This is a genomic window from Pseudomonas fontis, from assembly GCF_028656955.1.
GTDB lineage: Bacteria > Pseudomonadota > Gammaproteobacteria > Pseudomonadales > Pseudomonadaceae > Aquipseudomonas > Aquipseudomonas fontis.
Genome location: NZ_JAMDGY010000024.1, coordinates 112,541 through 224,424 on the forward strand (window position 1 = coordinate 112,541; position 111,884 = coordinate 224,424).

Here is a 111,884-nt window from a genome sequence, read left to right on the forward strand (position 1 = left end):
TGGCTGGCGGACGATGGCGGCCAATTGCGCATGAGCCTGAAAACCGGTGTGGAGCATGACGTGCAACCGACCAGCGGTTGCCTGGTGGTGTTCCTCTCGGGCGAGGTACCGCATGAAGTGCTGCCGGCCACCCGCGAGCGCTTGTCGCTCACCGGCTGGTTCCGCCGGCGTGGCAACGAGCCGTTCTGAGATGCACAAGGTACTGGTGAGCGCCTGCCTGCTCGGCCAGCCGGTGCGCTATGACGGCCGCGCCAGTGGCCACCCGGATACGCTGCAAGCCTGGCAGGCGCAGGGGCGCGTGGTGCCGCTCTGCCCGGAGGTGGCGGGCGGCTTGCCGACGCCACGCCCGCCTGCGGAGATCCCCGGTGGTCAGGGCCGCGCGGTGCTGGACGGGGATGCCCGGGTGGTGACGGTGGCGGGCGAGGATGTCAGTGCGCAATTTGTGGCTGGGGCGCAGATCGCGCTGGCGTTGGTCCGCCGCCATGGCATTCGCATTGCGGTGCTCAAGTCCGGTAGCCCCTCGTGCGGCAATCAGCAAACCTACGATGGCACCTTCAGCGGCACCAAGGTGGCTGGCGAAGGCGTCACCACGGCGCTGCTGCGCGGTGATGGCGTGCTGGTGTTCAGCGAGCTGGAGCTGGAGGCGGCCGCGCAAGCGCTGGCTGCCCTCGACGCCTAGGGCTTGGCTGCCTGGCTCGCGTCTGCGCTGAGCCATTTCTGCGTCATTGCGGCCAGCCGGCCGTCTGCCTTGATACGCTCCAGCGCGTTGTCCACGGCACTTTGGAAGGCCGGGTTGCCTTTCGGGAACGCAATGGCCAGGTTCACCGGAGCTTTGCCGATTGTCGCCTGTTGGCTGTAAGGCTCGCTGAAGTCCAGGCGCTCCTTGAGGGCCGGCGTGGCCACCAGCTGATCCAGGGCAATGTCGAATTTGCCGTCCACCACGTCTTGCAGCAGGTCGTCTTCGACGACGACGAACTCGGCCCTGACATCCAGTTCCCTGGCCAACTCCTGGCCCAGTTCAATCTCGAAACCCGCGGGCTTTTCAGCGTCCATGAAGTTGTACTGCGGCGTGTTGGCCTCAACGGCAATACGCAGTTCGCCACGGTCGTTAACGTCGTCGATCAGCTCGGCCTGTGCCCCTTGGCAGAACAGTGCGGTGAGTAGTAATCCAATGGTGAAACGCATCTAAGCCCCTTGGTTCTATTGGCAATTAACAAGACTTCGCCGTGACTTTCTGCTGATGCCACGGTCGAACGCCACTTAGGACCACAGTAGTCGAAGGATGTTTAGCGGCGCGGCAAGTTTTTTCTGTCGGCTCGTTCAAACATGTTTTGGCGCAATTGATCTATGGTAATGGACGGTCGTCGTTCGTATTAATGGCGACGCTGATTGAAGTAAATCACAGGAGAAGTGAATGAAAAGCCTATTTTCGCGTGCTGCCGTTGCCGGTCTGTTGATGGGGGTGTCCGCGCTGGCCGCCGCTGAAGGGCTCACCAGCCAACAACCGCCCAAGGATGCCAAGGTCTTCATCGTTTCCCCGGCCGATGGCGCGACGGTCGACAAGACCTTCACCGTCAAGTTCGGTATCGAGGGCATGGAGCTCAAACCTGCGGGTGATCAAACCCCGCACACCGGTCACCACCATTTGCTGGTGGATGTCGACAAGGAGCCGGCCGCTGACCAGGTGCTGCCGACCAGCCTGATGCCGGAAGCCGGCCAGGCGCTGCCCGCTGGGCCGCAGGTGCTGCATTTCGGCAAGGCGCAGACTGAAACCAGCCTGACCCTGACCCCGGGCAAGCACACCCTGCAACTGGTGCTGGGCGACAAGTTCCATGTGCCGTTCAAGCCAACTGTGGAATCGAAGAAGATCACCGTTACCGTCAAGTAACGACTGCTGACTGCTTTGTGGTTGTGGGAGCCGGCCTTGCCGGCGATGGCTTTCTCACGGTTAGTGAGGGCCTCATCGCCGGCAAGGCCGGCTCCCACACATTTTGCGCGTAAAACTTAGAACAACACGCGGGAACGGATAGTGCCCTTGATGTGTTGCAGTTTTTCTTGCGCCAGGTCCGAGTACTCGGCATCAACGTCGATCACCACGTAACCGACTTTCTCGTTGGTCTGCAGGAACTGACCGGAGATGTTGATCGCGTTTTCGGCAAACACTTTGTTGATTTCGCTGAGCACGCCCGGAATGTTTTCGTGGATGTGCAGCAGACGGTGCTTGCCCGGGTGCGCCGGCAGGGCCACTTCAGGGAAGTTGACCGAAGACACCGAGGTACCGTTGTCGCTGTACTTGACCAGCTTCTCGGCCACTTCCAGGCCAATGTTGGCCTGCGCTTCGGCGGTGGAACCACCGATGTGCGGGGTCAGGATCACGTTGTCCAGGCCACGCAGCGGGCTTTCGAATTCTTCGTCGTTCGAGCGCGGCTCGACCGGGAATACATCGATGGCAGCGCCGATCAGGTGCTTGTCCTTGATCGCAGCAGCGAGGTGGTCCAGCTCGACCACGGTGCCGCGTGCAGCGTTGATCAGGATGCCGCCCTTCTTGATGGCACGGATTTCCTTCTCGCCCATCATCCACTGGGTGGCGGCGGTTTCCGGCACGTGCAGCGAAACGATGTCGGACATCGCCAACAGGTCGTGCAGTTTACCTACCTGGGTGGCGTTACCCAGCGGCAGCTTGGTGATGGTGTCGTAGAAGAACACCTGCATGCCCAGGCCTTCGGCCAGCACCGACAGCTGCGTACCGATCGAGCCGTAGCCGACGATACCGAGCTTCTTGCCACGGATCTCGAAGGAGTTGGCCGCGCTCTTGATCCAGCCACCACGGTGACAGGAAGCGTTTTTCTCAGGGATGCCACGCAGCAGCAGGATGGCCTCGGCCAGCACCAGCTCGGCGACGGAGCGGGTGTTGGAGTACGGCGCGTTGAACACGGCGATGCCACGCTCGCGCGCTGCGCTCAGGTCAACCTGGTTGGTACCGATGCAGAAACAGCCGACAGCAACCAGTTTCTTGGCGCAGTCGAATACTTCTTCAGTCAGTTGGGTGCGCGAGCGGATGCCGATGAAGTGAGCGTCGGCGATCTTTTCCTTCAAGTCGGCGTCCGGCAGGGACCCGGTGAGGTACTCGATGTTGGTGTACCCGGCGGCCTTGAGGACGTCCACGGCGGATTGGTGGACGCCTTCGAGGAGAAGGAACTTGATCTTGCTCTTATCGAGAGAAGTCTTGCTCATCTGCGTAAACCTGTGTCCCGGAGAAAAAATGGCAGGGAAGTGAAGCTGCCGCAGGATCGGCCCAAAGCTCGATCAGCGGGGGCGTATGCTAGCATAGGCACCCCTTGATTCGCCCATCCCTGGGACGTGAAGTGTGCTCAGGGTGACTATGAATTGTTCGAGAGTTCTGTCGATGACCCAGTCTGTGTTGATTGATGAGCTGATGACCCTGGTCGAGCCCGGCAAGGTACTGACCGACGCCGCGTCCCTTGAAGCCTACGGCAAGGACTGGACCAAACACTTCGCGCCGGCCCCCACGGCGATCGTCTTCCCCAAGAGCATCGAACAGGTCCAGGCCATCGTGCGCTGGGCCAACCAGCACAAGGTTGCCCTGGTGCCGTCTGGCGGGCGCACCGGGCTGTCGGCAGCGGCGGTCGCGGCCAATGGCGAAGTGGTGGTGTCATTCGACTACATGAACCAGATTCTGGCGTTCAATGAGTTCGACCGCACGGCGGTGTGTCAGCCCGGCGTGGTCACCGAGCAATTGCAGAATTTTGCCGAAGACCAGGGGTTGTACTACCCAGTGGACTTCGCGTCGGCCGGTTCCAGCCAGATTGGCGGCAATATCGGCACCAATGCCGGCGGGATCAAGGTCATTCGCTACGGCATGACCCGCAACTGGGTCGCCGGCATCAAGGTGGTGACCGGCAAGGGCGACCTGCTCGAGCTGAACAAGGACCTGATCAAGAACGCCACCGGCTACGACCTGCGCCAGCTGTTCATCGGCGCCGAAGGCACGCTGGGCTTCGTGGTCGAGGCGACCATGCGCCTGGACCGCGCGCCAAACAACCTCACCGCGATGGTGCTGGGCACGCCGGACTTCGACTCGATCATGCCGGTGCTGCACGCTTTTCGCGACAAGCTCGACCTGACCGCCTTCGAATTCTTCTCTGACAAGGCCCTGGCCAAGATCATGGGCCGTGGCGATGTGCCGGCGCCGTTCGAAACAGATTGCCCGTTCTACGTGCTGCTGGAGTTCGAAGCCAGCAACGAAGAGGTGGCCAATGATGCCCTGGCGACCTTCGAGCACTGCGTGGAGCAGGGCTGGGTGCTGGATGGCGTGATGAGCCAGAGCCAAACCCAGTTGCAGAACCTCTGGAAGCTGCGCGAGTACATCTCCGAAACCATCGCCCACTGGACCCCGTACAAGAACGACATCTCGGTGACCGTGTCGAAAGTGCCGGCCTTCCTCAAGGATATCGACGCCATCGTCGCCGATAACTACCCGGACTTCGAAGTGGTCTGGTATGGCCATATCGGTGATGGCAACCTCCACCTGAATATCCTCAAGCCGGACAACCTGGGCAAGGACGAGTTCTTTGCCAAGTGCGCTACCGTGAACAAGTGGGTGTTCGAAACCGTCGAGAAGTACAACGGCTCGATCTCGGCCGAGCATGGTGTGGGCATGACCAAGCGTGATTACCTGGGTTACAGCCGCTCGCCGGTTGAAATCGAATACATGAAAGCGGTGAAGGCCGCGTTCGACCCGAACGGGATCATGAACCCGGGCAAGATCTTCGCCGTCGAATAAAGCCAAGAAACGTAGAGCGTTCAACACGTCAGGAGTCGGTAATGAGCTATCAGCACCAGTATGTAGACGGCACGCGCATCCATTTTGCCCTGGGCAAGGTGGTGTGCATCGGGCGCAACTACGCCGAGCATGCCAAAGAGCTGGACAACCCGATCCCTTCCGAACCGTTGCTGTTCATCAAGCCGGGCAGTTGCGTGGTACCGCTGGCCGGTGGCTTCAAGATCCCGACCGAGCGGGGCTCAGTGCATTACGAGGCGGAAATCGCCGTGCTGCTGGGCAAGTCGTTGTCGCCCAAGCCCAGCGAAGAAGAAGTGCTGGATGCGATTTCCGGTTTCGCCCCGGCGCTGGACCTGACCCTGCGCGACCTGCAAGGGCAACTCAAGGAAAAAGGCCTGCCGTGGGAGCGCGCCAAGTGCTTCGATGGCGCCTGCGTGCTGCCGCCATTCGTCCCGGTCAGTGCCTTTGAAGACCTGGCCGATATCGGTATCCGCCTGACCATCAATGGTGAGGTTCGCCAGGACGGCAACAGCGCCTTGATGCTCAACCCCATCGTGCCGATGATCCAGCACATGGCCTCGCAATTCTCGTTGCAGGCCGGTGACGTGATCCTCACTGGCACCCCGGCCGGGGTCGGGCCGTTCAACGTCGGTGATGAGCTGGTGCTGGAGCTGCCGGGCGTCAGCCGCTTCGAAAGCCGCGTGTTGTAAAGGTGTCCGGCAGTCATGCGTGCCTGCCGGATACGTATCTCCTTGGAATTTGGTCGGATTTCTCAGTTTTTTCACAATTGATCCGGATAATGCGTCCGCATCTCTTTATGTGAATGTGCCGGTTGTGTGCTATTCACTGGTGAAAAACAGCAGGAATATGCCATGGCCACCCCCCTCCCATCAGACGCCAAGCCGTCTGCACCCAAGCGCCCCGTCTTGCGTCGCTGGTCGACCTGGCTCGCCGCCGCGGTCGTGATTGGCTATGGCGTATCGGTTGCCATGCACTGGGATGACCGTGGCCTGCTGTGGGTGAAGGAGCGCTTTCTGAGCCAGACCGAGCAGCGCGAGAGCATCTGGCTGCCAGCCTATGAAGTCGACATCGATGCCAAGCCCCTGACGGGCATGGAGAAGGATGAGGCTTCGGATCTGTCCTATAACCCGATCACCAAGACCCTGTTTGCAGTCATGGGCAAGCACCCGTTCCTGGCCGAGCTGACCCTGGACGGCGATGTGCTGCGCAAGCTGCCGCTCAATGGCTGGAGCAACCCTGAAGGCGTCGCGGTGTTGGCCGATGGGCGCATCGCGATTGTCGATGAACGCGACCACTCGCTAGTGATCGTCAGCGTCGACAAGGACACCCAGGCGCTGAACATCGCCGACTTCCCGAGCTACGACCTAGGCCCGTCCGAAGACCAGAACAAGGCGTTCGAAGCCATTGCCTGGGACCCGCTGCGCCAGCGCCTGCTTCTCGGCGAAGAGCGCCCGCCGGCGCTGTTCAGCTGGAGCACGGATGGCCGCTCGGCGCTCACTGGTGAAAAACAGCCATTGCCAAGCGACGAACTGGACCTGCGTAACCTGTCGGCACTGGGCATCGACCCGCGCACCGGGCACATGCTGGTGCTGTCGGCCGATTCCAACATGCTCCTGGAAATCAACGAGCAGGGTGAGCAGGTCAGCTTCATGTCGCTGCAGGGCGGCTTCAACGGCCTGAAAAAACGCATCCCGCGTGCCGAAGGCGTAGCCATGGACGACCAGGGCACGCTGTACATCGTCAGCGAGCCAAACCTGTTCTACCGCTTCAAGAAGCCCTGATACCGTTCGGCGTAGTGGCATTAAGCTTCACTTCAGTTGCGTATGCTTAGATGCAGACTGGTCCCCGTTGAGTCTCATCAAATGCGCCGCTACGTCCGCCTCCCCCTGATTGCCCTGATCGTCAGTTTGCTGGCTGTGCTCCTGTTGGGGTTGGCGGGGCAACACTATCGCCTGTTCGAGCGCGGCTGGTTCAACTTCAAGACTTACATGCAGCCGGCCGAAGACGGCATTGGCCTGAATCATTATCGTGCGGTCATCGAAGCCCAGCCGATAGAAGGGCTCGCGGCCGATATCTCTGCGCTGACCTACGACCCGGACCGCAAGACCCTGTTCACCGTGACCAACAAGAGCCCCGAGCTGATCGAGCTGTCGCTCGATGGGCGCATTCTGCGCCGGGTGCCGCTGACCGGGTTTGGGGATCCGGAGGCGGTCGAGTACATCAGCCATGGCAGTTATGTGATCACCGATGAGCGTCAGCAGCGGTTGATCCGTGTGCGCCTGAACGATGACACCTTGTTTCTTGATGCCAAGGATGCCGAGCAGCTGTCTCTGGGCATTGGCCTCAATGGCAACAAGGGTTTCGAGGGGTTGGCCTATGACGCGGCGGGCAAGCGCCTGTTCGTCGCCAAGGAGCGCGACCCGATGCTGATCTACGAGGTGCAGGGCTTCCCCCATGACGACCCGCAGCAGCCGTATGCGGTGCATGTGGTGCAGAACCGCAAGCGTGATGCGCGCTTGTTTGTACGGGATTTGTCGAGTTTGCAGTTCGATGAGCGCAGCGGGCATTTGCTGGCGTTGTCGGATGAGTCGCAGTTGGTGCTGGAGCTGGACGTGAAGGGCAAGCCGCTGAGCAGCCTGTCGCTGCGCAAGGGGTTCCAGGGGCTGAGCAAGAGTGTGCCGCAGGCGGAAGGGATTGCGATGGATGATGCCGGTGTGCTGTATGTGGTGAGTGAGCCGAACCTGTTTTATGTGTTCAAACGTTAGGGCCGGCTCCCACAGAGTCAATGTTGCTGCTGAAACCTGTGGGAGCTGGCCTTGCCAGCGATGGGCCGCACAGCGGCCCCAAAGGCCTTAAGCCTTGAGCGTCTTCACACCCTCAGCCGTGCCCAGCAGCAGCAAGTCCGCCGGACGCGCGGCAAACAGCCCATTGGTTACCACGCCGACGATTGCATTGATCTGCGCTTCCAGCTCCACCGGGTTGCTGATCTGCAGGTTGAACACATCCAGGATGATGTTGCCGTTGTCGGTCAGCACACCTTCGCGGTACACCGGGTCGCCGCCCAGTTTCACCAGTTGGCGCGCCACGTGGCTGCGCGCCATCGGGATCACTTCGACCGGCAGCGGGAATGCGCCCAGCACCGGCACCAGCTTGCTGCCGTCGGCGATGCAGATGAAGGTCTTGGCCACGGCCGCGACGATCTTCTCGCGGGTCAGGGCCGCGCCGCCGCCCTTGATCAGGTTCAGGTGCTCATCGCTTTCATCAGCGCCGTCTACATAGAACTCCAGGTCGCTGACGGTGTTCAGCTCATACACCGGAATACCGTGGCCTTTTAGGCGCGCGGCGGTGGCTTCGGAGCTGGCAACGGCGCCGTCGAAGGCGGTCTTGTGCTCGGCCAGGGCGTCGATGAAGCAGTTGGCAGTCGAGCCGGTGCCGACGCCGACGACGCTCTTGGCGTCCAGCTTGGGCAGAATGAAGTCGACCGCTGCCTGGGCGACGGCTTGTTTGAGTTGGTCCTGGGTCATGCGGGCTCCGAAGCGGGGAGGAGTATCGTGAAGGCGCGTAGTATAGCGGCTAAAACCGCAGACTTGCTGTGGTCGCCCGACAGGGCGCTGGGGTAGACTCCAAGGCCCCGCCCAGCCGCCCAGTGATGCGTTCCCGATGCTCGAACAGTACGTCAAGAAGATCCTCACCTCGCGCGTTTACGACATCGCCGTGGAAACCCCGCTGCAACCTGCCGGCCAACTAAGCAAGCGCCTGAACAACCACGTGCTGCTCAAGCGTGAAGACCTGCAACCGGTGTTCTCCTTCAAGATTCGCGGCGCGTACAACAAGATGGCGCAGCTGAGCGCCGAGGAACTGGCCCGTGGCGTGGTTACCGCATCGGCCGGCAACCATGCCCAGGGTGTAGCCCTGGCAGCGCGGGAACTGGGGATCAAGGCAACCATCGTGATGCCCAAGACCACCCCGGAAATCAAGATCGAAGGCGTGCGTTCGCGCGGCGGCAAAGTCGTCCTGCATGGCGACTCGTTCCCCGAGGCGCTGGCATATTCGCTCAAGCTGGTCGACGAAAAGGGCTTCGTCTATATCCACCCCTATGATGACCCGCACACCATCGCCGGGCAGGGCACCGTGGCGATGGAAATCCTCCGTCAGCACCCCGGCCAACTGGACGCGATCTTCGTGCCGGTCGGTGGCGGCGGGCTGATCGCCGGCATCGCCGCCTACGTCAAATACCTGCGTCCGGACGTCAAGGTGATCGGCGTCGAGCCGGATGACTCCAACTGCCTGCAAGCGGCCATGGCCGCCGGCGAGCGCGTGGTGCTGGCGCAGGTCGGGCTGTTTGCCGATGGCGTGGCGGTGGCGCAGATCGGCCAGCACACCTTCGATATCTGCAAGGACTACGTCGACGAGGTGATCACCGTCAGCACTGACGAGATCTGCGCGGCGATCAAGGACATCTACGACGACACCCGCTCGATCACCGAGCCGGCCGGCGCGCTGGGCGTGGCCGGGATCAAGAAGTACGTCGAGTTGCGCGGCGTCAGCGGCCAGACCCTGGTGGCCATCGATTCGGGCGCCAACGTCAACTTCGACCGCCTGCGCCATGTGGCCGAGCGCGCCGAGCTGGGCGAAGGGCGCGAAGCGATCATCGCCGTGACCATCCCCGAGCGGCCGGGCAGCTTCAAGGCCTTCTGCGAGGCCATCGGCAAGCGCCAGATCACCGAATTCAACTACCGCTACCACGCCGATGGCGAGGCGCACATCTTCGTCGGCGTGCAGACCCATCCCGAGACCGACCCGCGCAGCGCGCTGGTGCAGCACCTCAGCGAGCAGGGCTTCCCGGTGCTCGACCTGACCGACAACGAACTGGCCAAGCTGCATATCCGCCACATGGTCGGCGGCCATGCGGCGCGGGTCAGTGACGAGCTGGTGCTGCGCTTCGAGTTCCCCGAGCGGCCGGGGGCTTTGTTCAACTTCCTCAACAAGCTGGGCGGGCGCTGGAACATCTCGATGTTCCACTACCGCAACCATGGTGCGGCCGACGGTCGCGTGGTGGCGGGCTTGCAGGTGCCGGATGATGAGCGCCATCTGGTACCGGATGCGCTGGCGAAAATCGGCTACCCGTATTGGGACGAAACCGACAACCCGGCGTACCGGCTATTCCTGGGCTGAACGGCTACGCTGAGAACGAACGCCTGAGGATAACAACGACATGGAATTGCTGACCACCCTGAAAACCGTGCACGTGCTGGCGACGGTGTTGCTGCTGGGCAGCGCACTGGGCCTGGCGATCTGGACCTGGCTGGCGCGGCGCAAGGGCGATGCCACGGCGCACACGCGGCTGATGAAGCGGCCGCTGGTGTTTGTCTGGCTGTTGATGGGCATCTGCCTGCTGAGCATGCCGTTCAGCGGCTGGTGGCTGGTGCACCTGATCGGCTGGCCACTGGGGCAGACCTGGGTGCTGGGTTCCAGCATCCTTTATACCCTGGGGGCTTTTTGCTGGTTCTGGCTGCTGGCGCGGGTCAATCGCCTGCGCACCGCGCCGACGCTGGGCAACCCGAAGTTCACCCTGGCGTTGGCGCTGTTCAGCGGGGTGTGCTTTATCGCGATTGCCGGCTTGATGGGTGCCAAACCGGTGTGACGTGGGCTCCCGCAGAGACACCGGGATCAACCCCGATCTCCTGTGGGAGCCGGCCTTGCCGGCGATAGGCCAACACCTCAATCGCGCAGGCTGATCACCGGCCAGCCGCGTTTCTCGGCTTCGGCGCGCAGGTTCGGGTCCGGGTCGACCGCCACCGGGTTGGCCACCTGCTCCAGCAGCGGCAGGTCATTCATCGAGTCGCTATAGAAGAAGCTGCCTTCCAGGTTGAAGCCGTTCTCTTCCAGCCAACGGTTCAGGCGCGTCACCTTGCCTTCACGGAAGCACGGTATATCGGTACTGCGCCCGGTATAACGGCCATCCACCAGCTCACACTCGGTCGCCAGCAGGGTTTCGACGTCCAGGCGCTTGGCAATCGGTGCGGTGATGAAGCGGTTGGTCGCGGTGATGATCACCAGCTTGTCGCCAGCATCACGATGCTGCTTCAACAGGGTCAGGGCCTTGGGCAGGATGATCGGCTCGACGCAGTCGCGCATGAACTCGCGATGCCATTCGTCGAGTTGGGCCATCTCGGTGCTGGCGAGGATCTCCAGGCTGAAGTTCAGGTAGGCCGCCAGGTCCAGCTTGCCGGCCAGGTAATCCTGATAGAACGCGTCATTGCGGTTCTGGTACTCGACCGGGTCGAGGATGCCGCGGGCACACAGGTAGTCGCCCCAGGCATGGTCGCTGTCGCCGCCGAGGAGGGTATTGTCCAGATCGAATAAAGCCAGGCGCATTGAAGTCACTCGCATAACATCTGAAAAGGCCCACAGAATACGGACTTTTAACATCGGTGCACATAAGGTCGGCCGGCGCGTTGCTGGCGTTGCAAGCTTTGTGGAACAATGCGACGACATGCGTTTGCGAGGTTGCTGCCGTGATCGACCCCGATGGTTTTCGCCCCAATGTCGGGATCATTCTGACGAATGATGCCGGGCAGGTGCTATGGGCTCGGCGTATCAACCAGGATGCCTGGCAATTTCCCCAGGGCGGAATCAACCCCGAGGAAACGCCAGAAGACGCCCTGTATCGCGAGCTGAACGAAGAAGTAGGCCTGGAGCGGCAGGATGTTGAAATTCTTGCCTGCACCCGTGGCTGGTTGCGTTATCGTTTACCCCAACGTCTGGTCCGTACCCACAGCCAACCGCTGTGCATCGGCCAGAAACAGAAGTGGTTCCTGCTGCGCCTGGTCTCCAACGAGCAGCGGGTGCGCATGGACCTGACCGGCAAACCGGAGTTCGACGGCTGGCGCTGGGTCAGCTATTGGTATCCGCTGGGCCAGGTGGTGACATTCAAGCGCGAGGTTTACCGCCGCGCTCTCAAAGAGCTTGCCCCGCGCCTGCTGGCGCGCGACTGACGACGGAGTTCGACCCCGAGCCATGCTCAATACGCTGCGCAAGATCGTCCAGGAAGTTAACTCCGCCAAGGATCTCAAGACGGCGTTGGGGATCATTGTCTTGCGCGTCAAAGAGGCCATGGGCAGCCAGGTCTGTTCGGTCTACCTGCTCGACCCGGAAAGCAACCGCTTCGTATTGATGGCCACCGAGGGCCTGAACAAGCGCTCCATCGGCAAGGTCAGCATGGCGCCCAACGAAGGCCTGGTCGGCCTGGTGGGCACCCGGGAAGAGCCGCTGAACCTGGAACACGCCGCCGACCACCCGCGCTACCGCTACTTTGCCGAAACCGGCGAGGAGCGTTTCGCCTCCTTCCTCGGCGCCCCGATCATTCACCACCGCCGCGTCGTCGGCGTGTTGGTCATCCAGCAAAAAGAACGTCGGCAGTTCGACGAAGGCGAAGAAGCCTTCCTGGTCACCATGAGTGCGCAGCTGGCCGGGGTTATCGCCCATGCCGAGGCCACCGGCTCGATTCGCGGCCTGGGCCGCCAGGGCAAGGGCATCCAGGAAGCCAAGTTCGTCGGTGTACCGGGCTCGCCGGGCGCTGCGGTGGGCAAGGCGGTGGTCATGCTGCCGCCGGCCGACCTGGACGTGGTGCCGGACAAGACCATCAGCGATGTCGACGCCGAGCTGCAACTGTTCAATACCGCTTTGGAAGGGGTGCGCAGCGACATGCGCACCTTGTCGGACAAGCTGGCCACGCAACTGCGCCCGGAAGAGCGCGCACTGTTCGACGTGTACCTGATGATGCTCGACGACGCTGCCCTGGGCGGTGAAGTGGCCGAGGTGATCAAGACCGGCCAGTGGGCCCAGGGTGCCTTGCGCCAGGTGGTCGGCGAGCACGTCAACCGTTTTGAACTGATGGACGACGCCTACCTGCGCGAGCGTGCTTCCGACGTCAAGGACCTCGGCCGGCGTCTGCTGGCCTACCTGCAGGAAGAGCGTCAGCAGTCCCTGGTCTACCCCGACAACACCATCCTGATCAGCGAAGAGCTGACCCCGGCCATGCTCGGCGAAGTGCCGGAAGGCAAACTGGTGGGGCTGGTCTCGGTACTCGGTTCGGGCAACTCGCACGTCGCGATCCTGGCTCGCGCCATGGGCATCCCGACGGTGATGGGCCTGGTCGACCTGCCGTACTCGAAGGTCGACGGCATCGGCATGATCGTCGATGGCTACAAGGGCGAGGTCTACACCAACCCCAGCGACGTGTTGTGCAAGCAGTACGCCGAGGTGGTCGAAGAGGAGCGCCAACTGGCCCAGGGCCTCGATGCGCTGCGCGAGCTGCCGTGCATTACCCCGGACGGCCACCGCATGCCGTTGTGGGTGAACACCGGCCTGCTGGCCGATGTGGCGCGTGCGCAGCAGCGCGGCGCCGAGGGTGTCGGCCTGTACCGCACCGAAGTCCCGTTCATGATCAACCAACGCTTCCCGAGCGAGAAGGAGCAGTTGGCGATCTACCGCGAGCAGTTGGCGGCGTTCCATCCCTTGCCGGTGACCATGCGCAGCCTGGACATCGGTGGCGACAAGTCCTTGTCGTACTTTCCGATCAAGGAAGACAACCCGTTCCTCGGCTGGCGCGGTATCCGCGTGACCCTCGACCACCCGGAAATCTTCCTGGTGCAGACCCGCGCGATGCTCAAGGCCAGCGAAGGGCTGAACAACCTGCGCATCCTGCTGCCGATGATTTCCGGCATTCACGAGCTGGAAGAAGCGTTGCACCTGATCCACCGGGCCTGGGGCGAGGTGCGCGACGAGGGCACCGACGTGCCGATGCCGCCGGTGGGGGTGATGGTCGAGATTCCGGCCGCGGTGTACCAGACCAAGGAACTGGCGCGGCAGGTGGACTTCCTCTCGGTGGGCTCCAACGACCTGACCCAGTACCTGCTGGCGGTCGACCGCAACAACCCACGGGTGGCCGACCTGTATGACTACCTGCACCCGGCTGTATTGCAGGCGTTGCAGCATGTGGTGACGGCGGCGCATGCCGAGGGCAAGCCGGTGAGTATCTGCGGCGAGATGGCCGGTGACCCGGCAGCGGCGGTGCTGTTGATGGCGATGGGCTTTGACAGCTTGTCGATGAACGCCACCAACTTGCCGAAAGTGAAGTGGATGTTGCGCCAGGTTGGCCTGGGCAAGGCCAAGGAGCTGCTGGCGCAGGCCATGAGCATTGATAACCCGCAAGTTATCCACAGCTCGTTGCAACTGGCCCTGAAGAACCTGGGGCTGGCGCGGATGATCGGCCCGGGGTCGTCCAAGACCGCGTAGCCGGCCTTGCACCATTTTTGTAGCCGCTGCCGACAGGCTGCGCTGGAGCCCGTGAGGGCTCCCAAAGGCGACGCCTGCTGTGCAGGCGAGCGCAGCCTTGCTCCGCTCAGACCTGCAGATCCACCTCACCCAAGTGACCGCCAAACGGCCCGAAGCTGCGTTCGACCAGGCGCCGCCGGCCATCCGCCGCGACAATCAGCACGGTACTCGCCCTCGTCCCATAGCTCTGGCTGGCGATGAACACACTCGACAGCAGCCGCTCGGTCGCCAGCCCCACGCCGGTCTCCGGCAGCTCGCTTTCCAGCGCCTGGGTGCTGTCCCCGAGCAGTTCCAGCAAATGTGCCGGCTGCGGGTCGCCGAGCAACGCCTGCAACCCGGCCCGCGCCTTGACCAGTTTCGGCCAGGGCGTATCCAGCCCGGCATTCGACAGGCCGTACACCCCAGGTGTGAGCAACTGCGCCGTCCCGGCACGGGCATTCAGATACCCCAATTGCTGCAAGTCGCCGACCAGCAGGTTGAACCCCGAATACTGGTGGCGGCGGCTCATGACCTCTTCCAGGTAGGCATCAACCCCCAGCTCACCGCGCAGGAACCCCGCCACCAGCTCACCGCGCGAACGCGGCCCGAGGGCCTGCTGCGGGTCACGGATATTGGTCAGCGCCGCAAAGCGCCCACCCGGGCCGACGCCCAGCCAGGTGCCGCCCGCCTCCAAGTCACGCCCGGCATACACCCCCGGCGCATCGTCCCAGGGCCCCAGCGCCTGGCTGGGGCGGGCATGGAATTCATCGCGGTTGGCCGCAACGATCAGCGGCCGGGCTTGCCCCGGCTGCCAGGCAAATACGATCAGGCACATAGGTTGACCCCCTGTGTTTTTGCCCACTGTACCGGGACTGTCGTCACCTATCTATCGACTAAACGTGTCTTCACTAGAGCCGCAGGCCCACCTTCCGTTACCATGCCAGACTGAATTTTCGGGGGCGACAATGGAATTCGTGCTCTATCTGCTGCTAGGCGCCTGTGCAGGCGTGCTGGCCGGGCTGTTCGGCGTGGGTGGCGGGATCATCATCGTGCCGGTGCTGGTGTTCAGCTTCACCTTGCAGGGTTTCGATCCGTCGGTGCTGACCCACCTGGCCGTCGGCACGTCGCTGGCAACCATCGTGTTCACCTCGATCAATGCCATCCGCGAGCACCATCGCAAAGGCGCGGTGCAGTGGCCGATCTTTGTCTGGATGACCGTCGGTATCCTCATCGGCGCCGGCATCGGGGCCAAGACCGCCTCGCTGATCCAGGGCCCGTACCTGCAGAAGATCATCGGCGTGTTCGCCCTGATCATTGCCGCGCAGATGGCCATGGACCTCAAGCCCAAGGCCAGTCGCGGCATCCCCGGCAAAGGCGGGCTGACCGCTGCCGGCAGCGTGATTGGCTGGGCCTCGGCAATTTTCGGCATTGGCGGCGGCTCGCTGACCGTGCCGTTCCTGACCTGGCGCAGCCTGCCAATGCAGCAGGCCGTGGCGACCTCGTCGGCCTGTGGTTTCCCGATTGCCGTGGCCAGCGCCCTGAGCTTCATGGTGCTGGGCTGGCACGACCCGCTGTTGCCCGCGCACAGCGTCGGTTTCGTGTATTTACCCGCGCTGCTGGGGATCGCCCTCACCAGCATGTTTTTCGCCCGCTACGGCGCGCGCCTGGCGCATAAATTGTCGCCACGTTTGCTTAAACGGCTGTTCGCCGCACTGCTGTTCTGTGTCGGCCTGAGCTTTTTGCTTTAACGAGAAGGAGTCACCATGCTGCCTTACCCGCAGATCGATCCCGTGGCCTTGGCCATCGGGCCGCTGAAAATCCACTGGTACGGCTTGATGTACCTGGTCGGCATCGGCGGCGCCTGGCTGCTGGCCTCGCGTCGGCTGAACCGCTTCGACGCCACCTGGAGCCGTGAAAAACTCTCGGACCTGGTGTTCTGGCTGTCCATGGGCGTGATCGTCGGCGGGCGCCTGGGCTACGTATTGTTCTACGACCTGAGTGCCTACCTGGCCAACCCGACGCTGATCCTTGAAGTGTGGAAGGGCGGCATGTCGTTCCACGGCGGCTTTATCGGGGTGATGTTGGCGGCCGTGTGGTTCGGCAAGCGCAACAACAAGACGTTCTTCGAGCTGATGGACTTCATCGCGCCGATGGTGCCGATTGGCCTGGGCGCCGGGCGTATCGGCAACTTCATCAACGCCGAGCTGTGGGGCAAGGCTACCGACGTGCCATGGGCGATGGTGTTCCCCACCGACCCGGCGCAACTGGCACGCCATCCGTCGCAGCTTTATCAGTTTGCGTTGGAAGGTGTGGCGCTGTTCCTTATCCTTTGGCTGTACTCGCGCAAGCCACGGCCAACCATGGCGGTGTCCGGGATGTTTGCCCTGTTCTACGGGATCTTCCGCTTCATCGTCGAATTCGTCCGCGTGCCGGACGCCCAGCTGGGCTATATCGCCTTCGGCTGGCTGACCATGGGTCAATTGCTGTGCGTGCCGATGATCCTCGGTGGTATCGGCTTGATCTGGTGGGCCTACAACCGTACACCGACGGCCAAGGCCGCCGTTTGATTTTCCACGGCAGGGGCGATCCCCCTGCCGTCTTTGTTACAGGTAAGCCATGAAACAGTATCTAGATCTGGTCCGTGACGTCATCGACAACGGCACCCTGCAAAGCAACCGTACCGGCGTGCGCACCATCAGCCTGCCGGGCGCGATGCTGCGCTTCGACCTGCAGAAGGGCTTCCCGGCCATCACCACGCGGCGCCTGGCGTTCAAGTCGGCGATTGGCGAGATGGTCGGCTTCCTGCGCGGCGTGAAGAACGCTGGCGAGTTCCGCGAGCTGGGCTGCAAGGTCTGGGACCAGAACGCCAACGAAAACGCCCAGTGGCTGGCCAACCCGTTCCGCCAGGGGCATGACGACCTGGGCGAGATCTACGGCGTGCAATGGCGCCAGTGGCCGGCCTACAAGCGTGTTCCGCTGAGCAACCCGGCGGCCATCGAGCTGGCGCAGAGCCAGGGTTTCCAGAAGATTGCCGAGTCTGAAGAAGACGGCGAAGCCTTCGTGGTGCTGTACAAGGCCATCGACCAGATTCGCCAGTGCATCGACACCATCCACAACGACCCGGGCAGCCGGCGCATCCTGTTCCACGGCTGGAACTGTGCCCAGCTGGACGAGATGGCGTTGCCGCCGTGCCATTTGCTGTACCAGTTCCACCCGAATGTCGAGACCAAGGAAATCTCCCTGACGCTCTACATCCGCTCCAACGACCTGGGCCTGGGCACGCCGTTCAACCTTACCGAAGGCGCGGCGCTGCTGTCGCTGATGGGCCGCCTGACCGGCTACACGCCGCGCTGGTTCACCTATTTCATCGGTGATGCGCACGTCTACGAGAACCACCTGGACATGCTCAACGAACAGCTCAAGCGCGAGCCTTTGGCGGCGCCGAAGCTGGTGATTTCCGAGCGTGTGCCGGAGTTTGCCAAGACCGGCGTGTACGAGCCGGAGTGGCTGGAGAAGATCGAGCCGAGCGACTTCAGCCTGGAAGGCTACGAGCACCATGCGCCGATGACGGCGCCAATGGCGGTGTAAGCCTTGCCTGAACCTGTGGGCGCCAGCCTTGCCGGCGCCCTCAGGTCCAGCTCTGCCATGGCTCAATGCCCATGGCTTCTGCCCACATGGGAATGCTCTGCCTCCGGGGCCGTTACCGCCCCGTTCACCTCAAGATGCTGCAAGATCGAGCACTGCGCCTCCTTGGCATGACAGTGCTGGCGCAGCTCTATCAGCTGGTTCTGCAAGGCCATCAGGCCGTCGATTCTCGCCTTCACATGGCAGATGTGCTCATCGATCAGCGCATTCACGCTTTCGCACTGGTCTTCCGGGCCATCGCGCAGGCGCAGCAGGCTGCGAATCTCCTCCAACGTCATGTCCAGGGTGCGGCAGTTGCGGATGAACGTCAGCCGCTCGACATGCGCCTGGGTGTACAGCCGGTAGTTGCCATCGCTGCGCGCAGGCTCTGGCAGCAGGCTTTCACGCTCGTAATAACGGATGGTCTCCACCGCACAGTCGGTGGCTTTGGCCAGTTCGCCGATTTTCATTGCAAGAATCCTCGGGGGAATGCTTGACCCTATAGTGGCTACAGGGTGTTCACTTGGCAACAGGACCTATACGGATGAAGCTCATGAACCAGCCTGTCAGCCTCGACCACGCAAAATCGCGGCATGATCACGACCATAACCATGGTGATCATGACCATGCGGCCCACGACCACGCCGACCATGACCATGCAGGGCATGATCACAGCCATGCCGGCCACGACCATGCCGCTCATGATCATGCGCCGCATGCACCTGCCCAGCATAGCCATTGCTGCTCGGGCGCCGAAGCGCCGTCGCTGGTGCAGCTGCGTGACAGCACCAGCAGCCATGCGCGGCTGAGCCGTTTTCGCATCGAGGCCATGGACTGCCCAACCGAACAGACGCTGATCCAGAACATGCTGGGCAAGCTCGACGGCGTCGAGCAACTGGAATTCAACCTGATCAACCGCGTGCTGGGCGTGCGCCATACCCTCGCCGACACCCAGGGCATCGTCAAGGCCATTGCCGCACTGGGCATGCAGGCCGAACCGCTGGAGGCTGACGCCGATGGCAACACCGCAGCCCCGGCCCCGGTGAAGAAACCCTGGTGGCCATTGGCGCTGTCCGGTGTGGCGGCACTGGCATCGGAAGTGATCCACTTCACCAACGCCGCGCCGAACTGGGTGGTGGCGGTGGTCGCCCTGGTGGCGATCCTCAGTGGTGGCCTGGGTACCTACAAGAAGGGCTGGATCGCCCTGAAGAACCGCAACCTCAACATCAACGCGCTGATGAGCATCGCCGTGACTGGTGCCGTGCTGATCGGCCAGTGGCCGGAAGCGGCCATGGTGATGTTCCTGTTCACCCTGGCCGAGCTGATCGAAGCGCGCTCGCTGGACCGTGCGCGCAACGCCATTGGCGGGCTGATGCAACTGACCCCCGACCGCGCCACCGTGCAGCAGGCCGATGGCCAGTGGCTGGCGATGGACGTCAAGCAGGTCGCCCTGGGCGCCGTGGTGCGGGTCAAGCCGGGCGAACGGATCGGCCTGGACGGCGAAGTGCTGTCGGGCCAGTCGACCATCGACCAGGCGCCGATTACCGGTGAGAGCCTGCCGGTGGACAAGGGGCCGGGCGACAAGGTCTTCGCCGGTACCATCAACCAGGCTGGTGCGCTGGAGTACCGGGTGACGGCAGCGGCGGGGCAATCGACCCTGGCGCGGATCATCCATGCCGTGGAGCAGGCGCAAGGCGCACGGGCACCGACCCAGCGCTTCGTTGATCAGTTCTCGCGCATCTACACCCCGGCGGTGTTTGCCTTCGCCCTGGCGGTTGCAGTGATTCCGCCGCTGTTCGCGGGTGGTGTGTGGTTCGACTGGATCTACCGTGCACTGGTGCTGCTGGTGGTGGCGTGCCCATGTGCACTGGTGATCTCGACGCCGGTAACCATTGTCAGCGGCCTGGCGGCTGCGGCGCGCAAAGGCATCCTGATCAAAGGTGGGGTGTACCTGGAAGGTGGCCGCAAGCTGGACTTCCTGGCGTTCGACAAGACCGGGACCATTACCCATGGCAAGCCGGTACAAACCGATTTCGACCTGCTTGAGCCGTTGTTCAAGGACCGCGCGCAGCGTATCGCCGCGAGCCTGGCCGGGCGCTCCGATCACCCGGTATCGCTGGCGATTGCCCGCAAGGCCGGCGAGCAGGGTGTTGCCCTGGCTGAAGTTGCCGAGTTCAAGGCCCTGACCGGCCGCGGCGTGAGTGGCGAAGTGGATGGCCAGCTGTATCACCTGGGCAACCATCGCCTGGTCGAAGAACTGGGTCTGTGCTCGCCGCAGTTGGAAGCCAGGCTCGACATGCTCGAGCGTCAGGGCAAGACCGTGGTGCTGCTGCTTGATCGTTCCGGCCCGCTGGCGCTGTTCGCGGTGGCAGACACGGTCAAGGAGAGCAGCCGCGAGGCAATCGCCCAGTTGCATGAACTGGGTATCAAGACCGTCATGCTGACCGGTGATAATCCGCACACCGCCGAGGCCATTGCCCGTCAGGTGGGGATCGATGAAGCACGCGGCAACCTGTTGCCGGCAGACAAACTGGAAGCCATCGAGACGCTGTACGGCAAGGGCCACCGCGTCGGCATGGTCGGCGACGGGATCAACGACGCACCGGCGCTGGCGCGTGCCGAGATCGGTTTCGCCATGGCGGCGGCCGGTACCGACACAGCCATCGAGACGGCGGACGTGGCCTTGATGGATGACGACTTGCGCAAAATCCCCGCGTTCGTCAGGCTTTCGCGGCAGAGCGCAGCGATTCTGACGCAGAACATTGTCCTGGCGTTGGGGATCAAGGCGATCTTCCTGGCCATGACCTTTGCTGGCACGGCCACCATGTGGATGGCGGTGTTTGCCGATATGGGCGTGAGCTTGCTGGTGGTGTTCAACGGCTTGCGCCTGCTGAGAAAGTAAGAGGATGTATGCTGAGTTCCGAGTTGAAAGCGTTCTACATGGTGGCCCGTCTGGGCAGCATTACCTTGGCGGCGAAGAAACTCGGGCTCAGTCAACCGACGGTGACCACGCAAATCCGCAACCTGGAGAGCCAGTATGGTGTGGAGCTGTTCTTTCGCGGCGGGCGCCGGCTGACCTTGAGCGACGATGGCCTGCGCCTGTTGCCGATGGTCAAGGAGCTGATGCAGCGCGAGGCGGACATCGAGTTTTTCCTGCGCAACAGTGGGCAGGCGCAGGGCACCTTGCGCATCGCCGCCACGGCGCCGTACTACATCCTGGACCTGGTGAAGATCTTCCGCGAGCGCTTGCCGCAGGTGGAGGTGTCGGTGGAGATCGGCAATTCGCAGCAGGTGCTGGAGTTGCTCGAGGATTACCGGGTGGACGTCGCGGCCTCCTCGCAGTTGCTTGAGGATGCGCGGCTGGTGCGGCGGGTGCTGGGGATTGATCCGCTGGTGGTGGCGGTGCACCGCAATCATCCGTTGGCCACACGCGAATCGGTGCCGTGGGCGGCGCTGGCCGGGCATTGCCTGCTAATGCGCGAGCAGGGCTCGACCACGCGCAAGCTGACCGAGCAGATGTTGGCGGAGGCGGGTGTGAAGGTGGGGGCGCTGCTGGAGATTGGCAGCCGCGAGTCGATCCGTGAGGCGGTGCTGCGCAACATCGGCATCAGCATCATTGCCCGCCATGAAGTGCCGCATAACCCGGAATTGCGGGTGCTCACGCTGGAAGGCGCGCCGATGATGCATGAATACCTGTATTGCCTGAAGGAGCGTCGTCAGGCGCGGTTGCCGGCGGCGTTCCTCGGTTTGGCGCAGGAAGTGGCGGCGCTGGATCCCTAACCCCTTGCCTTGAACACCGCTACCTTGTAGCCGCTGCCGTGAGGCTGCGCTCGCCTGCAAAGCAGGCGCCGCCTTTGGGAGCCCTCAAGGACCCCAGCGCAGCCTGACGGCAGCGGCTACAAAAAGTTGTGCAAGACAGTTACTCCCACAAGGGGGCTTTGATACTTCCCAAAATCTGCCTATACCACTATCGGCAGCTTTTGCCTCACCGCCACAGAACCTTCGCATTGCCCCCCTAGCATGGCCCTCATTCGTTCGGTGAGGTCCTGTCATGAACAACACGCTCGCAAACCCTGGCGCACAGATGAAAGTGCGCGGCATCCACAAGCGCTTCGGCGCTTTCACCGCCCTGCACGACGTCTCCCTCGACGTCGCCGCCGGTGAACTGGTCTGCCTGCTCGGCCCCTCCGGCTGCGGCAAGACCACGCTGCTGCGCTGCATCGCCGGCCTCGAACGCCAGGACCGTGGCGAGCTGTACATCGGCGAGCGCGACATCTCGCAGCTGCCGCCCCAGGCCCGTGACTACGGCATCCTGTTCCAGTCCTACGCGTTGTTCCCCAACCTCAGCGTCGAAGCCAACATCGCCTACGGCCTGGCCGGCAACGGCCGTGACGAAGTGCGCCAGCGCGTCGGGCAGATGCTCGAACTGGTCGGCCTCAAGGGCAGCGAAAAGAAATACCCCGGCCAGCTCTCCGGCGGCCAGCAACAACGCGTAGCCCTGGCCCGCGCCCTGGCCCCGGCGCCGTCGCTGCTGCTGCTCGATGAGCCGATGTCGGCCCTCGACGCCCGCGTTCGCGAACACCTGTGCAGCGAGCTGCGCCAGCTGCAACGCCAGCTCGGCATCACCACGCTGATGGTGACCCACAACCAGGACGAAGCCATGCTGATGGCCGACCGCATCGCCGTGATGAACAACGGCCAGGTCGAGCAGTACGCCACCCCGCAGGAAATCTACGACAAGCCGGCCACCCCGTTCGTCGCCGAGTTCGTTGGCCAGGGCAACTGGCTGCCGTTCCAGCGCAGCAGTGACAGCCACGCCCAGGTCGGCGCGATGAACATGCGCCTGGCCCCCGGCACTGCCCACGCCAGCAGCGGCCGGTTGTTCTGCCGTCCGGAAGCGATCAGCGTCAACCCGCCGGTGCATGAAGAGAACCTGTTCCCGGCCCGCGTGCGGGAGATCACCTTCCTCGGCAACCGCTGCCGCATGAGTTTTGAACTCAATGAGCTGCCGGGCCACGCGCTGCTCGCCGAAGTCGGCCCGCAAGACATGCCGCGCCTCGGCTCGCAGGACATCTGGGTGGCCCTGCCGCCGCGCAGCCTGCAGGTGTTTGCCTGAGATGGCCGCCCCAATGACCCTGCCGATCGCGCACGCGAAGGCACACAACACTGCACGGGTCTCGCTGGGCGACCGGCTGTTCGTGGTAGGCGGCAAATGGCTGTTGCTGCTGTTGCTGACGGTGGCAGTACTGCTGCCGCTGCTGGCGATCTTCTGGCGCGGCTTCAGTAGCGAAGCCGGGCAGGGCGGTGGCCTGGTGGCTGCACGTGAGCTGTTCGCCAGTGCCAACTTCCACTGGCTGGTGGGCAACAGCCTCAAGGTCTCGCTGAGCGTCGCGGCCATCGTCGTGCCCACGGCCTACCTGTTCGCCTATGCGCTGCAACGCACGCTGATCCCCGGCAAACGCATCTGGCGCGGCATCTCGCTGCTGCCGCTGCTGGCGCCGTCGATGCTGCCGGCCATCGCGCTGGTCTACCTGTTCGGCAACCAGGGCCTGCTGCGCGGGCTGCTCAGCGACAACATCTACGGCTTCTGGGGCATCGTCCTCGGTGAAGCCATCTACACCTTCCCGCATGCGCTGATGATCCTGCTCTCGGCCCTGTCGCTGGCCGATGCCCGGCTGTTCGATGCGGCCTCAAGCATGGGTGCCGGCCCTTGGCGGGCATTCCACAGCATTACCTGGCCGGCGACGCGCCAGGCGGTGTTCGCCGCGTTCTGCCTGGTGTTCACCCTGACCATCACCGATTTCGGTGTGCCGGTGGTCGTCGGTGGCGATTACCAGGTGCTGGCGCTGGAGGCCTACAAGGCGGTGGTCGGCCAGCAACAGTTCGGCCGTGGTGCCTTGATCGGCATGGTGCTGCTGTTGCCGGCACTGCTCAGTTTCGGGGTCGATGCCTGGCTGCGTCGCCGTCAGGGCGAGGCCATGAGCGGGCGTGCCCAGGTGTTCGAGCCGGCGGCGTCGCGACGTCGGGATGCCTGCTTCCTGGCCATCGTGCTGCTGGTCTGCGCGATCCTGTTGCTGGTGGTGGGCATGGCGGTGTACTCGTCGCTGGTGAAGTTCTGGCCGTACAACCTGTCGCTGTCGCTCAAGCACTACCAGTTCGACGAAACCGCCGGTGGCGGCTGGCTGGCCTACCGCAACAGCTTGAGCATGGCGTTTGGCACCGCCTTGATCGGCAGCGTGGTGATCTTCACCGGCGCCTACCTGATGGAGAAGACCAGCGGCCAGAAAACCCTGAACCTGGTGCTGCGCATGCTCAGTTTCGTGCCGATGGCGGTGCCGGGGCTGGTATTGGGCCTGGGCTATGTCTTCTTCTTCAACCTCAACGGCAACCCGCTGCATGTGTTCTACGGAACCATGACGCTGCTGGTGGTGTGCACCATCGCCCACTACCTGACCACCGCGCAGATGACCGCGACCACCGCCCTGCGCCAGCTCGACGGCGAGTTCGAAGCCGCCGCGCTGTCGCTCAAGGCGCCGCTGTACCGGCACTTCATGCGCGTCACCGTACCGATCTGCCTGCCGGCACTGCTGGACATCGTGCGCTACCTGTTCGTCTCGGCGATGACCACGGTGTCGGCGGCGATCTTCCTGTACAGCCCCGACACCATCCTGGCGGCCGTCTCCGTGTTGAACATGGATGACGCCGGCAACGTCGGCGGCGCGGCCGCCATGTCGACCCTGATCCTGCTGACCAGCGCCACGGTGTCCCTGCTGCTGGCCTGGGCCTCGCGTGGGCTGTTGCAACGTTCCCAGGCCTGGCGCCAGCGCGCGCCCGGCCAGTGATTGCCCCTCCCAACCCTCGTACCGTTCAAAGGAACCGCATCATGTTCAAGCCACTTGCTCTTGCCGCTGCCGTCCTCTCTGCCTTCAGCCTGCAAGCCATGGCCGCGCAGACCTCGCTGACGGTCTACACCGCCCTCGAAGCCGAACAGCTGAAGAGCTACAAGCAGGCCTTCGAGAAGGCCAACCCGGACATCGAGATCAAATGGGTACGCGACTCCACCGGCATCATCACCGCCAAGCTGCTGGCCGAGAAAGACCGTCCGCAGGCGGATGCGGTATGGGGCCTGGCGGCGTCCAGCCTGGCGATCCTCGACCAGCAGGGCATGCTGCAAAGCTATGCACCGAAGGACCTGGGCAAGATCGGCGCGAACTACCGCGACGCGGCCAACCCGCCAGCCTGGGTGGGCATGGACGTGTGGGCGGCGACCATCTGCTTCAACACCATCGAGGCCGAGAAGCAGGGCCTGACCAAGCCGGTGAGCTGGCAGGACCTGACCAAGCCTGAGTACAAGGGCAAGATCGTCATGCCCAACCCGGCGTCCTCGGGCACCGGCTTCCTCGACGTGAGCGCCTGGTTGCAAACCTTTGGCGAGAAGCAGGGCTGGGCGTACATGGATGCCTTGCACCAGAACATCGGCCAGTACGTTCACTCCGGTTCCAAGCCGTGCAAGCTGGCGGCGGCGGGCGAGTTCCCGATTGGCATCTCGTTCGAATACCCGGCCGTGCAGCTCAAGCGCCAGGGCGCGCCGCTGGACATCGTGCTGCCGAAGGAAGGCCTGGGCTGGGAAATCGAAGCCACGGCCGTGATCAAGGGTAGCGAGCATGAAGAAGCGGCCAAGCGCTTGGCTGACTTCTCGGCCAGCCCGGCGGCGATGGAGCTGTACAAGGAAAACTTCGCCGTGCTGGCCCAGCCGGGCATCGCCAAGCCGCAGACCGAACTGCCGGCGGACTACGAGCAACGGCTGATCAAGAACGACTTCAGCTGGGCGTCGAAGAACCGCGACAGCATCCTGGCCGAATGGCGCAAGCGCTATGACGGCAAGTCGGAGAAGGTGGCGCAGCAGTAACACCGCGTTGTCTTCATCGCCGGCAAGGCCGGCTCCCACAGGGATTGCCGTACACCTCGGCCCTGTGGGAGCTGGCCTTGCCAGCGATAGCTTCAACACCGACTTCAAGGATTTTCACCATGACCGATTTCCTCATCGTCGGCGCCGGCATCCTCGGCCTGTCCCATGCCTATGCCGCCGCCCGCCGTGGCTTGCGGGTGCGGGTGTTCGAGCGCAGCGCCACGCCGCTGGGCGCCTCGGTGCGCAACTTTGGCCAGGCGCTGGTCAGCGGCCAGCCACCGGGGCCGATGCTCGACCTGGCCAAGGCCAGCCGGGGTATCTGGGCCAACTGGTCGCAGCACGCGGGCTTCGCCCTGAAACGCAACGGCTCGCTACTGCTGGCGCGCACCGCGCTGGAGCAGGACCTGCTCGAAGCCTTCTGCGCCGAACGCGCCGTCGAGCACGGCTACAACGTCGAGCTGCTGCAAGGCGAAGCGCTCAACGCACTGTATGGCGGCCAGTTGCGCCACCACCGTGCGGCCCTGCACGGGCTGGACGATCAACAACTCTACTCACGCGAAGCGATCCCCGCGCTGGTGAACTACCTGCGCGACACGCTGGGCGTCGAGTTCCATTTTTCCACCCTGGTGCACGATATCGCGCCAGGTCGGGTGACCACCACGGCCGGCGTCTTCAGCGGCGAGCAGGTGGTGGTCTGCTCGGGGCACGACTACCAAACGCTGCTGGCCGAACCCATCGCCGCGCTGCAACCGCAGGTCTGCCGCTTGCAGATGCTGCGCGCCCGGCCGCTTTTCGCGCTGGACCTGCAGCATGCGTTGCTCACCGGCCTGAGCTGCCTGCACTACGGTGCCTACGCCGACCTGCCGCTGGCACAGGCCTTGCGCAGCCATGTCGAGGCGCACAGCCCGCACTTGCTGGAACACGGCATTCACCTGCTGATCAGCCCGACGCCGCATGGCGAGCTGATCATTGGCGATTCACATGCCTACGGCAGCGATGCCTCGCCGTTCAACGCCGAGCAGGTCGACACCTGGATGATCGAGCTGGCCGAGCAGGCGCTGGGCGGGCGTATCGAAGTGGTCGAGCGCTGGCAGGGCGTCTATGGTTCTGGCGGGCCGGGGCCGTTTTCGCTGTTGCAGGTGGCGCCGGGGATCAGCGCGGCGCTGATGCACAGCGGGGTCGGCATGAGTGTCGGGCCGGCGCTGGCTGAACGGCATGTCGCGCAATTGCTCAATGAAACCGTGTGAGGGGATACCCATGAGAACAGCCGAGCAGGTTGTCGGTGAAGTCTTTGCCTTGTACCAGCGCCATGGCAACGAGGATTACATCGGCGAGCCGGTGTCACAACTGGAGCACATGTCCCAGGCGGCGCAGCTGGCGCTGGATGAAGGCTACGACGATGAAGTGGTGCTGGCGGCGTTCTTCCATGATATCGGGCATATCTGCGGCGACGCCGAAGGCAGCATGGGCGGCTATGGCGTGGTCAGCCATGAGCAGGTGGGCGCCGAGTACCTGCGCCGTTGCGGCTTTGGCGAACGCATGGCCAAGCTGGTGGAATATCACGTGGCGGCCAAGCGTTACCTGACGTTGCGCCAGCCAGGCTACTACGAGCGCTTGAGCGAAGCGAGCCGGCGCACGTTGGGGTATCAGGGTGGGGTGATGAGCGAGGCCGAGGCTGATGCCTTTGAGCTGGACCCGCTGTGCGCGGTGAGTTTGCGCATGCGCCAGTGGGATGAACTGGCCAAGGAGATGGCGGTGCCGGTGATTGATCTTCAGGTGTTGAAGGGCAAGGCGCTGGCGCTGTTGAACTGATCCAGAAAATCTGTGGGAGCAACTGTCTTGCAGCAAGCTCTGTGGGAGCTGGCCTTGCCAGCGATGCAAGGCAAAGCCTTGCTGACAATTGGCGGCTGCCAGGCAGCCATCGCCGGCAAGGCCGGCTCCCACAGGGACTACAGGTTCTGCACCAGGGTTTCAATCTGCTCCAGGCGCTCTGCCTGGCTCACCCGCGCCCCCGGATTGAGCGATGACCACTGCGGGTGTGCCCGCGCCTTGCTCAGTGCCTCCGGCAGCTTGCCCTCACGCCAGGTCTTGTCCGGCGGGGTCTCCAGCTTGATCCGTTCCAGCGCAGCATGCCCGCGACTGTCCAGCGCCTGCAACAACTGGCGCTGACGCAGCGCCAACAAGCGCAGCACCCCGTCATCCAGCGTCAGCTCCTGCTGCCCCTTCAACTTGCCCAGCAAACGCGAGCCATAGTTGCGTGCGGTTTGCAGCGCGCCCCCGGCAATCGCCCCGGCCAACGCAGCCGCCCCCAGGGTCAAACCGCCGACCAGCAGGTCCACGCCAGCCCCCGCCGCAGCGCCCGCCGCAACGCCGCTGCCCAGGCGTACGCCGAGCAACTTCAGGGTTTCCGGGTTGAACAGGTCATCACTCCAGCGCCCGTCCAGCAATGGCAGGTCACCTGCGCTGGCATCCTCGCGACGGAACGCGTACAGCTTGAGCAGCGCCTCCACACAGCGCTGCTCGCGCTGGCGCACCACCTGGTGCAATTCGCTGATGGCCGCCGCTTCCTGCGCCGGCACCACGCTGCGCCGGCAGGCCGCGCAGTCGATCAGCAATTCGGCAATCAGCCGTTTGGCACTCTGTTGGCGCGCCAAACGCTGCGCCTGCTGATCGTCGATCAGGCGCTGCAACGCCGGGCGGGCGTTCTCCAGCAACAGGGCAAGGCTTTCATACAGCCGGCGCTCGCCATCTTCCGGCGGTGCCACGCTGTCGAACCGCACCAGCGCATGCAACCCGAGCCGCGCCAGTGCCTCGCGCCATTCCGGCTCGCGATGGCTGCTGCTGGCCACGAAGTTGAGCACCGGCAGCAGCGGCTTGCCGCACCCGGCCAGCACTTCCAGCTCGTCGCGGTACTTGGCCAGCACGGGCTCGCGGGCATCGATCACATACAGCCCGGCATCGCTGGCCAGCAGTTGGCGCAGCACCTTGGCCTCTTGTTCGAAGCGCTGGCGCGCCTCGCTGCCCTGGAGAAAACGCTCCAGCCGCGCCGGCCCATCCAGGCGCTCGCCCGGGCGCTCCAGGCGTTCGAGGTAGTCGAGCAGGGCGATGGCATCTTCCAGCCCCGGGGTGTCGTACAGCTCCAGCAACGGCTGGCCGTCCACGGAAAGGCGAGCCCCTTCGACATGCCGCGTGGTGCTCGGGCGGTGCGAGACCTCGCCGAAGCCGACATCGCGGGTCAGGGTGCGCAGCAGCGAGGTCTTGCCGACATTGGTGTGGCCGACCACGGCCAGTTTCAGCGGCTTAGTCATGACCATGCTCCAGCCAGCTCAGGGGCGCCGTATCGGCGTAGGTGAGGTCGAGCTTTTCCAGGGCCTGGTGCCAGTCGCCAAGGCGCTCGGCGTCCAGTGCCTCGCCGGGCGGCGCCTGCATCAGCCAGATGCGCGTGGCGCCGGCATTGCGCGCCAGCTCCGAGAGCAGCGCCAGGCTGCCGCGATCCGGCGAGCGGCGCGGGTCACAGGCGATGGCCAGGCGCGCAGGCGGAAAGCGGCTGAGCTGTTCGAGCAGTTTGTTACGCGACTCGCGGCTGTCGAGAATGCCGGCATTGCTGACTGCAGCCGGCAGGGCGGGCGGCCAGTTGCGCTGAGGGTCCAGCTCTAGGCCGACCAGCAAGGCACCTTCACTGGGCTCGTCGCTACGCGTGCGTTGCACCTGCGGCATATTTTCCGGTTCAGCATCGTTTACGCCAAGGCGCTCGCTGCTGGGCATCAGGGCATCGCGCAACTGGCTGTAGCCGGGCAGGTTGAGGTCCGGGCCCAGGCGTTTGCGGCCTTCGCGCCAGCGCCAGGCACACAGCGCGGCCAGCACCAGGCGCGGGACGATCCCGAATACCAGCAGCACCCCGAGCAGCCAGCCGGCCCAGGCCTGGCGGGCCAGTTCCAATGCGGGCTGGCTGTCACCGCTGGCGCGGATCATGGCGACGTCCGGCACACTGAAACCGAGCAGCGAGGGCAGGGCGCCGAGCGCCTGGGTCAGGCCGATAAAGGTGTCGGCGGAAAGAATGGTGGTTTCCCAGACGAAACCATAACGGCGGGTGGCAAGCAGCATCAGCAGCACCACCAGCGCAGTGCTCAACGCCAGCAGCCACAGGCTGTTCACCAGCAGGCCGAGTAGCCAGCGGTTCAGGCGCTGGCGTTGCAGCAACACCACCAGGGCAGGGGCCAGGTGCACGGCTTGGGCATCACGGGCGAGTTTTTCGCTGAGCCACAGCCACAGCCTGCCCAGGCTGGCGCCCTGTTCGCCGGCCAGCGAAGTGCTCAAGGCCCAGCTCAGCAACATCAACAGGTTCAGCCCGAGCAGGCTGCCCAGGGCCCAGAACACATTCACCGGGCGCTGCCCGTCACCGAGGGCGGCAAAGGCCAGGCCGGCACCGCTGAGCACCGCGAGCACCAGCAACACCAGCAGGGCCAGGCGGGCGCCGTGCTTCCAGCGCCCGAGGGCGCTGCGCAAGCCATCGCGTTCGGCCAACCACAGGGCGCGGTGCTCGATGCGCGCTGGCAGGTCGCCGCCGAGCTGGCGCGCGCGGCGGTTGGCTTCCTGGTCTTCCAGCGGGCCGGCATGTTCTTCGCGCAGGCGCACCGCTTCGGTGAGCCAGCGTTTGTCCAGGTCAGTCAGTCCAGTCACGCACAGGTTCCATTGGTCGAATCAGCCCAAAGCATAACCCAGGCATCGGCGGGCGGGCTTTGCTATCCTCGCCGGCATGAAAACATCACTGCCTCTCAGCCTGATCGCGGCCCTCGCCGAGAACCGCGTCATCGGCATCGACAACCGCATGCCCTGGCATTTGCCGGGCGACTTCAAATATTTCAAGGCCACCACGCTGGGCAAGCCGATCATCATGGGTCGCAAGACCTGGGATTCGCTCGGCCGGCCGCTGCCGGGCCGGCTCAACCTGGTGGTCAGCCGCCAGACCGGGTTGCAGCTGGAAGGCGCCGAAGTGTTCGCGTCGCTGGATGCCGCCATTGAGCGTGCCGAGCAGTGGGCGATTGCCCAGGGCGTGGACGAGCTGATGCTGATCGGCGGCGCGCAGCTGTATGCGCAGGCGCTGGAGCGCGGCCTGGCGGATCGGCTGTACCTGACGCGGGTGGAGCTGCAGCCGGAAGGGGATGCGTGGTTCCCCGAGGTTGATGAAGCGCTCTGGAAGCGGGTGTCGACCCAGGAGAATCCGCCAGAAGAGGGGCGGCCGGGGTATCACTTCGACGTGTGGGAAAAGGCTTAAAAGCATCGCCGGCAACGCCGGCTCCCACAGTGGGCCGGTGTGAGCCCGAGGGGTGTGGGAGCCGGCCTTGCCGGCGATGGGGCCCCTAAGGGCCCCGCATTACTCAGGAGTGTGACAGCTCGGCATGCTCATCGGCATTGAGCAGCGTCTTGTCGGTTTGCTGCATCATCTGGCTGGTAATCGCACCGGCCGTCATCGAACCGTTCACGTTCAGCGCTGTACGGCCCATGTCGATCAGCGGCTCGACCGAAATCAGCAGCGCCACCAGCTCAACCGGCAAGCCCATTGCCGGCAGCACGATCAGCGCCGCGAAGGTCGCACCACCACCTACACCAGCCACACCGGCCGAACTCAGGGTCACGATCGCCACCAGGGTCGCGATCCACAGCGGGTCGAGCGGGTTGATGCCGACCGCCGGGGCAACCATCACCGCCAGCATTGCCGGGTACAGGCCGGCACAGCCGTTCTGGCCAATGGTCGCACCAAACGACGCGGCAAAGCTCGCCGTTGCCTGTGGAATACCCAGGCGACGGGTCTGCGCTTCAATGCTCAGCGGGATGCTCGCGGCACTCGAGCGGCTGGTGAAAGCGAAGGTCAGCACTGGCCATACCTTGCGGAAGAAGCGCAGCGGGTTCACGCCGCTCAGGCTCAGCAGCACGCCATGCACCACGAACATCAGGCCCAGGCCGATGTACGACACCACCACGAAACTGCCCAGCTTGAGGATGTCGTCCATGTTGGAGTTGGCGACCACCTTGGTCATCAACGCCAGCACGCCGTACGGGGTCAGCTTCATCACCAGGCGTACCAGGCGCATCACCAACGCTTGCAGGGTGTCGATGGCCGCTACCGCACGGTTGCCTTTCTCGACGTCATCCTTGAGCAGCTGCAAGGCCGCCATGCCAAGGAACGCGGCGAAGATCACCACGCTGATGATCGAGGTCGGCTTGGCCCGCGCCAGGTCGCCAATCGGGTTGGTCGGGATGAACGACAGCAGCAGCTGCGGGATATTCAGGTCGGCCACCTTGCCGGCGTAGTCGCTCTGGATGGTCTGCATCCGCGCCACTTCCTGGGTGCCGGCCACCAGGCCTTCGGCGGTCAGGCCGAACAGGTTGGTCAGGCCGATGCCGATCAGCGCGGCAATCGCGGTGGTGAACAGCAGCGTGCCGATGGTCAGGAAGCTGATCTTGCCCAGCGAGGTGGCGTTGTGCAGGCGGGCCACGGCGCTGAGGATCGAGGCGAAGATCAACGGCATGACGATCATCTGCAGCAAGGCCACATAGCCATTGCCGACCAGGTCGAGCCAGCTGATGGTGGCCTTGAGCACCGGGTTGCCAGCGCCATAAATGGTGTGCAGGGCGGTACCGAACAGCACGCCGACGATCAGGCCGACCAGGACTTTCTTCGCCAGGCTCCACTGGGTGCGGCGGGTTTGCGCCAGGCCCAGCAGCAGCGCCAGGAACACCAGCAGATTGAGTAGCAACGGCAGATTCATTGAAGCTCCAGGAGAGGTAATGACGGGCATCGCGTCTGGGCGCGCTTGCGAACGCAAATGCTAACAGTCTGAAAAACAACGAATTTAGATCGAAATGGAATGTAGATAGTCGTTTTCGGAATAAGCATAGGTCGTTTTCAGATTTATGCATGACGTTTTGCGGGTGTTCGGGGTCGTTGTCATATCAGTGCGGTCATGGGGATTTGTTAGCGTGAAGTGCCCCTTTTCTGGAGAAATGCACATGATGTCTGCTCCGAAAATCTTCGCCGCCAGCCTCGTCCTGCTGTTTGCCGGGCAGGGCTTTGCCACCGAACTGAAGCACTGGCCTGCGCCGGCCGCCAAACAGCTGGAGAGCATGATCGCCGCCAACGCCAACCAAGGTAATTACGCGGTGTTCGACATGGACAACACGAGTTATCGCTTTGACCTGGAGGAATCGTTACTCCCCTACCTGGAAAACAAGGGCGTACTGAGCCGCGAAAAGCTCGACCCCTCGCTCAAGCTGATGCCGTTCAAGGACACCGCCGAGCACAAGGAGAGCCTGTTCAGCTATTACTACCGCCTGTGTGAAATCGACGACATGGTCTGCTACCCATGGGTGGCGCAGGTGTTCTCAGGCTTCACGCTCAAGGAGCTCAAGGGCTACGTGGATGAGTTGATGGCCTCGGGCAAGCCGGTGCCGAGCACCTACTTCGAGGGGGATCAGGTCAAGACCATCGAGGTGCAGCCGCCGAAGATCTTTGCCGGGCAGGCCGAGCTGTACAACAAGCTCATGGAGAACGGCATCGAGGTGTACGTGATGACGGCGGCCTCGGAGGAACTGGTGCGCATGGTCGCGGCCGACCCGAAGTATGGCTACAACGTGAAGCCGCAGAACGTGATCGGCGTCAGCCTGCTGCTCAAGGATCGCAAGACCGGGGCGTTGACCACGGCGCGCAAGCAGATCAGTGCGGGCAGTTACGATGAGAAGGCCAACCTGGACCTGGAATTGACGCCTTACCTGTGGACCCCGGCCACCTGGATGGCCGGCAAGCAGGCGGCCATCCTCACCTATATCGATGAATGGAAGAAGCCGGTGCTGGTGGGCGGCGACACGCCGAGCAGCGATGGCTACATGCTGTTTCACAGTGTCGATGTGGCCAAGGGCGGGATCCACCTGTGGGTCAACCGCAAGGCCAAGTACATGGACCAGTTGAACGGCATGATCAGCAAGCATGCGGCGGCGCAGGCCAAGCAAGGGTTGGCGGTGACGGCGGACAAGAACTGGGTGATCGTGACGCCGGAGCAGATCCAGTAAATGCTTTAGCTACTGCCTGGTACAAATCCCTGTGGGAGCCGGCCTTGCCGGCGATGAGGCCAGCATTGCTGGCGGCTGGTGCCCAGCCGATCGCTGGCAAGGCCAGCTCCCACAGGGGTGGACAGATGCGTGCAAAATAATACCAATTGCGAATCAGTCGCAACAAATGCTAGCGTGCGCGCTCTTGAGGTCCCGAGGCAGGGTGTGCCGTGTCGTCATGGAATACGCAGATTGCTCGCTTGTTCGCCGAGCAGAAGAAAGCCCTGGAGGCCTTCGTTGCCCGTCGCACCGGCAACGCACAGGTCGCCGCCGACCTGACCCAGGAGTCTTTCCTGCGCCTGGCCCGCCTGCCCGCCGACAAGCAGATCGACAACCTGCCCGCGTTCCTCTTCACCATCGCCAGCAACCTCATTCGTGACCATCAGCGCCAGATGATCCGCCGAGAGCGCCTGGACGGCGGCGAACCGAGCGATGAGTTGCCCTGCAACACCCCAAGCGCTGACGAGCAACTGGCCGCCCTACAGGACCAGGCGCTGATGCACGATGCAATTCAGGCATTGCCCGAGGCGACCCGGCACATCTTCCTGCTCTATCATGTCGACGAATGCACCTACCGGGAGATCGGCGAACGCCTGCAGGTCTCCCCACGCAGTGTCGAATACCAGCTGCGCCGCGCGCTGGTCGACTGTCGGGCCTACATCAAGGCCCGCCTGGCGAACGCTACGCGGAGCCAGCGGCCATGACCTACTTGCCAGATGCCACGGACACCCTGATGACCGACGCCCCTCCAACGGATACCGCCGACGAGCTGTTTGAAGAGGCCAGTGGCTGGTATTTCCGTTTGCAGGCCGACGACGTCAGCCCCGAAGAACACACGGCATTTGCCGCCTGGAAAGCCCAGGGCCCGGCGCAGGAGCGTGCTTGGGCCGAAGTCATCGGCCTGCTCGGCGCCCTGCGCGACCCGGCGCGCAACATCCGCCAGGGCGAACGCGCCGAGTGGCAGCGCAAGCGCCCGAGCCGCTGGCAACGCTGGGCCGTAGCGGCGGCGGTGGTGCTGACGGTCACTGCCGCCGGCCTGCAAACGCCGTGGCCGGACCGCTGGCGGGCCGACTACGCCACCGAAACCGGCGAGTCCCGCGCGTTCCAGCTGGCCGATGGCTCGCGGGTGCAACTGAACACCGACAGCGCGCTGCAGATCAGCCTCGATGGTCATCAGCGCCAGGTCCGCCTGCTGCGTGGCGAAGCCTGGTTCGAAGTGACCCGGGACCCCGACCGGCCGTTCGTGGTGCAAGCCGATGATGGCTGGGTGAAGGTGGTCGGCACCCGCTTCAGCGTGGCCCGGCGCAGTGCGCAAACCCAGGTGCTGGTCGAGCAGGGCAAGGTCGAGGTCAATGCGGGGCGCGGCGCTTCGGTGTTCCTTGAGCCGGGGCGCGGGGTGGCCTACCACGATGGCCAGCTTGACCCGGTGCAACCCTTCGACCCGGCTGCCCGCTTCGCCTGGCGCCAACGGCAACTGGTGTTCCGCCAGCAGCCACTGGCCGAAGTGGTCGCCGAGCTGAACCGCTACTGGCCCGGCAAGGTCCTGGTGCTGGGCGATGCCCTGCGTGAGCGCAAGGTCTCCGGGGTGTTTGAAATCGACAAGCCCGAGGCGGTGCTCAAGGCACTGACCCATACCCTGGGGCTGCGGGCTGACCAGTACATGACCTACCTGCATGTCCTGCGGGAAAGTTAAAAGGCGAAAAAACTTTTCGAATTGTTCAGGGTTTTCTCCAGACGCGTCGTCCTTGATTTCGTAGGCGCAAATAGTAAGCACTCTCAGATAGTGCGCGCCGTTGACCGACTTCGACGATTTGGGGAGCACTACCGATGGAACACCCGACCGCCAACCGGCGCCTGTCTGCACTGCCAACGCTACTCAAGCTGGCCATTGGGCTGGGCGGCGGCGTCTGCCTGATGCCGGCGCATGCCGCCCCCGCCGCGCAAGTGCAGAGCTACCGCTTCGACATTCCGGCGCAGTCGCTGGATTCAGCCTTGGCGGCCTTCAGTACGGTAACCCGGGTTCAGGTGCTGGTCAGTGCGGAACTGACCCAGGCCTTGCATTCGCCGGGCCTGCAGGGCAGTTATCCACAGGGCGAGGCGCTGGCGCGTCTGCTGGCCGGCAGCGGCCTGAGTGCTCGCTATATCGACAACGACAGCGTCACCCTGGAGAAGCGCGGCAACGCCGATGCCGCCCTGCAACTGGGCGCGACCACGGTCAGCGGCAAGCAGTTGGGCGTGACCACCGAAGGCACCCGCTCCTACACCACTGGCGCGGTGACCATCGCCAAGGGCGAACAGAAGCTCAAGGACATCCCGCAGTCGGTTTCGGTGCTGACCCGTCAGCGCATGGACGACCAGAACATCACCACCCTGACCCAGGCGGTCGAAGCGGTGCCGGGCCTGGCGTCGGTGAAATCGCCCGGGCCCGGGATGTTCATTTTTTCCCGGGGCTTCGACATCGAGTCGATGCAATACGATGGCGTGCCGGTGCCGCGCAACGTCTACGCGCTGGGCAGCTACATCACCGAGAACATGGTGATCTACGACCGCATGGAAGTGCTGCGCGGTTCGGCCGCCTTGCTGCAGGGCGCCAACAGCACCACCGGCGCGATCAACATGGTGCGCAAGCGCCCGCAGGCCGAGCCGACCGTCAAGCTGACGGCCAAGGCCGGCAGTTGGGACCGCTATGTCGGCCAGGCCGATGTCGGCGGTGCCTTGAATGATGAAGGCACGATCCGTGGGCGTGCCGTGGTCAACTACGAGAAAGGCCGCTCGTTCACCGATTACGTGTGGAACTGGGAGCAGACCGTCTACGGCGCCGTCGACTTCGACCTGAGCGAAGACACCACCCTGGGCATCGGCGCCAGCAACAAGAAAAGCCACTCGCGCCCCTACCTGATCGCCTTGCCGCGCTACAGCGACAAGACCACGCTGGACCTGCCGCGCTCGACCTTCACCGGTTCCACCTGGAACCGCGCGATGAATGACCAGACGGCGGTGTACCTGGACCTGGAGCACCGCTTCAACGACAACTGGAAGCTCAAGGCCGCTGCCATGGCCATGAACGAGTCCAACGAGGCGACCTACCAGTTCATCGCCGGCTCGGTGACCCCGGGCACCAGCACCGGGCCGCGCTATTCCGATTTCGCCACCGACTTCACCGGTAAAAGCCGTGGCCTGGACGTCTACCTGACCGGCAACTTCGAAGCGTTGTCGTTCGAGCAGAGTGTGCTGCTCGGCGCCAACTACTCGAAGTACACCACCAACGATGCCTATGCGCGGATGTTCACCCCCGGGGTGAATATCGACGATATCGACCACCATCGTCCGTTCCAGGATTTCGACAGCATCGCCGACCAGGCCAACCTCGCCACCAGCACCTACGACATCCGCCAGAAGGGCCTGTACGGCAGCTGGCGGGTCAAGTTGCTCGATCCGTTGACCCTCATCGTCGGCGCGCGCAGCAGCTGGTATGACTTTGCCTTCCACCAGCAGAACTACTTCCAGCGTGAGCTGCAGGACTATGGCGAGAACAACGCGGTACAGACCAATGGCAAGGTCACCCCGTTCTACGGCCTGGTCTATGCGCTGAACGATCAGTGGTCGGCCTATGGCACCTATTCCGAAGTGTTCATCCCGCAGACCGAGCGGACCCTGGACCAGGGCGGCCTGAAACCGATCGAGGGTGACAACTACGAGCTGGGCCTGAAGGGCGAGCTGATGGACGGCCAGCTCAATGCCTCGCTGGCGATGTTCCGCTACATCCACAAGAACCGCGCCGTGACTGACGTGCGCGACATCGGTGAAGAGGGTTGTGGCGGCGTGGCCTGCTCCACGGCGGCGGGCAAGGTGCGCAGCCAGGGTATCGAGGCCGAGCTGAGCGGCGAGGTGGCGCAGGGGCTGCAAGTGGCGGCCAGCTATACCTACAACACCACCAAGTTCCTGGAAGACGAAGCGTTCGAGGGCAAGGTGTTCGCCAAGTCGACGCCCATGCACATGCTGCGCTTGTGGGCTGATTATCAGCTGCCAGGCGACTTCAGCAAGTTCAGTGTGGGGGGTGGCTTGAACAGCCAGAGCAGCACGTTGAGCTTCGACCGTGCTTTCGAGCAGAGCGGCTTTACCGTGTGGAGTTCACGGGTGGCTTACCAGATGAGCGAGGAGATCGCCCTGGCGGTGAATGTGAACAACCTGTTCGACAAGAAGTACTACATCCCGGCGTACAGCCAGGTGACGGGCAACAACTACATGGGTGACCCGCGCAACTTCATGTTCAGTGTGGAGTACACGCCGCAGTTCTGATGGCGTGCTGATCGCCGGCAAGGCCGGCTCCCACAAGGTTTGGTGTGAAACCCAAACCTGTGGGAGCTGGCCTTGCCAGCGAACGAGCGCAAAGCGCTCGCAGCGCTGAGCCAATTACAGCCCGTCGAGCATCGCCTTGTCACGCACGGCGCCCTTGTCGGCACTGGTCGCCAGCAGGGCGTAGGCCTTCAGCGCGGTGGTCACTTTGCGTGGCCGCACTTCAACCGGCTTCCAGCCCTTTTTGTCCTGTTCAACACGGCGCGCCGCCAGCTCTTCATCGCTGACCAGCAGGTTGATCGAACGGTTGGGAATGTCGATCAGCACCTTGTCGCCATCCTGCACCAGGCCGATGGCACCGCCTGCGGCGGCTTCCGGCGAAGCGTGACCAATCGACAGGCCCGACGTACCGCCCGAGAAGCGACCATCGGTGAGCAGTGCGCACGCCTTGCCCAGGCCTTTGGACTTCAGGTACGAGGTCGGGTAGAGCATCTCTTGCATGCCCGGCCCGCCTTTCGGCCCTTCGTAGCGGATGATCACGATGTCACCGGCCTGCACTTCGTCGGCGAGGATGCCGCGCACGGCGCTGTCCTGGCTTTCGAAGATCTTCGCGTTGCCTTCGAACACGTGGATCGACTCGTCGACCCCGGCCGTCTTGACCACGCAACCGTCCAGCGCGATGTTGCCGTACAGCACGGCCAGGCCGCCTTCTTGCGAATAGGCGTGCTCGAAACTGCGGATGCAGCCGTTTTCACGGTCGTCATCCAGGGTTTCCCAGCGGGTCGACTGGCTGAAGGCGGTCTGGGTCGGGATCCCGGCCGGGCCGGCCTTGAAGAAGTGGTGCACCGCCGCGTCGTCGGTCTGGGTGATGTCCCACTTGGCGATGGCTTCTTCCATGCTCGGGCTGTGCACGGTCGGCAGGTCGGTGTGCAGCAGGCCGCCACGGGCCAGCGAGCCGAGGATGCTGAAGATGCCACCAGCGCGGTGGACGTCTTCCATGTGGTACTTCTGGATGTTCGGCGCCACCTTGCACAGTTGCGGCACTTTGCGCGACAGGCGATCGATGTCGCGCAGGTCGAAGTCGATCTCGGCTTCTTGCGCAGCGGCCAGCAGGTGCAGGATGGTGTTGGTCGAACCGCCCATGGCGATGTCGAGCATCATGGCGTTCTCGAACGCCTTGAAGTTGGCGATGTTGCGCGGCAGCACGCTGTCGTCGTTGTCGCCGTAGTAGCGCTTGCACAGCTCGACGATGGTGCGGCCAGCCTGCAGGAACAGCTGTTCGCGGTCGCTGTGGGTGGCCAGGGTCGAACCGTTGCCCGGCAGGGCCAGGCCCAGGGCTTCGGTCAGGCAGTTCATCGAGTTGGCGGTGAACATGCCGGAGCACGAACCGCAGGTCGGGCAGGCGCTGCGCTCGTACTCGGCGACCTTCTCGTCGGAGGCGGTGCTGTCGGCGGCGATGACCATGGCATCGACCAGGTCCAGGCCGTGGCTGGCCAGTTTGGTCTTGCCGGCTTCCATCGGGCCGCCGGACACGAAGATCACCGGGATGTTCAGGCGCAGGGCGGCCATCAGCATGCCGGGGGTGATCTTGTCGCAGTTGGAGATGCACACGATGGCGTCGGCGCAGTGCGCGTTGACCATGTACTCGACGGAGTCGGCGATGATCTCGCGGCTTGGCAGCGAATAGAGCATGCCGTCGTGGCCCATGGCGATGCCGTCATCGACCGCGATGGTGTTGAATTCCTTGGCCACGCCACCGGCGCGTTCGATCTCGCGGGCGACCAGTTGGCCCAGGTCTTTCAGGTGCACGTGGCCCGGAACGAACTGGGTGAAGGAGTTGGCGATGGCGATGATCGGCTTCTTGAAGTCTTCGTCTTTCATCCCGGTGGCACGCCAGAGGGCGCGGGCGCCGGCCATGTTGCGGCCGTGGGTGGACGTCTTGGAACGGTAATCAGGCATGAAGCACTCCTGGCGGCTAATCAGGTAACAAAAAGGGGAGTGAGCTTCTCTTGTCCTTTGCACCGAAGGCAGGTGGCCGCTGGTACGGATGAAGCCGAGGTCGCCGCGGGATCGCCGTGCGCTCAGCCAGAGCTCATAAACCCGCCGGGGATGACTGGCGATGAATAGCCCGATTCTACACCGCTGGCGGCCTGAGGGAATGGCGCGTTGATGGTTGGTGTGCCTTTCCCTGTGGGAGCCGGCCTTGCCGGCGATGCTTTCTGGCCCTATCGCCGGCAAGGCCGGCTCCCACAGGGTTTGCCCTGCTCTCCATTGTCGAGCCGCACAAAGCATCACGCCATTTCATCGCAAGGTGGTGCAGGCCATGCTCAAGCGCCTGGAGTAAACTGCCGCGCATCGCTATGCCCCCACAAAAGGATTTGTAATGCCCGCGTTGAATCGTTCGCTGCCGTTGTACCTGGCCATCGGCCTGGTACAGGGGCTTGTGCTGCTGGGTTTGTCGCTACTCGATATACCGTTGCTGACCGTTGCCGTGGGCAGCGTCGTGCTGGTGGGCGGCACCCTCCTGCAATTGCTCGGTACTGCGGTGAAAGTACGCGGTACCTGGGTGTTGGTGCTGGGGCTGACGGTGTTGATCGCGGCGATCAGCAGCACGCGCTACCTGGGCGATGCCTACGACTGGCTATGGCTGAGCTGGATGGTCGGCGCGCCATTGCTCGCGTACATCTGCACGGCCTTCATCCACAGCTGGCCAACCCGCGAGGGCGCCCGGCCACGCTATCAGGACCTGTTCCAGCATGCCTGGAACAACGTGTTCATCGTGCTCCTGGCCGGCTTGCTATGCGGGCTGTTCATGTTGCTGCTGTGGCTGTGCGCAGGCCTGTTCAAGATGCTGCATATCGAGGTGGTCGCCGAGCTGGTGCGCGCTACCTCGTTCCAGTTGCTCACGCTGCCTGTGGTGTTCTCCCTGGGCATGCGCATGGGGTGTCAGAACGACAAGGTCATTGGCCTGCTGCGCGGCATCCTGCTGACCCTGTGCCGCTTTTTGCTACCGATCAGCGCGCTGACGGCCGTGCTGTTCAGCGCAGCGTTGGCGCTTACCGGCGTACAACCCATCTGGGACACCGGCTATTCCACGACCATCCTGTTGTGCCTGATCGGTGTTCAGCTGTTCCTGGTCAACGGGGTGTTCCAGGACGGTGAGCAACAGGACTATCCACGCGTCCTGCGCCGGCTGGTCGAGGCCAGCTTGCTGTGCCTGCCGGTACTGGCAGGGTTGGCGGCGTACTCGACGTGGCTGCGCATTGACCAGTACGGCCTGACACCGTCACGGGCCCTGGGTGCACTGCTGGTGGCGGTGGCGCTGGTCTATAGCCTGGCGGCTGTGTGGGCGGTGTTGTTTTCGCGGTCACGCTGGTTGGGTGCACTGCGTAGCAGCAACCCGCCGTTGGCATTGCTGTGCGCGCTGCTGATCGTGGCGTTCCACTCCCCGGTGCTGGACCCTGTCGGCCAAAGTGCCCGCAATCAGGTCGAACGCCTGCTCAGTGGGCGCATACCGGTTGCCCAGTTCGATGCGCGCGCCTTGCGCAACAGCCTGGGCAAGGCCGGGCGGGAGCAGTTCGAGGCGTTGGCGGTGCAACTCGAGCGCGGCGAGATACTCGACGAGAGCGGCCGAGCGCAGTTGCGCGAACAAATGGCCGAGGCCGCGCCGTATGCCGAGTCGAGCGGGCCGAAGCTGGAGTGGCTGGGGCCAGCGGAGCTGGGGAGCGAGCAGTTCCTTGCGATGGCCGATGCAAAGATCCAGTGCGGCACGCCGGGCTGTGTGCTGTGGCCGGTTGATCTGGACGGCGACGGGCGCCACGAAGTCATGATGCTCGCCCGGCATCGCTACACCAACAGTGCAACCTTCTATGTGCGTGACACGGATGACCGCTGGCGCGAGGGGGGCACGTTGTATGGCATTGCCGACGCCAGGCTGATGATCCAGCGGATTCGCGACGGCGCCGTTCAGCCAGTCACCCCGCACTACAAGACCTTGCAGGTAGACGGGGTGGAGCTGAGCGTGCGTCAGTCGCGCCAGTAACCGCTGGTCAGCTCGCTTCGGAGAACTGCACCAGCTTCACCGGCCGGCGGAAGCCGCCGGTGAGCACGCCCAGGTAGACCAGCCCCAGGGTGAACCAGACCAGGCCGATGGTCAGGGTCAGCGCCGACAGGCTGGTCCACAGCCACAGCGTCAGGCTCATCCCCACCAGTGGCACCAGGCCGTAGCGCAGCAGCCCCGACGGGGTGCGGTTGTGCGCTTGATCCACCAGGTGCGTGCGGATCACCGCGAGGTTCACCGCCGAGAAGGCCACCAGTGCGCCGAAGCTGATCAGCGAAGCCAGGGTGGCCAGGTCGATCACCAACGCCAGCAGTGAGAATGCCGAGACCAGCAGGGTGGCGAATACCGGCGTGCCATAGCGTGGCGACAGACGTGCAAACCAGCGCTCCGGCAGCACCTTGTCGCGGCCCATGGTGTAGAGGATGCGCGACACGGCGGCCTGCGACGCCAGCGCCGAACCCAGGCTGCCGGCGACGAAGGCTGCGGTGAAGAAGTTGGCGAGGAACTGCCCACCCGCCTTGAACATCACTTCATTGGCTGCGGCATCGGTGTTGGCGAAATGGCTGCCCGGCAGCACCAGCTGGCTGATATAGGCCAGCGCGGTGAACAGCAGGCCGGCGCCCAGGGTGGTGAGAATGATCGCCCGTGGCACGTTGCGTTGCGGGTCGCGGGTCTCCTCGGCCAGGGTCGACACCGCGTCAAAGCCCAGGAACGACAGGCACAACACCGCCGCACCCGCCATCAGGTGGCCGAAGCCCGGTTGGGTGCCGTCGCCCAGCAGCGGCGACAGCAGGTCGACCGGCGCAGCGCCGCCGAGGGTCTTGAACGACATCGCGGCAAACACACCGATAAAGACGATCTGCGCGCCGACGATCAGGTTGCTGGCCTTGGCCACCGAGTGGATGCCGATCACGTTGAGCACGGTTACCAGGGCAATCGAACCGACGATGAGGGTCCACACCGGGATGCTCGGGAAGGCGATATTGAGGAACAGCCCGATCAGCAGGTAATTGATCATCGGGATGAACAGGTAGTCGAGCAGCAGCGACCAGCCGGCGAGAAAGCCGATGTTCGGGCCGAATGCCAGGTTGGTGTAGGAATAGGCGGAGCCCGCGACCGGGAAGCGCTTGACCATGAAGCTGTAGGACGTGGCGGTGAACAGCATGGCCACCAGGGTCACCAGGTAGGCGCCCGCAGTGCGGCCACCGGTCAGCTCGGTGACGATCCCGTAGGTGGTGAAGATGGTCAGCGGCACCATGTACACCAACCCGAAGAACACCAGGGCGGGAAGCCCGAGTACCCGGCGCAGTTGAGCGGTATCTGGCGTGCAAGGGGGGGTATGGTCGCGCGTGGCCATTGATCGAACCTGCATATTTTTGTTTTTGAATTAGGTCGATTTTTATCCGCTCGTGTCGCTTTAATCAATGAAAAGTTTGCTGAAACGTCCTAATAAGATGGATTTTTATCTGTGTTTATGCATGGCTGCACAGAGTCAGTTGCCGGGGTGCAAGGTGGCGGCGCGGTGTGCGCGGTGTTGGGTCATCAGCAGCCCGCCGATGCTGGCCATGATCAGGAAGGCGACCCCCAGGCTGCTCGGCAGCTGCTCGCTGAACCAGGCCGTGAGGCTGCTGGCGGCGGCGCCGATGGCGAACACCAGGGTGTTGAGCAGCGATGCGGCGCTGCCCGCGCGGCTGGGGTGCAACTCCAGCGCTGAGCTGGTGGCGGCAGGGCGGGCCAGGCTGGTGCCGGTGGTGCAGATGATCATCGGCACCAGCACGGCTGCCGCCGACAGCTCGCCGAACCAGGGCCACAGCAGCAGCGCCAGCCCGGCGCTGGCGATCAGGCCGAGCCCGCAGGCTGCCTGGGTCGAGGCGGCCAGGCGCTGGTTGGCGGCGCTGGCGATCAGCCCGCCGAACAGATAGGCCAGGCCATACAGCAGGAAAACCAGGGAGAACGCGTAGGCCGACAGCCCGAGGCGTTCCATCAGCAGCAGGGGTGACACCACGATGAAGGAAAAATGGCAGGCGAAGGCAATCGCGGCCACCGTTGAGTGGCGCAAGAAGGCCGGGTCGCGGGCGAGTACGCCATAGGCGCTGAATGCCGATTGGCTGCGCTGGGCTTTGCGGCTGTCGTCCTGCAGCAGGCGCAGGCTCATGACCAGCGCCAGCCCGGCCAGCAGGGCAAAGGCCAGGAAGCTGGCCGGCCAGTCGAAGGCTTGTTGCAGCCAGGTGCCCAGCAGGGGCGACAGCGAGATGAACAGCCCGCTGGCGCTGGTTTGCAGGATGCGTACGGCATTGCGCTGCTTGCCTTCGAACAGGTCCTGCACCAGCGCCTGGGTGAGCACGAAGCAGCCGCAGCCCAGGGCTTGCAGCAGGCGAAAGAACATGAAGCTCTCGAAGCCGGTGGACAGCACGCAGCCCAGCGCGCCGCCGATCGAGGCCAGCAGGCCCAACAGCAGCAGGCGCTTGCGGCCGAGCTGGTCGGACAGCGGGCCGATCACCAGTTGCGCGGCTGCGACGCCGAGGGCGAACAGGCTGATGGAGTAGGCGATCTGCTGGGTGTTGACCTTGAGGTGGGCGCTGAGGGCGGGGAAGGACGGCAGGATGACGTCCAGCGGGAACACGCCGAGCAGGCTCATGAGCAGCAGCAGGCAGAGGATGAGGTTCTGGTAAGGGGTGCGTACAGGCGCCACGCATCAATCCTTTGAAGGGCGAAAGTTGCTCAGCTTAGCCTGTTGAACGCATGGCTGCCGCGTTGCGGCAGATCGCGGGACGAGCCCGCTCCCACAAGAACGGCGCATAACCTGTGGGAGATAGATGTTGTAGCCGCTGCCGACAGGCTGCGCTGGAGCCCATGAGGGCTCCCAAAGGCGGCGCCTACAACATCGCATCAACACTCAGCTGTTGGGCAGCAAACGGCAGGTGATGCTCTTGATGTAGCGCGTTTCCGGGATCGCCGGGTGCACCGGATGGTCCGGGCCCTGGCCGCCACGCTCGAGCAGCTGGATGTTGCGGTCCAGGTGACGGGCGCTGGTCAGCAGGATGTTCTGCAGGTCATCTTCCGGCAGGTGCATCGAGCACGATGCGCTCACCAGGATGCCGTCCTTGGTCAGCAGGCGCATGGCCTGCTCGTTCAGGCGACGGTAGGCACCTTCACCGTTCTTCAGGTCTTTCTTGCGCTTGATGAACGCCGGTGGGTCGGCAACGATCACGTCGAAACGCTCTTCCGAAGCCTTCAACTCGCGCAGCGCCTCGAACACGTCGCCTTCAATGCAGGTGACCTTCTCGGCAAAGCCGTTCAGCGCGGCATTGCGCTCAACGCCATCAAGGGCAAAGCTCGAGGTATCCACGCAGAACACTTCGCTGGCGCCAAAGGCACCGGCCTGCACGCCCCAGCCACCGATGTAGCTGAACAGGTCAAGGACGCGCTTGCCCTTGACGTAAGGCGCCAGGCGCGCACGGTTCATGCGGTGGTCGTAGAACCAGCCGGTCTTCTGCCCAGCCATCACCGGCGCTTCGAACTTCACGCCGTTCTCTTCCAGTGCGACCCACTCCGGCACCAGGCCGAACACGGTCTCGACATAACGCTCCAGGCCTTCGGCATCACGCGCGGCAGAGTCGTTCTTGAACAGGATGCCGGTCGGCTTGAGCACCTGCACCAGGGCGGCAATCACGTCTTCCTTGTGCTGCTCCATGGTCGCCGAGGCCAACTGGACCACCAGGATGTCGCCGAAACGGTCGACCACCAGGCCCGGCAGCAGGTCGGAGTCGCCATACACCAGGCGGTAGAACGGCTTGTCGAACAGGCGCTCGCGCAGCGACAGGGCCACGTTCAGGCGGTGCACCAGCAGCGACTTGTCCAACGGCAGCTTGATGTCGCGCGACAGCAGGCGCGCGCAGATCAGGTTGTTCGGGCTCATCGCGACGATGCCCAGGGCCTTGCCACCGGCCGCTTCGAGCATGGCCTGGTCGCCGGCCTTGAAGCCATGCAACGGGGTCGCGGCGACGTCGATTTCGTTGCTGTAGACCCACAGGTGACCCGCGCGCAGGCGGCGGTCGGCATTGGCTTTGAGACGAAGGCTGGGCAGGGACATGACGTCGCTCCGGAAAAAAGAGCGGGAGTATACCGCGAAGGCCCGGGTGCTGATTCGTTCCTGCGACAAATAGCAGGGTCTATGCTTGCCTTTCCCTTGCCCCCGCCCGGGTGCGATCAGGTTAGAATCGCCCCTCAGCCTCGAGTGTGTACATATGTCCCAGGAACTCTCCGCCGAACAGATCCAGCAAGCCTTGCAAGGCATCAGCGTCCCGCCCCAGCCGCAGATCATGGTTGACCTGCAGATGGAGCAATACATGCCCGACCCCGACCTTGAGGTGATCGCCAAGCTGATCGCCCAGGACCCGGGCCTGTCCGGTGCGCTGCTCAAGCTGGTCAATTCGCCGTACTACGGCCTGACCAACAAGATTGCCTCGATCCAGCGGGCGGTCAACCTGCTGGGCAGCCGCTCGATCATCAACCTGATCAACGCCCAGTCGATCAAGGGCGAGATGAGCGACGACACCATCGTCACCCTCAACCGTTTCTGGGACACCGCCCAGGACGTCGCCGTGACCTGCCTGACCCTGGCCAAGCGCATCGGCTCCCAGGCCGTCGACGAAGCCTATGCCCTGGGCCTGTTCCACGACTGCGGCGTGCCGTTGATGCTCAAGCGCTTCCCCGAATACATGCGCGTGCTCGAAGACGCCTACGCCAGCGCCGGCAGCAACAAGCGCGTGGTCGACACCGAGAACCACGTGTTCAACACCAACCACGCCGTGGTCGGCTACTACACCGCCAAGTCCTGGCGCCTGCCGGAGCACGTCAGCGCCGCGATTGCCAACCACCACAATGCCCTGGCGGTGTTCAGCGATGAGTCGGCGCGCAACAGCCAGCTGAAAAACCTGCTGGCGATCCTGAAGATGGCCGAGCACATCTGCGCCTCCTACCGGGTGCTGGGCAACCAGAGCGTGGACCACGAGTGGAACACCGTCGGCCACCTGGTGCTGGACTATGTCGGCCTGAGCGAGTACGACTTCGAGAACCTCAAGCAGACCATTCGCGAAATGGGTACCCACTGATCCATGCCTGAACTACCAGAAGTCGAAACCACCCGGCGCGGCATCGCCCCCTACCTGGAAGGCCAGCGGGTCAGCCGGGTGGTGGTGCGCGACCGGCGCCTGCGCTGGCCGATCCCCGAAGACCTCGACGTGCGCCTGTCCGGGCAGCGCTTCGTCAGCGTGGAACGACGCGCCAAGTACCTGCTGCTCAACGCCGAGGTCGGCACGCTGATCAGCCACCTGGGGATGTCCGGCAACCTGCGCCTGGTCGAGATCGGCCTGCCGGTGGCCAAGCATGAGCATGTGGATATCGAACTGGAGTCCGGGCTGGCGCTGCGCTACACCGACCCGCGACGCTTCGGCGCCATGCTCTGGAGCCTCGACCCGCTCAACCACGAACTGTTGCTGCGCCTGGGCCCGGAGCCGTTGACCGAGTTGTTCGACGGTGAGCGCCTGTTCCAGCTGTCGCGCGGGCGGGCCATGGCGGTCAAGCCGTTCATCATGGACAACGCGGTGGTGGTTGGCGTGGGCAACATCTATGCGACCGAGGCGCTGTTCGCCGCCGGGATCGACCCGCGCCGCGAAGCCGGGAGCATTTCCCGGGCGCGCTACCTGCGCCTGGCCATCGAGATCAAGCGCATCCTGGCAATGGCCATCGAGCGTGGCGGCACCACCTTGCGTGATTTCATCGGCGGCGACGGCCAGCCGGGCTACTTCCAGCAGGAGCTGTTCGTCTACGGGCGGCGCGAAGAGCCGTGCAAGGTTTGCGGCAGCATCCTGCGCGAGGTCAAGCTGGGCCAGCGCGCCAGCGTGTTCTGCCCGCGCTGCCAGACGTAACCCCGCCTAACGCGTTTCAAGCACCTCGGAAACGCCCAGCCCGCGAGGGTCGCTGGCGGCTTCCAGGGTGCGCGCGGCCTTGTTCCAGAACAGCACCTGCTGATTGCCGTAGCTGCGCCCCAGGTCCTTGAGGGTGTAGCCGCGCGCCTGCAGGTCGCGTTTTTGCGCGTCGGTGAAGGTGCCCGGCTCATGCTCCACCACATCCGGCAGGTACTGATGGTGGTAGCGCGGCACGGCCGGCCAGGTGGCGACCGGTTGGCCGTTGAGGTATTCCATCATCGACAGCAGCACCATGCTCGGAATGCGGCTGCCGCCCGGCGTGCCGAAGGCGGTGAACTGCTGCGGGCTCTCGATGAAGCTTGGGGTCATGCTCGACAGCGGCCGCTTGCCGGCGGCCACCGCGTTGGCCTGGCTGCCGGCCAGGCCGTAGCTGTTGCTGCCGTGCGGGTCGGCGGCAAAATCGTCCATCTCGTTGTTCAGCACCACGCCGGTGCCGGGGGTGGTGAAGGCGGCGCCGAACGGCAGGTTGACCGACAAGGTTGCGGCCACCGCATTGCCGTCGGCATCGATCAGCGCAAAGTGCGTGGTGTGGTCGCCTTCGCGCCAGGCCGGGGAGGGTGGCAGGCTGCTGCTCGGGGTGGCCTGGTGCACGTCGATGCTGTTGGCCAGGCCAACCAGGTAGTTGCGATCAAGCAACTGCGGGATCGGGTTGCTGACGTGGTCCGGGTCGCCCAGCAGGCCGCGGTCACGGTAGGCGCGGCGCAGCACTTCGAGCACGTAATGGCTGCGCTGGACCGGCTCGGCGCTCTGCCAAGGCAGGCGTTGCAGCATGGCCAGGCTCTGCGCCAGGGCTACGCCGCCGGCAGATGGCGGCGGTGCGCTGATCAGCTCGCGTTGGTCGGCCAGGGCATAGCGCAGTGGTTGGCGGTGGGCGGTGTGGTAGTCGGCGAGGTCGTCGAGGGTCCACAGGCCGCCAGCGGCTTGTACGCCATCGACCAGCGCCTGGGCGGTCGGGCCCTTGTAGAAGCCGTCGCGGCCTGAATCGGCCAGGCGTTGCAGGGTCACGGCCAGCTCGGGCTGGCGGATCTGCGCGCCAAGCGCCGGGACTTCACCGTCTTTCAGGAACAGCCGGGCGCTTTCCGCATCGTCGCGCAGCGCGCTTAGGCGCATCTGCGCGCGGTCGCGGTAGACCCGATCAACGGCAAAGCCCTGGTTGGCCAGGCGAATCGCCGGGGCCAGCGAGCTTCTCAGCGGCAGTTTGCCGTAGTGCGCGGCCAGATCGGCCAGCGCCGCCGGCAGGCCGGGGATCGCCGCTGCCAACGGGCCATTGATCGATATGCCCGGCTGGACCTTGCCATCCTTCAGGTACATGTCCCAGGTGGCTTTGCCCGGCGCACGCTCGCGGGCGTCGATGAACTGGTAGGCCACCGGGTCGCCGGGCTGGCGCAGCAGGAAGAACCCGCCACCGCCCAGGCCCGAGCCATAGGGCTCGACCACCGCCAGCGCGGCGCTGACGGCAATCGCCGCATCAAAGGCATTGCCGCCCTGCTGGAGAATCTCGCGGGCAGCCGCAGTGGCTTCAGGGTGCGGGGTCGCAATCGCTGCGCGCCCGGGGCCTTCGGCCAGGGCGCTCGCCGCGCTCAGGGCAAGCGCAGCGCCCAGCAACAGGGTCCGCAGCGACGGGCGTGCAGCCATCAGGCCTTGCCGGTAATCAGGCGATATTTGGTCATCAGCTCGTCTTCGGTTTCCGGGTGGGCTTCATCCAACGGGATGCAGTCGACCGGGCAGACTTGCTGGCATTGCGGTTCATCGTAGTGGCCGACGCACTGGGTGCACAGGTTCGGGTCGATCACATAGATCTCTTCGCCTTGGGAAATCGCGGCGTTCGGGCACTCGGGTTCGCAGACGTCGCAGTTGATGCAATCGTCGGTGATGATCAGGGACATGGGGACTCCGGCCAGGGCATCAGGCCCAGGCATTTGAAAACCAATGGGCGCAATTGTGCCGTATTAGCGCCCGCAGTGCACGCGGGCGCAGTCTTCAATCGGACAGGGTCACTTCTTGAAGCGTTCGGTCAGGGCCTCGGCGACCACCGGGTGGACGAATTTGGTGATATCGCCGCCCAGCGCCGCGATCTCGCGGACCAGGGTCGAGGAGATGAACGAATAGCGCTCCGACGGGGTCAGGAACAGGCTTTCGACGTCTGGCGCCAATTGTCGGTTCATGTTCGCCAGCTGGAATTCGTATTCGAAGTCCGACACCGCGCGCAGGCCGCGCAGGAACACATTGGCCTGCTGCTCCTTGGCGAAATGCGCGAGCAGCGTGGAGAAGCCGATGACTTCGACATTGGGCAGGTGCTTGGTGACCTCGCGAGCCAGTTCCACCCGTTGTTCCAGCGGGAACAGCGGGTTTTTCTTCGGGCTGGCGGCGACCGCGATGACCACTTGGTCGAACAGCCGTGAGGCACGCTCGACCAGATCGCCATGGCCCTTGGTAATAGGGTCGAAAGTACCTGGGTACAACACTCGGTTCATCGCGTCGTCCTGGCAGGAGTGCGTTTGGGAGTCGGATGGTATCGCAGCATGCGCGGTCGGCCAAGTCGCCCGCACCGGCCCAACGGACTATAGACAGCGCGGGCAAGAGTTGTCATGCGTCACCTTTGAGGCGCTGGGCCAGGGCGTCGGCCAGCTGGGCACTGAGCCCGTACACCGACAATTGCGGGTTGGCGCCGATGCTGGTGGGGAACAGCGAGCCGTCGTGAATCGACAGGTTGGCCAGCTGATGATGCCGGCCCAGGCTGTCGCAAACGCTCTGGCGCGGGTCTTCGCCCATGGCGCAGCCGCCCATGACGTGGGCGCTGCCCAGGCGCGTGCGGAACAGCTCCAGGCGCAGGCCGTCGATCAGTTGGCGGGCCTCGGCGAGGGACGAGACGTAGCGCCCGTCGCCGTGCAGCGGCAGCACCGCCTCGGCCCCGGCGGCAAACTGGATCTCGGCCATGCTCTGGAAGGCCCGGCGCACGCCATCCCAGGTATAGGGGCTGACGGGGTAGTCGAGCACCGGCGAGCCATCGCCGCGCAATTCGACGTTGCCGCCGACGCTCTCCGGGTGGAAGCCGTCGCGCAGCAGGGCGAGCATCACGTGGGTATTGGGCAGGTGCTCCATGCGCAAGGCGCTGTCCGGGCCGAAGCCGCCCAGCAAGGTGCTGGCCAGGGCCGGTTGCAGGGGCGGTACTTCGAGCTTGTAGCCGATCGGCCCGGTGACCCCGTCGCGCCATTGGAAATGGTCGGAATAGATCGACTGCGGGGCGCCATAGAACGGGTTGACCGTGTCCTTGAAGCGCGCGGCGCTGAAGTTCACCAGGTGCAGGAAGGTGCGTTTGCCCAGGCGCTGGTGTGGGTCGGGGGCGTCCGAGCGCAGCAGCAGGCCCGGGCTGTTGATGCCGCCGCCGGCCAGGATGTAGTACCGCGCCTTGACCCGGATACGCCGGCCGGTGTGGTTCACGCAGCGCTCATCCATCGCCGCGCAGAGCAATTCGCTGATCTGTTCGCCCTGGTGTTCAAAGCGTTCGGCGCGGGCCAGGTAGAGCAGTTCACCGCCGTGTTCCAGGGTGGCCGGGATGCTGGTGACCAGCATCGATTGTTTGGCGTTGACCGGGCAGCCCATGCCGCAATAGCCGAGGTTCCAGCAGCCGCGCACATTGCGTGGGATGACGTGCCAGCTGTAGTCGAGCGCCGCGCAGCCGCGGCGCAATACCTCGTTGTTGGCGTTGGGCGGCACCTGCCAGGGGGCGATACCCAGGCGTTGCTCCAGGCGCTCGAACCAGGGCGCCATGTCGGCGGCGCTGTGGCCTTTGACCCCGTGTTCGCTGGCCCAGTGGGCCAGGGTCGGCTCCGGGGTGCGAAAGCTCGAGGTCCAGTTGATCAGCGTGGTGCCGCCGACGGCGCGGCCCTGGAGGATGGTGATGGCGCCTTCCTTGCTCATGCGGCCGATGCCTTCCTGGTAGAGGCTGGCGTAGGCCTGGTCTTCGAGCAGGTGGAAGTCGCTGCTGGTTTTCAGCGGGCCTTCTTCGATCAGCAAGACCTTGAAGCCGGCCTGGCTCAACAGTTCGGCGCTGGTGGCGCCGCCAGCACCGCTGCCGATGATGGCGATGTCGGTGTGCAGGCTGAGGTCGTCGCTCAGGCGTGAGCCGTCGATGGTTTTCCAGCCTCGGGCAAGGCCTTCACGGAACGGATCGGGTACGGGCATGGGTTGCCTCTTTTTGTGGGGTGGATCAGATTTTTGGCGGGCCGGGGTAGCCACAGCTGGCCCAGGATGCCGGGCTGCTGTACCAGGCCATCAGCACCAGTTGCAGCAGCGAGCAGTGGCCTTGGCGCAGCAGGTTCAGCGAGCTGTTTTCCCAGCGTTTCAGGAAGCGCTCGACCTGGGCCGGTTCGGCCTGGTCCCAGGCGCCCCAGATACCCGTCAGCGGGCCACGGGTGATGGGCAGGCTGAGCACGTCGAAGAGCTGTCGAGTGAGCTTGAGCATGGCTGGGGAGAGGGCGGCCAGGCTGGTGTCGAGTTGGGCCAGGAGGGTGTCGACGTTGCTGGTGACGATCACCGGGATGATTGCGCGCAGCATCGGCAGGTCGGCGTCACGCAGGATCAGGTAGCGGTTGGCCGGGATGTCGGAGCCACAGCCGGCGATATTCAGCAACAGGGTGGCGCCAAGGCTGAACTTGAGCAGGCTGCGGCGGTTGAGGGTGGGGGTTGCCGGCTCGATTGTGGTCATTGTCATGGGGCCCGTGATGTCGTCGTGATGGTAGGCGCCTATCCCCTGTGGGAGCCGGCCTTGCCGGCGATGAGGCCCCTGGCAAGGCCCTGCCTTGCATCGCCGGCAAGGCCGGCTCCCACAAGAATGCGTGCAACACTCGCTTAGCGAATGAACAGCCGATACACCCACTTCTGCAACGCCTTGCCATACGGCGGGTAAATCAGCCGCGCCGCATTCAGCCGCTGCTTCACCAGCACCGCCTTGGCCTTGCTGAACGTCAGGAAGCCATCGTGGCCGTGGTAATGCCCCATGCCCGAAGGCCCGACCCCGCCAAACGGCAGGTCATCCTGCGCCACATGCAGCAAGGTATCGTTCAGGCACACCCCACCCGAATGGGTCTGCTCCAGCACCCGGCGCTGCTCGCCCCGCTCATAGCCGAAGTAGTACAGCGCCAGCGGGCGCGGCCGCCGGTTGATATAGGCAAAGGCCTGGTCAAGGCTGTCATACGGCACCACCGGCAGCAGCGGGCCGAAAATCTCGTCCTGCATCACGCGCATCTCATCGCTGACTTGCAACAGTACCTGCGGCGCCATCCGTCGGCCCTGGCGCGGCTCATCCGGGTAAAGGTCGATGATCTGTGCGCCCTTGTCCCGCGCATCAGTCAGGTAACCCTCCAATCGGGCCAACTGCCGAGGGTTGATGATCGCGCTGTAATCCGGGTTATCCAGCACCTGTGGATAAAACCGTCGCACGGCCTGCCGGTAGGCCTCGACGAAGCCGTCCAGGCGCTCGCGCGGCACCAACACGTAATCCGGCGCCACGCAGGTCTGCCCGGCATTGAGGGTCTTGCCGAAGGCGATGCGCTCGGCCGCATGCTCCAGCGGCACGCTATGCGAGACGATGGCCGGCGACTTGCCGCCCAGCTCAAGGGTCACCGGCGTCAGGTTCTGCGCCGCTGCCTGCATCACATGGCGACCAATGCTGGTCGCCCCGGTGAACAGCAAATGATCGAACGGCAGGTGGGAAAACGCCTCGCCGACATCCGCCTCACCCAGCACCACACAGACCAGGTCCGTGGGGAAGACTTTTTCCAGCAGGGTCTTGAGCAGTTGCCCGGTCGCCGGGGTGCTCTCGCTCAACTTGAGCATCACCCGGTTGCCGGCCGCCAATGCTCCGGTCAGCGGGCCAATGGCCAGAAACAACGGGTAGTTCCACGGCACGATCACCCCGACCACGCCCAGCGGCTGGTACACCACCTTGGCGCTGGCCGGCTGGAAGGCCAGGCCGACCTTGCGCCGGCTCGGTTTCATCCACTGTTTCAGGTGCCGTTCGGCATCGCGGATGCCCTGCACGCTGGGCATCAGCTCAGCCAACAGGGTCTCGTCGGCGCTGCGCCCGGAAAAGTCCTGGTCGATCGCCTCGATCAACTGTGCCTGGTGCGCGAGGAGCATTTCCCGCAGGCTCTTGAGCCATTGCCTGCGCTGCGCCGCCGGTGGCATGGGCAAACCGGCGAAGGCGCTGCGCTGCTGCTCGAACAGTGAATTGAGCCAGTCGAGCGTGGCGCGGGTCGGGGGCAGCGGTGTGTCGACAGTCATGTGGGACTCCACGGCGAGCGAATTTATAGAGCATATACTCTACAAAACCGTTTGAGCGACTGTTTTTAGCCGCTTTCAGGTACATCCCACGGCGGATAAACCGTAAGATGGCCCCATTCATTCAAGCTCATGCTTTTGGAGCTGATCATGGCCCCGCGAATCAAGACCCGCGAGCGCATCGTGCAGAACAGCCTGGAGCTGTTCAACCAGCAGGGCGAACGCAGCGTCAGTACCAACCACATTGCCGCGCACATGGAAATTTCGCCCGGCAACCTCTATTACCATTTCGCCAACAAGCAGGAAATCATCGCCGTCCTCTTCACCCAGTATGAAGAGCAGGTGGAAAGTTTCCTGCGCCCGCCCCAGGGCCGGGCTGCCACGGTCGACGACAAGCGCTTCTACCTCAAGGAGCTGCTGGCGGCGATGTGGAACTACCGCTTCCTGCACCGCGACCTCGAACACCTGCTCGACAGCGACAAGGAACTGGCCGCGCGCTACCGGCGTTTCTCGCAGCGCTGCCTGTTGCAGGGCCAGGCGATCTATCGCGGCTTCGTCGAGGCCGACATCGTGGCCATGGACACCGTGCAGATCGAGTCGCTGACCCTCAACGCGTGGATCGTGCTGACCTCCTGGGTGCGCTTTTTGTGCACCACCCGCGAGCAGTCCACGCACCTGAGCGAAGAAGCGGTCAAACGCGGTGTCTACCAGGTATTGGTGCTGGAGCTGGGCTTCGTCACCGCCCAGGCCCGACCGGCGGTGGATGCCCTGTGTGAAGAATTCTACGTCCCGTTGAACCAGGCCCTGGAGCAGTAAAGCCCGGCGCAACGGCGTTTGCCCCTTTCAATCGATATGGAGACTGTCATGCCCCTCGCGCAACTGATTGCACCCCAGCAACTGGCGGAGCGCCTCGAAGCGCCATCGTTGGTGATTCTCGATTGCCGTTTTGCGTTGGAGGACGTCGAGTATGGTCAACGCAGCTATGCCGAAGGGCATATCCAAGGGGCACATTTCGCCGACCTCGAGCGCGACCTGAGCGGGCCGGTGAGCAAGGGCGTGACCGGGCGTCATCCGTTGCCTGACCCAGAGCAACTGCTCGAGCGGTTGCGCAGCTGGGGCATCGACAACGACAGCGAGGTGGTGCTCTACGACGACGGCCCCGGCGCCTTTGCCGCCCGGGCCTGGTGGTTGCTGGCCTGGCTGGGCAAGCGCAGCGGGGTATCGATCCTGGATGGCGGCCTGAAGGCCTGGCACGCGGCGGGCCTGCCTTTGAGCCTGGACCTTGCAACAAAGCGCGAGGGTACGTTCAGCGGCACGCCGGATACTCATTTGCTGGTCAGCGCCGAGCTGCTGAACAAACACCTGAAGCAGCCGGACATGACCCTGCTGGATGCCCGCGGGCTGCCGCGTTTTCGTGGTGAGGTCGAGCCGATTGATCCGGTTGCCGGGCATATTCCCGGGGCGCAGTGCGCGGCCTTCACCGATAACCTGGGCGCGGACGGGCGCTTCCTGCCGGCCGAACAGCTCAAGCAGCGCTTTGCCGAAAAACTGGCTGGTCGCGCCCCGGAAAAGCTGGTCGCCTATTGCGGCTCCGGGGTGACTGCCTGCCATAACCTGTTCGCCTTGTGCCTGGCGGGTTATCCACTGGCCAAACTGTATGCCGGCTCGTGGAGCGAGTGGATCACCGACCCGACGCGTCAGGTGGCGACAGGCGACCAGTAAGCCACTGCGGAATGCGCCGCTCCAGGTAATACCCGGGCTGGCGCAGGCTGCCGTCGATAAAGCCGACGTGGCCGCCCCGGGCATGCAGCTCCAGGGTGGTCTGGCTCGGCAGCTCGCTGGCAGTGGGCAGGCTGTGGGCGAAGACGAACGGGTCGTCGCTGGACTGGATGATCAAGGTCCGGGTGCGGTTCTCGCCGAGGAAGTAGCGGCTCGATGAGCGCCGGTAGTAATCGTCGGCATCGCGAAAACCGTGCAGCGGCGCGGTGACCCGGCCGTCGAAATCCCAGAAATTCTTCAGGTTCTCCAGCGGCCCGAGCTGGGCCAGGGTAGCCAGCCCTTCGTCGTGCCCGCGATGCTGGAAATGCCGTTGCTTGTCTTTGACGTAGGCAAGCATCTCGCGCATGAAATGCGCCTGGTAGACCCGCGAGAAGCCCAGGCCGATGCGGTCGGCGCACTGGTCCAGGCGAAATGGCACCGACACCGCCACGGCCGCTTCCAGCTGGCTGCCCGAACCACTCTCGCCCAGGTACTTGAGCAGCACGTTGCCCCCCAGCGAATAGCCCACGGCATATAGCGGCGCCATCGGCCGCTGCGCGCGCAGGTGGCGCACGACCTCGGCGAGGTCTTCGCTGGCGCCGGAGTGGTAGCTGCGCGGCAGCAGGTTGGGCTCACCGGAGCAACCGCGCCAGTTCACCGCCACGCTGGCCCAGCCATAGGCCTGCAAGGCCTGCTGCAACCCCACCACGTAATGTGAACTCGACGAGCCGGTCAGCCCGTGCAGCACCAGCACCAGCGGGGTATCGGGCTGGTGCGGGCCGCTCCAGTCGAGATCGAGAAAGTCGCCGTCCTCCAGCCACAGGCGTTCGCGTTGATGGGCCAATGGCAGCGACTTGCGCCACAGTGGCCCCCAGAGGGTTTGCAGGTGTGGATTGCCCAGCCCCGTGGCAGGTCGGAAGGGCTGGGACGGGTTAGGCAACATGCGGGTGTTCTCACTGTGGTTCTGTTGTTCAGTGTATGCCGTGTATTCATTCACCGCCGGGGCTGGGCAGCGGTTCCTGGGCAACCGTGGGGCCGACACCGACCTGCACCAGTCTGTCGAGCACCAGGTGTTTTTTCAACACGACCTTCAGCTGATCGAGGGTCAGCTTCTGCACGGCCTCCAGCAAATGCCCGCGCTGGTCCAGCGGCAAGTGGTTGAAGCCGATGTCGCGCAGGTGGCGGGCGATGTCTTCGTTGCTCACGGCATTCAGCAACAGGGTGCCGCGCAGGTACTGGCGCGCATCGTCGAACTCCTGCTCGGTCGGGCCCTCATTGGCGAAGGTCTCGAGCAGGTTGTGGATCAGTTCCATGGTCGCCTGCTGGTACCGGGCCTCGACATTGGCCTGCAAGGTCCACAGGCCCGAGGTGGAATGGCTGGTCAGCTCGGAATAAGGGTCGTAGCTCAGGCCGTGGCGGTTGCGCACCTGCTCGATCAGGCGACTGGAGACATTCCCGCCGAGGATCAGGTTGGCCACCGTCAGGGCGGGCAGGTCGGGGTCGTCCGCCGCCACGGCGGGCAGGCCGAACAGCAGGTGGGCCTGGTTGCCCAGGCCGTCGAGCTGATAGATCTCGGCGTCCTGCCTGGTCGGCAAGGCCATGGCCGACTGCGCCGGACCCTGGGGCAGGGCGTTGGAGACGCGTTCGGCGATCTGCCGGGCCTGCGCGTCACTGAGGTCGCCGACCAGCACGATCAGCGCATTGCTGGCGCTGAAGTGGCGCTGGTAGAAGTCGCTCAGGTCGGCCACGTCCAACCCTGCCAGGTGCTCCACTGTGCCGTGCAGTGGGGCGGCAAAAGGGTGGCCTGCGTACAGGTGGTGATACAGCTGCTCGCTGGCGCGGTATTTGTCGCTCGTGGCCAGTGCTTGCAGGCGGTTGAAGAACTGGTCCTGCACCAGGGCGAGCCTGTCTGGCGGGAACGTTGGTTCGCCCAGCAGTTCGACGAACTGCGCCACTGCCGCCTCCCGGGGGGCTTGCCGGCTGAGGCTGCGCAGGGTCAGTGTGGCACGCTCACGGTCGAGGGTCTTGTCGAAGCGTGCGGCACTGGCGTCGAAGGCTTCGGCAATTTGCTCGGCAGCATGGCTGCGGGTGCCCTCGTCGAGCATGCTCAAGGTCAGCCCGGCCAGGCCAAAGGCGCTGGTATTGCGCCCGCTGCCTGCGGCGAAGGTGACCTGCAGGTCGAACATCGGCAGGTGCCGGCTGGGCATGAACAATACGCGTGCACCCTGTGCGGTCTGCCAGGCCTGGATCGGCAAGGGCGGCAGCGGCGAGAGGGGTGGGGCGGCCTGCAACGAAGTCAGCGCACTGGCACTGGCACCGCTGATCAACGTCAGCAGGGCGAAGGCGAGCAGCGGGAAACATCTATTCATGGGGGGGCTCCGGGGTCGTCAGGTAGGCGGTGGTGAGGCGCTCGCGGGTGAAGTAGGTCTGGGCCACGTGTTGCACCTGCTGCGCGGTGACGGCGTGCAGTTCGGTTTCGGCGTCTGCCCGCCAGGCCAGGGGCAGCGCGCTGCCGAGGTACTCGGCCAGATCCCCGGCCTGCCCTTCGAGGGCGTCGCGGGCAAACACCTCATCGGCCAGCAGGCGGTTTCTCGCCCGTTCGACTTCGGCGACGGTGGGTGGTGTGTCCTTGAGTTGTTGCAGTTGCGCCCGGAGTGCGTGCTCCAGGGTGGCCAGCGGTGCGGGCTGGCTGGCATTGATGTGGGCGCTAAGGCTGAACAGCGCATCGCCCCGGGCGATGGCGGCGTAGCGCACGTCGATCTGTTGCAGCAGTGGCTGCTCGCGCTCCAGGCGCAGCGGCAGGCGGGCGCTGCGCCCACTGGCCAGTAACGCCGCCGTCAGGCGCAGCGCCGCGACATCCTGTGGTGCCTGGGCAGTGGCTCGCGAGGGTACGTTGAAGCCCATCAGCAGGTACGGTGTGCTGTGCAGGTCTTCAATATGCACGGTGCGTGCGCCGGGGTTTTGCAGTTCCAACGGGGGCATCGAAGTAGGCAGCTGGCGTGCCGGCAAGCGGCCGAAATGCCGCTCGGCCAGTTTTTTCACCTGCTCGCCCTGGACATCCCCGACCACCACCAGGCTGGCGTTGTTCGGCGCGTACCAGCTGCGGTACCAGTTCCGCAGGGCGTTCGGCGAGAGGCGTTCGATATCCTGCGGCCAACCGATCACCGGTGTGCGATAACCGCTGGCCGGAAAGGCCTGGGCCAGCCACAGCTCGTGCAGGCGCTCGGTGGGAAAGTCGTCGATGGATTCGCGGCGCTCGGCAAGCACGGCCTCGATTTCCCGCACAAACTCTTCGTCAGCCAAGCGCGCCCCGCTGAGCAGGTCGGCGCCTAGCTCCAGGGCCACCTCCAGGCGCTCGCTGGGCAGGGTGAGGTGATAAACCGTGTAGTCGGGGGTGGTGTAGGCATTGTCGCGCCCGCCCAGGCGCTCGACGATTCGCGAGAACTCACCTGGCTCGGTTTTTTCGCTGCCGCGAAACAGCAGGTGTTCCAGGGCATGGGACAGGCCGGACTGGCCGGGTGGCTCATGGCTTGAACCGACGCGTACGACCAGCTGGGCGGTGACCACGGGGGCACGCGGGTCGTGCTGCACGACGACCTGCAGGCCGTTGTCCAGGATGAAGGTGCTGGGGAGGGGGGCTTGGGCCTGTGCCGTGCCGAGGGCCAGCAGCAGGCTGGCAAGGCCGAGGCTAAAGAGCCGATGTCGTCGCATGAGTCCATTCCTGTGCGGTGGGTGACCGGCAACAGGATCCGCGCAGGCAGGCGACGAAAGGCGGTACTTAAATAGCACAAGGGCCGCATGAGAGCGGCCCTTGTCGGTGGGTCAGTCAGCCTTGCGCTGCCAGAGCGCATAGTGGACCTGGCCGGATTTCTTCTCGCGGTGCAGTCGCCACTTGTCCGGCATTTGCAGGTTGGAAGGCGACCTTTCGCTTTCGGTGTAGACCCAGGCGTTTTCGCTCAGCCACTGGCGCTCTTCGAGCAGGGCGCAGGTGGCGGGCAGCAGGTCCTGGTGGAAGGGCGGGTCGAGGAACACCACGTCGAAGGTGTATTTCGGCTCGCCGCTCAGGTAACGCAGGGCATCGCTCTGCACCACCTGGCCACGCTCACGCGGGCAGCGCAGCAGTTCCAGGTTGTCGCGCAAGCTGCTGATGGCGACTGCGCTGCTGTCCAGGGCCACGGCATCTTTCGCCCCGCGCGACAGGGCTTCGAGGTACAGCGCGCCACTGCCGGCAAAGGCGTCCAGCACGCGGGCGCCCTCGATATGCGGCGCCAGCCAGTTGAACAGGGTTTCCCGCACGCGGTTGGGCGTCGGGCGCAGGCCCGGCGCGTCCGGGAAGGTCAGGACGCGGCTGCGCCATTCGCCAGCGATGATGTTCAGCTTGCCAAACGTTGCCGCTGGCTTGGCCTGTTTTGTAGAAGGATGGGCCATTAATGCTCCGGTACACCGAGCGGCTGCTCGGTTGGGTTATCGGTCGGCGGCGGCAGTTCTTTCTGCGGCACGCTCGGCCCGGCGGTGACGATGACCATCTTGTCGGCGGCCAGGTGTTTGTTCAGGGCATCCCGGACCTGCTCGGTGGTGAGCTTCTGGGATTGCTGCATGTAGTCTTGCAGGTAGGTCAGCGGCAGGTTGTAGAAGCCGATGGCGCCCAATTGCCCGACGATGCTCGCGTTGCTGGCATTGGCCAGCGGGAAGCTGCCGGCCAGTTCACGCTTGGCGTCGTCCAGCTCCTGCTGGGTCGGGCCGGATTTCAGGTAGTCGCGCAGAAGGTCCTGGACCAGCTTGAGCGTGCCTTCGCTGAGCTCGGCACGGGTCTGCAGGTTGATCATGAACGGCCCGCGCACCTGCATCGGGCTGAACACGGAGTATACGCCGTAGGTCAGGCCGCGTTTCTCCCGCACTTCACTCATCAGACGAGTGCCAAAGCTGCCACCGCCGAGAATCTGGTTGCCCAGGTTCAACGCGGCGTAGTCCGGGTCGGCACGGTCGATGCCCAGTTGGGCCAGCATCAGGTGGGTCTGCTTGGACGGGAAGTCGATGTGGTAGGCACCGGGCTTGGGTTCGGCCGGCTGAGGCAGCTTGGCCAGTGCCGGGCCCTTGGGCAGCGCGGCGGAGACCTGGGCGGCAATCGCCTGGGCTTCGTCGCGGCTCAGGTCGCCGACCAGCGCGATGACCACGTTGCCGGCCGCATAGGCCTTGGCGTGGAAGGCGCGCAGTTGCTCCAGGGTGATCGGCTTGATGCTCTTGGCATCGCCGTCGCTTGGGTGGGCATAGGGGTGGCTGCCGTACAGCTTCTCGAACAGCTCGATACCTGCCAGTTTGCCGGGGTTCTGTTTCTGGTACTCGAAGCCTGCGTACATCTGGTTCTTGATGCGCGCCAGGGCGTCCTCAGGGAAGGTCGGCTTGCCAACCACTTCGGCGAACAGCTTGAGGGCCGGATCGCGCTTGTCGGCGGCGCTCAGGCTGCGCAGCGAGGCCACGGCCATGTCGCGGTAGGCGCCGTTGCCAAAATCTGCACCCAGGCCTTCAAAACCCTGGGCGATGGCGGTGACGTCCTTGCCGGCCACACCTTCGTTCAGCATGGCATTGGTCAGGGTGGCCACGCCTGCGCTGTCGCCGTCCTGGCTGCTGCCGGCGGCAAAGGTCAGGCGCAGGTCGAACATCGGCAGCTCGCGGGCTTCGACGAACAGGACCTTGGCGCCTTCGGCGGTGTTCCAGGTCTGGATGTCCAGGGCGCGGCTGGCCGGCGGCTTGCCGTCCAGCTCCGCCAGCGATTGCAGGGTGTTGGCCGGCTTGGCCGCCGTGCTCGCTGGCTGCGCGGCACTGTCCGACTGTGCCGGCTTGGCCAGGAACAACACCAGCGCAACCACGGCAGCGAGGGTGACCAGGCCCATCAGGGTGTAGCGCGGGGTGCGGGTCTGCTCAGTCATGAGCCTTCTCCTCGGGCAGGACGTGCGCGACGCTCAGGCGCTCGCGGATGAAGTAGGTACGTGCGGCCTTCTGGATGTCCGCCGGGGTCACGCTTTTCAGCTCGTCCAGCTCGCTGTCGATGAGCTTCCAGGACAGGCCGACGGTTTCCAGCTGGCCAATGGTGGTGGCCTGGCTGCTGATCGAGTCGCGGTCGTAGACCAGGCCGGCAACCACCTGGGCGCGTACGCGTTCCAGTTCTTCGGCTGTGGGCGGGGTGGTCTTCAGCTCATCGAGCAGTTGCCAGAAGCCTTTCTCGACTTCGGCCAGGGTCTTGCCCTTCTGGGTGTTCGGCGTTGCCGAGAGCATGAACAGGCTGTCGCCCCGGGTGAACGGGTTGTAGCTGGAGGAGCTGCCGGCCACCAGTTCCTGCTGGCGCTCCAGGGTGCTTGGCATGCGTGCGCTGTAGCCGCCGTCGAGCAGGGCGCTGATCAGGCGCAGGGCGTGCACGCTGCGCGGGTCCTTGGCGGTGGCCAGGCTTGGCACGTTGAAACCGTAGATCACGCTCGGCAACTGGGTTTTCACGTGCATGGTCAGCAGGCGCTGGCCGGGCTCGGCGACTTCCAGCGGCAACTTGGCCGGTGGCACGGCGCGTTTCGGTATGCCGGCGAAGTACTTCTGTGCCAGGCCCTTGACCTCGTCGACGGTAATATCGCCGACCACCACCAGGGTGGCGTTGTTCGGCACATACCAGGACTCGTACCAGTGGCGCAGCTCTTCGACCTTCATGCGCTCAAGGTCGGCCATCCAGCCGATGGTCGGGGTGTGGTAGCCGCTGGCCGGGTAGGCCATGGCGCGGAACATCTCGAAGGCCTTGGAGCCGGGGTTGTCGTCGGTGCGCAGGCGGCGCTCTTCCTTGATGACCTCGATTTCCCGGCTGAACTCGTCGGCCGGCAGGCGCAGGCTGGCCATGCGGTCGGCTTCCATCTCCAGGGCTACCGGCAGGCGGTCGCGGGCCAGCACCTGGTAATAGGCGGTGTAGTCGTCGCTGGTGAAGGCGTTCTCTTCGGCGCCCAGGTCACGCAGGATGCGCGAGGCTTCGCCGGGGCCGAGCTTGCCGCTACCCTTGAACATCATGTGCTCGAGCGCATGGGACAAACCGGTCTGGCCCGGGGTTTCGTAGGTCGAGCCGACCTTGTACCAGACCTGCGAAACCACCACTGGGGCGCGATGGTCTTCGCGCACGACGACTTTCAGGCCGTTGTCGAGGATGAATTCGTGGGTGGGTTGCGAGTCGGCGGCGAAGGCTGCCATGGGAAGACAAATTGTGCTGAGCAGCAGGCCAGCGGCACGGCGGGCTAGAGCATTCATTCGTAGTTCAACCTGTTGGGCTGCCCGCGTGGTCTTAGCGTCGGCGGGCTAGGAGGTGCTAGGATACTGATCCGGTTGCCAGTCGACCATGCCTGTCGCGGTCAAGCCCGCAGGTCTCCTAGACAAAATGTTGCGCATGAACCAGTCGGCCTAACCATAGTCTGTTCTGCGTTAAAAGAATTTTGAGGCGCCGCAGTGGCGCATCGCTACCCTGAGATAGCCGTCTTCCATGTTTGGTTCCAACGACGACAAAAAGACGCCGGCCGCGGCCGGTGAGAAGAAAGGCCTGTTCGGCTGGTTGCGCAAGAAGCCGCAACCGGTAGTCGAAGAGCCCCAAACCCCCGCACCTGTAGCGTCGGAGCCGGCTGCCCCGGTAACGGTGGAGCCTGCGCTGGCTGCTGCCCCGGTCGAAGCGCCGGCGCCGTTGGTAGCCGACGTCGCGCCTGAGCCGGTGTCGAGCCCCGAGCCGACACCTGCGCCAGTGGCAGCGGTCGAGGTGCCGGTCACGGCCCCGACGTTTGTCGAGGTGGCGCCAGAGCCAGAGCCAGAGCCTGAACCAGAGCCTGTGCATGTCAGCCTGGTGCTGCCGGTGCCGGAAGAGCCGGTGGCGCTGGTCGCCGACCTCGAGCCGCATACCCCGCCAGCGATCCCGGAGCGCATCGCGCCCGAGTTCGTTGCCGCGCCTGCGCCGGTCGAAAAGCCTGCTGAGGTGTTTGTTGCGCCTGAGCCAGAGCCCGAGCCAGCCCCGGTTGTGGTGGCCCTAGCTCCAGCTCCAGCCCCAGCCCCGGTCGAGCCCGAAGTCGTCGCCGAAGAACCGGCACCGGTGCGCACCGAAGAGGCCAGGAGCGGCTTCTTCGCCCGCCTCAAGCAGGGCCTGTCGAAGACCAGCGCGAGCATTGGCGAAGGCATGGCCAGCCTGTTCCTGGGCAAGAAGGCCATCGATGACGACCTGCTCGACGAGATCGAAACCCGCCTGCTGACCGCCGACGTCGGCGTCGAGGCCACCACGGTGATCGTCCAGAGCCTGACCCAGAAGGTCGCGCGCAAGCAGCTGGCTGACAGCGATGCCCTGTACAAATCGCTGCAGGGCGAGCTAACCGACCTGCTCAAACCGGTCGAACAGCCGCTGCGCATCCAGGCGCAGAGCAAGCCGTTCGTGATCCTGGTGGTAGGCGTCAACGGCGCCGGCAAGACCACCACCATCGGCAAGCTGGCCAAGAAGCTGCAGCTTGAAGGCAAGAAAGTCATGCTGGCGGCCGGCGACACCTTCCGTGCCGCAGCGGTCGAGCAGTTGCAGGTCTGGGGCGAGCGCAACCAGATCCCGGTCATCGCCCAGCACACCGGCGCCGACTCGGCCTCGGTGATCTTCGATGCCGTGCAGGCCGCCAAGGCGCGCAACGTCGACGTGCTGATCGCCGATACCGCCGGTCGCCTGCACACCAAAGACAACCTGATGGAAGAGCTGAAGAAGGTTCGTCGGGTCATCGCCAAGCTTGATGCCGACGCGCCGCACGAAGTCCTGCTGGTGCTGGACGCCGGCACCGGCCAGAACGCCATCAACCAGGCCAAGCACTTCAACCAGAGCGTTGCCCTGACCGGCCTGGCCCTGACCAAGCTGGACGGCACCGCCAAGGGCGGGGTGATCTTTGCCCTGGCCAAGCAGTTCGGACTGCCGATCCGCTACATTGGTGTGGGTGAAGGCATCGACGACCTGCGCACCTTTGAAGCCGAGCCCTTCGTCCGGGCACTGTTTGCCGAGCGGGAGCATCCATGATCCGATTCGAACAGGTCGCCAAACGCTATCCGAATGGTCACGTTGGCCTGCATGAGTTGAGTTTTCGGGTACGTCGGGGCGAATTCCTGTTCGTCACCGGCCACTCCGGCGCCGGCAAGAGCACCTTGCTGCGCCTGCTACTGGCCATGGAACGCCCGACCAGCGGCAAGCTGCTGCTCGCCGGGCAAGACCTGGGGCAGATCAGCAACGCCCAGATCCCGTTCCTGCGCCGGCAGATCGGCGTGGTGTTCCAGAACCACCAGTTATTGTTCGATCGCACCGTGTTCAACAACGTCGCCTTGCCGCTGCAGATCCTCGGCCTGTCCAAGGTCGAGATCGCCAAGCGCGTCGACTCGGCGCTGGAGCGCGTGGCCCTGTCGGACAAGTCCGCACTGTTCCCCGGTGACTTGTCCACCGGGCAGCAACAGCGCGTCGGCATTGCCCGCGCCATCGTCCACCGCCCGGCCCTGCTGCTGGCGGACGAACCGACCGGCAACCTCGACCCGCGCCTGGCCGCGGAGATCATGGGTGTATTTGAAGACATCAACCGCCTGGGCACCAGCGTGCTGATCGCCAGCCACGACCTGGCGCTGATCGCGCGCATGCGCCATCGCATGCTGACCTTGCAGCGCGGCCGCTTGATCGGCGATGGGGAGGCCGGGCAATGAGTGCAACACGTAGTCCCAAGGTGTCCGAGCGCGTCGCCCCGAAAGCGGCCGACCCGGCACCCGAGAAACAGAAGAAGCGCCGCGACGACGAAGACGACGGCCCGGACTTCAGCACGCTGTTCCACGCCTGGGTCGAAAGCCACCGGGCGAGCCTGGTCGACAGCCTGCGCCGCCTGGCCAAGCAGCCGATCGGCAGCTTCTTTACCTGCCTGGTAATGGCCGTGGCCTTGAGCCTGCCCATGGGCCTGTCGCTGCTGCTGAACAACGTCGAGCGCCTCGGCGGTTCCTGGCAGCGTGCAGCGCAGATCTCGGTGTACCTCAAGCTGGACGCCAGCGCCCACGACGGCGAAGCCTTGCGCACCCAGATCAAGGGCCTGCCGGGCGTTGCCGAGGCTGAATACGTCAGCCGCGAACAGGCACTGGAAGAGTTCCAGCAGCAATCGGGCCTGGGCGAAGCCCTGCGCGAGCTGCCGGACAACCCGCTGCCTGGCGTGGTCGTGGTTACCCCGGCAGAGGTCGACAAGCCGGCATTGGATGCCCTGCGTCAACAGCTGGCCGAACTGCCGAAGGTAGAATTGGCGCAACTGGACCTGGTCTGGGTCGAGCGCCTGGCGGCAATCCTCAAGCTGGGTGACCGATTTGTCTTCGGCCTGACCGTTTTGCTGGTTTCGGCGCTGCTGTTGGTAATTGGTAACACAATTCGGCTACATATCGAGAACCGCCGTACCGAGATCGAAGTGATCAAGCTGGTAGGCGGCACCGACAGCTATGTACGCCGGCCTTTCCTGTACATGGGCGCGCTGTATGGCCTGGGCGCAGGGGTGTTGTCGTGGGGGGTTCTGGCGTTCGGCCTGAACTGGCTCAACGACGCGGTTATCGGGCTTTCCGGGCTGTATGGCAGCGATTTTTCGCTGGCCGGGGTGCCAGGTGCCGATGGTCTGTCGCTCTTGCTTGGGGCGGTGCTGTTAGGGTATATCGGTGCATGGATCGCAGTGGCTCGCCATCTGAGTGAGCTGGCACCGCGATAATGTCTTTTTGCTGGCATTGACTGAATTAACGTTTTGGGGAACTTGTTTCGGGGTTCCCGGTCAATGGTGGCAGTGCCCACGGGCACGAGTTCAGTGAGTCGGAGGTTTTTTCGTATGACCACTTCGTTGCAACCTGCATATGCTTTGGTCCCGGGTGCGAACCTGGAGGCCTATGTGCACACGGTCAACAGCATTCCATTGCTGACGCCCGAGCAGGAGCGTGAACTGGCTGAGAGTCTCTATTACGAGCAGAATCTTGAGGCGGCTCGGCAGATGGTGCTCGCCCACCTGCGTTTTGTTGTACATATCGCGCGTAGCTATTCCGGCTACGGGCTGGCCCAGGCTGACCTGATCCAGGAAGGCAATGTGGGCCTGATGAAGGCGGTCAAGCGCTTCAACCCGGAAATGGGTGTGCGCCTGGTGTCCTTTGCGGTGCACTGGATCAAGGCCGAGATTCACGAGTTCATCCTGCGTAACTGGCGCATCGTCAAAGTGGCGACCACCAAGGCCCAGCGCAAGCTGTTCTTCAACCTGCGCAGCCAGAAGAAACGTCTGGCCTGGCTGAACAACGATGAAGTGCATCGTGTGGCCGAAAGCCTGGGTGTCGAGCCACGTGAAGTGCGCGAGATGGAAAGCCGTCTGACCGGCCAGGACATGGCCTTCGACCCGGCTGCGGAAGCAGACGACGACAGCGCCTTCCAGTCGCCAGCCAACTACCTGGAAGACCATCGCTACAACCCGGCCGTGCAGTTGGAAGATGCCGATTGGAGCGACAACTCCTCGACCAACCTGCATCAAGCCTTGCAGGGCCTGGACGACCGCAGCCGCGACATCCTCTACCAGCGCTGGCTGGCAGAAGAGAAGGCCACCTTGCATGACCTGGCGGCCAAGTACAGTGTCTCGGCGGAGCGTATCCGTCAGCTGGAAAAGAACGCGATGAACAAGGTCAAGGCCCTCATCACGGTGTAACCGCTGCCGTTAGGCTGCGCTCGCGTGCAGCGCAGGCGTCGCTTTTGGGAGCCCTTGCGGGCTCCAGCGCAGCCTGCCGGCAGCGGCTACAAGCTGCGACTTCCAGCGCAGACCTTGCAGCCAATAAAAAACCCGACAATGTCGGGTTTTTTTATGCCTGGCGTTCAGTTGGTCCAAGGCGCCTTGCGCGTCGCATCCAGTTGCACCAGGTAGCCACTGCCACCCAACTGGCGCATCTGTTGGCGAATCCACGCGGCCCGGCGCGCGACATAGCTGCTCGGCTTGCTGGCGCTCCAGTTGCGCGGGTTGGGCAGCACCGCAGCCAACAGGCTGGCCTGCTGGCGGCTGAGCTTGCTGGCATCGGTACCGAAGTGATGCTGCGCCGCCGCCTGTGCACCAAACACCCCGTCATCCCACTCGGCGCTGTTCAGGTACACCTCAAGAATCCGCTCCTTCGACCAGAGCAGCTCGATCAGCGCAGTGAACCAGGCTTCCAGCCCTTTGCGCAGCCAACTGCGCCCGGCCCAGAGAAACTGGTTCTTCGCCACCTGCTGGCTCAGCGTGCTGGCGCCGCGCACCGTGCCGCCGCGCTCGTTGTGCGCCAGGGCTGCCTGGATCGCATTGAAGTCAAAGCCCCAGTGGTCGGCGAACTTCTGGTCTTCGCCGGCAATCACCGCCACTTTCAGCTCGTTGGAGATTTCCTCCCACGGCTGCCAGTCACGCTGCAGGTCTATGGGCTGGCCCTCCACCCAGGACTCGATCTTGCGTTCGACCATCAGCATGGTGCCGGGCGGTGGCACCCAGCGAAACAGCAATACCAGCAGCACGCTGCCACCGGCAAACCAGAGCAGGGCGCGGGTGAGGCGGCGGATCAGGGATGACAGCATAGAGATGGCTTGGCCGAAGCGAATGAGCGGGCCATTATACAGACCCCCTACAAGGAGTTGTCCCATGCTTCGCAGCTTCCTCCTGCTCGCCGCCTTCTTCGGCTTCACGGGTGTCGCCCTCGGCGCCTTCGCCGCCCACGGCCTCAAGGGCCGCCTGAGCGCCGAATACCTGGCGATCTTCCATACCGGCGTCACCTACCAGCTGGTCCACGCCCTGGCGCTGCTCGGCGTGGCCGTGCTCAGCGTGCACCTGCCGGGGCGCCTGGTCGGCTGGGCCGGTGGTCTGTTCGCCCTGGGGATCGTGCTGTTTTCCGGTAGCCTGTACCTGTTGACCCTGAGCGGCATCGGCAAGCTCGGCATCATCACCCCGTTTGGCGGCCTGGCATTCCTCGGCGGCTGGCTGTGCCTGGGCCTTGCGGCCTGGAAACTGAGCTGACCCAAGGGTCCGGATCGAGACGAATGGCGTCGCTTGGCCTTGGGTTCCGGCACTGAACGGGGCTAGAATGCGGGCCCCTGAAAATAATGACGGCCGTGTGCATGCGCATTCAATTGAACGGTGAACCCTTCGAACTGCCCGACGGCGAAAGCGTCGCGGCCCTGTTGATCCGGCTGGAACTCACCGGGCGCCGGGTGGCGGTCGAGCTGAACCTGGATATCGTGCCGCGCAGCCAGCACGACGCCACCGCGCTGCGCGAAGGCGACCAGGTCGAGGTCGTCCACGCCATTGGCGGTGGCTAGGGCCACGCGGTTTACCTGCAAGTCCCTCAACCTTCTAGAGGATTACCGATGAGCAACGTTCGTAGCGACAAGCCTTTTGAACTGGCCGGTCGTACTTTTCAGTCGCGCCTGCTGGTCGGCACTGGCCTGTACCGTGACCTGGACGAAACCCGCCAGGCCATCGAGGCCTCGGGTGCCGAGATCGTCACGTTCGCCGTGCGCCGCACCAACATCGGCCAGAACCCTGGCGAGCCGAACCTGCTCGACGCATTGCCGGTAGACCGCTACACCTTCCTGCCGAACACCGCTGGTTGTTTCGATGCCGTTGAAGCCGTGCGCACCTGCCGCCTGGCCCGTGAGCTGCTCGATGGCCACAACCTGGTGAAGCTGGAAGTGCTGGCCGACCAGAAAACCCTGTTCCCCAACGTGATTGAAACCCTCAAGGCCGCCGAAGTGCTGGTCAAGGACGGTTTCGACGTGATGGTGTACACCAGCGATGACCCGATCATCGCCCGCCAGCTGGCCGAAGTCGGCTGCATTGCGGTGATGCCGCTGGCCGGTCTGATCGGTACGGGCCTGGGGATCTGCAACCCGTACAACCTGCAGATCATCCTTGAAGAATCGAAAGTCCCCGTGCTGGTTGATGCCGGCGTGGGCACTGCGTCTGACGCTACCATTGCCATGGAGCTGGGTTGTTCCGGCGTGCTGATGAACTCGGCGATTGCCCGGGCGCAGCAGCCGGTAATGATGGCCCAGGCCATGAAATACGCCATTGAGGCGGGTCGCCTGGCCTACCTGGCCGGCCGCATGCCGAAAAAACTCTACGCCAGTGCCTCGTCGCCGCTGGCAGGTCTGATCAAGTAAGAGCCCCTGATGACTGAATCGCAAGAACCGCCGATCTCCACCGAAGGCGAAGAACGCCAACACCGCCGCATCAAGAGTTTCGTGATGCGTGCCGGGCGCATGACCGAAGGCCAGCAACGCGGCCTGGACCAAGGTGCGCCACTGTTCGTGCTGCCGCTGGCCGAGAGCCCGGTGGACTATGACCAGGTGTTTGGCCGCTCGGCGCCGCGCACCCTGGAAATCGGCTTCGGCATGGGCCATTCCCTGCTGGAAATGGCGACGGCTGCGCCGGAGCAGGACTTCATTGGTGTCGAAGTGCACCGTCCGGGTGTCGGGGCGCTGCTCAATGGCGTGCTGACCCAGGGCCTGAAGAACCTGCGGGTGTATGACTGCGATGCCATCGAAGTGCTGAACAAGTGCGTGGCGGACAACAGCCTGGATCGCCTGATGCTGTTCTTCCCGGACCCGTGGCACAAGTCGCGTCACCACAAGCGGCGCATCGTCCAGCCGGAATTTGCCGCATTGGTGCTGAGCAAGCTGAAGGTGGGTGGGGTGTTCCATATGGCGACCGACTGGGAACCGTATGCCGAATACATGCTGGAAGTGATGAACGTGGCACCGGGTTATCGCAACCTGGCCGAGGACGGCAAATGCGTGCCGCGCCCTGCCGAGCGTCCGATCACCAAGTTCGAGCGTCGCGGTGAGCGGCTCGGGCATGGGGTGTGGGACTTGAAGTTCGAGAAACTGGCGTAAACCTGCCTGGCTCCTGAGCCTTGCACCTGTGGGAGCCGGCCTTGCCGGCGATGCAAGGCGAGAGCCTTGCCAAAGGGCTGCTTCGCAGCCATCGCCGGCAAGGCCGGCTCCCACAGGGGGTGTGCGGCAACTCAGTGCTTCAGCGGCGGTCAGCGACCACGCCCAGCAGCACCAGCACCACCAGCAACACTGGCGCCAGCGCATAGTTGTTGAACTGGCTCAGCCCGCGCACCACCCAGGGCGTGGCATAGATCAGCGCCGCACCACTGCCGATCAGCACCAGCAAGGCCATCATCGGTATGCGCAAGGCACCGGCGATATTCCCCAGGCGTTGTTCCACCCAGGCCTTCAGGTCGGTGCCGAACAGCACCAGCAGGCAGCCCACCAGCGCCAGCGAAATCTCCGACAGGTTACTGCGGCTCCAGCGGGAAACGGTCGAGAGCAGGTCGAGTACCAAATCCATTCGTAATCCTCAGGTCAAGAAGTACTGCAGCAGGTCGTTGAGGAACAACTGACCGCGCGCGGTGGCGACCAGGCGCGTCGGTTCGACCTGCAAAAGGCCTTTTTGTTCTGCTTCCAGGCGCGCCGCCTTGAGCTGCGCCATCGGCAACCCGGTACGCTCGGCAAACAGTTCGGCCTCCACACCCTGGGTCAGGCGCAGGGCATTCATCAGGAACTCGAAGGGCAGCTCGTCCAGCGGCAACAGCTTTTCGCCGGCCTTGAAGGCCTTGGCCGGGTTCAGGTAGTCCTTCGGCAGGCGGGTCTTCCAGGTGCGCAGGATGCGCCCGTCCGGGTGGCTCAGCTTGCCATGGGCACCGGCGCCGATGCCGATGAAATCGCCAAAGCTCCAGTAGTTCAGGTTGTGCCGTGCCGCCTTGCCCGGCTGGGCGTAGGCCGACACTTCGTACTGGCTGAAACCGTTGCGGGCCAGCAGTGCCTGGCCGGCTTCCTGGATGTCCCAGAGGATGTCGTCCTCGGGCAGCACCGGCGGCTGGTTCCAGAACACCGTGTTCGGCTCCAGCGTCAGCTGGTACCAGGACAGGTGCGTCGGGCCCAGGTCGATGGCCTGCTGCAAGTCGCCCAGCGCATCCTCCAGCGACTGCTCGGGCAAACCATGCATCAGGTCCAGGTTGAAGTTGTCGAACCCGGCTGCACGGGCCATGCCGGCCGCGCGTACCGCTTCGTCACCATTGTGGATGCGCCCCAGTGCTTCAAGCTTGGCCTGCTGGAAGCTCTGCACGCCGATCGACAGGCGATTGATGCCCAACTGGCGGTAGGCCTTGAACTTCTCCTGCTCGAAGGTCCCGGGGTTGGCTTCCAGGGTGATCTCGATGTCCGGGGCGAACGGAATGCGCTGCTCCACCCCCACCAGCAGGCGACCCAGCGCACGAGCACTGAACAGGCTGGGGGTGCCGCCGCCAAAGAAGATCGAGCTGATCGGCCGGCCGTAGACTGCATGGAGTTCCTGGTCGAGGTCGGCGAGCAGGGCGTCGACGTAGGCTTCTTCCGGCAACTCGGGGGTGGCGGCATGCGAGTTGAAGTCGCAATACGGGCACTTGCGCACGCACCACGGGATATGGATGTACAGCGCCAGTGGCGGCAGCTGGGGCAGCGCCGCCCGCGGCGTTTGGGAGGTAAAGCCAGCCTCGCCCAGGTGCAGTGGCTGTGCCGGCGTGTGGTCGATCATGCCAGGCCCAGGCGCTGTCGCAGCAGGCTCATGGCGCGGGCACGGTGGCTGATCAGGTTCTTGTCGGCCGGGGCCAGTTCGGCGCTGGAAACGTTGCGCTCCGGCACCCAGAACAGTGGGTCATAGCCAAAGCCATGTTCACCGCTGGCCTGGGTAAGGATGCGCCCGTGCCACAAGCCTTCGCAGAGGATCGGCAGCGGGTCGTCGGCGTGACGCACCAGCGCCAGTACGCAGACGAACTGCGCGCCACGCTCTTCGCTCGGCACATCCTTGAGCGCTTCGAGCAGCTTGGCGTTGTTGGCTGCATCGCCCTTGCCGTCGGCATAGCGCGCCGAATAGATGCCCGGTGCGCCGCCGAGGAAGTCCACGGCCAGGCCCGAGTCGTCGGCCAAGGCCGGCAACCCGGAAATGCGCGCGGCATTGCGGGCCTTGAGGATGGCGTTCTCGACAAACGACAGGCCGGTCTCTTCCGGCTCTACGCTGCTGAATTCGCCAATGGAACGCAGCTGCACGGTGTCACCGAGCATGGCCTGCAGTTCCTTGAGTTTGCCGGCGTTGTGGCTGGCTAGTACGAGTTGCTGAAAAGTCATCATTCGCCTGGGGGTACGATTTGATCGAAGCTGAAACTGTTGGTGGTGCCGCCGGATTCGACATTGACCTTGAAGGTCAGGGTTTCTTCCTGGTCGACCGTGAACTGGGCGACGTAGTAGATCGCGCCCTGATCGGTAATCTGCTTGAACGACAGTGGTTTTTCACCGCGCACGAGGTCTTTGACCGTGCCGCTGACCACCGCCATGCTCGGCTTGTCGGCCTTGAGCACGGACACGTTGAGCACACCCTGGTTCTTGCTGCGCACCAGGCCCGCGGCCGCGGCCACGTCCGGTTGCAGGAAGCTGGAGGTGAATGCGCTGTAATGGACCGTCACGTCGCCGAAGACTTCCTTGCGGTCGGGTTTTGCGGCATCGGCCGCGATGGCCGGGACGGTAAGGCACAGGCTGAGCAGTAACGTAGCTAGGCGACGCATGATCGATTCCTCCAGTGAACAGGGTTACACGGCGACCTGGTGGTCCTGCAGGCCGGGGCTGTTGACGCGATAAATGCCGATCTCCCCTAGAAGATTAGGCCATAGCCTGCTCGCCCACCCATGGCGGTGCAAGCGGTCGACCGCCAGGCGGTCGAGAACCTGGGCGCGACGTGCGCCACACAGGTTCTCGAAGTCTTCAAAGGTGCAGAAGTGGATGTTCGGCGTGTTGTACCAGGTATACGGCATGAAGTCCGACACCGGCATGCGACCCTTGGTCGCGAGGTACCAGCGGCAGCGCCAATGGCCGAAGTTGGGGAAGGTGATGATGCACTGGCGACCCACGCGGAGCATTTCGTCGAGGATCCGGTCAGGGTATTCCACGGCCTGTAGGGCCTGGGTCATGACCACCACGTCGAAGCTGTTGCTGGCGAAGTTGCCCAGGCCCTTGTCGAGGTCCTGCTCGATCACGTTGACGCCCTTGGCCACGCACTCGGCAATGTTGTCGGCGTCGATTTCCAGGCCGTAGCCGGTCACCTGCTTGGTGTCGCGCAGGGAGGCCAGCAACTCGCCGTTGCCGCAACCGAGGTCGAGCACGCGGCTACCGGCGGGGATCCAGTCTTGGATGATTTCCAGGTCGGCTCTCATGGTGTCCTCAGCAGACGATGCGGTTCATGTAGTTCGTGAAACCCTGTATGTAGCGCGGGGTCGGGATCAGGAAGGCATCGTGCCCATAGGGCGAGTCGATATCCAGGTAGCAGACGTTCTTGCGCGCGGCGATCAGTGCATCGACGATCTCCCGCGAGCGCGCCGGCGAGAAGCGCCAGTCGGTGGTGAACGACATCACGCAGTAGTTCGCCGTGACGTTCGCCAGGGTCGCGGCCAGGTCGCCGGCGTGGGCGGCGGCCGGGTCGAAGTAGTCCAGCGCCTTGGTCATCAGCAGGTAGGTGTTGGCATCGAAGCGGCCAGAGAACTCCTCGCCCTGATAACGCAGGTAGCTTTCGACCTGGAACTCGACGCTGTGGAAGTCGTAGTTGAGCTTGTCGCTTTTCAGCTCGCGGCCGAATTTCTCGCCCATCGAGTCATCGGACAGGTAGGTGATGTGCCCGACCATGCGCGCCAGCATCAGGCCGCGCTTGGGGATCACGCCCTGGTCCTGGAACGAGCCGCCGTGGAATTCCGGGTCGGTGAGGATGGCCTGGCGGGCCACCTCGTTGAACGCGATGTTCTGCGCCGAGAGCTTGGGCGCCGAGGCGATGTCCAGGCAGTGGCGTACGCGGTCCGGGTAGGTGATGGTCCATTGCAGGGCCTGCATGCCGCCCAGGCTGCCACCGACGATGGCAGCCCACTGCTGGATGCCCAGGCGGTCGGCCAGGCGCGCCTGGCTGTGCACCCAGTCTTCCACGGTCAGGACCGGGAAGTCGGCGCCGTAGGGCTTGCCGGTGGCCGGGTTGAGGCTGCTGGGGCCGGTGCTGCCGTTGCAACCGCCGAGGTTGTTCAGGCTGACCACGAAGAAGCGATTGGTGTCGATGGGCTTGCCGGGGCCGATGCAGCTGTCCCACCAACCGGGCTTGCGGTCGTCGACGCTGTGGTAGCCGGCGGCGTGGTGATGGCCGGACAGGGCGTGGCAGATAAGCACGGCATTGCTCGCGCTGCTGTTGAGCGTGCCATAGGTTTCGTAGATGAGTTCGTAGGAGTTCAGCGAGCGGCCGCAGGCAAGCGCCAGGGGCTCATTGAACTGCGCCAGTTGCGGTGTTACCAGACCGACCGAATCTTCGGGAAAGACAATGGACATCGACCCTGCTCACGCTTAAATGAGGCGTAAGTCTAAAGAGCATGGGGGTGGGCGGCAAGCAATGTACCCGGGCGTTTACAGCATCGCCGGCAAGGCCGGCTCCCACAGGGTCCGCTAATGCAAGGGCCACTGTGGGAGCCGGCATTGCCGGCGATGGGTTCAGCGAGGTTTTTGTCAGACCAGCAGGCGCAGAATTTCCGGCATGGCCGACATTGCCGCGAGGTTGTTGATCACCAGCATGTCGATCAGCTTCAGCGCCATGAACGCCAGGATCGGCGAGATATCCAGCCCGCCCAGGTTCGGCAGGATGCGACGGAACGGCGCCAGGAACGGCTCGCAGATCTGGTTGATCAGCTCGGCACCCGGGTTGTGGCTGCCCGGCGCGACCCAGGAGAGGATCACGCTGATGATCAGCGCATAGAAGAAGATTTTCAGGAACAGTGCCGTCACGCCGATCAACGACCAGATCAGCAGCTGTATCGGGTTGCCGGTGGTGCCGTAGGCCAGCAGCAGGGTCAGGGCCATCAGCAGCATCTGCACCAGAATGGCCAGCAGCAGCGAGGACATGTCCAGGCCGAACAGGCTCGGGACGATCCGGCGCAGCGGCTTGAGCAGTGGCTGGGTGGCCTTGACCGCGAACTGGCTGAGCGGGTTGTAGAAGTCCGCGCGCACCAGTTGCAGGATGAAGCGCAGCATGATGATCAGCAGGTAAAGGCTGCCGATGGTTTGCAGGATGTAGATGGCAGCGGTGTTCAATCCGATCATGTTCGGCTCCTTAGTTGCCCAGTTGTTCGGCCATTTCGGCCGAGCGCTGCGCCGCAGCGCCCAGCGCTTGTTCCACCAGCGCTTCGAATCCACCCGCCTGGAACGATTTGATCGCCGCTTCCGTGGTGCCGGCCGGCGAGGTCACCCGACGGCGCAGTTCAGCCGCATCGACATCGCTGCTGACCGCCATGTGCGCCGCGCCCAGGGCGGTTTGCAGGGTCAGTTTGGCTGCCGTTTCGCGAGGCAGGCCGAGTTTTTCACCGGCGGCGGTCATGGCTTCGATCAGCAGGAAGAAATACGCCGGGCCGCTGCCGGACACGGCGGTCACGGCATCGAGTTGCTGCTCTTGCTCCAGCCACAGGGCGATGCCCACGGCCGACAGCAGTTGCTCGGCCTGGTTGCGCTGTTCGGCGCTGACCTGGGCTGTGGCGTACAGGCCGCTGACGCCCTGGCGCAGCAGCGCCGGGGTGTTGGGCATGCAGCGCACGATGGGTTGCTCGCCCAGCCAGTTGTTCATGCTCCGGCAGGTGATGCCGGCAGCGATGGACACCACCAGTTGCTCAGGCTTGAGGCTCGGCTTGAGGGCTTCGCACACGGCTTTCATGGCTTGTGGCTTGACCGCGAGGACGATCACGTCGGCGCCTTCGATGGCCTGCGCGTTGCTTTCGAACATCTCGATGCCGTGTTCGGCATGGATCTTCGCGCGTTGCTCGGCACCCGGGTCGCTGGCGCGGATCTGCGCGGCTTCCAGGCCCTGGGCACGCAGGCCGCCGATCAGGCTGGCAGCCATGTTGCCGGCGCCGATAAAGGCAATACGAGTCTTGCTCATGTCAGGTCCTTGGTTGAAGAAGGTGAAAGAGGCATGGGGTCAGGGCTGGCCATAGTCGCGGGCACCGAACAGCGCGGTGCCGATGCGCACCCAGGTGGCGCCTTGGGCAATGGCGCTTTCCAGGTCGTGGCTCATGCCCATGGAAAGGGTGTCCAGGCCCAGGTTCAGGCTGGCCTGCAGGTCACGCACGCGGGCGAAGGCGGCATCCTGGTCGGCGCGTTCGTCGCTCGGCTCGGGGATCGCCATCAGCCCGCGCAGTTTCAACCCGGGCAGGGCGGCGACCGCCTGGGCCAGCGCCGGCAGGTCTGCGGGCGTACAGCCAGACTTGCTGGCTTCGCCGCTGACATTCACTTGCAGGCACACATTGAGGGCGGGCAGGTGCGTCGGGCGTTGTTCGGACAAGCGTTGTGCGATTTTCAGTCGGTCCACCGAATGTACCCAGTCGAAGTGCTCGGCAATGGCGCGAGTCTTGTTCGACTGAATGGGGCCGATGAAGTGCCAGGTCAAGGGCAGGTCGGTCAATTCGAGCTGTTTGCCAAGGGCCTCTTGAAGGTAGTTCTCGCCTACGTCACGCACCCCGGCAGCATAGGCTTCGCGGATGGCGGCGGCGGGCTTGGTCTTGCTCACGGCCAGCAACTGGATGCTCGCAGGCGCACGGCCGGCGGCCAGGGCGGCGCTGTGGATGCGCTGGGTCAGGGCGAAAAGGTGGTCTGCTATGGTGGACATTGATGGTTGCCAGCGGCTCTTCGGGTCTGCGGCATTCTACCTGCTTGGCGGGCTTTGGGGAGTCTCTATGGATATGACCGGGCTGATGGCCCAGGCGCTCAGGATGAGCGCTTCCGATCTGCACCTGGCGGCGGGGCGCGTGCCGAGGGTGCGTTGCGATGGGCAGATGCGCGAGCTGGACCTGCCCGCACTGGATGCGCCGAAAATGCGCGAATTGCTCGGGCAGATCATGAGCGACACGCAGCAAAAGGATTTCGAAACGCTACAGGACCTCGACTTCTCCATTGCCGTGCCGGGGCTGGCGCGCTTTCGGGTCAATGTGTTCGAGCAGTTGCTGGGGCCGGCCGCCGTCTTGCGGGTGATCCCGGAGCGGGTCGCCAGCCTGGCCGAGCTGGGCCTGGGCGAGGTGTTCCAGCGCATGGCCGAGTTGCCTGCCGGGCTGGTGCTGGTCACCGGGCCGACCGGCTCGGGCAAGTCGACCACGCTGGCGGCGCTGGTCGATCACCTGAACCGCGAACACGCGCTGCATATCCTCACGCTGGAAGACCCGATCGAATTCATCCACAGCCCGCTGCGCAGCCAGATCAGCCAGCGCGAGATCAAGCGCCACAGCCGCAGCTTTGCCGACGCCTTGCGTGCAGCACTGCGCCAGGACCCGGACGTGATCATGCTCGGCGAGTTGCGCGACCTGGAAACCATCCGCCTGGCCCTGACTGCAGCCGAAACCGGGCACCTGGTGCTGGCCACCCTGCACACCAGTTCGGCGGCCAAGACGGTTGATCGTATTGTCGAGGTGTTCGCTGCCGAGGAGAAGGCGATGGTGCGCACGCTGCTGGCCGAGTCGCTGCAGGCGGTGGTGTCACAAACCTTGTTGGCCAAGGTCGGGGGTGGGCGGGTTGCGGCTCATGAAATACTCCTGAGCACGCCAGCGGTGCGCAACCTGATCCGCGAGGGCAAGGTGGCGCAGCTGTATTCGACGATGCAGACCAGCGGGGCGCTGGGCATGCAGACCCTGGACAGTTGCCTGCTAGGCCTGCTGATGCGCGGGGAAATCAGTCGTGACAACGCCCGGGCGAACGCACGCTCACCCGAGGCGTTTTAGCGCTTGGCCAGGGCCAGTTGCTGGTCCTTTGGCAGGACGCGCTTGGCCACCACATAGTGGTTCTGCCAGTAGGGCTTGTTCAGCGTGTCGATGCTGACGCGCTTGCCGCGGCGCGGTGCGTGGATGAAGCGGTCATTGCCCAGGTAGATGGCAACGTGGTTCACCCGGCGGCTCTTGATGTTGAAGAAAATCAGGTCGCCAGGCTTGAGGTCCTTGCGCTCGACTTTCACGCCGTGGCCGCTGGCCATGGCGTTGGAGGTACGTGGCAGGTCGATTTCATCGATGTCGTTGAACGCGTACTTGACCAGGCCGCTGCAGTCGAAGCCCTTGCTCGGGCTGCTGCCACCCCAGACGTAAGGCGTACCCAGTACATTGACGGCGCGGCTGAGCACATCACTGCTCTGCTTGGGCGACATCTGGGCAACCTGTTGGGTCGAGGTGCGGGTGCCATGGCTTTTCGCGGCCTTGGTCACCTTGGTGACTTTGCTGCTGGTGCTCTTGTTCGAGCGCACAGCCGTGGTATTGGCGGTGTAGCCGGCAAAGCCGGTAGGTAAACGTTGCTCACGGTTGGTGGCGTGGGCGGCCAGGGGCAATAATAGGCAAATAGTCAGCCATGTCTTGAATAAAGGACGCATAGGCAGGGCTCTTGTTGGGTAAGCGCGCAACTTTATAACAGCTTTTTGATCAATTTTTGATCCGTTGGTCGATTGCGCGCACACCATACGTCGGCTATTCACCGAAAAGTCACAATTTTGCTTAGAAAATTTTTCACTAACCCTGCGAGGCTATGAATGAACGGTTATCAACAGGAAGGACGCTCTCAGGACACCCACAGCAAGGTGATCGGCTATCTGCTGTGGATTTTGGGGTTTACCGGGGCGCACCGCTTCTACTACGGCAAGCCGGTCACAGGGACGATCTGGTTCTTCACCCTGGGCTTGCTGGGGATTGGCTGGTTGATCGACCTCTTCCTGATCCCGGCGATGGACCGTGAGGCGGATTTGCGCTTCCACGCCGGGCCGGTGGATTACAACATCGCCTGGGTGCTGTTGACGTTCCTGGGGGTGTTCGGTGTGCACCGGATGTACCAGGGCAAGTGGATCAGTGGGGTGATCTACCTGCTGACAGGCGGGTTGTTCCTGTTTGGCGTGCTGTATGACTTCTGGACGCTGAACACCCAGGTGTCGCTGACCAACGCGCAGCGGCGCTTCTAAAAACAATCGCGGGACCAGCCCGCTCCCACAGGTGCCCACAATCTCAAGAAATGTGCACACCTGTGGGAGCGGGCTGGTCCCGCGATGGGGTTTAGCCGATTACTGCCGGGTCTGGCGCTGTTGCAGCAACAGGTTGCTGAAGCCGCTGCCGGCCAGCTGCTTCTGCGCCACGGTCAGTTGGTCACGGTTGCTGAATGGGCCGACCAGTACGCGATACCAGGTTTCTTCCTTCACTGTCCCGGATTCCACCTGCACCGCCTGGCCGAGCAGGATGATCTGCGCGCGGACCTTGTCGGCATCGGCCTGCTTGCGGAACGAACCCGCCTGCAGGAAGAACTGGGTGGTTGCCGCCGGCTTGATCACCGGTGGCGCCGGCGGTGGGGTTTGCCCCGACAGCGCGGCCTGGGCCCGCGCGGTATCGATCTTCGCCGCTTCCGCCGGGGTCACCGGAGGTTGCGCCGGCACCGGCGGGGTTTTCTCCGGCACGGCTTCCGGTGGCACGATCACCTCCGATTCCGGCAGCAGGGTGTAGAAGTCGTACTTCGGCTTCACCGGCTGCTGCGGGCTTGGCGGGGTCTTGTTCGCCTCGGCGATCTTCTCCGCCTTCTGCTGCTGCTCGGGCGTGGTGCGCTTGACGTCATCGCGGCCAGGCTCGAGCTTCATCAGGAAGACAATGAACGCACCCACCGTAAGGCCGATGGCCATCCACAGCCAGCCCGGAATCGGCGCTTTCTGTGGGGCTTGATAGCGGCTTGCGCCGCGCTTGGGTGCAGGTTTTTTCTTGGCAGCCAACTTACATGCGCTCCAGCGTTTCCAGACCCAGCAGTTCCAGGCCCTGTTTCAGGGTACGACCGGTCAGGGCAGCCAGGCGCAGACGGCTCTGCTGCTGTTCCGGGGTGTCGGCGGACAGGATCGGGCAGTTCTCGTAGAAGCTGGAGAACAGCCCGGCCACGTCGTACAGGTAGCTGCACAGCACGTGCGGGGTGCCTTTCTCGGCAACGTTGTTGAGGGTCTCGCCAAATTGCGCCAGGCGTGCCGCCAGTTCCTGCTCCTGTGCCGCTTGCAGGACGATCTGGCCGTCGACTTCGTTGAAGTCCTTGCCCAGCTTGCGGAACACGCCGGCCACACGGGTGTAGGCGTACAGCAGGTACGGCGCGGTGTTGCCTTCGAAGTTCAGCATCAGTTCGAAGTTGAAGCTGTAGTCGCTGGTGCGGTGCTTGGACAGGTCGGCGTATTTCACCGCGTCGATGCCCACTACCTGGCCGATGGTGCGCAGCTCGTCGTCTGGCAGCTCGGGGTTCTTGCTCTTCACCAGCGCGTAGGCGCGGTCCTTGGCTTCGTTGAGCAGGTCGATCAGCTTGACCGTGCCGCCGTCGCGGGTCTTGAACGGGCGGCCGTCGGCGCCGTTCATGGTGCCGAAGCCCATGTGTTCCATTTGCATCGGGTGGCCGACAAAGCCCGCTTTGCGCGCGACTTCGAACACCTGGTTGAAGTGCAGGGCCTGGCGCTGGTCGACGAAGTACAGCGCGCGGTCGGCCTTGAGCACGTTGCTGCGGTAGCGCACGGCCGCGAGGTCGGTGGTGGCGTAGAGGTAGCCGCCATCGGCCTTCTGCACGATTACTGGCAGTGGCTCGCCTTCGGCGGTCTTGAATTCATCGAGGAACACGCACTGCGCGCCCTGGCTCTCGACCAGCAGGCCCTTGGCCTTGAGGTCGGCGATCACCTTGGCCAGGTCGTCGTTGTAGGCGCTTTCGCCCATCACGTCGGCCATGGTCAGTTTGACGTTGAGCAGTTCGTAGGTCTTCTGGCAGTGCGACAGCGAGATGTCCTTGAAGCGGGTCCACAGCTTCAGGCAGTCCGGGTCACCGGCTTGCAGCTTGACCACCAGGCCACGGGCGCGGTCGGCGAATTCTTCGGACTCGTCGAAGCGCTTCTTGGCGGCGCGGTAGAAGTTTTCCAGGTCCGACAGCTCGTCGCTGGTGATCGGGTTTTCCTGCAGGTAGGCCATCAACATGCCGAACTGGGTGCCCCAGTCGCCAACGTGGTTCTGCCTGATCACGGTGTCGCCGAGGAACTCCAGGACACGGGCCACGGCGTCGCCGATGATGGTCGAGCGCAGGTGGCCGACGTGCATTTCCTTGGCCAGGTTGGGCGCCGACAGGTCGATGACCACTTTCTGCAGCGGGCCGGCTTTGTGTACGCCGAGCTTGGCGTCGGCCAGGGCGGCGTCCAGGCGGGCAGCCAGGGCCTGGGTGTTCTGGAAGAAATTGAGGAAGCCCGGGCCGGCGATCTCGACCTTGCTGATCTGTGGGTCGGCAGGCAGGGCGGCGACGAGTTTTTCGGCCAGGTCACGCGGCTTCATGCCGGCAGGTTTGGCCAGCATCATCGCGATGTTGCTGGCGAAGTCGCCGTTGGCCTTGTCTTTGGCGTTCTCCACCTGAATCGCCGGCGTCAGCCCTTCAGGCAGCACACCTTCGGTGACGAGTTGGGTGAGGGCTTGCTGGATCAGCTGGCGAATGGTGTCTTTCATGGGCTTCTCTTTCGACCGCAAGCGCGGCGGCGCTTCGATGCGCAGGTGGAAAAACTGAACATTATCCGTTGCCGGGGCGAGGTTGCCAACCTTTGGGGGGAATTGTGCTGGCTTGCAGCAGGGGAAGCAGTTCTTTGTAGCCGCTGCCGTGAGGCTGCGCTGGAGTCCGGTAGGGCTCCCAGGAGCGGCGCCTGCGTTGCAGCGAGCGCAGCCTTCGGCAGCGGCTACAAAGGCTCCCACAGGGATTTGCTGGGCCTTAATAAAGATCCACCGGATCCACATCCAGCGACCAGCGCACCTGTCTTCCCGTCGGCATCTGCTCCAACAGTAGCAACCAGGCACTGATCAGTCGATGCAAGGGTGCCCGTGCATTGGCCTGGAGCAACAGTTGTGCACGGAAGCGTCCCGCCCGTCGCTCCATCGGTGCCGGCACCGGCCCCAGCAGCTCGATGCCCTGCAGGTTGTGCTCGGCCAACAGCTGCTCGGCCGCCGCGCAGGCTTCATCGAGGAAACCCTCGGCCTGCCCGGGCTTGTGCGCCTCGGCGCGCAGCAGCGCCAAATGCGCAAACGGTGGCAGCCCCGCCGCGCGCCGCTCGCTCAGGGCCTGCTCGGCAAAGGCGAAGTAACCCTGCTCGGTCAGCTGGACCAATAAAGGATGGTCGGCGAGGTGGGTCTGGATGATCACCTTGCCCGGTTCTTCCGCCCGCCCGGCGCGCCCGGCGACCTGGACAATCAGTTGCGCCATGCGCTCGCTGGCGCGGAAATCACCCGAGAACAGCCCGCCATCGGCATCGAGGATCGAAACCAGGGTCACCCGTGGGAAGTGGTGACCCTTGGCGAGCATCTGCGTGCCGACCAGGATGCACGGCTGGCCGCGCTGGATGGTGGCGAACAGCTGGTTCATCGCATCCTTGCGCGAGGTGGTGTCGCGGTCCACGCGCAGCACCGGGTAATCGGGGAACAGAATGCCCAGGCGCTCTTCGGCCCGTTCCGTCCCCGCGCCTACCGGGCGCAGGTCGACATGGTTGCACTGTGGGCACTTGCGCGGCACCCGCTCGTCGTAGCCGCAGTGGTGGCAGCGCAACTCGCCGGAGCGCTGGTGCACGGTCATCCGCGCGTCGCAACGTGGGCATTCGGAGAGCCAGCCGCAGTCATGGCACAACAGCGTCGGCGCAAAACCGCGGCGGTTGAGGAACACCAGCACCTGCTGGCCGGCGGCCAGGGTCTGGGCGATGGCCTGTTGCATCGGGCCGCTGATGCCGCTGTCCAGTGGCCGGCTTTTCACGTCCAGGCGCAGGAAGCGCGGCGGGTGCGCACCGCCCGCGCGGTGGTTGAGGCGCAGCAGCCCGTAGCGGCCGGTGTAGGCGTTGTGCAGGCTTTCCAGCGATGGCGTTGCCGAGCCCAGCAGAATCGGGATGTTTTCTTGGCGTGCCCGCACCAGTGCCAGGTCGCGGGCGTGGTAGCGCAAACCTTCCTGCTGTTTATAGGAGCCGTCGTGCTCCTCGTCGATGATGATCAGCCCTGGGTGTTTCATCGGGGTGAACAACGCCGAACGGGTGCCGATGATGATGTCGGCCTCGCCGTCGCGGGCGGCCAGCCAGGCTTCCAGGCGCTCGCGGTCGTTGACCGCCGAGTGCAGCAGGGCTATGCGCGCGTTGAAGCGCTGCTCGAAGCGCGCCAGGGTCTGCGGGCCCAGGTTGATCTCGGGAATCAGGATCAGCGCCTGCTTGCCGGCTTCCAGGGTTTCGCGGATCAGTTGCAGGTAGACCTCGGTCTTGCCGCTGCCGGTCACCCCGGCCAGCAGGAAGGCATGGAAGCTGTCGAAGCCTGCACGCACGGCATGGAAGGCCGCGCGTTGCTCTTCATTGAGTGGCAGCTCCGGTTGGGCCAGCCAGTGTTCATGGCGCTCGCTGGGTGCGTGCCGGCGCACTTCGACCTGCACCATATCCTTGGCCAGCAGCAGGTCGAGGCTGTCCTTGCTCAGCATCAGCTTGCTCAGCAGGCCATGGGCAACGCCGTGCGGGTGTTGCGCCAGGGTCGCCAGGGCTTCGCGCTGGCGCGGGGCGCGAGCGATGCGCGGGTCGTCCAGGCGTGCACCCGGGGCCGCCTGCCAGAAGCGCTCCTGGCGCGCCTCGGCCGGCTCGCCCTGGCGCAGCAGCACCGGCAGCGCCCAGCTCAGGGTGTCGCCCAGGCTGTGCTGGTAATATTGCGCGGTCCACAGGCACAGCTTGAACAGTGCCGGCGGTATCGGCGACACCGGGTCGAGCAGCGCCAGTGCCGGCTTGAGCTTGTCGGCCGGTACTTCGCTGTGCTCGCACACCTCCACCAGCACGCCGATCATTTCCCGCCGACCGAACGGCACGCGCACCCGCATGCCGGGGCTGAAGGCCGCGCGCGCCATGCCCGCAGGTGCCCTGTAGTCGAACAGCCGCCGCAGGGGCGAGGGCAGGGCAAGGCGAAGAATGACGTCGGACACGCGGCGAGATCTCTGAAGGAATACACGACCGGCGAGCCTAGCAGACGACAACCGGTGCAAGCGACAACTTGCGTCGACGCTTGGCTCTGGTATCATCCCGAGCCTTATTTGCGTGCGGTATTCAACAATGGTGTTGAGTGGCGGCACGTCAGCACGAGGAAATCCCCATGAAAGCCGATATCCATCCGGTATACGAAGCTGTAGCAGTAGCCTGCAGCTGCGGTAACAAATTCGAAACTCGCTCGACTCTGGCCAAGCCACTGCCGATCGACGTATGCAACCTGTGCCACCCGTTCTACACCGGTAAGCAAAAAGTGCTGGACACCGGCGGCCGCGTTCAGAAGTTCGCAGATCGCTTTGGTTCCATCGGCACCAAAAAAGCTTAAGAGTGAGCAACGCGAGCCCTTTGGGCTTGGCACTGCTGCTGAAAAAGGCGTCCCTTGCGGGCGCTTTTTTTATGGCCGCGATTTGGCAGGTGCCGGCCTTGGCCTTCTGCCCGCTGCCCGCCGGCGTGCAGCCGGTGCAGGTGCGCCAGGTGGTCGACGGCGATACCGTACGTCTGGTCGATGGCCGCAGTGTTCGCCTGATCGGCCTCAACGCTCCGGAAATCGGCCGCAAGGGCCGCACCAGCGAAGCCTTCGCCGAGGCTGCGCGCCAGCGCCTGCAAGCGCTGGTCAAGGCCAGTGACGGGCAGGTGGGGCTGGTGCCGGGCGTTGAGGCCAAGGACAAGTACGGCCGTACCCTGGCACACATCTATGGCCGCTCTGGCGACAATCTGGAAGCCACGCTGCTCAGCGAGGGCCTCGGCTACCGCGTGGCGGTGGCGCCGAACGTCGACCTCAGCGGCTGCCAGCAGCAGGCCGAGCAGGCCGCTCGTCGGGCCGGCCTGGGGCTGTGGCGCCGTTCGCCGGTCATCCCGGCCGGGCAGGTCAGCCAGTCCGGTTTCGCGGTGATCAGCGGCCAGGTGCAGGGTATCGCACGTAATCGCGGGGGTATCTGGATCGAAATCAACGATCAGCTGGTGCTCCAGGTGCCGGCACGCTTGCAGCGCAACTTCCCGGCCTCGTTCCTCGAGGGCCTGAAAGGTCGCGACATCGAAGCGCGTGGTTGGGTGCTGGATCGTTCCCGCAAAGGCGGCCTGAAACCCGGGCAACAGCGCTGGATGCTGCCTTTGACCGACCCATCGATGCTGGAGCGGAGCGAAAGATAAAAAATTGTGGACATTTTTTATCGCGATTGTACACAGTGAAACCCTTGCGGGCTGCGGCTCTTGGCGGAAAGTCGTAGGTTAAAGGCCTTGACACTAGTGACCGGCCAGTCTTGTCGGCCCTTTGCTCTTTGCGTATCCTCGGCGGTCCGTCAGAACAGTAAATAGCGGAATGCCCACCATGTCAGATTTGAAAACTGCCGCTCTCGAATACCATGCTCAGCCTCGTCCGGGGAAACTGAGCGTCGAGCTCACCAAGCCTACTGCCACTGCCCGCGACCTGTCGCTGGCCTACAGCCCGGGTGTTGCCGAACCTGTGCGCGAAATCGCTCGCGACGCGGAGCTGGCCTACAAGTACACCGGTAAAGGCAACCTGGTAGCAGTGATCTCCGACGGTACCGCCATCCTCGGCCTGGGTAACCTCGGCCCGCTGGCCTCCAAGCCGGTCATGGAAGGCAAGGGTGTTCTGTTCAAGCGTTTCGCCGGTATCGACGTATTCGACATCGAAGTCGACTCCGAGAGCCCGCAGGCGTTCATCGACACCGTCAAGCGTATCTCCATCACCTTCGGTGGCATCAACCTGGAAGACATCAAGGCACCTGAGTGCTTCGAGATCGAGCGCGCGCTGATCGAACAGTGCGACATCCCGGTGTTCCACGATGACCAGCACGGCACTGCGATCGTTACCGCAGCCGGCATGATCAACGCCCTGGAAATCGCTGGCAAAACCCTGGCCGACGCCAAGATCGTCTGCCTGGGCGCCGGTGCTGCGGCCATCTCCTGCATGAAACTGCTGGTGAGCATGGGTGCGCAGATCGAGAACATCTTCATGGTTGACCGTACTGGCGTGATCCACGCTGGCCGTGACGACCTGAACCAGTACAAGGCGGTCTTCGCCCACGCTACCGACAAGCGCACCCTGGCTGATGCCCTGGACGGCGCTGACGTGTTCGTCGGTCTGTCTGGCCCGAACCTGCTGAGCGCTGAAGGCCTGAAGTCGATGGCGCCGAACCCGATCGTGTTCGCTTGCTCGAACCCGGACCCGGAAATCTCGCCAGAGCTGGCGCACGCTACCCGTAGCGACGTGATCATGGCGACCGGTCGTTCCGACTACCCGAACCAGGTCAACAACGTACTGGGCTTCCCGTTCATCTTCCGTGGTGCCCTGGACGTTCGCGCCAAGCGCATCAACGAAGAAATGAAGATCGCTGCCGCCAACGCCCTGAAAGACCTGGCCAAGCTGCCAGTGCCGAAGGAAGTCTGTGCAGCCTACGGCGTTGATACCCTGGAGTTCGGCCGTGAGTACATCATTCCGAAGCCAATGGATGCACGCCTGATCACCCTGGTATCCGATGCAGTGGCCAAGGCCGCGATCGAGACCGGCGTGGCGACCCTGCCGTATCCGAAGAACTACCCGCTGAAAAGCGTGGATGACGTGTTCAACGGCTAAGCCGTTGTAGCGTTGTACAAAAAAGCCCCGGCTCGCGAGAGTCGGGGCTTTTTTTGTGGTTGTCTGCAAAGCACCGCGGGACCAGCCCGCTCCCACAGGTATCAGCGAAACCTGTGGGGGCGGGCTGGTCCCGCGATTGGTTTCAGAACAGATCCATCGGTGCCGATTCATCTGCTGGCAGCGGGCTGCCCGGGGCTGAGCCGTTGCCCAGCTCATTCACCGACGGCGGGGTATCTTCAGCCTTGAACAGCTCGAAGTAGGCATTCGGCGTGCTCGGCGTCGCCGCGCGGCCGCTGACCGGGTCGACCCGCAGGCTGAGGATGCCTTCGGGCTCCGGCTGGGTGTGCGCAGGCTTGTCCTTGAGCGCCGCGCCCATGAAGCTCATCCAGATCGGCAGCGAGACCGTACCGCCATACTCGCGACGGCCGAGGGTTTCCGGCTGGTCGAAGCCGGTCCATACCGTGGTCACGTAATCGGCGTTGTAGCCCGAGAACCAGGCATCCTTCGAGTCGTTGGTGGTACCGGTCTTGCCAGCCAGGTCCGTGCGGCCGAGGGCCATGGCGCGACGGCCAGTGCCTTTCTTGATCACGTCCTCCAGCATGCTGTTGAGGATGTAGGTGGTGCGCCCATCGACGATCCGCTCGGCCACGGCAGGCACCTGCGGGGCAACTGCTGCAGCATCGGTCGGCACCTGGGCGGTGATCGGCTGAGCTTCAGGGGCGGCAATCCCGGCCTGGTCCTGATTGCCTTGTGGCACGCGCGGCGGGTTGGCGGTGAACAGCGTGTCGCCGTTGCGGCTCTCGATTCGCTCGATCAGGTACGGGGTGATCTTGTAGCCGCCGTTGGCAAAGGTGCTCCAGCCGGTGGCGATTTCCATCGGCGTCAGCGTCGCGGTGCCCAGGGCCAGCGACAGGTTGCGCGGCAGGTCCTGCTTGTTGAAGCCGAACTTGGTGATGTAGTCGATGGTGGTGTCGATGCCAATGGCCTGCAACAGGCGGATCGACACCAGGTTGCGCGACTTGTACAGCGCCTCGCGCATGCGGATCGGGCCGAGGAAGGTGTTGGTGTCGTTCTTCGGTCGCCAGACCTTGTCCAGGTACTCGTCGACAAACACGATCGGTGCATCGTTGACCAGGCTGGCGGCGGTGTAGCCGTTATCCAGCGCGGCGCTGTACACGAACGGCTTGAAGCTCGAACCCGGCTGACGCTTGGCCTGCATGGCGCGGTTGTAGTTGCTCTGCTCGAAGGAGAAGCCGCCGACCAGTGCGCGGATCGCACCGCTGCTCGGGTCGAGGGTCACCAGCGCGCTCTGGGCGCCGGGCACCTGGCTGAACTTCAGGCTGCCGTCTGCCTGGCGCAGTACGCGGATCACATCGCCCACCTGCGCCACATCGCTCGGCTGTGCCGGGCTGCGGCCCTGGCTGTTGGTGTTGAGGAACGGCCGGGCCCATTTCATGGTGTCCCAGGCCACGGTTTCTTCTGTACCCGCCTTGGTCAGCACGGTCAGGCCGGTTTTCTCGACCTGGGTCACGATGGCCGGATCCAGGCCGCCCAATGGGCGCTGCTTGACCAGCTCCTGCTGCCAGGCGGCGCGGGTCTTGCCTGGCAGGCGCGATTCCGGCCCACGGTAGCCGTGGCGCTGGTCGTAGGCGGTCAGGCCTTCCAGTACCGAGCTGTTGGCGATCTGCTGCAGGTCGCTCGGCACGGTGGTGGTCACGCGGAAACCTTCGGTGTAGGCGTCGCTGCCGTAACGGCCGACCATCTCGGCACGGGCCATTTCAGCAATATACGGTGCGCTCACTTCCGGGGTCGGCACGTGATAGCTGGCGTTCAACGGTTCGGCCAGGCCGGCCTGGTAGCTGGCCTCGTCGATCTTGCCGAGCTTGTACATGCGCCCCAGGATCCAGTCGCGGCGCTCCTTGGCGCGGGCCGGGTTGGCCAGCGGGTTGAAGCGCGACGGCGCCTTGGGCAGGCCGGCGATCATCGCCATCTGCGCCAGGCTGATGTCGCGGATCGACTTGCCGTAGTACACCTGCGCCGCCGCCTCGATGCCGTAGGCGCGGTTGCCCAGGTAGATCTTGTTGACGTACAGCTCAAGGATCTCGTCCTTGGTCAGCTCGCGCTCGATCTGCAAGGCCAGGAGAATTTCGTTGGTTTTGCGCGAGAAGCTGCGTTCGCTGCTCAGGAAGAAGTTCTTCGCCACCTGCATGGTGATGGTGCTGCCGCCGGTCTGGATGTGCCCGGACTTGAGCAATTGTGTTGCAGCGCGCATCAGGCTGCTGGGGTCGACCCCATAGTGATTGGCGAAATTGTCATCTTCGGCCGAGAGCAGGGCCTGGATGAAATGCGGGGGAATGTCGGCGAAACGGATCGGTGAGCGGCGCATTTCGCCGAACTCCGCGATCAGCTTGCCGTCACTGCTGTAGACCCGCAAAGGGATCTGCAACTGGATGCTTCGCAGCGCCTCTACCGAGGGCAGGCTGGGACTAAGATACAGAAACGCGCCGCTCAGGCCGAGCACGACTGCGCAAATGACTGCGACGAAAGACCACCAGAAGAACTTCAGCAGGCGTATCAAGGCGTGGGGGTGTCCAGTTGAAAAATGGATTGAGCGCAGGGCTGGCGGTCGAGAAAAAAACGCTGGGCATTATAAGCAATTTTCACCGTACCGCGTGATAGGCGCGGTAGTCGGGGCGCTCTTGGGGCGCTCGGGGATCATCAACCGTCTGCATATTGAAAGGAATCGCCAATGCTTGGACGTATCGGCAAGGACGCCGGTTCACTGCTCGGAATAGAAATTCTCCCCGCTTCGGTCCGTTTGCTGCAACTGGCTCGCGGCCGGCCCCGTGCCTGGGCCGTCGAGGCGTTGCCGCCGGGGGCGCTGGTGGACGGCCAGGTCATCAACCATGAGGCCGTGGCCGCCGCCGTGCAGCGCGCGTTCAGCCGCAGCGGCGCGGTGCATCGACGGGCCGGTGTGGTGCTGCCGGCGTCGGCGGTGATCAACAAGACCGTACGCCTGCCTGCAGGGCTCAGCGCCCACGAAATCGACGAACGGCTGCGCCGCGAGGCCGAGCAGGTCATCCCCTTTGCCCTGGAAGAAGCCGCGCTGGATTACCAGGTGATGGGGCCGTGTCGCGACGATGCCGGCGCGTTGGAGGTAGCCTTTTGCGCCTGCCATCAGGCGGCGGTCGACAACCTTGAGGCCGTGCTGGAACTGGCCGGCCTGACGGCGCGGGTGGTCGATCTGGACAGCCATGCCCTGCAGCGTGCATTGGCGCATAGCCTGCACGGCTGGGCGGCGATGGTGCAGGTGGAAGCCGATGCACTGGTGTTTCACCTGCTGTCGCCCGGGCAGGTCGGCCAGCGCAGCGAGATACGCCTGGCAGCGGGCGGGGTGCAGGTCGAAAGGCTGGCCGAGCAGATCGACCGCTGGTTGTTGGCTGACCCGGCAGCGGTTGCCGAGCGCCTCTGGCTGTGCGGGGCCAAGGCCGGCGAGCCGGGGCTGGCTGAGCAGTTGCAGCGCAGGCTGGGGATCCCCACCCAGGTATTTGGCCAGCGTGAAGGCATCGCGCCGGAGCTGGCGGTTGCCTATGGCCTGGCGCTGCGAGGTGACGAGTGATGCGACGGATCAATCTTTTGCCCTGGCGCGAATGGCAGCGCCAACGCGCATTGCGCCGCTTCAAGGCGGCGTTGCTGGTGTGTGCGCTGGCAGGCGCCGTGGTGGTGCTGAGCGGCGACCATCTGGTGCGAGCCGAACAGGCGCGCCAGCAGCTTGCCAGTGACGCCCTGCGCGAAGACATCAGCGCGCTGGACCAGCAGTTGGAACGGCTGGCACAACTGACGTCCCAGCGTGATGAGCTGGCTGGCCAAGTGAACGCTATCGAGGCCTTGCGCGCGGACCGTCAGCCGCTGGCCGAATGGTTGGTGCAACTGGGGCGCTGGGTGCCCTATGGCGTGCGGCTGACCGGCGTGCAATTGCTCGGCGCGCAGTTGCAGGTGACAGGTGTGGCGCGCTCCGGCCTTGAGGTGGCGCAGTTGCTTGAAGGCCTGGCACGGCTGCCGGGGGTGGCCGCGCCGACCCTGAAGGAGATAAAGGCCACGCCAGCGGGTGAGCAGTTCCAGCTCACCGCACTGGTGGCCTCGATGGCCGGGGAGGTGGGGCGATGAGCGCGATGTTCAGTGTGAAAGTCCCCGGTTGGCAGGCGTTGAGCGCCGGGCAATGGCCGGTCAAGGCGCTGGCCCTGGGGTGTTGCCTGCTTGTGGTGATTGCCCTGGGGTATGTCGGGCACCTGCGTGGCGTGCTGGCTACGTTCGATAAAGTGATGGAGCAGTGTAATCACCTGCACGCCGAACGTGAGGAAAAACGCACCCAGGCCGGGCTGGTCGTGGTTCGCGAACGAGAGCTTGAGGCGATGCAGGCGTCGTTGCGGTACAGCAGTGAGGCGCTGATCGACGAGGAGGGGTTGCCCGGCCTACTGCAGGATATTTCCCACGCCGGCCAAGGGCTGCTGTTCGAGCAATTGACCGTGCTGCAAGGACGCAGCCAGGCGTTCCCGGTGGAAGTGCCGCTGCGCGTGCAGGCGTTGGGGTCGTATGGCGCCTTGAGCAACTTTGTCGCCGCCATGAGCGATATGAGCACCTTGATGACCCTGCACGAACTGGAGCTGCTCGCGGCCGACGACGTGCGCCCCGGCCAGCTGCGCATGAGCCTGCTGGCCAAGGCTTACCGATCCAGCGTGCCGCGCCCTGTGGCAAACCCCGCTGTGCCTGCGCCGGAATCCTTGCGTGATCCCTTCGTACTACCCATGGAGGCGGCGGCCGGCCCGCTGTTGCAGCGTTACCCGCTGGACCAGTTGACCTGGGTCGGCAGCCTGGCCGATCAGCGTGGGCATGTCGCCTTGCTGAACGTGGCGGGGCATGTGCACCCGGCCCGCGTGGGCGATGTGTTGGGCAAGGAAAACGCCCGCGTAGTGCGCATCGCTGAACAGCAAGTCGAGTTGCTTGAGCCACTGGCCCTGCAGGATGCAGGTGAGTGGGAGCGGGCGCGGTTCATCCGTGGGCCGCAGACCAGGCCTTGAGCCTGGGCACATTAATAGGGAGAGCGACAATGAACAGGATGTTCAGGTGTTTTGCAGTGTTGATGATGTGGGCGCTGTCACAAGGTGCAGGGGCAGTGCTTGATTCGGGGCGTTCGGGCGGCCAGACGCTGTCACTGAATTTTCAGGATGTCGAAGTACGCGCGGTGTTGCAGGTGCTGGCCGATTTTCACGGGATGAACCTGGTGGCCGGTGATTCGGTGCAGGGCAAGGTCACCTTGCGCTTGCACGAGGTGCCCTGGGAGCAGGCCCTGGACCTGGTGTTGCGCAGCAAGGGGCTGGGCCGGCACCTGGACGGCAACGTGCTGCTGGTCGCGCCGCTGGAGGAGTTGGCTGACTACGGGCGACACACCCGTGAAATGCCGGTAGTGCTGCCCAGCCTGGGGCCGTTGCAGCAGGTGCTGCTGCCGATCAACCACGCCAAGGCTGCGGATATCGCCGAGCTGTTCCAGGCCCTGGCCGAGGGTGACGATGAGGGGCGCGGCGGGCTGGCGGTCGATGAGCGTACCAACACGCTGGTTGCCAGCCAGACCCCCGAGCGCCTGGCTGCCTTGCGCCAACTGGTGAGCCAGCTGGATGTGCCGGTGCGCCAGGTGATGATCGAGGCGCGCATCGTCGAGGCCAATGTCGATTACGAAAAGCACTTGGGGGTGCGCTGGGGCGGCCTGCTGAAGCTGGGCGGCGGGGCGAGCCTGAAAGGGTTGGCAGGCGATGGGCAACCGTTCGTCGACCTGGGCGTGGAGCGGGCGAGCGCCGGTATTGGTGTCGGGTTGGTGCGCGACAGCGTGCTGCTCGACCTGGAACTCAGTGCCATGGAAAAAAGCGGCAACGGCGAGATCATCTCCCAGCCCAAGGTGGTCACCGCCGACAAGGAGACCGCGCGCATCCTCAAGGGCACCGAAGTGCCGTACCAGGAGTCCGGCGCCAACGGCACCACCTCGACCACCTTCCGCGAGGCGTCGCTGTCGCTGGAGGTGACCCCGCAGATCACCAGCGACAACCGGGTGATCATGGCCGTCAAGGTCACCAAGGATGAGCCCGACTACCTCAATGCCCTCAACAATGTGCCGCCGATCCGCAAGAACGAGGTAACGTCCAAGGTCCAGGTGGCCGATGGCGAGACCATCGTGATTGGTGGCGTGTACTCGACGGTGCAAAGTAATGTGGTCGACAAGGTGCCATTTTTAGGCGATGTGCCGTATGTTGGGCGGCTGTTTCGGCGCGCTGTGGTTCAAGAGAAAAAATCCAAGCTGCTGGTCTTCCTGACTCCGCGTATCATGAGTGACCAGGCGATTGCTGTGAGTCGTTGATTCTGTGCGAAATTTGATACTTGTAGGGCCGATGGGTGCCGGTAAGAGCACCATCGGCCGCTTGCTGGCCAAAGAGCTGCGCCTGCCATTCAAGGATTCCGACAAGGAAATTGAATTGCGCACGGGCGCCAATATTCCGTGGATTTTCGACAAGGAAGGCGAGCCCGGTTTCCGTGATCGCGAGCAGGCCATGATTGCCGAGCTCTGCGCCGCCGATGGCGTCGTTCTGGCCACCGGTGGTGGCGCCGTCATGCGCGAAGCCAACCGCCGGGCGCTGCACGCCGGCGGACGGGTCATCTACCTGCACGCCTCGGTCGAACAACAGGTCGGGCGTACCGCCCGCGACCGCAATCGTCCGCTGCTGCGCACCGCCAACCCGGAGGCCACCCTGCGTGCCCTGCTGGAGCTGCGCGACCCGCTTTACCGCGAGATCGCCGACCTGGTGGTGGAAACCGACGAACGGCCACCCCGCATGGTGGTGCTGGATATTCTGGAGCGCTTGCAGCAGTTGCCGCCCCGCTGACGCATGACTATCCTCGGCGACCAGTCATGCCGTGACAGGGCACATCGTTACCACGCAGGTCGAGCCTTCGACCCTGCGCCTTTGTTCTTTGTGGGGAAACATGCAGACACTTAAGGTCGAACTGGGCGAACGTAGCTACCCGATCTACATCGGTGAAGGCTTGCTGGATCAGCCCGAACTGTTGGCGCCGCATATTGCCGGTCGCCAGGTTGCCATCGTTTCCAACGAGACCGTCGCGCCCCTGTATATGGAACGCCTGAGCAAGACCCTGGGTGCCTACAAGGTGCTGCCAGTGGTGTTGCCGGACGGCGAGGCATACAAGAACTGGGAAACCCTGCAGCTTGTTTTCGATGCCCTGCTGACCGCGCGGCACGACCGTCGTACCACCGTGGTAGCCCTGGGTGGCGGGGTGATCGGCGACATGGCCGGCTTTGCCGCCGCGTGCTACCAGCGAGGCGTGGACTTCATCCAGGTGCCGACCACGCTGCTGTCCCAGGTCGACTCCTCGGTGGGCGGCAAGACCGGCATCAACCACCCGCTGGGCAAGAACATGGTCGGCGCCTTCTATCAGCCCAATGCGGTGCTGATCGACACGGCAAGCCTCAAGACCCTGCCGCCGCGCGAACTGTCGGCGGGCCTGGCCGAAGTGATCAAGTACGGCCTGATCTGTGACAAACCTTTCCTGACCTGGCTCGAAGCCAACGTCGATGCCCTGCGCAACCTGGACCAGGTTGCCCTCACCGAAGCCATCCAGCGTTCCTGCCAGGCCAAGGCTGCGGTGGTCGGCGCCGATGAACGCGAGACCGGCGTGCGCGCCACGCTGAACCTGGGGCACACCTTCGGCCACGCGATCGAGACCCACATGGGCTATGGTGTGTGGCTACACGGTGAAGCCGTGGCGGCGGGCACGGTGATGGCGCTGGAAATGTCCATGCGCCTGGGCTGGATCAGCCAGGACGAGCGGGACCGTGGCATTCGCCTGTTCCAGCGCGCTGGCTTGCCGGTAGTGCCGCCACAGGAAATGACCGCGTCGCAGTTCATGCAACACATGTCGGTCGACAAGAAAGTGCTCGATGGTCGTCTGCGTCTGGTCCTGCTGCGCCACATGGGCGAAGCGGTGGTCACCGACGACTATCCGCAAGAGATTCTTCAGGCCACGCTGGCCGCGGATTACCGCGCGATCGTGGCCCCGCTTTGAGGTTGATGAGAGTTCATGACTAGTTTGCATGCCGACGAGGCCTTTCTCGGCCATTACCAGTTGAGCCACGACCCCTTTGCCGCGCGGGTGCCGGGCTTCAAGTTCTTCCCCGCCCAACGCAAGCCGGTACTCGGCCAGCTGCACCACCTCGCCCGCTACAGCCAGCTGCTGCTGGTGGTCACCGGGCCGCAGGGCAGCGGCAAGACCTTGCTGCGCCAGGCCCTGGTGGCCAGCACCAACAAGCAGTCGGTGCAAAGCGTGGTGGTCTCGGCACGTGGTGCCAGTGATGCTGCTGCCGTGCTGGGCCAGGTGGCCCAGTCGTTGAATGTCGCCACGGCCGAAGTGCCGGAAATCCTCGCCCAGGTAGTGCAACTGGCCCTGACCGGCCAGGAAGTCTATTTGCTGGTCGACGATGCGGAACAACTTGGCGAGTCGGCACTCCAAGCCTTGCTGGAACTGGCGACGGGCACCCCGGAAGGGCGTCCGCACGTGTTCCTGTTCGGTGAGCCATCGCTGATTGCCGGTCTTGAGGTATTCGAGACTGAGCAGGAACGCTTCCATGTCATCGAGCTGCAGCCTTATAGCGAAGACGAAACCCGGGAATACCTGGAGCAACGTCTGGAAGGTGCAGGTCGCGGCATCGAGGTGTTCACCAGCGAGCAGATCACCGATATCCACGAAAACTCGGACGGCTGGCCGGGGGCTATCAACCAGGTCGCCCGAGACACCATGATCGAAGCCATGATCGCCAGCCGTACCACGGTTAAGCGACCATCAATGGGGTTCAATATGCCTAAGAAACACGTGCTGGCGCTGTCTGCTGTGGTGGTTGTCGCCGTCGCCGCCGCCGTCCTGATGCCCAAGAAGGGCGATCAGGCGCCCGCCACCGCGCCGGCCGAGCAGGCCCAACTGCCTCTGGGGCAGGGCAAGCCGGGTGCTGCACAATCCAACAACGGTGGCCCGGCCATCGAGTTCGCCGGCTCTTCCCAGCCGATGCCGCTGCCGCTGGTCGGTCAGTCCCAACCGGTCATGCGCGGCCCGCTGGCTGAAGCCGCCGGCATGGGCGACGGTGAAGAATCTGCACCGGCCGCCAACACCGCCCTGCAGCCGCCAACGGTCACCACCATCGCACCGCCAGCCGGTGTCGAGGCTGGCCCGGCGCCGACTCCAGCGCAGCCAGTTGCACCTGTGCATCAACCTGTTGCAACCGCGCCCGTGAAGCCGGTTGCACCTGTTGCCAAGCCTGCGCCGACCCAGGTCGCAACGGCCAAGCCGGCCCCGAAACCGGCCGAAAAACCTGCCGAAAAAGTCGCGGCCAAGCCAGCTGCGGGCGCAACAGGTGGTGGTTGGTACTCCGGTCAGGCACCGGGCAACTACGTGGTGCAGATCCTCGGCACCAGCTCCGAAGCCACCGCCCAGGCCTACGTAAAGGCCCAGGGTGGCGACTATCGCTACTTCAAGAAAGTCCTGCAGGGCAAGCCGCTGTACGTGATCACCTACGGCAGCTTCTCCAGCCGCGATGCAGCCCTCGCTGCAATCAAGGCCTTGCCAGCCAAGGTCCAGGCTGGTAAACCTTGGCCACGTACCGTTGCCAGCGTCCAACAAGATCTGGCCACGACCCGCTGAAATAGCCTGGTGGCACTACCCCCGCCACCTGCTGAGCGACTCCTGACTCCCGGTCAAGCCTGCTGCGTCTTAACGCGGCAGGCTTTTCTGTCCCAGACTGCCGGCCACAAGCCACCTTGCAGTTCAGGCTGAAACGCTTCAGACTCAAGCCATGTCGCTATCACGACACTTGGTTTAAAAACATTCAAAAAAGCGACATGAATTGTCACTGATTCGTCAGTAAATTTGTGAGCGCAACTGTCGCTGTGCAACAATGGCTTCACTTTTGCCCCCGCAAAGCTGGCATACGTTCGGCGTGGATGGTAAGTGGTTGTACTAAAAAGAGATTTGCCTTGGTGAGAGGCGAACCTGGTGAGAAAGTGTCTATGAAAACAGGTCTGTACCATCCCGAAGAATTCAAGGATAACTGTGGTTTCGGCCTGATTGCCCACATGACGGGCGAACCCAGCCACCACCTTCTGACAACGGCCATCGAGGCCCTGACCTGCATGACCCACCGCGGTGGGATCAACGCCGACGGCAAGACCGGCGACGGCTGTGGTCTGCTCATGCAGAAGCCCGATCAATTCCTGCGCGCGATTGCCCAGGAAACCTTCGGCTGTGAACTGCCCAAGCAGTACGCGGTCGGCATGGTGTTCTTCAATCAGGACACCGCCAAAGCCGAAGCGGCCCGCGAAAACATGAACCGCGAGATCCTCGCCGCTGGCCTGCAATTGGTGGGCTGGCGCAAGGTGCCGATCGACACCAGCGTCCTCGGCCGCCTGGCCCTGGAACGCCTGCCGCAGATCGAGCAGGTGTTTGTGGGCGGTGAAGGCCTGAGCGATCAGGATTTTGCGATCAAGCTGTTCAGCTCCCGTCGTCGCTCGTCCGTGGCCAACGCCGCCGACAGCGATCACTACATCTGCAGCTTTTCGCACAAGACCATCATCTACAAAGGCCTGATGATGCCGGCGGACCTCGCCGCCTTCTATCCAGACCTGGGTGACGAGCGCCTGCAAACCGCGATCTGCGTGTTCCACCAGCGCTTCTCCACCAACACCCTGCCGAAATGGCCGCTGGCGCAGCCGTTCCGCTTCCTCGCCCACAACGGCGAGATCAACACCATTACCGGCAACCGCAACTGGGCCCAGGCGCGGCGGACCAAGTTCGCCAACGAACTGATCCCTGATCTTGAAGAGCTCGGCCCACTGGTCAACCGCGTCGGTTCCGACTCCTCGAGCATGGACAACATGCTCGAGCTGATGGTTACCGGCGGCATCGACCTGTTCCGTGGCGTGCGCATGATCATTCCGCCGGCGTGGCAGAACGTCGAGACCATGGACGCCGACCTGCGTGCGTTCTACGAATACAACTCCATGCACATGGAAGCGTGGGACGGCCCGGCCGGCGTGGTGCTGACCGAAGGGCGCCACGCGGTCTGCCTGCTCGACCGCAATGGCCTGCGCCCGGCGCGCTGGGTCACCACCAAGAACGGCTACATCACCCTGGCGTCGGAAATCGGCGTGTGGGACTACAAGCCGGAAGACGTGATTGCCAAGGGCCGTGTCGGCCCGGGCCAGATCTTCGCGGTGGACACCGAGACCGGGCAGATCCTCGATACCGATGCGATCGACAACCGCCTCAAGTCACGCCACCCGTACAAGCGCTGGTTGCGCCAGAACGCCCTGCGTATCCAGGCCGACCTGAGCGACGACCAGGGCGCGGCGAGCTACGACACCGACCAGCTCAAGCAGTACATGAAGATGTTCCAGGTCACCTTCGAGGAGCGTGACCAGGTGCTGCGCCCACTGGGTGAGCAGGGCCAGGAAGCGGTCGGCTCGATGGGCGACGACACGCCGATGGCGATCCTCTCGCAGCGCGTGCGTTCCACCTTCGACTACTTCCGCCAGCAGTTCGCGCAGGTCACCAACCCGCCGATCGACCCGCTGCGCGAAGCCATCGTCATGTCGCTGGAGATCTGCCTCGGTGCCGAGCGCAACATCTTCCAGGAGTCGCCGGAGCACGCCTCGCGCGTGATCCTCAGCTCGCCGGTCATTTCCCCGGCCAAGTGGCGTTCGCTGATGAACCTCGACCGCCCAGGCTTCGAGCGCCAGCTGATCGACCTGAACTACGACGAGAGCATTGGCCTTGAAGCGGCCGTGCGCAACATCGCCGACCAGGCCGAAGAAGCCGTGCGCAGCGGCAAGACCCAGCTGGTGCTGAGCGACCGTCACATTGCCCCGGGCAAGCTGCCGGCGCATGCCTCGCTGGCCGTGGGGGCAGTGCATCACCGCCTGACCGAACTGGGCCTGCGTTGCGACAGCAACATCCTGGTCGAAACCGCTACCGCGCGGGACCCGCATCACTTCGCCGTGCTGATCGGTTTCGGCGCCTCGGCGGTGTACCCGTACCTGGCCTATGAAGTGCTGGCTGACCTGATCCGTACCGGCGAAGTGCTGGGTGATCTGGACGAGGTGTTCAAGTACTACCGCAAAGGCATCTCCAAGGGCCTGCTGAAGATCCTCTCGAAGATGGGTATCTCCACCGTCGGTTCCTACCGTGGCGCCCAGCTGTTCGAAGCGGTTGGCCTCTCCGAAGAAGTCGTCGAGCTGAGCTTCCGTGGGGTTGCCAGCCGCCTCAAAGGCGCACGCTTTGTCGACATCGAGAACGAGCAGAAGCTGCTCGCCGCCGAAGCCTGGAGCCCGCGCAAGCCGATCCAGCAAGGGGGCCTGCTGAAGTTCGTCCACGGTGGCGAATACCACGCCTACAACCCGGACGTGGTCAACACCCTGCAAGCCGCCGTGCAGCAGGGCGACTACGCCAAGTTCAAGGAATACACCGCGCTGGTCGATACGCGCCCGGTGTCGATGATCCGCGACCTGCTCAAGGTCAAGGTCGCCGACCAGCCGTTGGCGCTGGAAGAGATCGAACCGCTGGAGGCCATCCTCAAGCGCTTCGACTCGGCCGGTATCTCCCTGGGCGCGCTGTCGCCGGAAGCCCACGAAGCGCTGGCCGAGGCGATGAACCGCCTGGGCGCACGCTCCAACTCCGGTGAAGGCGGCGAAGACCCGGCGCGCTACGGCACCATCCGCAGCTCGAAAATAAAACAGGTCGCCACCGGTCGTTTCGGTGTCACCCCCGAGTACCTGGTCAACGCCGAAGTGCTGCAGATCAAGGTCGCCCAGGGCGCCAAGCCGGGCGAAGGCGGCCAGCTGCCAGGCGGCAAGGTCAACGGCCTGATCGCCAAGCTGCGCTACGCGGTGCCTGGCGTGACGCTGATCTCGCCACCGCCGCACCATGACATCTACTCGATCGAAGACCTCTCGCAATTGATCTTCGACCTCAAGCAGGTCAACCCGCAGGCGCTGGTCTCGGTCAAGCTGGTAGCGGAAGCCGGCGTCGGCACCATTGCTGCCGGCGTGGCCAAGGCCTATGCCGACCTGATCACCATTTCCGGCTACGACGGCGGTACCGGCGCATCGCCGCTGACCTCGATCAAGTATGCCGGTGCACCGTGGGAGCTCGGCCTGGCCGAAACCCACCAGACCCTGCGCGGCAACGACTTGCGCGGCAAGGTCCGGGTGCAGACCGACGGTGGCCTGAAAACCGGCCTGGACGTGATCAAGGCCGCCATCCTCGGCGCCGAAAGCTTCGGCTTCGGTACCGCGCCGATGATCGCCCTGGGCTGCAAATACCTGCGTATCTGTCACCTGAACAACTGCGCCACCGGCGTCGCCACGCAGAACGACAAGCTGCGCAAGGATCACTACATCGGCACCGTCGACATGGTGGTGAACTTCTTCACCTACGTCGCCGAAGAAACCCGTGAATGGCTGGCCAAGCTGGGCGTGCGCAGCCTTGGCGAGTTGATCGGGCGTACCGACCTGCTGGAAATGCTCCCGGGTGAAACCGAGAAGCAGAAGCACCTGGACCTCAGCCCGCTGCTCGGCAGCCCGCACGTGCCGGCCGACAAGCCGCAGTTCTGCGGCGTGGAGCGCAACCCGCCGTTCGACAAGGGTGTGCTGGCCGAGAAGATGGTGCAGATGGCCTTGCCGGCCATCCGCGACATGTCCGGTGGTGAGTTCGCCATGGATATCTGCAACTGCGACCGTTCCATCGGCGCGCGGATCTCTGGCGAAATTGCCCGCCTGCACGGCAACCAGGGCATGGCCAAGGCGCCATTGACCTTCCGCTTCAAAGGCACCGCTGGGCAGAGCTTCGGCGTGTGGAACGCCGGTGGCCTGAACATGTACCTCGAAGGTGATGCCAACGACTACGTCGGCAAAGGCATGACCGGTGGCAAGCTGGTGATCGTGCCGCCTGCGGGCAGCCCGTTTGCCACGCAGCACACCGCGATTGTCGGCAACACCTGCCTGTACGGCGCAACCGGCGGCAAGCTGTTCGCCGCCGGCACCGCAGGCGAACGCTTCGCTGTGCGCAACTCCGGTGCCCACACCATCGTCGAAGGCACCGGCGATCACTGCTGTGAATACATGACCGGTGGCTTTGTCTGCGTGCTGGGCAAGACCGGTTACAACTTCGGTTCCGGGATGACCGGTGGTTTCGCCTACGTGCTCGACCAGGACAACAGCTTCGTTGACAAGGTCAACCACGAACTGGTGGAAATCCAGCGTATCAGCGGCGAGGCGATGGAGGCTTACCGTAGCCACCTGTCGCGCGTGCTAGCCGAATACGTCGAAGAAACGGGCAGTGAATGGGGTCGTGAGCTCTGGGAAAACCTGGACGATTACGTGCGTCGCTTCTGGCTGGTCAAGCCGAAGGCGGCAAGCCTGAAGAACCTGCTGTCCAGCACCCGTGCCAACCCGCAGTGATATGCGCCTGAAGAGTTTGTGAGGTAGTGAACATGGCTGAACGTCTGAGTAATGACTTCCAGTTCATCGAGGTCGGGCGCAAAGATCCGAAGAAGAAGCTGTTGCGCCAACGCAAGAAAGAGTTCGTCGAGATCTACGAGCCCTTCAAACCCCAGCAGTCGGCCGAACAGGCCCACCGCTGCCTGGGCTGTGGCAACCCGTATTGCGAATGGAAGTGCCCGGTGCACAACTTCATTCCCAACTGGTTGAAGCTGGTGTCCGAGGGCAACATCCTGGCGGCGGCAGAACTGTCGCACCAGACCAACACCCTGCCGGAAGTGTGCGGCCGGGTGTGCCCGCAAGACCGCCTGTGCGAGGGTGCCTGCACCCTCAACGACGGCTTCGGTGCGGTGACCATCGGTTCGGTGGAGAAGTACATCACCGATACCGCCTTCGCCATGGGCTGGCGCCCGGACATGTCCAAGGTCAAGCCGACCGGCAAGCGTGTCGCGATCATCGGCGCCGGCCCGGCAGGCCTGGGCTGTGCCGACGTGCTGGTGCGCGGCGGGGTGGCCCCGGTGGTGTTCGACCGCAACCCGGAAATCGGTGGCTTGCTGACCTTCGGCATCCCCGAGTTCAAGCTGGAAAAGACCGTGCTGAGCAATCGCCGCGAAGTCTTCACCGGCATGGGCATCGAGTTCCGCCTGAACACCGAGGTGGGCAAGGACATCTCCATGGAACAACTGCTCGAAGAGTTCGATGCGGTGTTCATGGGCATGGGCACCTACACCTACATGAAGGGCGGTTTCCCGGGCGAAGACCTGCCGGGCGTGCATGACGCGCTGGACTTCCTGGTGGCCAACGTCAACCGCAACCTGGGCTTTGAAAAGTCGCCGGAAGATTTCGTCGACATGAAGGGCAAGAAGGTCGTGGTACTGGGCGGTGGTGACACCGCGATGGACTGCAACCGCACCTCCATTCGCCAGGGTGCCAAGGCGGTGACCTGTGCCTACCGGCGTGACGAGGCGAACATGCCGGGTTCGCGCAAAGAGGTGAAGAACGCCAAGGAAGAAGGGGTGAAGTTCCTCTACAACCGCCAGCCGATTGCGATTGTCGGTGAAGACAAGGTGGAAGGCGTGAAGGTGGTCGAGACCCGTCTCGGCGAGCCGGATGCCCGTGGCCGCCGCAGCCCGGAGCCGATTCCGGGTTCCGAAGAGATCATCCCGGCTGATGCCGTGGTCATCGCTTTCGGCTTCCGTCCAAGCCCGGCGCCATGGTTCGAGCAGTTCAGCATCCAGCTCGATAGCCAGGGCCGCGTGGTGGCACCGGAGAAGAACACCTACAAGCACCAGACCAGCAACCCGAAGATCTTCGCCGGTGGCGACATGGTGCGCGGGTCGGATCTGGTGGTGACGGCGATCTTTGAAGGGCGTAATGCGGCTGAGGGGATCATGGATTACCTGGGTCTCTGACCCGGCCAGATCGCCGGCAACGCCGGCTCCCACGGGGTTCCAGGTGATACGGGGAGCACTGTGGGGGCCAGCCTTGCCGGCGATGCTTTTGCAAAATCTATTGACCTACCGCATACCGATAGACAAAAGGCACGGCTCTTACCGTGCCTTTTCTGTTGGTGTCTGAGAAAATGCCCGCACTTTTTTTCCGGATGCCGACATGACTGCCCTGAAGAACGATCGTTTCCTGCGTGCACTGCTCAAGCAACCCGTAGACGTCACGCCTGTCTGGATGATGCGCCAAGCCGGCCGCTACTTGCCGGAATACCGCGCCAGCCGTGCCAATGCCGGTGACTTCATGAGCCTGTGCATGAACCCGCAGTTCGCCTGCGAAGTGACCATGCAGCCGCTGGACCGCTACCCGCTGGACGCCGCGATCCTCTTCTCGGACATCCTCACCATTCCCGATGCCATGGGCCAAGGCCTGTACTTCGAGACCGGCGAAGGCCCGCGCTTCAAGAAAGTCATCAGCACCCTGGCCGACATCGAGGCCCTGCCGATCCCGGACCCGCAAAAGGACCTGGGCTACGTCATGGACGCAGTCAGCACCATCCGCCGCGAGCTGAACGGTCGCGTACCGTTGATCGGCTTTGCCGGCAGCCCATGGACCCTGGCCACCTACATGGTCGAAGGCGGCTCGTCGAAAGACTTCCGCAAGACCAAGGCCATGCTCTACGACAACCCGCAGGCCATGCACCTGCTGCTGGACAAGCTGGCCCAGTCGGTCACCAGCTACCTCAACGGGCAGATCCTTGCCGGTGCGCAAGCGGTGCAGATCTTCGACACCTGGGGCGGCAACCTGTCGGCGGCGGCATACCAGGAGTTCTCCCTGGCCTACATGCGCAAGATCGTCAGCGGCCTGATCCGCGAGCACGAAGGGCGCAAGGTGCCGGTGATCCTCTTCACCAAGAACGGCGGCCTGTGGCTGGAAAGCATTGCCGAGGCCGGCGCGGATGCGCTGGGCCTGGACTGGACCTGCGACCTTGGCGAAGCGCGTCAGCGCGTTGGCAACCAGGTTGCCCTGCAAGGCAACATGGACCCGACCGTGCTCTACGCCAAGCCTGAAGCCATCCGCAGCGAAGTGGCGCGCATCCTCGCCAGCTACGGCAAGGGTTCGGGGCATGTGTTCAACCTGGGCCATGGCATCACCCCGGAAGTCGACCCGGAGCATGCCGGCGTGTTCATCAACGCCGTGCACGAGTTCTCGGCGCAGTACCACCAGTAACACCTCAAGAAGCCCGGCAGATGCCGGGCTTTTTTGTGGGCGTGCGGATTAAGCTTGAATTCAGTTGGGGTGGGTAATCTGGCTTCATCAAAACCTACCTGGATGACTGCCATGAAAACCCGTTACCTTGCTCTGCTGTTGGCCCCACTGTTCAGCACTGCTGTCCTGGCCACCGGTTACACCGGCCCTGGCGCTCAGGCGATCACCACCGTGGCGGCCGCCAATGACGCCGCTGACGACACCCCGGTGGTGCTGCAAGGCTTCGTGACCCAGAAGCTGGATAACGACGACAAGTACGAGTTCAAGGATGCCAGCGGCACCATCACCGTCGAGATCGACAACGAAGACCTGCCAGCGGTGGCCTTCAACGAGAAGACCAAGGTGAAATTGACCGGTGAGGTCGAGAAGGGCTTGTTGAAGCGCGAGATTGATGTGGACCTGGTTGAGATCATCAACTGATAAAGGCATCGCCGGCAAGGCCGGCTCCCACAGGTGTGGAATGCATTCTGTGGGAGCCGGCCTTGCCGGCGATGGGCCGCACAGCGGCCCTAGCTCTTTGCAGGCAACTTGCTCAACCGCAGCGCCACCATCAGCGCCACCACCAGCAAGCTGCCAATGAACACCCCGATTCCGTTCCACCCGGCGTAATGCCAGAACACCCCACCGGCCGTCCCGGCCACGCTCGACCCCGCGTAGTAACTGAACAGGTACAACGACGACGCCTGCCCCTTGGCCGTGGTCGCCCTGCGCCCAATCCAGCTACTGGCCACCGAATGCGCGCCAAAGAAGCCGAAGGTGAAGATCAGCATGCCGATGATCACCACTGGCAGCGGGGTGAGCAGGGTCAGCAGCAAACCACTGAACATCAGCACGATGGTGCCCCAGAACACCCGGCGCCGGCCCAGCTTGTCGGCCAGCGCACCAATCTGCGCCGAGCTGTAGATGCCCGACAGGTACACCACCGACAACAGCCCCACCAGCGCCTGGTTCATGTGGTACGGCTCGGCCAGCAGGCGATAGCCGATGTAGTTGAACAGGGTGACGAACGCGCCCATCAGCAGGAACGCCTCGAGGAACAGCCACGGCAGCCCGGCGTCACGAAAATGCTGGGTAAAGCCATCGAGCAGGCTGCGCGGGTTCATCGCGCGCGGGCGGAAGTTGCGCGACTCCGGGAGGATCTTCCAGAACACCCCCGCCGCAATCAGCGCCAGGCCACCAATCACCAGCATCGCCGTGTGCCAGCTGACAAAATCGATCAACACCCCGGTAATCAACCGCCCGCTCATCCCGCCAATGGCGTTGCCGCCGATGTACAAGCCCATGGCCAGGCCGATGTGCTGCGGGTGGATCTCTTCGCTCAGGTAGGTCATCGCCACCGCCGCCAGGCCGCTGAGCGACAAGCCGACCAGCGCGCGCATCGCCAGCACGCCTTCCCAGGTCGGCATCATGGCGCTGGCCAGGGTGCTCAGCGCCGCGCAGAACAGCGCCGCGACCATCACCTGCTTGCGCCCGATACGGTCGGAAATCGGCCCGGTAACCAGCAGCCCGATTGCCAGCAACCCGGTCGACACCGACAGCACCAGGCTGCTCTGCGCCGCATTGATGGAAAACTCGCGGGACAGCAGCGGCATCATCGGCTGCACGCAGTAGAGCAGGGCGAAGGTGGCAAAGCCGCCGCAGAACAACGCCAGCACCGTGCGCATGAAGGCCGGCGTGCCTTTCTCGATCCAGCTGTCGTTCAGGGTGGCGGGCGCGACATCGGCCGCAGCAGGCGGGACTTCATGGGCGTGTGGCGCTACAGCAGTTTTCACGGATGACCTCGGAAGGGGCTACGGCCATTCAGGCAGTGAAAAAAGCATATAGCTGGCTAATGATCATTTCCAATATATTGTTCGACCTGTTTAAGACGTTGTACGACCTAATGGAGCCGCCATGGAACTGCGACACCTGCGCTACTTCATCGCTGTCGCCCAAGAGCTGCATTTTGGCCGGGCCGCGCAGTTGCTGGGGATCTCCCAGCCGCCCCTGAGCCAGCAGATCCAGGCGCTGGAGCACGAGCTGGGTGCGCGCCTGTTCGAACGCACCAACCGACGAGTGGAACTGAGCGAAGCGGGGCGATTGTTCCTGGAAGAGGCCCGCCTGGTGCTGGCCCAGGTCGACAAGGCCGCTGACGTCGCGCGGCGTGCGCAACTGGGCGAGCTGGGTGAACTGAAAATCGGCTTCACCTCGTCCGCACCGTTCAATTCGAGCATCCCCAAGGCGATCAACGCGTTCCGCCAGCGCTTTCCGGCGGTGCACCTGCACCTCAAGGAAATGAGCAGCCAGGCGGTGGCCGATGCCCTGCTCGATGAACGCATTGAAGTCGGCCTGATGCGGCCCTTGCCGTTGCCCGACAGCCTGGTCGCCACCGAACTGTTCCGCGAGCCGCTGGTGGCGGTGATCAATGCCGAGCACCCGCTGGCCGAGGGCAGTGAGGGCGGGGTGTACATGGCGGCGCTGGCCGCCGAGCCGTTCGTGTTCTTCCCGCGCAGCTACGGCAGCGGCCTGTATGCGCAGCTGCTGAGCCTGGCGCGCACTGCCGGGTTCAGCCCGCATTTCGCCCAGGAGGCGAGCGAGGCGATGACCATCATCGGCTTGGTCTCGGCGGGGTTGGGGGTGTCGGTGTTGCCGGCGTCGTTCCAGCGCATGCGCATCGACGGGGTGGTCTATCGCACGTTGCTCGACCCGGACGCGGTCACGGCCGTGTGGCAGGTGCAGCGACGTGAGTCGTCGTCGGCGATGGCGGCCGCCTTTGTCGCGCTGCTGGGCGGGCGCGAGGTGCGCCCGCCCGGGTGAGGCCCGCGGTCAGTCGACGTGGGCCAGGTCGCCGCGCAGGGCAACGCTGGAGACCAGCATGCCGGCACGGCACTGGAACTTCTCCGGGTCCTTGAAGACGTTGCGCTGATCGACGCTGGCGATATTGACCACCGCGTTGGCGTCGGCTTCCTTGGCCGCTTTCTGCAGGTTGGCCAGGGCCGATTGCAAGGCCCAGTAGCAGGCATCGGCATCCGACTTGTTGGAACCGTTGGTCTTGCGGCTGCTACTGACGGTCTGCAAGGTGCGCACCTGCATCGGCAGCGCTTGCCCGGCGAGGTAGAAGGTCACGCTACCGTCGAGCAGGCCGGCGTCGGTGGCGCGTTTGACGCCTTCGCGAAAGCTCAGCAGGGTGGGCGCATCGACTCCCTGGTTGATGATGCCCAGGTTGTTCACGTATTCGATGTTCGGGTCGAACTGCAACTGCTTGAGCACGTTGTCGCGCAGGTTGTTGACCCAGCGGTTGTAGTTGCCATGGATGTTGCCGTTCTTGTAATCCAGGCCCCAGCTGCTGCGGTACACCACTTCGAAGGAGGTCGGGGTGTACGGAATGTTGACTTCTGCGTGGTGTTTGCCGCGGATAGTGATCGCCGCCTTGACCATGCCTGGCTTGACCGACTGCACGACCCATTGGCGGTCATGCAGGGCGGTGACGATGGCGCGGCTCATCTGGTCGTTGGTGAAGCCCAGTTCCTTGGAGAAGTCTTCGCGAGCGTTGTACACCGGCTTGCTGGTGCAGCCGCCGAGGATCAAGGCCAGCCCCAGCAGGGCGGCGATGCGGTGAATCCGAGTCATTCCTTTCACTCCATGGGTTGTTGCAGGTCAGGGCCAGCGGCGGAAGATCAACGAGGTGTTGACGCCGCCAAAGGCGAAATTGTTGTTCATCACATGGCGGTTGCTCATCTGGCGCATCTCGCCGCGCAGATAGTCCAGCTCGCCACACAGCGGGTCGATATGGTCCAGGTTCAGGGTCGGCGCATAGCGGTCGCTGTTCATCATCTCGATGCAGAACCACGATTCCAGCGCGCCGCAGGCACCCAGGGTGTGGCCCAGGTAGCTCTTCTGCGAACTGATCGGCATGTGCGGGCCGAACAGGCTGCTGGTGGCCAGTGTTTCGGCAATGTCGCCCTGTTCTGTAGCGGTGCCGTGGCCGTTGACGTAGCCGATGGCTTCGGGGCCCAGCCCGGCGTCTTCCAGTGCCAGTTCCATGGCCCGGCGCATGGTCACCTGCTCTGGGCGGGTGGTGTGCTGGCCGTCGGCGTTGCTGCCAAAGCCGACGATCTCGGCATGGATATGCGCGCCACGGGCCAGGGCATGTTCCAGCTCTTCGAGCACCAGCATGCCGGCGCCTTCGCCGATCACCAGGCCGTCACGGCCGCTGTCGTAGGGGCGCGGGCTCAGGTGCGGGGTGTCGTTCTTCAGGCTGGTGGCATACAGCGCATCGAAGACCATCGCCTCGGTCGGGCACAGCTCTTCGGCGCCGCCGGCAAGCATCATCGGCAGGCGGCCGAACTTGATCGCTTCATAGGCATAGCCGATGCCCTGGCTGCCGCTGGTGCAGGCGCTGGAGGTGGGAATCAGGCGCCCGGTAAGGCCGAAGAAGATGCTGATATTGGCCGCGGTGGTGTGCGGCATCATGCGCACATAGGAGTTGGCGTTGAGGCCGTCGGCCACCGAGTTGAGCAGCATGTTGCCGAACGCCTTGATCTCGTCGGTGCTGCCGGTGGACGAGCCGCAGGCCACGCCCATGCGCCCGTCGCGGATCATCGGGTCGCCGAGCAGCCCGGCGTCGCGCAAGGCGTTTTCCGCTGCGGCCACGGCCAGGCGCGATACCCGGCCCATGCTGCGCAGCTGCTTGCGGGTCCACGCGGCCGGGACCTTGAAGTCGTCGATCGGGCCAGCCAGGCGGGTGTTGAGCTCTTCGAAGCGGTCCCACTCGTCCATGCGGCGAATGCCGCTGCGCCCGGCAGCGAAATGCGCCGAGATGCTCGGCCAGTCGTTGCCTAGCGAGGTAATGCCGGCCATGCCGGTAACCACGACACGTTTCATCAGCACAGGCCTCCATTGACCGAAAGTACCTGGCGGGTGATGTAGGAGGCTTCCGCCGACATCAGGAAATTCACCGCACCGGCCACCTCTTCCGGGGTGCCCATGCGCTGCGCCGGAATCATCTTCAGCAGCTCGTCGACGGGCACATGCTCGTCGAGCATCGCCGTGTCGATCAGCCCTGGGGCCACGCAGTTGACGGTGATCTTGCGCTTGGCCAGCTCGATTGCCAGGGCCTTGGCGGCGCCGATCACACCGGCCTTGGAGGCGCTGTAGTTGACCTGGCCACGGTTGCCGATCAGCCCCGAGACCGAGGTAATGCAGACGATGCGCCCGGCCGCGCGGCGGCGGATCATCGGCATGGTCAGCGGCTGCAGGACGTTGAAGAAACCGTCGAGGTTGGTGCGCATCACCAGGTCCCAGTCGTCCTCGCTCAGCGCCGGGAAGGCGCCGTCACGGGTCAGGCCGGCATTGCACACCACGCCGTAATAGGCGCCGTGGGTTTCCACGTCATCGCTTAGGATCGCCGCACAGGCGGCGCGGTCGGCCACGTCGAATTGCAGTACCCGGGCCTGCTGGCCCAGGCTGCGGACTTCCTCGGCAACGGCGTCGGCTTCGCTGCGGCCGGTGCGGCAATGCAGCACCAGGTCGTAGCCGGCGCGCGCCAGGCGCAGGGCGATGGCGCGGCCGATGCCACGGCTGGAGCCGGTGACCAGGATGGTGTCAGTCATGGGGGGAATCCTCAGGGCCCGCTTCGGCCAGGTAGCGGGTCACCTGCGGCGGGCGAAAAACATTGAGCCGGGCCAGGGCATGGATGCCCTCGCCGGTCAGGTGACATTCGAACACGCCCATGCCGTTGTCGTCTTCCAACGAACGCAGGGCGTGAATACGCAGTTCGCTGCCGGCCGGGAACGCTTCGACATTGCACTCGAACTTGCGCGAGCCGAGCAGGAAGCCCAGTTCCACCGGGTTGCCCTGCTGGCGCGCGCGGCAGCCGGCATAGGCAGCGACGCTTTGCGCCATCAGCTCGATGCCGACCCACGCCGGCAGGCTGCCATCGGCGCGGTTGAACAGGCCGCCCGGGCGCACGGTCAGCCGGGTGTGGATCTGCTCGTCGTCGAAGGCCTCGACCTGATCGATGAGGATCATGTCGCCGGCGTGGGGCAGCAGTTCGGCCAGGGGCCAGGTGATCATGGGGTGTCTCCGAGAATCAGGCTGACGTTGTTGCCGCCAAAAGCGAACGAATTGCTCATCAAGCGGCGCGGGCCCTGGGTGGGCAGGCGCTGGTCGGCGCTGATCAGGTTCAAGGGCGCAAGCTGCGGGTCGCTGACGCCATCCCAACGGTGCGGCGGCAGGCGCCCCTCAGGGTTGCTCGCTGCCAGGCTCAGCCAGCAGAAGGCCGCTTCCAGGGCACCGGCGGCGCCCAGGGTGTGGCCGGTCAGCGGCTTGGTCGAGGAGCATGCCAGGCGGCTGCCGAACAGTTGCTGAACGGCCAGGCTTTCCATGGCGTCGTTGTGCCGGGTCGCGGTGCCGTGCAGGTTCAGGTAGTCGATGTCTGCCGGGACCAGGCCGGCATTCTCCAGTGCCTTGCGCATGGCCTGCAAGGCGCCCTTGCCGGACGGTTCCGGCGCCGAGATATGGTGCGCGTCGGAGCTGGCGCCGGCGCCCAGCAGGGCAATCGCCGGGCCGTCGGCGTCGCGGGTCATCAGGAACAGCGCGGCCGCTTCGCCGATATTGATGCCGTCGCGGTTGTTCGAGAACGGGTTGCAGCGCTGGTTGCTGATCGCTTCCAGCGCGGTGAAACCGTTCAGGGTGAGCTTGCACA

The 111,884-nt window shown here is 64.2% G+C and carries 102 protein-coding genes (2 of these 102 running past the window's edge); 56 read left to right on the forward strand and 46 right to left on the reverse strand.

Going from position 1 to position 111,884, the window contains the following annotated elements; genetic code table 11:
* A protein-coding gene (locus tag M5G11_RS09965; protein WP_273909884.1) for a 2OG-Fe(II) oxygenase crosses the window boundary here: on the forward strand, positions 1-189 show its end. 444 nt of this gene lie to the left of the window's left edge; only the last 189 of its 633 coding nucleotides appear in the window; its start codon lies beyond the left edge, outside the window; the stop codon is at positions 187-189.
* Between the two features lies 1 nt (position 190).
* Positions 191-679, forward strand: a complete 489-nt coding sequence (locus M5G11_RS09970) for a 2-thiouracil desulfurase family protein (RefSeq protein WP_273909885.1) — start codon at positions 191-193, stop codon at positions 677-679.
* Here M5G11_RS09970 and M5G11_RS09975 read toward each other — a convergent pair.
* Positions 676-1,185 carry a transporter substrate-binding domain-containing protein gene (locus tag M5G11_RS09975; RefSeq protein ID WP_273909886.1) on the reverse strand — a complete coding sequence of 170 codons (510 nt, stop codon included), beginning with the start codon at positions 1,183-1,185 and terminating at the stop codon, positions 676-678. The genes M5G11_RS09970 and M5G11_RS09975 overlap by 4 nt on opposite strands.
* 229 nt (positions 1,186-1,414) lie before the next feature.
* Here M5G11_RS09975 and M5G11_RS09980 point away from each other — a divergent pair, with 229 nt between their 5' ends.
* Positions 1,415-1,888 carry a DUF4399 domain-containing protein gene (locus M5G11_RS09980; RefSeq protein WP_273909887.1) on the forward strand — a complete coding sequence of 158 codons (474 nt, stop codon included), beginning with the start codon at positions 1,415-1,417 and terminating at the stop codon, positions 1,886-1,888.
* 116 nt (positions 1,889-2,004) lie between these two features.
* On the opposite strand, the gene serA is transcribed toward M5G11_RS09980, so the two are convergent.
* Entirely contained in the window at positions 2,005-3,234 is a 1,230-nt protein-coding gene (serA, locus tag M5G11_RS09985; RefSeq protein ID WP_273909888.1) for a phosphoglycerate dehydrogenase, read from the reverse strand.
* 172 nt (positions 3,235-3,406) lie between these two features.
* On the opposite strand from serA, the gene M5G11_RS09990 reads away from it, so the two are divergent.
* The 4 genes from M5G11_RS09990 to M5G11_RS10005 all read left to right on the forward strand — a co-directional run bounded on the left by M5G11_RS09990 (position 3,407) and on the right by M5G11_RS10005 (position 7,587).
* The gene (locus M5G11_RS09990; protein ID WP_273909889.1) at positions 3,407-4,804 is read left to right on the forward strand and encodes an FAD-binding oxidoreductase; all 1,398 of its coding nucleotides are present in this window, start codon (positions 3,407-3,409) and stop codon (positions 4,802-4,804) included.
* 41 nt (positions 4,805-4,845) lie between these two features.
* Positions 4,846-5,511, forward strand: coding sequence for a fumarylacetoacetate hydrolase family protein (locus M5G11_RS09995; protein ID WP_273909890.1), 666 nt, complete (start codon positions 4,846-4,848; stop codon positions 5,509-5,511).
* A gap of 162 nt (positions 5,512-5,673) precedes the next feature.
* Complete coding sequence (locus M5G11_RS10000; protein ID WP_273909891.1) at positions 5,674-6,603, forward strand: SdiA-regulated domain-containing protein; 930 nt, start codon at positions 5,674-5,676, stop codon at positions 6,601-6,603.
* A gap of 81 nt (positions 6,604-6,684) precedes the next feature.
* Positions 6,685-7,587, forward strand: coding sequence for an SdiA-regulated domain-containing protein (locus tag M5G11_RS10005; protein WP_273909892.1), 903 nt, complete (start codon positions 6,685-6,687; stop codon positions 7,585-7,587).
* Between the two features lie 87 nt (positions 7,588-7,674).
* On the opposite strand, the gene rpiA is transcribed toward M5G11_RS10005, so the two are convergent.
* Complete coding sequence (rpiA, locus tag M5G11_RS10010; protein ID WP_273909893.1) at positions 7,675-8,346, reverse strand: ribose-5-phosphate isomerase RpiA; 672 nt, start codon at positions 8,344-8,346, stop codon at positions 7,675-7,677.
* Between the two features lie 136 nt (positions 8,347-8,482).
* Here rpiA and ilvA point away from each other — a divergent pair, with 136 nt between their 5' ends.
* Complete coding sequence (gene ilvA / locus M5G11_RS10015) at positions 8,483-9,997, forward strand: threonine ammonia-lyase, biosynthetic (protein ID WP_273909894.1); 1,515 nt, start codon at positions 8,483-8,485, stop codon at positions 9,995-9,997.
* Positions 9,998-10,037: 40 nt separating this feature from the next.
* The gene (locus tag M5G11_RS10020; protein WP_273909895.1) at positions 10,038-10,466 is read left to right on the forward strand and encodes a DUF2269 domain-containing protein; all 429 of its coding nucleotides are present in this window, start codon (positions 10,038-10,040) and stop codon (positions 10,464-10,466) included.
* A gap of 77 nt (positions 10,467-10,543) precedes the next feature.
* Here M5G11_RS10020 and M5G11_RS10025 read toward each other — a convergent pair whose 3' ends face one another.
* Positions 10,544-11,200: a histidinol-phosphatase gene (locus M5G11_RS10025; protein WP_273909896.1), complete on the reverse strand. Its 657-nt coding sequence runs from the start codon at positions 11,198-11,200 to the stop codon at positions 10,544-10,546.
* 140 nt (positions 11,201-11,340) lie between these two features.
* Between M5G11_RS10025 and M5G11_RS10030 the strand changes: the two genes are divergently transcribed.
* Positions 11,341-11,820, forward strand: coding sequence for an RNA pyrophosphohydrolase (locus tag M5G11_RS10030; RefSeq protein ID WP_273909897.1), 480 nt, complete (start codon positions 11,341-11,343; stop codon positions 11,818-11,820).
* A 22-nt stretch (positions 11,821-11,842) separates the two neighbouring features.
* Positions 11,843-14,122: a phosphoenolpyruvate--protein phosphotransferase gene (gene ptsP, locus M5G11_RS10035; protein ID WP_273909898.1), complete on the forward strand. Its 2,280-nt coding sequence runs from the start codon at positions 11,843-11,845 to the stop codon at positions 14,120-14,122.
* A 106-nt stretch (positions 14,123-14,228) separates the two neighbouring features.
* On the opposite strand, the gene M5G11_RS10040 is transcribed toward ptsP, so the two are convergent.
* On the reverse strand, positions 14,229-14,975 hold the full coding sequence (locus M5G11_RS10040) for an NRDE family protein (protein WP_273909899.1): 747 nt from the start codon (positions 14,973-14,975) through the stop codon (positions 14,229-14,231).
* Positions 14,976-15,105: 130 nt separating this feature from the next.
* Between M5G11_RS10040 and M5G11_RS10045 the strand changes: the two genes are divergently transcribed.
* From M5G11_RS10045 to M5G11_RS10055, 3 genes are read left to right on the forward strand one after another with little or no spacing between them, the layout of a single operon-like run.
* Complete coding sequence (locus tag M5G11_RS10045) at positions 15,106-15,888, forward strand: sulfite exporter TauE/SafE family protein (RefSeq protein WP_273909900.1); 783 nt, start codon at positions 15,106-15,108, stop codon at positions 15,886-15,888.
* A gap of 15 nt (positions 15,889-15,903) precedes the next feature.
* Positions 15,904-16,707 carry a prolipoprotein diacylglyceryl transferase gene (gene lgt, locus M5G11_RS10050; protein ID WP_273909901.1) on the forward strand — a complete coding sequence of 268 codons (804 nt, stop codon included), beginning with the start codon at positions 15,904-15,906 and terminating at the stop codon, positions 16,705-16,707.
* A gap of 49 nt (positions 16,708-16,756) precedes the next feature.
* Complete coding sequence (locus M5G11_RS10055; RefSeq protein WP_273909902.1) at positions 16,757-17,728, forward strand: thymidylate synthase; 972 nt, start codon at positions 16,757-16,759, stop codon at positions 17,726-17,728.
* A gap of 62 nt (positions 17,729-17,790) precedes the next feature.
* Here M5G11_RS10055 and cadR read toward each other — a convergent pair whose 3' ends face one another.
* Entirely contained in the window at positions 17,791-18,234 is a 444-nt protein-coding gene (gene cadR / locus M5G11_RS10060) for a Cd(II)/Pb(II)-responsive transcriptional regulator (RefSeq protein WP_273909903.1), read from the reverse strand.
* 83 nt (positions 18,235-18,317) lie between these two features.
* On the opposite strand from cadR, the gene M5G11_RS10065 reads away from it, so the two are divergent.
* The 7 genes from M5G11_RS10065 to M5G11_RS10095 all read left to right on the forward strand — a co-directional run bounded on the left by M5G11_RS10065 (position 18,318) and on the right by M5G11_RS10095 (position 27,485).
* Positions 18,318-20,666: a heavy metal translocating P-type ATPase gene (locus tag M5G11_RS10065; protein ID WP_273909904.1), complete on the forward strand. Its 2,349-nt coding sequence runs from the start codon at positions 18,318-18,320 to the stop codon at positions 20,664-20,666.
* An 8-nt stretch (positions 20,667-20,674) separates the two neighbouring features.
* Positions 20,675-21,544: a LysR family transcriptional regulator gene (locus M5G11_RS10070; protein WP_273909905.1), complete on the forward strand. Its 870-nt coding sequence runs from the start codon at positions 20,675-20,677 to the stop codon at positions 21,542-21,544.
* A gap of 271 nt (positions 21,545-21,815) precedes the next feature.
* On the forward strand, positions 21,816-22,880 hold the full coding sequence (locus tag M5G11_RS10075) for a putative 2-aminoethylphosphonate ABC transporter ATP-binding protein (RefSeq protein ID WP_273909906.1): 1,065 nt from the start codon (positions 21,816-21,818) through the stop codon (positions 22,878-22,880).
* Position 22,881: 1 nt separating this feature from the next.
* Complete coding sequence (locus tag M5G11_RS10080; RefSeq protein ID WP_420793793.1) at positions 22,882-24,606, forward strand: putative 2-aminoethylphosphonate ABC transporter permease subunit; 1,725 nt, start codon at positions 22,882-22,884, stop codon at positions 24,604-24,606.
* A 41-nt stretch (positions 24,607-24,647) separates the two neighbouring features.
* Positions 24,648-25,673, forward strand: coding sequence for a putative 2-aminoethylphosphonate ABC transporter substrate-binding protein (locus tag M5G11_RS10085; RefSeq protein ID WP_273909908.1), 1,026 nt, complete (start codon positions 24,648-24,650; stop codon positions 25,671-25,673).
* Between the two features lie 119 nt (positions 25,674-25,792).
* On the forward strand, positions 25,793-26,920 hold the full coding sequence (locus M5G11_RS10090; RefSeq protein ID WP_273909909.1) for a TIGR03364 family FAD-dependent oxidoreductase: 1,128 nt from the start codon (positions 25,793-25,795) through the stop codon (positions 26,918-26,920).
* A gap of 10 nt (positions 26,921-26,930) precedes the next feature.
* Positions 26,931-27,485, forward strand: coding sequence for a phosphonate degradation HD-domain oxygenase (locus M5G11_RS10095; RefSeq protein ID WP_273909910.1), 555 nt, complete (start codon positions 26,931-26,933; stop codon positions 27,483-27,485).
* A gap of 137 nt (positions 27,486-27,622) precedes the next feature.
* Here M5G11_RS10095 and M5G11_RS10100 read toward each other — a convergent pair whose 3' ends face one another.
* Complete coding sequence (locus M5G11_RS10100; protein ID WP_273909911.1) at positions 27,623-28,981, reverse strand: GTPase/DUF3482 domain-containing protein; 1,359 nt, start codon at positions 28,979-28,981, stop codon at positions 27,623-27,625.
* Positions 28,974-30,353, reverse strand: a complete 1,380-nt coding sequence (locus M5G11_RS10105) for a DUF2868 domain-containing protein (protein WP_273909912.1) — start codon at positions 30,351-30,353, stop codon at positions 28,974-28,976. The genes M5G11_RS10100 and M5G11_RS10105 overlap by 8 nt, the downstream gene beginning before the upstream one ends.
* A 76-nt stretch (positions 30,354-30,429) precedes the next feature.
* On the opposite strand from M5G11_RS10105, the gene M5G11_RS10110 reads away from it, so the two are divergent.
* Complete coding sequence (locus M5G11_RS10110; RefSeq protein ID WP_273909913.1) at positions 30,430-30,948, forward strand: dihydrofolate reductase; 519 nt, start codon at positions 30,430-30,432, stop codon at positions 30,946-30,948.
* A 103-nt stretch (positions 30,949-31,051) separates the two neighbouring features.
* Here the strand turns inward: M5G11_RS10110 and M5G11_RS10115 are convergent, their stop codons facing one another.
* Positions 31,052-32,443, reverse strand: a complete 1,392-nt coding sequence (locus M5G11_RS10115) for an L-cystine transporter (protein WP_273909914.1) — start codon at positions 32,441-32,443, stop codon at positions 31,052-31,054.
* 241 nt (positions 32,444-32,684) lie between these two features.
* Between M5G11_RS10115 and M5G11_RS10120 the strand changes: the two genes are divergently transcribed.
* The 4 genes from M5G11_RS10120 (at position 32,685) to M5G11_RS10135 (ending at position 38,078) form a co-directional block, all read left to right on the forward strand.
* Positions 32,685-33,740 (forward strand): haloacid dehalogenase-like hydrolase, encoded by a 1,056-nt coding sequence (locus M5G11_RS10120; RefSeq protein ID WP_420793794.1) that lies wholly within the window; start codon positions 32,685-32,687, stop codon positions 33,738-33,740.
* A 209-nt stretch (positions 33,741-33,949) separates the two neighbouring features.
* On the forward strand, positions 33,950-34,483 hold the full coding sequence (locus M5G11_RS10125; RefSeq protein ID WP_273909915.1) for an RNA polymerase sigma factor: 534 nt from the start codon (positions 33,950-33,952) through the stop codon (positions 34,481-34,483).
* The gene (locus M5G11_RS10130; protein WP_273909916.1) at positions 34,480-35,472 is read left to right on the forward strand and encodes a FecR family protein; all 993 of its coding nucleotides are present in this window, start codon (positions 34,480-34,482) and stop codon (positions 35,470-35,472) included. The genes M5G11_RS10125 and M5G11_RS10130 overlap by 4 nt, the downstream gene beginning before the upstream one ends.
* Before the next feature lie 134 nt (positions 35,473-35,606).
* Positions 35,607-38,078, forward strand: a complete 2,472-nt coding sequence (locus tag M5G11_RS10135; RefSeq protein WP_273909917.1) for a TonB-dependent siderophore receptor — start codon at positions 35,607-35,609, stop codon at positions 38,076-38,078.
* Between the two features lie 114 nt (positions 38,079-38,192).
* On the opposite strand, the gene ilvD is transcribed toward M5G11_RS10135, so the two are convergent.
* Positions 38,193-40,034: a dihydroxy-acid dehydratase gene (gene ilvD, locus M5G11_RS10140; protein ID WP_273909918.1), complete on the reverse strand. Its 1,842-nt coding sequence runs from the start codon at positions 40,032-40,034 to the stop codon at positions 38,193-38,195.
* A gap of 424 nt (positions 40,035-40,458) precedes the next feature.
* On the opposite strand from ilvD, the gene M5G11_RS10145 reads away from it, so the two are divergent.
* Entirely contained in the window at positions 40,459-42,117 is a 1,659-nt protein-coding gene (locus M5G11_RS10145; protein ID WP_273909919.1) for a DUF4153 domain-containing protein, read from the forward strand.
* A 7-nt stretch (positions 42,118-42,124) separates the two neighbouring features.
* On the opposite strand, the gene M5G11_RS10150 is transcribed toward M5G11_RS10145, so the two are convergent.
* From M5G11_RS10150 to M5G11_RS10160, 3 genes are all read right to left on the reverse strand, one after another.
* Positions 42,125-43,492 (reverse strand): APC family permease, encoded by a 1,368-nt coding sequence (locus M5G11_RS10150; protein WP_273909920.1) that lies wholly within the window; start codon positions 43,490-43,492, stop codon positions 42,125-42,127.
* A gap of 135 nt (positions 43,493-43,627) precedes the next feature.
* Positions 43,628-44,827, reverse strand: coding sequence for a Bcr/CflA family efflux MFS transporter (locus tag M5G11_RS10155; protein ID WP_273909921.1), 1,200 nt, complete (start codon positions 44,825-44,827; stop codon positions 43,628-43,630).
* 204 nt (positions 44,828-45,031) lie between these two features.
* Positions 45,032-46,228 carry a class I SAM-dependent rRNA methyltransferase gene (locus tag M5G11_RS10160; protein WP_273909922.1) on the reverse strand — a complete coding sequence of 399 codons (1,197 nt, stop codon included), beginning with the start codon at positions 46,226-46,228 and terminating at the stop codon, positions 45,032-45,034.
* A gap of 154 nt (positions 46,229-46,382) precedes the next feature.
* Here M5G11_RS10160 and M5G11_RS10165 point away from each other — a divergent pair, with 154 nt between their 5' ends.
* Positions 46,383-47,249 (forward strand): HDOD domain-containing protein, encoded by an 867-nt coding sequence (locus tag M5G11_RS10165; RefSeq protein WP_273909923.1) that lies wholly within the window; start codon positions 46,383-46,385, stop codon positions 47,247-47,249.
* Between the two features lie 3 nt (positions 47,250-47,252).
* Positions 47,253-48,065, forward strand: coding sequence for a bifunctional DNA-formamidopyrimidine glycosylase/DNA-(apurinic or apyrimidinic site) lyase (gene mutM, locus M5G11_RS10170; protein ID WP_273909924.1), 813 nt, complete (start codon positions 47,253-47,255; stop codon positions 48,063-48,065).
* A 6-nt stretch (positions 48,066-48,071) separates the two neighbouring features.
* Here the strand turns inward: mutM and ggt are convergent, their stop codons facing one another.
* The 6 genes from ggt to M5G11_RS10200 form a co-directional block, all read right to left on the reverse strand.
* On the reverse strand, positions 48,072-49,760 hold the full coding sequence (ggt, locus tag M5G11_RS10175) for a gamma-glutamyltransferase (RefSeq protein WP_273909925.1): 1,689 nt from the start codon (positions 49,758-49,760) through the stop codon (positions 48,072-48,074).
* Complete coding sequence (locus M5G11_RS10180) at positions 49,760-50,011, reverse strand: YfhL family 4Fe-4S dicluster ferredoxin (RefSeq protein ID WP_273909926.1); 252 nt, start codon at positions 50,009-50,011, stop codon at positions 49,760-49,762. Before M5G11_RS10180 ends, ggt begins: the two co-directional genes overlap by 1 nt.
* Positions 50,012-50,119: 108 nt before the next feature.
* Positions 50,120-50,599 carry a pantetheine-phosphate adenylyltransferase gene (coaD, locus tag M5G11_RS10185; protein ID WP_273909927.1) on the reverse strand — a complete coding sequence of 160 codons (480 nt, stop codon included), beginning with the start codon at positions 50,597-50,599 and terminating at the stop codon, positions 50,120-50,122.
* Between the two features lie 112 nt (positions 50,600-50,711).
* On the reverse strand, positions 50,712-52,310 hold the full coding sequence (locus M5G11_RS10190) for a GMC family oxidoreductase (RefSeq protein WP_273909928.1): 1,599 nt from the start codon (positions 52,308-52,310) through the stop codon (positions 50,712-50,714).
* A 25-nt stretch (positions 52,311-52,335) separates the two neighbouring features.
* A complete protein-coding gene (locus tag M5G11_RS10195; RefSeq protein ID WP_273910051.1) occupies positions 52,336-52,833 on the reverse strand; it encodes a twin-arginine translocation pathway signal protein in 498 nt (165 codons plus the stop codon).
* A gap of 143 nt (positions 52,834-52,976) precedes the next feature.
* Positions 52,977-54,410: a coniferyl aldehyde dehydrogenase gene (locus M5G11_RS10200; protein ID WP_273909929.1), complete on the reverse strand. Its 1,434-nt coding sequence runs from the start codon at positions 54,408-54,410 to the stop codon at positions 52,977-52,979.
* Positions 54,411-54,557: 147 nt separating this feature from the next.
* Between M5G11_RS10200 and M5G11_RS10205 the strand changes: the two genes are divergently transcribed.
* Together M5G11_RS10205 and M5G11_RS10210 are read left to right on the forward strand one after the other, a co-directional pair.
* Positions 54,558-55,223: a TetR/AcrR family transcriptional regulator gene (locus M5G11_RS10205; RefSeq protein WP_273909930.1), complete on the forward strand. Its 666-nt coding sequence runs from the start codon at positions 54,558-54,560 to the stop codon at positions 55,221-55,223.
* Between the two features lie 48 nt (positions 55,224-55,271).
* Entirely contained in the window at positions 55,272-56,129 is an 858-nt protein-coding gene (locus M5G11_RS10210; protein WP_273909931.1) for a sulfurtransferase, read from the forward strand.
* Here the strand turns inward: M5G11_RS10210 and M5G11_RS10215 are convergent.
* From M5G11_RS10215 to M5G11_RS10240, 6 genes are all read right to left on the reverse strand, one after another.
* Complete coding sequence (locus M5G11_RS10215) at positions 56,089-57,108, reverse strand: hydrolase (RefSeq protein ID WP_420793795.1); 1,020 nt, start codon at positions 57,106-57,108, stop codon at positions 56,089-56,091. The two genes, M5G11_RS10210 and M5G11_RS10215, sit on opposite strands and share 41 nt — an antisense overlap.
* A gap of 46 nt (positions 57,109-57,154) precedes the next feature.
* On the reverse strand, positions 57,155-58,534 hold the full coding sequence (locus M5G11_RS10220; RefSeq protein WP_273909932.1) for a M16 family metallopeptidase: 1,380 nt from the start codon (positions 58,532-58,534) through the stop codon (positions 57,155-57,157).
* Entirely contained in the window at positions 58,527-59,876 is a 1,350-nt protein-coding gene (locus M5G11_RS10225) for a M16 family metallopeptidase (protein WP_273909933.1), read from the reverse strand. Before M5G11_RS10225 ends, M5G11_RS10220 begins: the two co-directional genes overlap by 8 nt.
* A gap of 111 nt (positions 59,877-59,987) precedes the next feature.
* Positions 59,988-60,593: a 16S rRNA (guanine(966)-N(2))-methyltransferase RsmD gene (gene rsmD / locus M5G11_RS10230; RefSeq protein WP_273909934.1), complete on the reverse strand. Its 606-nt coding sequence runs from the start codon at positions 60,591-60,593 to the stop codon at positions 59,988-59,990.
* On the reverse strand, positions 60,593-62,092 hold the full coding sequence (locus tag M5G11_RS10235) for a M16 family metallopeptidase (protein ID WP_273909935.1): 1,500 nt from the start codon (positions 62,090-62,092) through the stop codon (positions 60,593-60,595). The genes rsmD and M5G11_RS10235 overlap by 1 nt, the downstream gene beginning before the upstream one ends.
* The gene (locus tag M5G11_RS10240) at positions 62,085-63,440 is read right to left on the reverse strand and encodes a M16 family metallopeptidase (protein ID WP_273909936.1); all 1,356 of its coding nucleotides are present in this window, start codon (positions 63,438-63,440) and stop codon (positions 62,085-62,087) included. The genes M5G11_RS10235 and M5G11_RS10240 overlap by 8 nt, the downstream gene beginning before the upstream one ends.
* Positions 63,441-63,669: 229 nt before the next feature.
* Between M5G11_RS10240 and ftsY the strand changes: the two genes are divergently transcribed.
* From ftsY to rpoH, 4 genes are all read left to right on the forward strand, one after another.
* Complete coding sequence (gene ftsY, locus M5G11_RS10245; protein ID WP_273909937.1) at positions 63,670-65,214, forward strand: signal recognition particle-docking protein FtsY; 1,545 nt, start codon at positions 63,670-63,672, stop codon at positions 65,212-65,214.
* Positions 65,211-65,882, forward strand: coding sequence for a cell division ATP-binding protein FtsE (ftsE, locus tag M5G11_RS10250; RefSeq protein WP_273909938.1), 672 nt, complete (start codon positions 65,211-65,213; stop codon positions 65,880-65,882). The genes ftsY and ftsE overlap by 4 nt, the downstream gene beginning before the upstream one ends.
* Entirely contained in the window at positions 65,879-66,910 is a 1,032-nt protein-coding gene (gene ftsX / locus M5G11_RS10255) for a permease-like cell division protein FtsX (RefSeq protein ID WP_273909939.1), read from the forward strand. Before ftsE ends, ftsX begins: the two co-directional genes overlap by 4 nt.
* A 114-nt stretch (positions 66,911-67,024) precedes the next feature.
* Positions 67,025-67,879, forward strand: a complete 855-nt coding sequence (rpoH, locus tag M5G11_RS10260; RefSeq protein ID WP_273909940.1) for an RNA polymerase sigma factor RpoH — start codon at positions 67,025-67,027, stop codon at positions 67,877-67,879.
* A gap of 164 nt (positions 67,880-68,043) precedes the next feature.
* Here the strand turns inward: rpoH and mtgA are convergent, their stop codons facing one another.
* The gene (gene mtgA / locus M5G11_RS10265) at positions 68,044-68,766 is read right to left on the reverse strand and encodes a monofunctional biosynthetic peptidoglycan transglycosylase (protein WP_273909941.1); all 723 of its coding nucleotides are present in this window, start codon (positions 68,764-68,766) and stop codon (positions 68,044-68,046) included.
* Between the two features lie 64 nt (positions 68,767-68,830).
* Between mtgA and M5G11_RS10270 the strand changes: the two genes are divergently transcribed.
* The 4 genes from M5G11_RS10270 (at position 68,831) to trmB (ending at position 71,079) form a co-directional block, all read left to right on the forward strand.
* Positions 68,831-69,202 (forward strand): DUF423 domain-containing protein, encoded by a 372-nt coding sequence (locus tag M5G11_RS10270; RefSeq protein WP_273909942.1) that lies wholly within the window; start codon positions 68,831-68,833, stop codon positions 69,200-69,202.
* Between the two features lie 101 nt (positions 69,203-69,303).
* Positions 69,304-69,504 carry a sulfur carrier protein ThiS gene (gene thiS / locus M5G11_RS10275; RefSeq protein ID WP_273909943.1) on the forward strand — a complete coding sequence of 67 codons (201 nt, stop codon included), beginning with the start codon at positions 69,304-69,306 and terminating at the stop codon, positions 69,502-69,504.
* A 48-nt stretch (positions 69,505-69,552) separates the two neighbouring features.
* Positions 69,553-70,347, forward strand: coding sequence for a thiazole synthase (locus M5G11_RS10280; protein ID WP_273909944.1), 795 nt, complete (start codon positions 69,553-69,555; stop codon positions 70,345-70,347).
* Between the two features lie 9 nt (positions 70,348-70,356).
* Positions 70,357-71,079: a tRNA (guanosine(46)-N7)-methyltransferase TrmB gene (gene trmB / locus M5G11_RS10285; RefSeq protein ID WP_273909945.1), complete on the forward strand. Its 723-nt coding sequence runs from the start codon at positions 70,357-70,359 to the stop codon at positions 71,077-71,079.
* A 139-nt stretch (positions 71,080-71,218) separates the two neighbouring features.
* Here trmB and M5G11_RS10290 read toward each other — a convergent pair whose 3' ends face one another.
* The 9 genes from M5G11_RS10290 to M5G11_RS10330 all read right to left on the reverse strand — a co-directional run bounded on the left by M5G11_RS10290 (position 71,219) and on the right by M5G11_RS10330 (position 77,902).
* On the reverse strand, positions 71,219-71,542 hold the full coding sequence (locus M5G11_RS10290; protein WP_273909946.1) for a DUF3392 family protein: 324 nt from the start codon (positions 71,540-71,542) through the stop codon (positions 71,219-71,221).
* Between the two features lie 9 nt (positions 71,543-71,551).
* The gene (gene hemW / locus M5G11_RS10295; RefSeq protein WP_273909947.1) at positions 71,552-72,766 is read right to left on the reverse strand and encodes a radical SAM family heme chaperone HemW; all 1,215 of its coding nucleotides are present in this window, start codon (positions 72,764-72,766) and stop codon (positions 71,552-71,554) included.
* Positions 72,763-73,359: an RdgB/HAM1 family non-canonical purine NTP pyrophosphatase gene (rdgB, locus tag M5G11_RS10300; protein WP_273909948.1), complete on the reverse strand. Its 597-nt coding sequence runs from the start codon at positions 73,357-73,359 to the stop codon at positions 72,763-72,765. The genes hemW and rdgB overlap by 4 nt, the downstream gene beginning before the upstream one ends.
* Complete coding sequence (locus tag M5G11_RS10305) at positions 73,356-73,790, reverse strand: DUF4426 domain-containing protein (protein ID WP_273909949.1); 435 nt, start codon at positions 73,788-73,790, stop codon at positions 73,356-73,358. Before M5G11_RS10305 ends, rdgB begins: the two co-directional genes overlap by 4 nt.
* A 24-nt stretch (positions 73,791-73,814) precedes the next feature.
* Positions 73,815-74,435, reverse strand: a complete 621-nt coding sequence (metW, locus tag M5G11_RS10310) for a methionine biosynthesis protein MetW (RefSeq protein WP_273909950.1) — start codon at positions 74,433-74,435, stop codon at positions 73,815-73,817.
* A gap of 7 nt (positions 74,436-74,442) precedes the next feature.
* Complete coding sequence (gene metX, locus M5G11_RS10315) at positions 74,443-75,582, reverse strand: homoserine O-succinyltransferase MetX (RefSeq protein ID WP_273909951.1); 1,140 nt, start codon at positions 75,580-75,582, stop codon at positions 74,443-74,445.
* 174 nt (positions 75,583-75,756) lie between these two features.
* Positions 75,757-76,347 carry a YggT family protein gene (locus M5G11_RS10320; protein ID WP_273909952.1) on the reverse strand — a complete coding sequence of 197 codons (591 nt, stop codon included), beginning with the start codon at positions 76,345-76,347 and terminating at the stop codon, positions 75,757-75,759.
* A gap of 10 nt (positions 76,348-76,357) precedes the next feature.
* Positions 76,358-77,176: a pyrroline-5-carboxylate reductase gene (proC, locus tag M5G11_RS10325; protein ID WP_273909953.1), complete on the reverse strand. Its 819-nt coding sequence runs from the start codon at positions 77,174-77,176 to the stop codon at positions 76,358-76,360.
* A gap of 39 nt (positions 77,177-77,215) precedes the next feature.
* A complete protein-coding gene (locus tag M5G11_RS10330; RefSeq protein WP_273909954.1) occupies positions 77,216-77,902 on the reverse strand; it encodes a YggS family pyridoxal phosphate-dependent enzyme in 687 nt (228 codons plus the stop codon).
* A gap of 67 nt (positions 77,903-77,969) precedes the next feature.
* Between M5G11_RS10330 and M5G11_RS10335 the strand changes: the two genes are divergently transcribed.
* Positions 77,970-79,004, forward strand: a complete 1,035-nt coding sequence (locus M5G11_RS10335) for a type IV pilus twitching motility protein PilT (protein ID WP_273909955.1) — start codon at positions 77,970-77,972, stop codon at positions 79,002-79,004.
* On the opposite strand, the gene M5G11_RS10340 is transcribed toward M5G11_RS10335, so the two are convergent.
* On the reverse strand, positions 79,001-79,726 hold the full coding sequence (locus M5G11_RS10340) for a C40 family peptidase (RefSeq protein WP_420793798.1): 726 nt from the start codon (positions 79,724-79,726) through the stop codon (positions 79,001-79,003). The genes M5G11_RS10335 and M5G11_RS10340 overlap by 4 nt on opposite strands.
* Before the next feature lie 69 nt (positions 79,727-79,795).
* Here M5G11_RS10340 and M5G11_RS10345 point away from each other — a divergent pair, with 69 nt between their 5' ends.
* Positions 79,796-80,218, forward strand: coding sequence for an NINE protein (locus M5G11_RS10345; RefSeq protein ID WP_273909957.1), 423 nt, complete (start codon positions 79,796-79,798; stop codon positions 80,216-80,218).
* A 99-nt stretch (positions 80,219-80,317) separates the two neighbouring features.
* Here the strand turns inward: M5G11_RS10345 and M5G11_RS10350 are convergent, their stop codons facing one another.
* The 3 genes from M5G11_RS10350 to M5G11_RS10360 all read right to left on the reverse strand — a co-directional run bounded on the left by M5G11_RS10350 (position 80,318) and on the right by M5G11_RS10360 (position 85,224).
* Positions 80,318-81,010 carry an SPOR domain-containing protein gene (locus M5G11_RS10350; protein ID WP_273909958.1) on the reverse strand — a complete coding sequence of 231 codons (693 nt, stop codon included), beginning with the start codon at positions 81,008-81,010 and terminating at the stop codon, positions 80,318-80,320.
* A gap of 1 nt (position 81,011) precedes the next feature.
* Positions 81,012-82,748, reverse strand: a complete 1,737-nt coding sequence (gene argS, locus M5G11_RS10355; protein ID WP_273909959.1) for an arginine--tRNA ligase — start codon at positions 82,746-82,748, stop codon at positions 81,012-81,014.
* 256 nt (positions 82,749-83,004) lie between these two features.
* Positions 83,005-85,224: a primosomal protein N' gene (locus M5G11_RS10360; RefSeq protein ID WP_273909960.1), complete on the reverse strand. Its 2,220-nt coding sequence runs from the start codon at positions 85,222-85,224 to the stop codon at positions 83,005-83,007.
* 167 nt (positions 85,225-85,391) lie between these two features.
* On the opposite strand from M5G11_RS10360, the gene rpmE reads away from it, so the two are divergent.
* From rpmE to M5G11_RS10375, 3 genes are all read left to right on the forward strand, one after another.
* Positions 85,392-85,610, forward strand: a complete 219-nt coding sequence (gene rpmE / locus M5G11_RS10365; RefSeq protein ID WP_273909961.1) for a 50S ribosomal protein L31 — start codon at positions 85,392-85,394, stop codon at positions 85,608-85,610.
* 71 nt (positions 85,611-85,681) lie between these two features.
* Complete coding sequence (locus tag M5G11_RS10370) at positions 85,682-86,434, forward strand: thermonuclease family protein (protein ID WP_420793796.1); 753 nt, start codon at positions 85,682-85,684, stop codon at positions 86,432-86,434.
* Between the two features lie 178 nt (positions 86,435-86,612).
* On the forward strand, positions 86,613-87,881 hold the full coding sequence (locus M5G11_RS10375) for a malic enzyme-like NAD(P)-binding protein (protein WP_273909963.1): 1,269 nt from the start codon (positions 86,613-86,615) through the stop codon (positions 87,879-87,881).
* Positions 87,882-88,023: 142 nt separating this feature from the next.
* On the opposite strand, the gene M5G11_RS10380 is transcribed toward M5G11_RS10375, so the two are convergent.
* A complete protein-coding gene (locus tag M5G11_RS10380) occupies positions 88,024-90,456 on the reverse strand; it encodes a penicillin-binding protein 1A (RefSeq protein ID WP_273910053.1) in 2,433 nt (810 codons plus the stop codon).
* 174 nt (positions 90,457-90,630) lie between these two features.
* On the opposite strand from M5G11_RS10380, the gene pilM reads away from it, so the two are divergent.
* The 11 genes from pilM (at position 90,631) to M5G11_RS10435 (ending at position 105,619) form a co-directional block, all read left to right on the forward strand.
* Complete coding sequence (gene pilM, locus M5G11_RS10385; protein ID WP_273909964.1) at positions 90,631-91,500, forward strand: type IV pilus biogenesis protein PilM; 870 nt, start codon at positions 90,631-90,633, stop codon at positions 91,498-91,500.
* Complete coding sequence (locus tag M5G11_RS10390) at positions 91,500-92,048, forward strand: PilN domain-containing protein (protein WP_273909965.1); 549 nt, start codon at positions 91,500-91,502, stop codon at positions 92,046-92,048. Before pilM ends, M5G11_RS10390 begins: the two co-directional genes overlap by 1 nt.
* The gene (locus M5G11_RS10395) at positions 92,045-92,959 is read left to right on the forward strand and encodes a pilus assembly protein PilP (RefSeq protein ID WP_273909966.1); all 915 of its coding nucleotides are present in this window, start codon (positions 92,045-92,047) and stop codon (positions 92,957-92,959) included. Before M5G11_RS10390 ends, M5G11_RS10395 begins: the two co-directional genes overlap by 4 nt.
* A gap of 62 nt (positions 92,960-93,021) precedes the next feature.
* The gene (locus M5G11_RS10400) at positions 93,022-94,287 is read left to right on the forward strand and encodes a type IV pilus secretin PilQ (RefSeq protein WP_273910054.1); all 1,266 of its coding nucleotides are present in this window, start codon (positions 93,022-93,024) and stop codon (positions 94,285-94,287) included.
* A gap of 4 nt (positions 94,288-94,291) precedes the next feature.
* Positions 94,292-94,810: a shikimate kinase AroK gene (gene aroK, locus M5G11_RS10405; RefSeq protein WP_273909967.1), complete on the forward strand. Its 519-nt coding sequence runs from the start codon at positions 94,292-94,294 to the stop codon at positions 94,808-94,810.
* 100 nt (positions 94,811-94,910) lie between these two features.
* Positions 94,911-96,008 (forward strand): 3-dehydroquinate synthase, encoded by a 1,098-nt coding sequence (aroB, locus tag M5G11_RS10410; protein ID WP_273909968.1) that lies wholly within the window; start codon positions 94,911-94,913, stop codon positions 96,006-96,008.
* A gap of 15 nt (positions 96,009-96,023) precedes the next feature.
* Positions 96,024-97,634 (forward strand): AAA family ATPase, encoded by a 1,611-nt coding sequence (locus tag M5G11_RS10415; protein ID WP_273909969.1) that lies wholly within the window; start codon positions 96,024-96,026, stop codon positions 97,632-97,634.
* A 365-nt stretch (positions 97,635-97,999) separates the two neighbouring features.
* Positions 98,000-102,445, forward strand: a complete 4,446-nt coding sequence (gltB, locus tag M5G11_RS10420; RefSeq protein ID WP_273909970.1) for a glutamate synthase large subunit — start codon at positions 98,000-98,002, stop codon at positions 102,443-102,445.
* Between the two features lie 32 nt (positions 102,446-102,477).
* Positions 102,478-103,896 carry an FAD-dependent oxidoreductase gene (locus M5G11_RS10425; RefSeq protein ID WP_273909971.1) on the forward strand — a complete coding sequence of 473 codons (1,419 nt, stop codon included), beginning with the start codon at positions 102,478-102,480 and terminating at the stop codon, positions 103,894-103,896.
* 199 nt (positions 103,897-104,095) lie between these two features.
* Positions 104,096-105,160, forward strand: coding sequence for a uroporphyrinogen decarboxylase (hemE, locus tag M5G11_RS10430; protein ID WP_273909972.1), 1,065 nt, complete (start codon positions 104,096-104,098; stop codon positions 105,158-105,160).
* 111 nt (positions 105,161-105,271) lie between these two features.
* The gene (locus M5G11_RS10435; protein WP_273909973.1) at positions 105,272-105,619 is read left to right on the forward strand and encodes a YgiW/YdeI family stress tolerance OB fold protein; all 348 of its coding nucleotides are present in this window, start codon (positions 105,272-105,274) and stop codon (positions 105,617-105,619) included.
* An 89-nt stretch (positions 105,620-105,708) separates the two neighbouring features.
* On the opposite strand, the gene M5G11_RS10440 is transcribed toward M5G11_RS10435, so the two are convergent.
* Positions 105,709-106,971, reverse strand: a complete 1,263-nt coding sequence (locus M5G11_RS10440) for an MFS transporter (protein ID WP_273909974.1) — start codon at positions 106,969-106,971, stop codon at positions 105,709-105,711.
* Between the two features lie 121 nt (positions 106,972-107,092).
* On the opposite strand from M5G11_RS10440, the gene M5G11_RS10445 reads away from it, so the two are divergent.
* Positions 107,093-107,995 (forward strand): LysR family transcriptional regulator, encoded by a 903-nt coding sequence (locus M5G11_RS10445; protein ID WP_273909975.1) that lies wholly within the window; start codon positions 107,093-107,095, stop codon positions 107,993-107,995.
* Between the two features lie 9 nt (positions 107,996-108,004).
* Here the strand turns inward: M5G11_RS10445 and M5G11_RS10450 are convergent, their stop codons facing one another.
* The 5 genes in view from M5G11_RS10450 to M5G11_RS10470 are tightly spaced (at most 27 nt apart) and all read right to left on the reverse strand, a layout consistent with a single transcriptional unit that may run on beyond the window.
* Positions 108,005-108,808, reverse strand: coding sequence for a hypothetical protein (locus tag M5G11_RS10450; protein WP_273909976.1), 804 nt, complete (start codon positions 108,806-108,808; stop codon positions 108,005-108,007).
* Between the two features lie 27 nt (positions 108,809-108,835).
* The gene (locus M5G11_RS10455) at positions 108,836-110,062 is read right to left on the reverse strand and encodes a beta-ketoacyl-ACP synthase (protein ID WP_273909977.1); all 1,227 of its coding nucleotides are present in this window, start codon (positions 110,060-110,062) and stop codon (positions 108,836-108,838) included.
* Complete coding sequence (fabG, locus tag M5G11_RS10460; RefSeq protein WP_273909978.1) at positions 110,062-110,790, reverse strand: 3-oxoacyl-ACP reductase FabG; 729 nt, start codon at positions 110,788-110,790, stop codon at positions 110,062-110,064. Before fabG ends, M5G11_RS10455 begins: the two co-directional genes overlap by 1 nt.
* Positions 110,783-111,253 carry a hotdog family protein gene (locus M5G11_RS10465; RefSeq protein ID WP_273909979.1) on the reverse strand — a complete coding sequence of 157 codons (471 nt, stop codon included), beginning with the start codon at positions 111,251-111,253 and terminating at the stop codon, positions 110,783-110,785. Before M5G11_RS10465 ends, fabG begins: the two co-directional genes overlap by 8 nt.
* Positions 111,250-111,884, reverse strand: partial view of a beta-ketoacyl-[acyl-carrier-protein] synthase family protein gene (locus M5G11_RS10470; protein ID WP_273909980.1) — the 3' portion only. It continues 559 nt past the right edge of the window; only the last 635 of its 1,194 coding nucleotides appear in the window; its start codon lies beyond the right edge, outside the window; it ends in the stop codon at positions 111,250-111,252. The genes M5G11_RS10465 and M5G11_RS10470 overlap by 4 nt, the downstream gene beginning before the upstream one ends.

Bases quoted from the DNA above. Each gene is read 5' to 3' on its own strand.
- M5G11_RS09970 (WP_273909885.1), top strand. From the start codon at position 191: ATGCACAAGGTACTGGTGAGCGCCTGCCTGCTCGGCCAGCCGGTGCGC.
- M5G11_RS09975 (WP_273909886.1), bottom strand. From the start codon at position 1,185: ATGCGTTTCACCATTGGATTACTACTCACCGCACTGTTCTGCCAAGGG.
- M5G11_RS09980 (WP_273909887.1), top strand. From the start codon at position 1,415: ATGAAAAGCCTATTTTCGCGTGCTGCCGTTGCCGGTCTGTTGATGGGG.
- serA (WP_273909888.1), bottom strand. From the start codon at position 3,234: ATGAGCAAGACTTCTCTCGATAAGAGCAAGATCAAGTTCCTTCTCCTC.
- M5G11_RS09990 (WP_273909889.1), top strand. From the start codon at position 3,407: ATGACCCAGTCTGTGTTGATTGATGAGCTGATGACCCTGGTCGAGCCC.
- M5G11_RS09995 (WP_273909890.1), top strand. From the start codon at position 4,846: ATGAGCTATCAGCACCAGTATGTAGACGGCACGCGCATCCATTTTGCC.
- M5G11_RS10000 (WP_273909891.1), top strand. From the start codon at position 5,674: ATGGCCACCCCCCTCCCATCAGACGCCAAGCCGTCTGCACCCAAGCGC.
- M5G11_RS10005 (WP_273909892.1), top strand. From the start codon at position 6,685: ATGCGCCGCTACGTCCGCCTCCCCCTGATTGCCCTGATCGTCAGTTTG.
- rpiA (WP_273909893.1), bottom strand. From the start codon at position 8,346: ATGACCCAGGACCAACTCAAACAAGCCGTCGCCCAGGCAGCGGTCGAC.
- ilvA (WP_273909894.1), top strand. From the start codon at position 8,483: ATGCTCGAACAGTACGTCAAGAAGATCCTCACCTCGCGCGTTTACGAC.
- M5G11_RS10020 (WP_273909895.1), top strand. From the start codon at position 10,038: ATGGAATTGCTGACCACCCTGAAAACCGTGCACGTGCTGGCGACGGTG.
- M5G11_RS10025 (WP_273909896.1), bottom strand. From the start codon at position 11,200: ATGCGCCTGGCTTTATTCGATCTGGACAATACCCTCCTCGGCGGCGAC.
- ptsP (WP_273909898.1), top strand. From the start codon at position 11,843: ATGCTCAATACGCTGCGCAAGATCGTCCAGGAAGTTAACTCCGCCAAG.
- M5G11_RS10040 (WP_273909899.1), bottom strand. From the start codon at position 14,975: ATGTGCCTGATCGTATTTGCCTGGCAGCCGGGGCAAGCCCGGCCGCTG.
- M5G11_RS10045 (WP_273909900.1), top strand. From the start codon at position 15,106: ATGGAATTCGTGCTCTATCTGCTGCTAGGCGCCTGTGCAGGCGTGCTG.
- lgt (WP_273909901.1), top strand. From the start codon at position 15,904: ATGCTGCCTTACCCGCAGATCGATCCCGTGGCCTTGGCCATCGGGCCG.
- M5G11_RS10055 (WP_273909902.1), top strand. From the start codon at position 16,757: ATGAAACAGTATCTAGATCTGGTCCGTGACGTCATCGACAACGGCACC.
- cadR (WP_273909903.1), bottom strand. From the start codon at position 18,234: ATGAAAATCGGCGAACTGGCCAAAGCCACCGACTGTGCGGTGGAGACC.
- M5G11_RS10065 (WP_273909904.1), top strand. From the start codon at position 18,318: ATGAACCAGCCTGTCAGCCTCGACCACGCAAAATCGCGGCATGATCAC.
- M5G11_RS10070 (WP_273909905.1), top strand. From the start codon at position 20,675: ATGCTGAGTTCCGAGTTGAAAGCGTTCTACATGGTGGCCCGTCTGGGC.
- M5G11_RS10075 (WP_273909906.1), top strand. From the start codon at position 21,816: ATGAACAACACGCTCGCAAACCCTGGCGCACAGATGAAAGTGCGCGGC.
- M5G11_RS10080 (WP_420793793.1), top strand. From the start codon at position 22,882: ATGGCCGCCCCAATGACCCTGCCGATCGCGCACGCGAAGGCACACAAC.
- M5G11_RS10085 (WP_273909908.1), top strand. From the start codon at position 24,648: ATGTTCAAGCCACTTGCTCTTGCCGCTGCCGTCCTCTCTGCCTTCAGC.
- M5G11_RS10090 (WP_273909909.1), top strand. From the start codon at position 25,793: ATGACCGATTTCCTCATCGTCGGCGCCGGCATCCTCGGCCTGTCCCAT.
- M5G11_RS10095 (WP_273909910.1), top strand. From the start codon at position 26,931: ATGAGAACAGCCGAGCAGGTTGTCGGTGAAGTCTTTGCCTTGTACCAG.
- M5G11_RS10100 (WP_273909911.1), bottom strand. From the start codon at position 28,981: ATGACTAAGCCGCTGAAACTGGCCGTGGTCGGCCACACCAATGTCGGC.
- M5G11_RS10110 (WP_273909913.1), top strand. From the start codon at position 30,430: ATGAAAACATCACTGCCTCTCAGCCTGATCGCGGCCCTCGCCGAGAAC.
- M5G11_RS10115 (WP_273909914.1), bottom strand. From the start codon at position 32,443: ATGAATCTGCCGTTGCTACTCAATCTGCTGGTGTTCCTGGCGCTGCTG.
- M5G11_RS10120 (WP_420793794.1), top strand. From the start codon at position 32,685: ATGATGTCTGCTCCGAAAATCTTCGCCGCCAGCCTCGTCCTGCTGTTT.
- M5G11_RS10130 (WP_273909916.1), top strand. From the start codon at position 34,480: ATGACCTACTTGCCAGATGCCACGGACACCCTGATGACCGACGCCCCT.
- M5G11_RS10135 (WP_273909917.1), top strand. From the start codon at position 35,607: ATGGAACACCCGACCGCCAACCGGCGCCTGTCTGCACTGCCAACGCTA.
- ilvD (WP_273909918.1), bottom strand. From the start codon at position 40,034: ATGCCTGATTACCGTTCCAAGACGTCCACCCACGGCCGCAACATGGCC.
- M5G11_RS10145 (WP_273909919.1), top strand. From the start codon at position 40,459: ATGCCCGCGTTGAATCGTTCGCTGCCGTTGTACCTGGCCATCGGCCTG.
- M5G11_RS10150 (WP_273909920.1), bottom strand. From the start codon at position 43,492: ATGGCCACGCGCGACCATACCCCCCCTTGCACGCCAGATACCGCTCAA.
- M5G11_RS10160 (WP_273909922.1), bottom strand. From the start codon at position 46,228: ATGTCCCTGCCCAGCCTTCGTCTCAAAGCCAATGCCGACCGCCGCCTG.
- M5G11_RS10165 (WP_273909923.1), top strand. From the start codon at position 46,383: ATGTCCCAGGAACTCTCCGCCGAACAGATCCAGCAAGCCTTGCAAGGC.
- mutM (WP_273909924.1), top strand. From the start codon at position 47,253: ATGCCTGAACTACCAGAAGTCGAAACCACCCGGCGCGGCATCGCCCCC.
- ggt (WP_273909925.1), bottom strand. From the start codon at position 49,760: ATGGCTGCACGCCCGTCGCTGCGGACCCTGTTGCTGGGCGCTGCGCTT.
- M5G11_RS10180 (WP_273909926.1), bottom strand. From the start codon at position 50,011: ATGTCCCTGATCATCACCGACGATTGCATCAACTGCGACGTCTGCGAA.
- coaD (WP_273909927.1), bottom strand. From the start codon at position 50,599: ATGAACCGAGTGTTGTACCCAGGTACTTTCGACCCTATTACCAAGGGC.
- M5G11_RS10190 (WP_273909928.1), bottom strand. From the start codon at position 52,310: ATGCCCGTACCCGATCCGTTCCGTGAAGGCCTTGCCCGAGGCTGGAAA.
- M5G11_RS10195 (WP_273910051.1), bottom strand. From the start codon at position 52,833: ATGACCACAATCGAGCCGGCAACCCCCACCCTCAACCGCCGCAGCCTG.
- M5G11_RS10200 (WP_273909929.1), bottom strand. From the start codon at position 54,410: ATGACTGTCGACACACCGCTGCCCCCGACCCGCGCCACGCTCGACTGG.
- M5G11_RS10205 (WP_273909930.1), top strand. From the start codon at position 54,558: ATGGCCCCGCGAATCAAGACCCGCGAGCGCATCGTGCAGAACAGCCTG.
- M5G11_RS10210 (WP_273909931.1), top strand. From the start codon at position 55,272: ATGCCCCTCGCGCAACTGATTGCACCCCAGCAACTGGCGGAGCGCCTC.
- M5G11_RS10215 (WP_420793795.1), bottom strand. From the start codon at position 57,108: ATGTTGCCTAACCCGTCCCAGCCCTTCCGACCTGCCACGGGGCTGGGC.
- M5G11_RS10220 (WP_273909932.1), bottom strand. From the start codon at position 58,534: ATGAATAGATGTTTCCCGCTGCTCGCCTTCGCCCTGCTGACGTTGATC.
- M5G11_RS10225 (WP_273909933.1), bottom strand. From the start codon at position 59,876: ATGCGACGACATCGGCTCTTTAGCCTCGGCCTTGCCAGCCTGCTGCTG.
- rsmD (WP_273909934.1), bottom strand. From the start codon at position 60,593: ATGGCCCATCCTTCTACAAAACAGGCCAAGCCAGCGGCAACGTTTGGC.
- M5G11_RS10235 (WP_273909935.1), bottom strand. From the start codon at position 62,092: ATGACTGAGCAGACCCGCACCCCGCGCTACACCCTGATGGGCCTGGTC.
- M5G11_RS10240 (WP_273909936.1), bottom strand. From the start codon at position 63,440: ATGAATGCTCTAGCCCGCCGTGCCGCTGGCCTGCTGCTCAGCACAATT.
- ftsY (WP_273909937.1), top strand. From the start codon at position 63,670: ATGTTTGGTTCCAACGACGACAAAAAGACGCCGGCCGCGGCCGGTGAG.
- ftsE (WP_273909938.1), top strand. From the start codon at position 65,211: ATGATCCGATTCGAACAGGTCGCCAAACGCTATCCGAATGGTCACGTT.
- ftsX (WP_273909939.1), top strand. From the start codon at position 65,879: ATGAGTGCAACACGTAGTCCCAAGGTGTCCGAGCGCGTCGCCCCGAAA.
- rpoH (WP_273909940.1), top strand. From the start codon at position 67,025: ATGACCACTTCGTTGCAACCTGCATATGCTTTGGTCCCGGGTGCGAAC.
- mtgA (WP_273909941.1), bottom strand. From the start codon at position 68,766: ATGCTGTCATCCCTGATCCGCCGCCTCACCCGCGCCCTGCTCTGGTTT.
- M5G11_RS10270 (WP_273909942.1), top strand. From the start codon at position 68,831: ATGCTTCGCAGCTTCCTCCTGCTCGCCGCCTTCTTCGGCTTCACGGGT.
- thiS (WP_273909943.1), top strand. From the start codon at position 69,304: ATGCGCATTCAATTGAACGGTGAACCCTTCGAACTGCCCGACGGCGAA.
- M5G11_RS10280 (WP_273909944.1), top strand. From the start codon at position 69,553: ATGAGCAACGTTCGTAGCGACAAGCCTTTTGAACTGGCCGGTCGTACT.
- trmB (WP_273909945.1), top strand. From the start codon at position 70,357: ATGACTGAATCGCAAGAACCGCCGATCTCCACCGAAGGCGAAGAACGC.
- M5G11_RS10290 (WP_273909946.1), bottom strand. From the start codon at position 71,542: ATGGATTTGGTACTCGACCTGCTCTCGACCGTTTCCCGCTGGAGCCGC.
- hemW (WP_273909947.1), bottom strand. From the start codon at position 72,766: ATGATCGACCACACGCCGGCACAGCCACTGCACCTGGGCGAGGCTGGC.
- rdgB (WP_273909948.1), bottom strand. From the start codon at position 73,359: ATGATGACTTTTCAGCAACTCGTACTAGCCAGCCACAACGCCGGCAAA.
- M5G11_RS10305 (WP_273909949.1), bottom strand. From the start codon at position 73,790: ATGCGTCGCCTAGCTACGTTACTGCTCAGCCTGTGCCTTACCGTCCCG.
- metW (WP_273909950.1), bottom strand. From the start codon at position 74,435: ATGAGAGCCGACCTGGAAATCATCCAAGACTGGATCCCCGCCGGTAGC.
- metX (WP_273909951.1), bottom strand. From the start codon at position 75,582: ATGTCCATTGTCTTTCCCGAAGATTCGGTCGGTCTGGTAACACCGCAA.
- M5G11_RS10320 (WP_273909952.1), bottom strand. From the start codon at position 76,347: ATGATCGGATTGAACACCGCTGCCATCTACATCCTGCAAACCATCGGC.
- proC (WP_273909953.1), bottom strand. From the start codon at position 77,176: ATGAGCAAGACTCGTATTGCCTTTATCGGCGCCGGCAACATGGCTGCC.
- M5G11_RS10330 (WP_273909954.1), bottom strand. From the start codon at position 77,902: ATGTCCACCATAGCAGACCACCTTTTCGCCCTGACCCAGCGCATCCAC.
- M5G11_RS10335 (WP_273909955.1), top strand. From the start codon at position 77,970: ATGGATATGACCGGGCTGATGGCCCAGGCGCTCAGGATGAGCGCTTCC.
- M5G11_RS10340 (WP_420793798.1), bottom strand. From the start codon at position 79,726: ATGGTGTGCGCGCAATCGACCAACGGATCAAAAATTGATCAAAAAGCT.
- M5G11_RS10345 (WP_273909957.1), top strand. From the start codon at position 79,796: ATGAACGGTTATCAACAGGAAGGACGCTCTCAGGACACCCACAGCAAG.
- argS (WP_273909959.1), bottom strand. From the start codon at position 82,748: ATGAAAGACACCATTCGCCAGCTGATCCAGCAAGCCCTCACCCAACTC.
- rpmE (WP_273909961.1), top strand. From the start codon at position 85,392: ATGAAAGCCGATATCCATCCGGTATACGAAGCTGTAGCAGTAGCCTGC.
- M5G11_RS10370 (WP_420793796.1), top strand. From the start codon at position 85,682: ATGGCCGCGATTTGGCAGGTGCCGGCCTTGGCCTTCTGCCCGCTGCCC.
- M5G11_RS10375 (WP_273909963.1), top strand. From the start codon at position 86,613: ATGTCAGATTTGAAAACTGCCGCTCTCGAATACCATGCTCAGCCTCGT.
- pilM (WP_273909964.1), top strand. From the start codon at position 90,631: ATGCTTGGACGTATCGGCAAGGACGCCGGTTCACTGCTCGGAATAGAA.
- M5G11_RS10390 (WP_273909965.1), top strand. From the start codon at position 91,500: ATGCGACGGATCAATCTTTTGCCCTGGCGCGAATGGCAGCGCCAACGC.
- M5G11_RS10395 (WP_273909966.1), top strand. From the start codon at position 92,045: ATGAGCGCGATGTTCAGTGTGAAAGTCCCCGGTTGGCAGGCGTTGAGC.
- M5G11_RS10400 (WP_273910054.1), top strand. From the start codon at position 93,022: ATGATGTGGGCGCTGTCACAAGGTGCAGGGGCAGTGCTTGATTCGGGG.
- aroB (WP_273909968.1), top strand. From the start codon at position 94,911: ATGCAGACACTTAAGGTCGAACTGGGCGAACGTAGCTACCCGATCTAC.
- M5G11_RS10415 (WP_273909969.1), top strand. From the start codon at position 96,024: ATGACTAGTTTGCATGCCGACGAGGCCTTTCTCGGCCATTACCAGTTG.
- gltB (WP_273909970.1), top strand. From the start codon at position 98,000: ATGAAAACAGGTCTGTACCATCCCGAAGAATTCAAGGATAACTGTGGT.
- M5G11_RS10425 (WP_273909971.1), top strand. From the start codon at position 102,478: ATGGCTGAACGTCTGAGTAATGACTTCCAGTTCATCGAGGTCGGGCGC.
- hemE (WP_273909972.1), top strand. From the start codon at position 104,096: ATGACTGCCCTGAAGAACGATCGTTTCCTGCGTGCACTGCTCAAGCAA.
- M5G11_RS10435 (WP_273909973.1), top strand. From the start codon at position 105,272: ATGAAAACCCGTTACCTTGCTCTGCTGTTGGCCCCACTGTTCAGCACT.
- M5G11_RS10445 (WP_273909975.1), top strand. From the start codon at position 107,093: ATGGAACTGCGACACCTGCGCTACTTCATCGCTGTCGCCCAAGAGCTG.
- M5G11_RS10450 (WP_273909976.1), bottom strand. From the start codon at position 108,808: ATGACTCGGATTCACCGCATCGCCGCCCTGCTGGGGCTGGCCTTGATC.
- M5G11_RS10455 (WP_273909977.1), bottom strand. From the start codon at position 110,062: ATGAAACGTGTCGTGGTTACCGGCATGGCCGGCATTACCTCGCTAGGC.
- fabG (WP_273909978.1), bottom strand. From the start codon at position 110,790: ATGACTGACACCATCCTGGTCACCGGCTCCAGCCGTGGCATCGGCCGC.
- M5G11_RS10465 (WP_273909979.1), bottom strand. From the start codon at position 111,253: ATGATCACCTGGCCCCTGGCCGAACTGCTGCCCCACGCCGGCGACATG.